Origin of the sequence: Aeromonas sp. SrichE-2G, assembly GCF_017939565.1 — a bacterium.
Classification (GTDB): domain Bacteria; phylum Pseudomonadota; class Gammaproteobacteria; order Enterobacterales; family Aeromonadaceae; genus Aeromonas; species Aeromonas taiwanensis.
The window spans coordinates 895,647-1,010,989 of record NZ_JAGKRG010000004.1; the positions used below are offsets into that span (position 1 = coordinate 895,647).

Annotated in this window: 91 protein-coding genes and 3 tRNA genes (1 of these 94 only partly in view); 39 read left to right on the forward strand and 55 right to left on the reverse strand. The window is 64.2% G+C overall.

The genetic code is table 11. The features are described 5' to 3' along the window. The 4 genes from J9885_RS06125 to J9885_RS06140 all read right to left on the reverse strand — a co-directional run. Positions 1-1,728 (reverse strand): NUDIX hydrolase (locus J9885_RS06125; protein ID WP_210548450.1); only part of this gene is annotated, 1,728 nt, incomplete at its 3' end. A 384-nt stretch (positions 1,729-2,112) separates the two neighbouring features. Next, positions 2,113-3,180 carry a lipocalin-like domain-containing protein gene (locus J9885_RS06130; protein WP_210548451.1) on the reverse strand — a complete coding sequence of 356 codons (1,068 nt, stop codon included), beginning with the start codon at positions 3,178-3,180 and terminating at the stop codon, positions 2,113-2,115. Continuing rightward, on the reverse strand, positions 3,177-5,621 hold the full coding sequence (locus J9885_RS06135) for an FtsX-like permease family protein (protein WP_210548452.1): 2,445 nt from the start codon (positions 5,619-5,621) through the stop codon (positions 3,177-3,179). The genes J9885_RS06130 and J9885_RS06135 overlap by 4 nt, the downstream gene beginning before the upstream one ends. Before the next feature lie 21 nt (positions 5,622-5,642). Beyond that, positions 5,643-6,323, reverse strand: a complete 681-nt coding sequence (locus J9885_RS06140) for an ABC transporter ATP-binding protein (protein WP_210548453.1) — start codon at positions 6,321-6,323, stop codon at positions 5,643-5,645. Between the two features lie 152 nt (positions 6,324-6,475). Between J9885_RS06140 and J9885_RS06145 the strand changes: the two genes are divergently transcribed. The 3 genes from J9885_RS06145 to J9885_RS06155 all read left to right on the forward strand — a co-directional run bounded on the left by J9885_RS06145 (position 6,476) and on the right by J9885_RS06155 (position 9,103). After that, positions 6,476-6,946, forward strand: a complete 471-nt coding sequence (locus J9885_RS06145) for a DUF4357 domain-containing protein (RefSeq protein WP_043761280.1) — start codon at positions 6,476-6,478, stop codon at positions 6,944-6,946. Positions 6,947-7,081: 135 nt separating this feature from the next. Beyond that, positions 7,082-8,509 (forward strand): sodium:proton antiporter NhaD, encoded by a 1,428-nt coding sequence (nhaD, locus tag J9885_RS06150; RefSeq protein ID WP_210548454.1) that lies wholly within the window; start codon positions 7,082-7,084, stop codon positions 8,507-8,509. A 27-nt stretch (positions 8,510-8,536) separates the two neighbouring features. Further along, positions 8,537-9,103, forward strand: coding sequence for a pyridoxamine 5'-phosphate oxidase family protein (locus J9885_RS06155; RefSeq protein WP_210548455.1), 567 nt, complete (start codon positions 8,537-8,539; stop codon positions 9,101-9,103). 72 nt (positions 9,104-9,175) lie between these two features. Here the strand turns inward: J9885_RS06155 and J9885_RS06160 are convergent, their stop codons facing one another. From J9885_RS06160 to J9885_RS06250, 19 genes are all read right to left on the reverse strand, one after another. Then, positions 9,176-10,372 carry a Bcr/CflA family multidrug efflux MFS transporter gene (locus J9885_RS06160; protein ID WP_210548456.1) on the reverse strand — a complete coding sequence of 399 codons (1,197 nt, stop codon included), beginning with the start codon at positions 10,370-10,372 and terminating at the stop codon, positions 9,176-9,178. A 50-nt stretch (positions 10,373-10,422) separates the two neighbouring features. After that, a complete protein-coding gene (locus J9885_RS06165; protein ID WP_246876800.1) occupies positions 10,423-12,099 on the reverse strand; it encodes a hypothetical protein in 1,677 nt (558 codons plus the stop codon). Positions 12,100-12,176: 77 nt separating this feature from the next. Beyond that, positions 12,177-13,424, reverse strand: a complete 1,248-nt coding sequence (locus J9885_RS06170) for a hypothetical protein (RefSeq protein WP_210548921.1) — start codon at positions 13,422-13,424, stop codon at positions 12,177-12,179. A 179-nt stretch (positions 13,425-13,603) separates the two neighbouring features. Beyond that, positions 13,604-14,164: a hypothetical protein gene (locus tag J9885_RS06175; RefSeq protein WP_134696796.1), complete on the reverse strand. Its 561-nt coding sequence runs from the start codon at positions 14,162-14,164 to the stop codon at positions 13,604-13,606. 48 nt (positions 14,165-14,212) lie between these two features. Beyond that, positions 14,213-15,634 (reverse strand): FAD-dependent oxidoreductase, encoded by a 1,422-nt coding sequence (locus J9885_RS06180; protein ID WP_210548457.1) that lies wholly within the window; start codon positions 15,632-15,634, stop codon positions 14,213-14,215. A 57-nt stretch (positions 15,635-15,691) separates the two neighbouring features. After that, on the reverse strand, positions 15,692-16,528 hold the full coding sequence (locus J9885_RS06185) for an FTR1 family protein (protein WP_210548458.1): 837 nt from the start codon (positions 16,526-16,528) through the stop codon (positions 15,692-15,694). Continuing rightward, positions 16,528-19,497 (reverse strand): hypothetical protein, encoded by a 2,970-nt coding sequence (locus J9885_RS06190; protein WP_210548459.1) that lies wholly within the window; start codon positions 19,495-19,497, stop codon positions 16,528-16,530. Before J9885_RS06190 ends, J9885_RS06185 begins: the two co-directional genes overlap by 1 nt. A 4-nt stretch (positions 19,498-19,501) precedes the next feature. Then, positions 19,502-19,951: a hypothetical protein gene (locus J9885_RS06195; protein ID WP_210548460.1), complete on the reverse strand. Its 450-nt coding sequence runs from the start codon at positions 19,949-19,951 to the stop codon at positions 19,502-19,504. A gap of 117 nt (positions 19,952-20,068) precedes the next feature. After that, complete coding sequence (locus J9885_RS06200) at positions 20,069-20,554, reverse strand: YqhA family protein (protein WP_043761265.1); 486 nt, start codon at positions 20,552-20,554, stop codon at positions 20,069-20,071. An 83-nt stretch (positions 20,555-20,637) separates the two neighbouring features. Further along, positions 20,638-21,339, reverse strand: coding sequence for a peptidase (locus J9885_RS06205; protein WP_210548461.1), 702 nt, complete (start codon positions 21,337-21,339; stop codon positions 20,638-20,640). A 28-nt stretch (positions 21,340-21,367) separates the two neighbouring features. Continuing rightward, positions 21,368-22,168 (reverse strand): transglutaminase family protein, encoded by an 801-nt coding sequence (locus J9885_RS06210; protein ID WP_043761261.1) that lies wholly within the window; start codon positions 22,166-22,168, stop codon positions 21,368-21,370. Beyond that, a complete protein-coding gene (locus J9885_RS06215; protein WP_043761259.1) occupies positions 22,165-23,091 on the reverse strand; it encodes an alpha-E domain-containing protein in 927 nt (308 codons plus the stop codon). The genes J9885_RS06210 and J9885_RS06215 overlap by 4 nt, the downstream gene beginning before the upstream one ends. Continuing rightward, entirely contained in the window at positions 23,085-24,521 is a 1,437-nt protein-coding gene (locus J9885_RS06220) for a circularly permuted type 2 ATP-grasp protein (protein ID WP_134696790.1), read from the reverse strand. The genes J9885_RS06215 and J9885_RS06220 overlap by 7 nt, the downstream gene beginning before the upstream one ends. 359 nt (positions 24,522-24,880) lie before the next feature. After that, positions 24,881-25,720: an oxidoreductase gene (locus tag J9885_RS06225; RefSeq protein ID WP_210548462.1), complete on the reverse strand. Its 840-nt coding sequence runs from the start codon at positions 25,718-25,720 to the stop codon at positions 24,881-24,883. Between the two features lie 166 nt (positions 25,721-25,886). Next, positions 25,887-26,900: a patatin-like phospholipase family protein gene (locus J9885_RS06230; protein WP_246876859.1), complete on the reverse strand. Its 1,014-nt coding sequence runs from the start codon at positions 26,898-26,900 to the stop codon at positions 25,887-25,889. Positions 26,901-26,923: 23 nt separating this feature from the next. Next, positions 26,924-27,589: an NAD(P)H-binding protein gene (locus J9885_RS06235; protein WP_210548464.1), complete on the reverse strand. Its 666-nt coding sequence runs from the start codon at positions 27,587-27,589 to the stop codon at positions 26,924-26,926. 10 nt (positions 27,590-27,599) lie between these two features. Next, positions 27,600-28,610, reverse strand: a complete 1,011-nt coding sequence (locus tag J9885_RS06240; RefSeq protein WP_210548465.1) for an AraC family transcriptional regulator — start codon at positions 28,608-28,610, stop codon at positions 27,600-27,602. 173 nt (positions 28,611-28,783) lie between these two features. Then, positions 28,784-28,859 (reverse strand) — tRNA-Asn (locus J9885_RS06245). 2 nt (positions 28,860-28,861) lie between these two features. Next, positions 28,862-28,937: transfer RNA gene (locus J9885_RS06250), tRNA-Asn, on the reverse strand. 513 nt (positions 28,938-29,450) lie between these two features. Here J9885_RS06250 and dauA point away from each other — a divergent pair. Further along, complete coding sequence (dauA, locus tag J9885_RS06255; protein WP_210548466.1) at positions 29,451-31,187, forward strand: C4-dicarboxylic acid transporter DauA; 1,737 nt, start codon at positions 29,451-29,453, stop codon at positions 31,185-31,187. 270 nt (positions 31,188-31,457) lie between these two features. Then, positions 31,458-31,545 (forward strand) — tRNA-Ser (locus J9885_RS06260). Positions 31,546-31,851: 306 nt separating this feature from the next. Here J9885_RS06260 and alr read toward each other — a convergent pair. Together alr and kup are read right to left on the reverse strand one after the other, a co-directional pair. Next, the gene (gene alr / locus J9885_RS06265) at positions 31,852-32,964 is read right to left on the reverse strand and encodes an alanine racemase (protein WP_210548467.1); all 1,113 of its coding nucleotides are present in this window, start codon (positions 32,962-32,964) and stop codon (positions 31,852-31,854) included. Between the two features lie 935 nt (positions 32,965-33,899). Further along, positions 33,900-35,768, reverse strand: coding sequence for a low affinity potassium transporter Kup (kup, locus tag J9885_RS06270; RefSeq protein WP_210548468.1), 1,869 nt, complete (start codon positions 35,766-35,768; stop codon positions 33,900-33,902). 900 nt (positions 35,769-36,668) lie between these two features. Here kup and recR point away from each other — a divergent pair. The 9 genes from recR to J9885_RS06315 all read left to right on the forward strand — a co-directional run bounded on the left by recR (position 36,669) and on the right by J9885_RS06315 (position 46,292). Then, on the forward strand, positions 36,669-37,268 hold the full coding sequence (recR, locus tag J9885_RS06275; protein WP_134696169.1) for a recombination mediator RecR: 600 nt from the start codon (positions 36,669-36,671) through the stop codon (positions 37,266-37,268). Between the two features lie 281 nt (positions 37,269-37,549). After that, on the forward strand, positions 37,550-39,463 hold the full coding sequence (gene htpG / locus J9885_RS06280; RefSeq protein WP_210548469.1) for a molecular chaperone HtpG: 1,914 nt from the start codon (positions 37,550-37,552) through the stop codon (positions 39,461-39,463). 237 nt (positions 39,464-39,700) lie between these two features. Continuing rightward, a complete protein-coding gene (gene adk, locus J9885_RS06285) occupies positions 39,701-40,345 on the forward strand; it encodes an adenylate kinase (RefSeq protein ID WP_043761240.1) in 645 nt (214 codons plus the stop codon). Between the two features lie 87 nt (positions 40,346-40,432). Then, a complete protein-coding gene (gene hemH / locus J9885_RS06290; protein ID WP_043761238.1) occupies positions 40,433-41,407 on the forward strand; it encodes a ferrochelatase in 975 nt (324 codons plus the stop codon). A gap of 67 nt (positions 41,408-41,474) precedes the next feature. After that, on the forward strand, positions 41,475-41,867 hold the full coding sequence (locus J9885_RS06295) for an MAPEG family protein (RefSeq protein ID WP_043761236.1): 393 nt from the start codon (positions 41,475-41,477) through the stop codon (positions 41,865-41,867). A gap of 184 nt (positions 41,868-42,051) precedes the next feature. Then, entirely contained in the window at positions 42,052-43,356 is a 1,305-nt protein-coding gene (locus J9885_RS06300; RefSeq protein ID WP_043761234.1) for an inosine/guanosine kinase, read from the forward strand. A gap of 159 nt (positions 43,357-43,515) precedes the next feature. Then, positions 43,516-45,144 (forward strand): methyl-accepting chemotaxis protein, encoded by a 1,629-nt coding sequence (locus J9885_RS06305; RefSeq protein WP_246876801.1) that lies wholly within the window; start codon positions 43,516-43,518, stop codon positions 45,142-45,144. 124 nt (positions 45,145-45,268) lie between these two features. Next, positions 45,269-45,631 carry a DUF2750 domain-containing protein gene (locus J9885_RS06310; RefSeq protein WP_010674427.1) on the forward strand — a complete coding sequence of 121 codons (363 nt, stop codon included), beginning with the start codon at positions 45,269-45,271 and terminating at the stop codon, positions 45,629-45,631. 166 nt (positions 45,632-45,797) lie between these two features. After that, a complete protein-coding gene (locus tag J9885_RS06315) occupies positions 45,798-46,292 on the forward strand; it encodes a hypothetical protein (protein WP_210548470.1) in 495 nt (164 codons plus the stop codon). Here J9885_RS06315 and J9885_RS06320 read toward each other — a convergent pair. Beyond that, positions 46,255-47,892, reverse strand: coding sequence for a GGDEF domain-containing protein (locus J9885_RS06320; protein ID WP_210548471.1), 1,638 nt, complete (start codon positions 47,890-47,892; stop codon positions 46,255-46,257). The two genes, J9885_RS06315 and J9885_RS06320, sit on opposite strands and share 38 nt — an antisense overlap. Positions 47,893-48,080: 188 nt before the next feature. Here J9885_RS06320 and glgC point away from each other — a divergent pair, with 188 nt between their 5' ends. Continuing rightward, positions 48,081-49,355: a glucose-1-phosphate adenylyltransferase gene (gene glgC / locus J9885_RS06325; protein ID WP_043761225.1), complete on the forward strand. Its 1,275-nt coding sequence runs from the start codon at positions 48,081-48,083 to the stop codon at positions 49,353-49,355. A 62-nt stretch (positions 49,356-49,417) separates the two neighbouring features. Here glgC and J9885_RS06330 read toward each other — a convergent pair whose 3' ends face one another. Then, positions 49,418-51,415 carry a hypothetical protein gene (locus J9885_RS06330; protein WP_210548472.1) on the reverse strand — a complete coding sequence of 666 codons (1,998 nt, stop codon included), beginning with the start codon at positions 51,413-51,415 and terminating at the stop codon, positions 49,418-49,420. A 148-nt stretch (positions 51,416-51,563) separates the two neighbouring features. Further along, positions 51,564-52,115: a lipoprotein gene (locus J9885_RS06335; RefSeq protein WP_210548473.1), complete on the reverse strand. Its 552-nt coding sequence runs from the start codon at positions 52,113-52,115 to the stop codon at positions 51,564-51,566. 320 nt (positions 52,116-52,435) lie between these two features. Here J9885_RS06335 and J9885_RS06340 point away from each other — a divergent pair, with 320 nt between their 5' ends. The 7 genes from J9885_RS06340 to amoH all read left to right on the forward strand — a co-directional run bounded on the left by J9885_RS06340 (position 52,436) and on the right by amoH (position 68,079). Then, entirely contained in the window at positions 52,436-53,623 is a 1,188-nt protein-coding gene (locus J9885_RS06340) for an isochorismate synthase (RefSeq protein ID WP_210548474.1), read from the forward strand. A 76-nt stretch (positions 53,624-53,699) separates the two neighbouring features. Further along, complete coding sequence (locus J9885_RS06345; RefSeq protein ID WP_210548475.1) at positions 53,700-55,364, forward strand: (2,3-dihydroxybenzoyl)adenylate synthase; 1,665 nt, start codon at positions 53,700-53,702, stop codon at positions 55,362-55,364. 23 nt (positions 55,365-55,387) lie between these two features. Beyond that, positions 55,388-56,311, forward strand: coding sequence for an amonabactin biosynthesis bifunctional protein AmoB (gene amoB / locus J9885_RS06350; protein ID WP_210548476.1), 924 nt, complete (start codon positions 55,388-55,390; stop codon positions 56,309-56,311). Continuing rightward, entirely contained in the window at positions 56,308-59,409 is a 3,102-nt protein-coding gene (gene amoF, locus J9885_RS06355) for an amonabactin biosynthesis non-ribosomal peptide synthetase AmoF (RefSeq protein ID WP_210548477.1), read from the forward strand. Before amoB ends, amoF begins: the two co-directional genes overlap by 4 nt. Before the next feature lie 29 nt (positions 59,410-59,438). After that, positions 59,439-60,188 (forward strand): amonabactin biosynthesis protein AmoA, encoded by a 750-nt coding sequence (gene amoA, locus J9885_RS06360; RefSeq protein WP_210548925.1) that lies wholly within the window; start codon positions 59,439-59,441, stop codon positions 60,186-60,188. A gap of 14 nt (positions 60,189-60,202) precedes the next feature. Continuing rightward, positions 60,203-66,538, forward strand: coding sequence for an amonabactin biosynthesis non-ribosomal peptide synthetase AmoG (gene amoG / locus J9885_RS06365; RefSeq protein WP_210548478.1), 6,336 nt, complete (start codon positions 60,203-60,205; stop codon positions 66,536-66,538). Next, positions 66,535-68,079 (forward strand): amonabactin biosynthesis glycine adenylation protein AmoH, encoded by a 1,545-nt coding sequence (amoH, locus tag J9885_RS06370; protein WP_210548479.1) that lies wholly within the window; start codon positions 66,535-66,537, stop codon positions 68,077-68,079. Before amoG ends, amoH begins: the two co-directional genes overlap by 4 nt. An 86-nt stretch (positions 68,080-68,165) precedes the next feature. Here the strand turns inward: amoH and J9885_RS06375 are convergent, their stop codons facing one another. Beyond that, positions 68,166-69,104: an iron-siderophore ABC transporter substrate-binding protein gene (locus tag J9885_RS06375; protein WP_210548480.1), complete on the reverse strand. Its 939-nt coding sequence runs from the start codon at positions 69,102-69,104 to the stop codon at positions 68,166-68,168. Between the two features lie 245 nt (positions 69,105-69,349). On the opposite strand from J9885_RS06375, the gene J9885_RS06380 reads away from it, so the two are divergent. After that, positions 69,350-70,021, forward strand: coding sequence for a 4'-phosphopantetheinyl transferase superfamily protein (locus tag J9885_RS06380; protein WP_210548481.1), 672 nt, complete (start codon positions 69,350-69,352; stop codon positions 70,019-70,021). Between the two features lie 48 nt (positions 70,022-70,069). Here J9885_RS06380 and J9885_RS06385 read toward each other — a convergent pair whose 3' ends face one another. The 5 genes from J9885_RS06385 to J9885_RS06405 form a co-directional block, all read right to left on the reverse strand. Then, on the reverse strand, positions 70,070-70,894 hold the full coding sequence (locus tag J9885_RS06385; protein ID WP_210548482.1) for an amonabactin ABC transporter ATP-binding protein: 825 nt from the start codon (positions 70,892-70,894) through the stop codon (positions 70,070-70,072). A 43-nt stretch (positions 70,895-70,937) separates the two neighbouring features. Beyond that, positions 70,938-72,008: an amonabactin ABC transporter permease subunit 1 gene (locus tag J9885_RS06390; protein WP_210548483.1), complete on the reverse strand. Its 1,071-nt coding sequence runs from the start codon at positions 72,006-72,008 to the stop codon at positions 70,938-70,940. Between the two features lie 11 nt (positions 72,009-72,019). Next, positions 72,020-73,036 (reverse strand): amonabactin ABC transporter permease subunit 2, encoded by a 1,017-nt coding sequence (locus tag J9885_RS06395; RefSeq protein ID WP_210548484.1) that lies wholly within the window; start codon positions 73,034-73,036, stop codon positions 72,020-72,022. 76 nt (positions 73,037-73,112) lie between these two features. Next, a complete protein-coding gene (locus J9885_RS06400; protein WP_210548485.1) occupies positions 73,113-75,086 on the reverse strand; it encodes a siderophore amonabactin TonB-dependent receptor in 1,974 nt (657 codons plus the stop codon). Positions 75,087-75,145: 59 nt separating this feature from the next. Further along, positions 75,146-76,381 carry an MFS transporter gene (locus tag J9885_RS06405; protein WP_210548486.1) on the reverse strand — a complete coding sequence of 412 codons (1,236 nt, stop codon included), beginning with the start codon at positions 76,379-76,381 and terminating at the stop codon, positions 75,146-75,148. A 224-nt stretch (positions 76,382-76,605) separates the two neighbouring features. Between J9885_RS06405 and J9885_RS06410 the strand changes: the two genes are divergently transcribed. Then, a complete protein-coding gene (locus J9885_RS06410; protein ID WP_210548927.1) occupies positions 76,606-77,358 on the forward strand; it encodes a hypothetical protein in 753 nt (250 codons plus the stop codon). Between the two features lie 3 nt (positions 77,359-77,361). Here J9885_RS06410 and J9885_RS06415 read toward each other — a convergent pair whose 3' ends face one another. The 3 genes from J9885_RS06415 to J9885_RS06425 form a co-directional block, all read right to left on the reverse strand. Next, positions 77,362-77,823 carry a DUF2919 domain-containing protein gene (locus J9885_RS06415; RefSeq protein WP_210548487.1) on the reverse strand — a complete coding sequence of 154 codons (462 nt, stop codon included), beginning with the start codon at positions 77,821-77,823 and terminating at the stop codon, positions 77,362-77,364. Between the two features lie 125 nt (positions 77,824-77,948). Further along, the gene (corA, locus tag J9885_RS06420; protein ID WP_210548488.1) at positions 77,949-78,896 is read right to left on the reverse strand and encodes a magnesium/cobalt transporter CorA; all 948 of its coding nucleotides are present in this window, start codon (positions 78,894-78,896) and stop codon (positions 77,949-77,951) included. Positions 78,897-79,344: 448 nt separating this feature from the next. Then, a complete protein-coding gene (locus tag J9885_RS06425; RefSeq protein ID WP_210548489.1) occupies positions 79,345-80,988 on the reverse strand; it encodes an electron transfer flavoprotein-ubiquinone oxidoreductase in 1,644 nt (547 codons plus the stop codon). 126 nt (positions 80,989-81,114) lie between these two features. Between J9885_RS06425 and J9885_RS06430 the strand changes: the two genes are divergently transcribed. The 5 genes from J9885_RS06430 to aroG all read left to right on the forward strand — a co-directional run bounded on the left by J9885_RS06430 (position 81,115) and on the right by aroG (position 86,919). Continuing rightward, a complete protein-coding gene (locus J9885_RS06430) occupies positions 81,115-81,864 on the forward strand; it encodes an electron transfer flavoprotein subunit beta/FixA family protein (RefSeq protein ID WP_043761422.1) in 750 nt (249 codons plus the stop codon). Positions 81,865-81,967: 103 nt separating this feature from the next. Continuing rightward, positions 81,968-82,897, forward strand: a complete 930-nt coding sequence (locus J9885_RS06435) for an FAD-binding protein (protein WP_210548490.1) — start codon at positions 81,968-81,970, stop codon at positions 82,895-82,897. 224 nt (positions 82,898-83,121) lie between these two features. Beyond that, on the forward strand, positions 83,122-84,210 hold the full coding sequence (serC, locus tag J9885_RS06440) for a 3-phosphoserine/phosphohydroxythreonine transaminase (protein ID WP_210548491.1): 1,089 nt from the start codon (positions 83,122-83,124) through the stop codon (positions 84,208-84,210). A 170-nt stretch (positions 84,211-84,380) separates the two neighbouring features. Further along, a complete protein-coding gene (gene aroA / locus J9885_RS06445; protein ID WP_210548492.1) occupies positions 84,381-85,664 on the forward strand; it encodes a 3-phosphoshikimate 1-carboxyvinyltransferase in 1,284 nt (427 codons plus the stop codon). A 199-nt stretch (positions 85,665-85,863) separates the two neighbouring features. Continuing rightward, the gene (aroG, locus tag J9885_RS06450) at positions 85,864-86,919 is read left to right on the forward strand and encodes a 3-deoxy-7-phosphoheptulonate synthase AroG (protein WP_210548493.1); all 1,056 of its coding nucleotides are present in this window, start codon (positions 85,864-85,866) and stop codon (positions 86,917-86,919) included. Between the two features lie 87 nt (positions 86,920-87,006). Here the strand turns inward: aroG and J9885_RS06455 are convergent, their stop codons facing one another. Then, positions 87,007-87,729, reverse strand: a complete 723-nt coding sequence (locus J9885_RS06455; protein WP_210548494.1) for a TerC family protein — start codon at positions 87,727-87,729, stop codon at positions 87,007-87,009. A gap of 117 nt (positions 87,730-87,846) precedes the next feature. Here J9885_RS06455 and J9885_RS06460 point away from each other — a divergent pair, with 117 nt between their 5' ends. The 3 genes from J9885_RS06460 to J9885_RS06470 all read left to right on the forward strand — a co-directional run bounded on the left by J9885_RS06460 (position 87,847) and on the right by J9885_RS06470 (position 91,113). Further along, positions 87,847-88,962, forward strand: coding sequence for an ATP-NAD kinase family protein (locus J9885_RS06460; RefSeq protein ID WP_210548929.1), 1,116 nt, complete (start codon positions 87,847-87,849; stop codon positions 88,960-88,962). Positions 88,963-89,070: 108 nt separating this feature from the next. After that, positions 89,071-89,349 (forward strand): YfcL family protein, encoded by a 279-nt coding sequence (locus J9885_RS06465; RefSeq protein WP_043761173.1) that lies wholly within the window; start codon positions 89,071-89,073, stop codon positions 89,347-89,349. Between the two features lie 99 nt (positions 89,350-89,448). Continuing rightward, positions 89,449-91,113: an AMP-binding protein gene (locus J9885_RS06470; protein WP_210548495.1), complete on the forward strand. Its 1,665-nt coding sequence runs from the start codon at positions 89,449-89,451 to the stop codon at positions 91,111-91,113. Positions 91,114-91,188: 75 nt separating this feature from the next. Here the strand turns inward: J9885_RS06470 and cdd are convergent, their stop codons facing one another. The 3 genes from cdd to J9885_RS06485 all read right to left on the reverse strand — a co-directional run bounded on the left by cdd (position 91,189) and on the right by J9885_RS06485 (position 93,347). Next, the gene (gene cdd / locus J9885_RS06475) at positions 91,189-92,070 is read right to left on the reverse strand and encodes a cytidine deaminase (RefSeq protein WP_043761170.1); all 882 of its coding nucleotides are present in this window, start codon (positions 92,068-92,070) and stop codon (positions 91,189-91,191) included. Between the two features lie 234 nt (positions 92,071-92,304). Next, the gene (locus J9885_RS06480; protein ID WP_210548496.1) at positions 92,305-92,991 is read right to left on the reverse strand and encodes an LrgB family protein; all 687 of its coding nucleotides are present in this window, start codon (positions 92,989-92,991) and stop codon (positions 92,305-92,307) included. Continuing rightward, positions 92,988-93,347 carry a CidA/LrgA family protein gene (locus tag J9885_RS06485; protein WP_043761167.1) on the reverse strand — a complete coding sequence of 120 codons (360 nt, stop codon included), beginning with the start codon at positions 93,345-93,347 and terminating at the stop codon, positions 92,988-92,990. Before J9885_RS06485 ends, J9885_RS06480 begins: the two co-directional genes overlap by 4 nt. 129 nt (positions 93,348-93,476) lie before the next feature. Between J9885_RS06485 and J9885_RS06490 the strand changes: the two genes are divergently transcribed. Next, a complete protein-coding gene (locus J9885_RS06490; RefSeq protein WP_210548497.1) occupies positions 93,477-95,192 on the forward strand; it encodes a glycoside hydrolase family 36 protein in 1,716 nt (571 codons plus the stop codon). Between the two features lie 74 nt (positions 95,193-95,266). Here the strand turns inward: J9885_RS06490 and J9885_RS06495 are convergent, their stop codons facing one another. The 6 genes from J9885_RS06495 to J9885_RS06520 form a co-directional block, all read right to left on the reverse strand. Next, positions 95,267-95,749, reverse strand: a complete 483-nt coding sequence (locus tag J9885_RS06495; RefSeq protein WP_245155493.1) for a hypothetical protein — start codon at positions 95,747-95,749, stop codon at positions 95,267-95,269. 171 nt (positions 95,750-95,920) lie between these two features. Further along, positions 95,921-97,348 (reverse strand): exodeoxyribonuclease I, encoded by a 1,428-nt coding sequence (gene sbcB, locus J9885_RS06500; RefSeq protein WP_210548930.1) that lies wholly within the window; start codon positions 97,346-97,348, stop codon positions 95,921-95,923. A gap of 169 nt (positions 97,349-97,517) precedes the next feature. Next, positions 97,518-98,228 (reverse strand): metallophosphoesterase, encoded by a 711-nt coding sequence (locus tag J9885_RS06505; protein WP_210548498.1) that lies wholly within the window; start codon positions 98,226-98,228, stop codon positions 97,518-97,520. Between the two features lie 193 nt (positions 98,229-98,421). Then, positions 98,422-99,192 carry a transporter substrate-binding domain-containing protein gene (locus J9885_RS06510; protein ID WP_210548499.1) on the reverse strand — a complete coding sequence of 257 codons (771 nt, stop codon included), beginning with the start codon at positions 99,190-99,192 and terminating at the stop codon, positions 98,422-98,424. A gap of 51 nt (positions 99,193-99,243) precedes the next feature. Then, on the reverse strand, positions 99,244-100,059 hold the full coding sequence (locus tag J9885_RS06515; protein WP_210548500.1) for a carbon-nitrogen hydrolase family protein: 816 nt from the start codon (positions 100,057-100,059) through the stop codon (positions 99,244-99,246). Between the two features lie 8 nt (positions 100,060-100,067). Continuing rightward, positions 100,068-101,219 (reverse strand): methionine aminotransferase, encoded by a 1,152-nt coding sequence (locus J9885_RS06520; RefSeq protein WP_210548501.1) that lies wholly within the window; start codon positions 101,217-101,219, stop codon positions 100,068-100,070. 115 nt (positions 101,220-101,334) lie between these two features. On the opposite strand from J9885_RS06520, the gene J9885_RS06525 reads away from it, so the two are divergent. Continuing rightward, a complete protein-coding gene (locus J9885_RS06525) occupies positions 101,335-102,225 on the forward strand; it encodes a LysR family transcriptional regulator (RefSeq protein ID WP_210548502.1) in 891 nt (296 codons plus the stop codon). Positions 102,226-102,285: 60 nt separating this feature from the next. On the opposite strand, the gene araA is transcribed toward J9885_RS06525, so the two are convergent. From araA to J9885_RS06540, 3 genes are read right to left on the reverse strand one after another with little or no spacing between them, the layout of a single operon-like run. Continuing rightward, positions 102,286-103,785, reverse strand: coding sequence for an L-arabinose isomerase (gene araA, locus J9885_RS06530; protein ID WP_210548503.1), 1,500 nt, complete (start codon positions 103,783-103,785; stop codon positions 102,286-102,288). 15 nt (positions 103,786-103,800) lie between these two features. Further along, positions 103,801-104,499: an L-ribulose-5-phosphate 4-epimerase gene (locus J9885_RS06535; RefSeq protein WP_246876803.1), complete on the reverse strand. Its 699-nt coding sequence runs from the start codon at positions 104,497-104,499 to the stop codon at positions 103,801-103,803. Beyond that, entirely contained in the window at positions 104,496-106,172 is a 1,677-nt protein-coding gene (locus J9885_RS06540; protein ID WP_210548504.1) for a ribulokinase, read from the reverse strand. Before J9885_RS06540 ends, J9885_RS06535 begins: the two co-directional genes overlap by 4 nt. Positions 106,173-106,532: 360 nt before the next feature. On the opposite strand from J9885_RS06540, the gene J9885_RS06545 reads away from it, so the two are divergent. The 4 genes from J9885_RS06545 (at position 106,533) to araC (ending at position 111,172) form a co-directional block, all read left to right on the forward strand. Further along, positions 106,533-107,516, forward strand: a complete 984-nt coding sequence (locus J9885_RS06545; protein WP_043761146.1) for an arabinose ABC transporter substrate-binding protein — start codon at positions 106,533-106,535, stop codon at positions 107,514-107,516. A 66-nt stretch (positions 107,517-107,582) separates the two neighbouring features. Continuing rightward, positions 107,583-109,079: an L-arabinose ABC transporter ATP-binding protein AraG gene (gene araG, locus J9885_RS06550; RefSeq protein ID WP_043808421.1), complete on the forward strand. Its 1,497-nt coding sequence runs from the start codon at positions 107,583-107,585 to the stop codon at positions 109,077-109,079. 49 nt (positions 109,080-109,128) lie between these two features. After that, a complete protein-coding gene (gene araH / locus J9885_RS06555; RefSeq protein WP_210548505.1) occupies positions 109,129-110,127 on the forward strand; it encodes an L-arabinose ABC transporter permease AraH in 999 nt (332 codons plus the stop codon). Between the two features lie 133 nt (positions 110,128-110,260). Then, on the forward strand, positions 110,261-111,172 hold the full coding sequence (gene araC / locus J9885_RS06560) for an arabinose operon transcriptional regulator AraC (protein WP_210548506.1): 912 nt from the start codon (positions 110,261-110,263) through the stop codon (positions 111,170-111,172). A 66-nt stretch (positions 111,173-111,238) separates the two neighbouring features. Here araC and ykgO read toward each other — a convergent pair whose 3' ends face one another. Continuing rightward, positions 111,239-111,364 (reverse strand): type B 50S ribosomal protein L36, encoded by a 126-nt coding sequence (ykgO, locus tag J9885_RS06565; protein WP_010674479.1) that lies wholly within the window; start codon positions 111,362-111,364, stop codon positions 111,239-111,241. Next, positions 111,361-111,630, reverse strand: a complete 270-nt coding sequence (locus J9885_RS06570) for a type B 50S ribosomal protein L31 (RefSeq protein WP_043761138.1) — start codon at positions 111,628-111,630, stop codon at positions 111,361-111,363. Before J9885_RS06570 ends, ykgO begins: the two co-directional genes overlap by 4 nt. Positions 111,631-111,864: 234 nt before the next feature. Between J9885_RS06570 and J9885_RS06575 the strand changes: the two genes are divergently transcribed. Further along, on the forward strand, positions 111,865-112,119 hold the full coding sequence (locus J9885_RS06575) for a DinI family protein (protein ID WP_043761136.1): 255 nt from the start codon (positions 111,865-111,867) through the stop codon (positions 112,117-112,119). 152 nt (positions 112,120-112,271) lie between these two features. Here the strand turns inward: J9885_RS06575 and J9885_RS06580 are convergent, their stop codons facing one another. The 3 genes from J9885_RS06580 to J9885_RS06590 form a co-directional block, all read right to left on the reverse strand. Beyond that, positions 112,272-113,084: a DUF2927 domain-containing protein gene (locus J9885_RS06580; RefSeq protein WP_210548507.1), complete on the reverse strand. Its 813-nt coding sequence runs from the start codon at positions 113,082-113,084 to the stop codon at positions 112,272-112,274. A 23-nt stretch (positions 113,085-113,107) separates the two neighbouring features. After that, the gene (locus J9885_RS06585) at positions 113,108-113,611 is read right to left on the reverse strand and encodes a M48 family metallopeptidase (RefSeq protein WP_210548508.1); all 504 of its coding nucleotides are present in this window, start codon (positions 113,609-113,611) and stop codon (positions 113,108-113,110) included. 124 nt (positions 113,612-113,735) lie between these two features. Then, positions 113,736-115,343: the 3' portion of a hypothetical protein gene (locus J9885_RS06590; protein WP_210548509.1), read on the reverse strand. 36 nt of this gene lie beyond the right edge of the window; 1,608 of the gene's 1,644 nt are visible here — the last part of the coding sequence; the start codon falls outside the window, past its right edge; it ends in the stop codon at positions 113,736-113,738.

Below are 115,343 nucleotides of genomic sequence, written 5' to 3' on the forward strand. Positions count from 1 at the left end.
AACGACTTTATTAATATCAACAAATTCACTTGAGCTAAATACATACCAATCATGCAAGCTTAAACCATATCTACAAAGGTCTGGAACACCAACTTCTTTCTTAATGAACATATATTCTCTTAGGGTTATCCCTAACTCTTCTTTCACCTCACGCAATAGTGCAACATATGGACTTTCACCATTTTCTAAATGTCCTGCAATAATGCTAAATTTGTGTCCATAAGCAGGGTCTGCTTTTTTTATCATAAGCAGCTTTTCATCATGTATAAGAATAGCTGCAACTGTGATGTGATAGGCTTTTCCTTCTGAGTTGGTTCCCACATAAATACCATTATCTTGTTTATCATCATATTTTATTATGTGGATATCTTCTGAATCTGGTTGTTTGATATTTAAATTAACCCTAACATTATCCCTCGCAATGCGAACGGCCTGTATAATAGAGTCAATCCACAGTGATGCATCTATATCATCAATTTTTGTCATTAATCTTTCTTTATTTAATAATATGTTGTCGGGAATAACACCATGTTCTAATAACCATAAACTTAACTCTGATAAAATTTCATTTTCGAACTTAATAATATCGTCTGGAGTTAGTCTAAGTGTTTCAATAAAATCATTTGAAGTGCGATATTTATCTACACTGTGTAAAACACTGTCAAATAACTGTGATGAGTCTGTCTCCACTCCAAATCTATAGAGGTTATTTGCGTAAGATAAGTTGCCAGGTTGTATCTGTATATACTTCTTCTTTTTTAATATTTTTAATTTCAAGCCAGGGTATTGCTTTTTGAATAGATTAACTTCAACTTCAATTTCTTTTTCTTTAGAGATATAAATAAGACTTTTAATTGAGCTGGTTATTTTAAGTACACGTCTGACTGCATCAATATTAATGTTAATCGAACCATCAGGATTTTCAATAAACTGCATTTGGGGGGTTGCAAAGATAGGGTTATTATATTCAGAGAACATGTTCTCTATAGCTGAATCTTTCTTTATTAAAGGGCTGCAGATGTAAAGTGATATTTTAGAAACATTCCTGTGGTGATTATTTATGATTTTTATTATGTCGGATGATATTTGTGATGTAGTGCTGAATATGATCACTTCATCTTGTACAGTAGACAATAATCTTTTGTAAAACTCACTATCTGACTTTATTTTAAGTTCACTTCCTATTGCATATTCATTGTCATAAATAGGCTCAATTTTCTCTATATCATCATAACCTATCATTTTCAACGAATCTGAGAGTAATAAATATCTATAGACTTGGTTCTTTGATGCATCATGAGCGATTTTTTTAAAATCGCTCACTGATAATTGAGTGGAAATATTGAATGGCTCTTTTTCATTTTGTAGGGCAAACATTAATGCAGCACACTCATAACTTGTAGCGGTTTCAATAAACTTTTTATCTAAGCCATTCTTGTTAAAGAAGTCATTAAAAATTTTTTTTAGATTTTTTTCTAGCTCATTATTGTTTATGCTGCCAGAATTATTTAATTCATTTTCAATACGCCTTCTCAATTTATATCTTTTAGTGAAATAGAATAGTACATCCGTAATATTATTGTTTAGCATGAGAGGGATAATAGCGGAGCCAAGTAACCCTAATATTATGTTCTGAAAGTCAACTGGCTTAGATGATACATAAGCCAATAATAAATAAAATGCGAAAATAAGAATTGAAAAAATAAGGTTGGCTTTAGTTATTTTCATTTATAACTCCATTGGTTTTTATCATATATTTACCTCACCAAAGAATTTATCCTTATTACATGAGCCCATATATATTACTATTGTTGTGGCCTTGGTCAAGAGGAAAAATATGCTATCCATGTTATTATATCCACAGTAACTTGTTAGGAACGCATTTCCTTGTTACTGGAGGATTGTTATATTTTCTTGTGGCGTTAATTTTTAAAGTGAATCTATAAATGATTTAATATGTTTTCTTGGTGATTAAATGACGTTTGTAGGATATGCATTCATAAGACGCTATCATGTTTTATGAAGATGAAGTGCTATTTTATATATATGTGCTTGGTATTTTTTTGGCAACTAGCTAGGGAACACATTTGTTAAATAATGTCATGACTCATCTTAATAACCGGTCATCTCCAGATAACCGACGCCCTTGGCATCTCCCGAGACGGACACCGCCCCCTCCCAGTAGTCAAAGCGCCCCGTCATGGCCTGATTGGGTTGACGCGCCTTAATAACGAGATTCAAATCAGCGGCCTTAAGCTGCCACTCGATGGGGTAGGCTTGCCCCTTGGGGCCGCGCCAGGTCTTGCCGGGGGTGAGGCGGAGCTGCTCTGGGTTCAGCACCCGGCTGCTGCCGTCCCGTTCAATCAGGATGCCGTAGCGGTTTTCTGGCTCAGTGTGCTCTGCCTTGGTGCGCAGGCGAAACAGCATCAGCTCGCGGCCATCTTCAAACTGGAGCGAAAACCAGTCCCAGCCCGATTGCCACTGGGCCAATACCGAGCTGCTCCACTCGTGATCAAACCAGCCCTCACCGCTGACGTTGCGGGTCTCCCCATCCAGGGTCAGGGTGCCGGTTATGGTCAGGCGAGGGTAGGAGTAGTAGAAGGAGGCGTTGCCCGGGCTCTTCTCGCTGTAACCCTGTTTGCCCTGCAGCACCGCCGGCTTTGCGGCGCTCACCTTCACATCAAGATCCCCCGCCTTGCTTTGCACCTTGAGGGTGGCGGGAAAGAGGGATTCCCCTTGAGAGGCCAGCACCCAGTCTTTCAGCCAATACTGACCGCCGCTGGCACCGGCGAGGCCCGGCCCCTGGCGGCTGGTGCGCTCGTCCTGCTGGTGGCTGCCTTTGCTCACATCCGTGATGGCGAACTGGGCCAGCCAGAGCTGGGGGGTGAGCCAGGGGTTGTCCGTTTTTATCTGTTGCTCGATACCCTGGCGAAACAGGGTCCACTGCATGCCGTAGTCGCGCCCCTGATCGTCTTTCAGGTTGCCGGTGAGATACCACCACTCGGAGCGGTAGTCGGGGTGGGCACCGTGATCCACGGGCAGGTTGATGGAGTGACCCGGCAGTGCCTTTTTGAAGTGATAGCTGCTGCCACCCAGGATGGCGCCCAGATCGTTGGCACGGATCCCGGTACCATACAGGGTGCAGAGCAGCGCCAGCCACCAGATATTGAATGTTTTCATACCACTCTCCTTGCGGCGTACCAGGAGGCAATCGCGCCGCATACCGGCGCCAGCAGAAGCGCCGTGACGGCGTGCAGCGGGGCGGCCTCGAAGGCCAGCCGCCAGCTGAAGGCGCGGGGGTTGACCACCTCAATCAGCACCCAGGCAAGACCATAGCCCACCGGCAGGGCCAGGATCGCGGTGAGCAGCCCCAACCCCGCCCCCTGCCACACCAGCAGCCGGCGGCAGTGGCGGGGGCTCAGGCCAAGGCTCTGCAGGGTCTGCAACTCGCCGCGCCGGGCCAGCCCCAGCACCATGAAGGCCGAGCCGATGCCGACGAAGGCGATCCCCAGGATCAGCAATTTCAGCAGCTCGGTCACCACGAAGGTCTGGTCGAACACCCTGAGGGCGGCGGCGTGGATGGCGGGGGCGGGCAACAGGTTCACCCGCTCGCCAAACTGCGCCCGCAGGCGATCGGCGAGGCGCTCCGGTTGGTTGCTGAAGAGGGCGAGGGATTGCACGGCCCCGTCCTCGAAGGCGTGCAGTATCTGCCCCTTGTCGCTGCCGTAATCCTGATAGACGCCGGTGACGGTGAACGTTCGCGACCCCTGCTCGCCACTCACCTCGAGGCGCTGGCCCACCTTGACCCCGAGGCGCACCGTCAGCGGTTCGCTCGCCAGCACCTCGTCGGGGGTGGCGGGCCAGCGCCCGGCCAGCAGCGGATAGGCGGTTTTGAGCTCGGGGATAAAGTCCAACTGCGCCCACTCGATGAGCTGCCCCTGCCAGCGGGCGGGATGCACGGCGCGGCGGGAGGCGGCGCGCACGTCCGGCGCAGCAAGAATGGTGTTGAGAGTCTGCTCGCTCAGGGAGCCCCTGCTGCCTGCCACCCCTCTGGGGGCGCTGACATAGAGATCGGCGGCCAGACGCTGGCCGAGCCAGATCTCCACGCTCGAGCGAAAGCTCGACACCATGACCCCGATGCCGATGGCCGCCGCGATGGCCAGTTGCAGCGCCATCACCGCGATGGCGGTGCGATCCAGATGGTATTGGGTCTCGGCCACCGCGAGCCGGGCGGTAAGGGGGCCGCCGGGGCGGGCTCTCAGCCGTCCCAGCACGGCGCGCAGCACATCGGGCAGGGCGAGCGCCATGGCGAGCAGCCAGCCCCCGGCGACGAAGAGGGCGCCGGTGAGGCCGGTTTCTGGCCGCCACAGACAGAGCGCACAGAGCAGCAGGATGGCGATGGCCAAGGCTCGCCTGCGCCAGGGGTGGGTTGGCGGGCGGCTGTTGCCGTCCCGCAGTTCAAGGGGGGATTGGCGCAGCAGTTGCCACCAGCCGGGCAGGTTGGCGGCAAGCGTCCCAGCCAAGCCGAGCACCAGCGCCTTGCCAAGGCTCGCGGGGGAGAGGCGCAGCAGGTCGATGGGGTTGGGGCCATAGAGATCCGCCAGCGCCTGGGTGATCTGCCCCATCAGGGCGAGGGCCAGCAGGCTCCCCAGCAGCAGCCCGAGCAGGGTGCCAAGGGTGGCGAGGATCAAGAGCTCAAGGATGAGCCAGCCAAGCACCCGGCGCGGCGGCATGCCGAGGATGATGAGCTGGGCCAGCTGGGGGCGGCGCACGCTCTGCACGAAGCGCTGGGCGTTGAACACCAGAAAGAGCCCCACCGCCATGGCGAGCAGGGAGAGCGCCGTGAGGTTCAGCGCCAGGGCATCGCCGAGCTGGCTGGCGTCCAGCGCCGGGCTGATGGGCTCAAGCCAGAGGGGCTGATTGGGGGCATAGGCGTGCAGGGAGGTCTGCAAGGCTGTGGCCTCTTGCTCGCTTAACTTGAAGACGATGCGATCGAGCCGGCCGGCCTTGCCAAGCAGGGGCTGGGCGAGGCCGATGTCGGTGACCAGCAGCCGCTCCATGGGCACGGCGCCGGGTTCGAAGGTGCCGGCCAGGGTGAGGGTCAGCGCTCGCTCACCCCGTTTGCCATCGGGCGAGGCCTCGCTTAGGAGAAACGTCTTGGACTGCCTCGGCTGCCAGCCAAGCCGTCTGGCCTCGGGGGCCGCCAGCCAGACGCTGTCGGCGCGGGTGAGGGAGAAGGTGGGTTCCTTGTCCGGCGCGGCGCCAAACAGCCGGCGCAAGGGGCCGGGGTTGAAGAGATCCATCCCCAGCAGCTGGAAGCTGCGCCCCTGCTCATCCTTGAGCCAGGCGTGCAGCTCTGGCATGGCGTTGAGGTCGGGCTGGCTTCGCACCAGCGTCACATACAGCTGTTCATCCAGCCCGCCGCTCGGCGCCAGCCGATAGTTGGCCTCCCCGGCGAGCTGGCTGCGGGCGGCGACGAAGTTGGTGCGGGCGCTGTGGTTCAAGAGCTCGATGGCCACCACCAGGGTGACCCCCAGGGTGAGCCCGGTCAGGCTCATCAAGAGCAGCCAGGGGTGGGCGCGATAGAGGCGCAGCAGCGCCTTGAGCGGCAGCGGCAACATCACAGCGCTCCGTGGCGGGCGTCAGTCATGGCGGCGCCCCTTGAGCTCGATCAGGCGGCCCCCTTCCAGGCGCAGCACCCTGTCCGCCAGGGCGCCATAGGCGGGGTTGTGGCTCACCAGCAGGAGGCCGGCGCCGGTGCCCCGCACCGCCGCCATCATCAGGGCCATCACCTGCTCGGCGTTGTGCTCGTCGAGACTCCCGGTGGGCTCGTCCGCGAGCAGCCACCGGGGCTTGTGAATGAGGGCGCGGGCCAGGGCGACCCGCTGGCGCTGACCGCCGGAGAGCTGCTCCGGCCAGGCGTGGCGCTTGTGGGCGAGATCGAGGCGCGCCAGCAGGGCGTCAATCTCTGGCTGATGGCGGGGGAGCTGGTTGATGGCAAGGGGCAGGCAGAGATTCTCCTCCACCGTCAGGGTCGGCAGCAGGTTGAAGTCCTGATAGACGATGCCAAAGTGTCGGCCGCGCAGCCGGGCCCGCTCGTCCACAGGCTGGGTGTCGAGGCGGGTCTCCCCCAGCCAGACCTCCCCCTCGTCGGGGGGCAGCAGGCCCGCGATGAGGCTCAGCAGGGTGGACTTGCCACAGCCGCTCTGCCCCAGCAGCAGGCAGGCCTCCCCCGGGGCGAGCTGGAGATCCAGCCCCGCAAACAGGGGGAGCGTCTCGCCGCCGTTGTCGAAGCATTTACTGAGATTACGCAGGCTGAGCATGGGATAACCGTTTGATGGCCAATGGCTTTCACAATGTCAGTCACTATGCCAGTTAGTGATCGCGCCTGCAAAAGGGAAGCGGATCCTTGCTGGATCCCGCTCGCCAGTGGTGGTTAGAATAGGGCCTTCCATGGGTCACAGGATGAGCAAGGATGTTACACAAGCAAGTCAGTTTTATCGTCGACAGCAAGGGCGCCAAGCAGGCTGCCGTGGTCCCCATCGATATCTACAACGAGCTGATGACCCTGCAAAAGGCGCTCTCCGACAACAAGCCCGGCGAGCGCGAGCTCTACCACTTCAACGGCAAGGGGGCCGAGGCCCACGGTTATCCGGTGGGCAAGCGCCAGAACCCCGGCTTCATGGTGCAGGCGGGCTCCACCGCCAACGGCGAGGATGCGGCCTCCCTGCGCGAGGCGGTGATCGAGCTGCGCCAGGAGCTGCTGGGCAAGGGGGTGCTCACTCCCCACGGCCAGGGCTTCCTCTTCACCGCCGATCAGCTGTTCAACAGCCCGAGCCTGGCCGCCAGTCTGGTGGCGGGCAACAACCGCAGCGGCCTGGACGCTTGGCAGAACAGCGCCGGCTATACCCTCAAGCAATCCGGGTTCGGCAAGAAGTCACCCTGATGACGGGGCCCGCCGCCGGGCCCGGCATTCCTTTGTGTGAGCGCCCACCCCGCGCGGGCCACCACCATGGCGGGGAGGGCGTCTTCCCTCTTCGCTGCTAGCCTCAATGCCAGACGGTTCTCAAGAGAAGCACCCATGTCTGGACTCCTGCGCCTCTCCCCCCTCTCCGGGTTTGCCCTGTTCTGTGGCCCCGCGCTTGCCGACGGCGGCCCTCTGCCCCTGACGCACACCGGCGCCGGCCTCTTCGCCCTCGCCATCTTCGCCCTGGCCTATGGCCTGGTGATGGCGGAGGAGTACCTGAAGCTGCGCAAGTCCAAGCCCGTGCTGGTGGCGGCCGGCATCATCTGGATCGTCATCGGCGTGGCCTATGCCGGGCAGGGGCAGAGTCCGCTGGCGCAGGCGGGGTTTCGCCAGACGCTGCTGGAGTACGCCGAGCTGATGCTCTTCCTGCTGGTGGCCATGACCTATGTCAATGCCATGGAGGACAGGCTGCTGTTCGATGCCCTGCGTGCCCGCCTGGTGCGGGCCAGGCTCAGTCTGCGGTCCCTGTTCTGGCTCACGGGGATCCTGGCCTTCTTCATCTCTCCCGTGGTGGACAACCTGACCACGGCGCTCTTGATGTGCTCCGTGGTGCTCAACGTGGCCAACGGGGAACGCCGCTTCATCAACCTGGCCTGCATCAACATCGTGGTGGCGGCCAATGCGGGCGGGGCCTTCAGCCCCTTCGGCGACATCACCACCCTGATGGTGTGGCAGGCGGGCAAGGTGCCCTTCGAGCAGTTTCTGTTGCTGTTCGTGCCGGCACTGCTCAACTTCCTGGTACCGGCCACCCTGATGAGCCTGATGGTGCCGCGTCACGTCCCCGAGATGTCGGGGGACGTGGTGGTGCCAAGGCGCGGGGCCTTCACCATAGTGCTGCTCTTTGTGCTCACCATCATGACCGCGGTCGCCTGCCATCATTTTCTGGCGCTGCCCCCCGTGCTCGGCATGATGATGGGGCTCGGTTACCTGCAGTTCTTCGGCTTTTACCTGCGCAAGACGCAGCCCGTCACCCTGGCCCGGGAGCGGGCGCTGTACGCGCGCACCGGTGACGAGGCCAGGTTGCTGCGCCTGGGCTCTATCGTGCCGTTCGATGTGTTCAACAAGATAGCCAAGGCGGAGTGGGACACCCTGCTCTTTTTCTACGGGGTGGTGATGTGTGTCGGCGGGCTCGGCTTCATGGGCTATCTGGTGCTCGCCTCCCAGCTGCTTTACCAGGGGGATCCGACCCTGGCCAACGTGGTCATCGGCCTGCTCTCCGCCCTCATCGACAACATCCCGGTGATGTATGCGGTCCTCTCCATGGAGCCGCAGATGAGCACGGGGCAGTGGCTGCTGGTGACCCTGACTACCGGGGTGGGGGGCAGTTTGCTCTCCATCGGTTCGGCGGCCGGGGTAGCCCTGATGGGGCAGGCCAGGGGCATGTATACCTTCGTCGGCCACCTCAAGTGGTTGCCCGCCATACTGCTTGGCTATATGGTCGGCATAGGGGCGCATCTGTGGCTCAACAGCGCCCTGTTCTGATGTCGTGACCAGGGAGAGAAAGGGAAGATGGGACAACTGTTCGAGGCGCTCTCGCCGCGCCATGTGGCCTTCATCGAGGCGCAGAAGATCTTTTTCGTCGGCACGGCGGCCGCGGAGGGGACGGTCAATGTCTCCCCCAAGGGCGGGGACTCGCTGCGCGTCATCGATGCCCACACCCTGGCCTGGCTCAACCTGACCGGCAGCGGCAACGAGTCGGCGTCCCATGTGCTGCAACACCCGCGCATGACGGTGATGTTCTGCGCTTTCGAGGGGGCGCCGCTGATTTTGCGGGCCTATGGCCGGGCGCGGGTGCTGCACCGGGGGGACCCGGAGTGGGCGTCGTCGCTGGCGCTGTTCCCCCCAAGCGTCGCGGCCCGCCAGATCTTCCTGCTGGATATCGAACGCGTCCAGGCCTCCTGCGGTATGTCGGTGCCCCTGTTTGAGTACCAGGGGGACAGGGAGGATCTCGCCAACTGGTCCGAGCGCCAGGGCCGGGAGGGGATAGAGGCTTACTGGCGCAAGAAGAACCAGCGGAGCCTGGATGGGCTGGAGAGCGAGATCCTGGTGCGAAGTGGACTGTCACCGGACTCTTGAGGGCCACGCACACGAAAGCGAACACAAAAAAAAGCCCTGTCCATGGACAGGGCTTTGTCATTCATGGGGCCCTCAGGCGGCGCGCTTGCCGGTCAGCAGCCAGTAACTGAGCGCCGAGCCCAGACCGCAGCTGGCGATGGCGATGGCCATGGGCAGGGGGGATTCAGGGGGATTGAGGTTCACCAGTATGCCCACCAGGGCGCCGATGCCAAAGCGCAGGGTGCCCGCGAGCGCCGAGGCGGTGCCTGCGGACTGGGGGAAGTGCCCCATCAGGCCGGTCATGGCATTGGCCCCCACCAGGCTGATGTGGCCGACGAAGAGCACCACGGGGATGACGATGCCCCAGAGGCCCCCGCTCTGGCTCCAGGCGTTGTAGATGAGCAGGGCCCCGGCCAGCGGCAGCACCAGCAGGCCGTATTGCAGCATGCGCTCGGCGCCCACTCCCTTCACCAGGCGGCTGTTGACGAAGGTGACCACCATCATCAGCAGGATGTTGAGGCCGAACAGCCAGCCGTAGTGCTCGGTCGGCACCTTGAAATACTCGATGTAGACGTAAGGGGAGGCGCTCAGGAAGGCGAACATGCCGGAGCTCGACAGGGCCCCGCACAGCACATAGCCCATGGCGCCGCGATGGGTGAGCACGCCCCAGTAGTTGCCAAGCACCTGGCCGAGCTTGAGGGGCTGCTTGTGCTCGGGCTTGAGGGTCTCCCTGATCTTCCACTGCATCACCCCGCAGATGAGCAGGCTGATGACCACCAGGAGCCAGAAGATCACCCGCCAGTCGCTGTGGGCGCTGATGTAGCCGCCCACCACGGGGGCAACCAGGGGCGCGAGCGTCATCACCAGGATGACGAAGGACATGGCCCGGGAGAACGCATCCTTCTCGAAAAGGTCCCGCAGCAGGGCGTTGACCACCACCGAGCCCGCGGCCCCGCCGGCGGCCTGCAACATCCGCCAGGTCAGGAGCTCCGGCAGGGAGTCCGCCATGGCGCAGCCCACGGAGGCCACGGCAAACATCACCAGCCCCGCCAGGATCACCGGCTTGCGGCCGAAGCTGTCGGCGAGCGGGCCGTAGAAGAGCTGGCCGATGGCAAAGCCCCCCAGGAAGGCGCTGATGGTGAGCTGGGCGCCGTCGATGCTGGTGGCCAGATCCCGGGCGATGGCGGGAATGGCGGGCAGGTACATGTCCACCGCGAGCGGGGTCAGCCCCGCCAGGGCACCGAGCAGAATGAAGAGGAAACGGGGGGAGAGGGGACTGGCTTGAGGCATAGGGTTTCCGTGTCGTGGGCAAGAGGCCAAGGGAGCAGGAGATCAGTCTATCAGCTTTGGCGGGTCTGGGCAGGTTCATCCTGCCAGGGTGAAGCTCCGGTGGCGGGGCGACGAAGCAGCAGGAGCCAGGCCAGCCACCCGAGCAGCGAGAGGGCATTGCCCGCCCGCTCGGGCCAGCGTGGGGCGAGCCTCAGGGTGAGGGTGTGGCTGCCCGCCGGTACCCAGACCTGCATCAGCCCCTGGGGGGTGGCGCTCACCGTCAACTTCAGGCTCTCGTCGAGCCAGGCCTGCCAGCCGGGATAGTGGTACTGGTGCAGCACGATCCGGGTCGGGACCCGGGTGCTCACCGCCAGGGCCAGCGCCCTGGGTTGCCAGTGGGTCAGGGTCCAGCGTGCGCCGGGGGGATCGGCGCTCACCGGGGGCTGGAACTCCTCCTTCCAGGCCAGCAGGCTGGGGGCGAAGATGCCGCCGGGCACCTGCCGTGGCCGGTATTCCCGGGCACTGCGCTTGCTGTCGAACTCGAACGCCATGGCCTCCCGGGTGGGGGACTGGGTGAGGGGGGCGTGGCGCACATAGGCCAGGCTGGAGAGCAGCGTCAGCAGGAGCACACCCCACCAGAGCCCCTGCCAGAGGCGTTGGGGCGGGGTGCCCAGGGCCACCACGGCGACCGTGGCGAGGGCCAGGAGGAGGTTGAGCCGCCAGGGAAACTGCACCCGCTGCAAGGGGGGCAGCAGGCTCCAGATCGGTTGGCTCGGGGGCAGCATCATCAGGAAGGCGGCGACCCCGATGGCTCCCCAGCAGAGGAGCTCGGGGTGGCGTGGCTCGCGGGCGGCGGCCCAGGCGAGCAGCAGCAGGGCCATGGTGAGCACGCTCAGCCACGCCAGATGGCCACGAAAGCGCCAGTCGTCCCAGGCGGTGGGCAGGCGGTCGAGGAAGTTGCGCTGATAGTCGAACATGCCGCTTCGCATCATCTCCATGGAGATGGCCCCCTGATCCGCAAGGGCGGGCAGCAGCAGGGCGGCCGCCATGCAGAGCCCCAGCCCCTGGGCGCCGAGGGCCTGCCAGCAGGGGCGCAGGGTGCGACCGCGCCAGGCGAACCAGAGGGCTCGCAGGCTCACCAATCCCATCATCAGCAGCAGGCTGGGCAGGTGGGAGAAGGCGAGCAGCGCCAGGGCGAAGATCAGCAGTGGCAGCCCCGGGCGCCGACCGCGGTGGGCAAGATCCTGGCCGAGCAGGATGAGGGGGGCCCAGACGAAGGCCCAGAACTCTGCCAGGGCAAAGCGGGCGTAGAGATCCATGGCGAGGTGATAGGGCAGGGCCAGGTAGAGCAGGCTGACCACGAGAGCCCGGCCGGGCGGGGCTAGGCTGCGCAGCCACAGATAGGCAAACCCGCCGGAGAGCACCAGGGCCAGGGTGGCGCTGCCGAGCAGGGGATAGATGGCCTGCTGGGCCGGGGCGCCGGGTCCTGCAAGCAGGGCGCTGACATAGTAGGGAAGCGGAGGATAAAAGAAGAAGGTGGGGCTGCCAAAGCCACCGTTCATGGCCATCAGCCAGCGGGGGTAGAGTTCCCCCTGCCACAGCTGCTGGGCAAAGTAGTGACCGGAGAGCAGGTGGTGGAAGAGATCGTGCCCCCGACTGCCCCCCTGCAACCAGAGCGGCAGGACCAGCAGTGCGCTGGCCAGCGTCAGCACCAGGGGTACCCACACCCACTCCTTGTCGCCCTTCATGCCTCTTCTCCCTGTCAGCGTCCGCGCAGTGAGTGTAGCCGAGGCAGCTGGCCCCCTGGAACGCCCCATGGCGGGGGTCAGCGGGGCAGGGCGAGCCAGAGGCCGGGTTCGGCGTGAAATCGGGGGGCAAACCAGATCTGGCGGCTCGGGGCGGGCCACTCATGGGCATCGAGGGGGCGCCGACTGAGGCGGCATGCCCCCTTGGCCTGCGCGAGCCTGGCATCTCCCCCGTACCAGCCGTCGGTGACGGGCAGGGCCGTGGTTTCTCGCAGCAACCTCACCCCCCACTGGGTCACCAGCGCCGGGCATGCCTGCTCCGCCAGCCGGGTGGCCCGGGTCATGGCGGGCGCCGCCGGCGGGGTCAGGGTCGTCAGCAGCAGCAAGAGGGCGCAGATCAGGGCCGGCAGCTCGCCCCGGCGCGGCAATTTACCCGCCAGCAGCACCAGGCCGAGCAGTGTGATGGGCGCCAGATGGCGGGGATTGTCCGGATTCTGGCCAAACAGGGTCCAGAGCAGCAGGGCAAGCCAGCCCAACGTCCAGACAGGCTGGTGCTTTCTCTCTGTTTGCCGGCGCGGGACCAGCAGCAACCCAAACGCCAGGGGCCAGAGGAGGGTGAACTGGCTGTTCAGGGTCAAGGTCCAGCTGAGCAGCCGATCGCCATGGGCCGCCGCCGTGTTGCCCCACAGGGTAAAGTGGCCGCCGGTAAAGCGCCGCCCCTCGGCAAAATAGGCCCAGCCATCGGCCTGCCAGACAAACAGCAGGCAGGCTAGCCCGACCAGGACAACGGGGAGCAGAAACTTGAACCGTTCTCCCTTCTGCGCCATCCCGAACCAGAGCGGCAGCAGGGCCAGCACAAAGTAGGAGGGGCGCAGGGCCAGCATCAGCCCCAGCAGCAGGCCGGCCAGCGCCGTTTTGCGATGCTGCAAGGCCAGCAGCGTCCCGAGCCAGGCGGCGAGTGCCGGCCCGTCCGAGAGGCCGGAAAGCGCCAATGTCGGGGTGAGCGGCAGGGCCAGCACCAGCACCCAGACCGGCGCCAGCAGGCTTGGCCGTTGCCACAACCTCACCGCAAGCCCGGCGGCGAGGGGCGCTATCAGCGTTGTGCCCAAGAGGCTGGCCCACTGCACCGCGCGGGCCGGATCGTCTATCAACAGGTTGATCAACCGTGCCAGCCAGATAAAGGCGGGGTAGCCCGGGAAGTGGGGGGAGAACTCCAGCACGCTGAAGCGCACCACCCCGTGGGCAAAGTTCAGGGCATCGTCGGAATCGAGGGCCACCGGAAAGGCGAGCAGCCAGCCAAGCCAGGCCAGTTGCAGCAGGATCAGCAGGTAGGGTCGATTAGCGAAGCGTAATAGACCCTGATGATGCCCCCCTTCTCCCGCCAGGGGGGAAGGGGGCAAACCGGCGTCCGGGGGCATCTATCGGCAGTCCGTGCATAGGGTGGGTAGCGCGCAGCGAAACCCGCCGTTTGTCATTGCGAGGTGGCGCAGTGGTTGGCTGGTGGCCATCAGAGTGGCGCCAGCACGGCCATCAGCGCCTTCTCGGCATCGCTAAAGGCGGCCGGGTCGGCGGGCTTGGCCCCCACCCCGAACACTCCCGGGTTGCCGATGGCATCCAGCACCCTGGCCAGCGCCTGATCCGCGGCCTTGCGATCCCCTTCATTGAGGGAGGGGAGGATAAGATCCAGGAAGCGCTTGCTCTTGACCACCAGCACCTTGGCGGTCTGGTAGTCGCCGAGGTTCTGGGCCGCCCCCTCGAGGCGGCGCTCGATCTCCGCCTTGTAGGCGCGGTTGAGCAGGGCGGCGGTGGCGTCGGCATCCTTGGCCTGGATGGCGGCGGCCAGGGGCTGTTGCAGCTCGACCTTGTGATGCTCCTCCAGGTAGGCCAGCTCCTCGGCGATCCCCTTGAGGGTCTCGCTGGCATCCTGGCCGTCACTGGCGGCGGTCAGCAACTGCTCGCGGGCGTCGATCAGCGGCTCCTTGCCGGCTGCGGCGTAGGAGTAAGCCTGCGCTTGTCCGCTGAGGGCCAACAGCAGGGTGAGGGCGAGTAAACCCGGGCGTATGGTCATCCTGTTCTCCTTACTTATGCCAAGAGGTTATGCCAATGGCGCGGCCGCTCAGGCCACACTCTGGGTCTCGATCACAGTATTTTCGTTGCGATGGTTATAGATGGCGTGGCGTCTGTCTACCCCGTCGATCACCATGTCCGCGGCCATCAGCCCCATCTCCATGGCGGTGTCGGTGAAGATGTAGCGGAATGTCCCCTGACGGCCGGTCATGATGAGGTTGGTGATGGGCATCAGGGCCTGGATGGCTTCATTGCGGCGGGCCTGGTAGCCCAGATCCATCAGGGGGTAGGCGTATTCGCTGCGCGCCTCGAAGGTCTCATCACCAAGTTTCTGGGTATCGACGCCGAGGCTCGCCAGATCCTGAGTGACCCGGCCGCGCAGATCAGAGAGCGGCGCCTGCCAGGTGGTATCCCCCGGGTTGCAGGGGATCTCCAGCATCACGGATGTTTGCCCCATCGGCGCCATAAAGGGGCTGCGCCGACGCGGCTCCTGCAAGCGGGTGGCCAGGATATGGGGGTCGGAGAGGTACTGCCAGGTGTTGTCCGACAGGTTCTCTGTTTTAAGCGGCATGTTGACGAAGCGCAGCGACCGGTATTGGAGATCGCACGGCAAGCCCAGATGCCGGCAGGTGAGCGGCAGCGGCAGGGTGGAGATCACCTGATCGAAGCGCTCGCTCTGCTCAATTCCCTCCTGTTGCCAATAGACCCGTTCAACGCGGCCATCAGCTTGCTCGAGGCGGGTGATGGTGGCGCCGGTCTTGAGCGCCACGCCTTCTGCCACCAGCCGCTCCCCCAGGGTGGTGAAGATCTGGCCGAAGCCGTACTTGGGGTAGCGGTACTTGCGGGCATAGGTGCGCACCGAAATGCTGCCGTTGCGCCTTGGCAGCAGGCGACGCGCCACGTCTTTGAGATCGATCAGGCTGATGCGCTGGCCGGCCCAGTCGGCGGAGAGCTGGTCCGGGTTGATGCCCCAGAGCTTGGCGGTGTAGCCCTCGAAGAACTGGCGGTAGAGGGTGCGGCCGAAGTGGCTCTGGATCCACTCGGCAAAGCTGGCTTTCGCGAAATCCTCGGGCTTTTTGGCAAAGGGCAGAAGCAGCAGATCCTTCACCGCACCGGCCATCAGGGCCAGCGGCGCCGTCTTCAGCAGATTCGGCAGATTGAGGGGGTAGTCATAGGTGCGCCCGCCAAAGCGGATCACGCTCTTTCGCTCGGCGTGGAGCAGATCGTCCCCCATCAGCTCGTCGATGAAGGCGAGCAGCTCGGGATTCTTGGTGATGAAGCGGTGACCGCCGTAGTCGAAACGATACTCGCCGTCGCGCCCCTGGAAGGTCTGGGTGGCGCACATGCCGCCCACGACCGGCTCCTGCTCGAACAGGGTGACCGCAAAGCCGGCCTGGCAGAGGCGCCAGGCGGCCATCAGACCGGCGGGACCGGCCCCCAGCACCGCAATCTTCTTGTTGTTATCGGCCATCGATATCTATCCACAAACGAGAAAAGGGGCCTGCCGGCCCCGTGTTGAAAAGGTGGCTCAAGCCTGGGCGACCGGCGCAGGCTTTGGGCTGTAGTTGCGATGCCAGAGGGTGACGAAGACCGCCAGATAGATCAGCCAGGTCGCCAGCTGCAGGCCGGCCGGTGAGGCATTGTAGCCGAACAGGGCCCGCAGGAAGGTGCCGAAGACGCCCTGATCGTCGAGAATGTGGCTGATGTTGAACACAGGCGTCGTCCAGAGGGTGATGACGCCGGCCGCCTGCAGCATGTTGACGGCGGAGGAGAGCAGGCCGGCGGCGATGATGATGATGAGCAGGCCGGTCCAGCGGAAGAAGGGGGCCAGGGCCACCTTGCGGGTGGAGCGCAGCAGCCCCCACACCAGCACCATGGAGAGCAGCAGGCCCCCCAGTGCCCCCATCAGCCCCTCGTGCAGATCCACCCCCTGCCCGGAGTAGACCAGGGCGGAGAAGAAGAGCACCGTCTCGAACCCCTCGCGCATCACGGCGAGGAAGGCGAGCAGGGCGAGACCGAACAGGTTGCCGGTGTCGATGGCGGCGTCGATGCGCGCCGTCATGGCCCCCACCTGGGACTTGGCCTGCTTCTGCATCCAGACCGCCATGTAGCTGAGCACCAGGGTGGCGAAGATGAGGATCCCCGCCATCAGCAAGTGGTTGTAGCGCTCGCTCTCGAACTGGCTCACCACCACCTGGAACAGGAAGGCCACGGCCAGGGAGGCGATGAGGCCGAGCACGACCCCCAGATAGATGAACTTGTTGTGGCGGCTCGCCCCCAGCTTGGCGAGGTAGGAGAGGCAGATGCCCACCAGCAGGAAGGCTTCCAGCCCCTCGCGCAGGGTAATGAGAAAACTTGCAAACATCAGGTTCGAGGCTCCGTGTCGGGCGTAACGGGAAGGGATTGCAGGGTGAGCTGCAACCGGTTGAGCTGCACTATGGGTGGCGCCGGCAAGCTCGGCTCGGCGGCGAGCACCGCATCACTGACCCACTTGGGGTAGGTGCGGAAATTGAGTTTGATATCGGTCTTGAAAGGCCCCTGGGCATCCGCTGGCAGCGGCCAGGCTTCATCGCGCCAGCCGTCGGCCGGGATGCGGGTGTCTTCCAGCAGTTTGGCGTAGCGCCAGAACTTGAGCCCCACCGGCTTGCCCTCGGCATCGCCGAACACCTTTCTGAACAGTCGCGCATCATCGGGCACGACGCCGTCCACCGGCTGGCCGCTGGCAAGTACCACGCGGCCTCTGGCGTCGGTGACGGTCAGTTCCAGCCAGAGCTCGCGAAAATCGGCGACCCCGGTGGGCAGGGCGTGGCCCGCGCCGACGTTGGTGACCCGCACCACCAGCGCGGGCTGGCCACCCTGGTTTTCAATGCGGGCGGAGAGGGTAGCGCTGGAACGCAAGAGCGCCAGGCTCTCCTGCTCGAGCGCGGGATTGCGCAGTCCCACCAGCTGGTGCTGGGCGCCGGTGAAGTTGTGGCGATAGAGCCGCTCTTTCATGGTGCCGTTTTCGGTGGACTGGCCGGCCACCGGCGCGCCGCCGTTGCCCGGCTCCGGGTTCATATGGCAGTCGATGCAGGTGCGCCGCTTGGCGGGATCCTCCGCCTTGGCGAAGCTGGAGCTCTCCCACTCGTCCCAGGTGTTGACGATATTGGCGCCGGTGCCCGGGGCAAACTCGTTGTGGCACGACTTGCACAGGGCCGCATCCTGGTAGAAATCCTTCTGGTAGGAGGCTTTGTGCATGGCGGGGCGGGCGTTGATCTGCCGCTCTGCCAGCCAGTGCTGGAGGCTTCCCCCCGGGGCATCCTCGAACACATAGCTCTCGCGGTCTTTCAGATTCACGGTAAAGGCGCTGTTGCCGCCCGCATCTTCCACTTTGGTGATGCGATGGCAGAGCACGCAGCCGGTCCCTTCTTCCACCACGGGCTCGCCTGCTTTGTGTGCGGCAATGAGCGAGGCGCCGCCCTGCTCGAGCATGTGGGAACCCTTGGGCAGATCCATCTGGCCGGTCAGCACCTGCTGGGGCATGTGGCAACCCTGGCACCATTGACCGAAGGCTTCGCCCTCTGTTTCGCGCGCCAGCGCTTGCACCACCTTGTAGTAGGGGTGGGAGTTGCCCATCAGCCGGTGGTTGCTCTCGCTCCAGTCCGCAAACGCCTGTTGGTGGCAGTTCTGGCAGGAGGCGGAGTTGAGCCACTCTTTCGGGTGGGTGGTGGGCGCCTTGGCGGGATCGGTTCTCGGGGCGTCGAGGCGCAGCCAGTTGGCGAGATAGGGGAGGTTGCCATCACTGGTCACGAAGGCGTGCAGCTCCTCCATCATCGCCCGTACCTCGGGCTGGGGCCTCGCGGGGTCGACCGGCTCGGCGCCATCGCGACCGTCGTGGCCCATGCCCCCCTGGGTCTGCTGGGTCATGCGCAGGTATTCGCCGATAAAGTCCCCCGCCACCATGTTGGCGAGGTTGGCGTGGCCGTTGATGGCATTGTCAGCGCTTTTCTGGCGATGGGCCGCCATCAGGTGGCGGTTGGTGAAGTTGAACCCGTCCAGGTGGCAGGAGTTGCAGCTCATCCAGTTGTCCCCGGCCATGGGGAAGCGGCTATTGGCCGCGGTGTTGCCGAGGTTGAACAGCCGTTCGCCGCGCCTGAGGGGCTCGGGTCGGGGATCGGCTGCCACCAGCCTGGCGAAGTGGGGCAGATCCACGGTGACCCGGGCGAAGGGGCTGCTGCCGCCTGTGTTGAGACGGGTGAGATCCTGCCCCATGGCGTTGTGCACCAGGATGTGCTCGCCGTCGACAAGCAAGTCGCGCGGGTTCTGTCCCGGCAGGTGGCGCAGGAGCTGGGTCGCCTTGGCGCCCCCCTGGAATTTCTTGCGTCTGTGGCGGTTGCTGTTGGATTTGCCGCTGCGGGAGAGGTCGAACACCAGCAGATCTTCGGAGCCCGCCAGGGTCAGGTAGACCCGCTTGCCGTCGGCAGCGAAGCGCGCCGCGAACGGATTGGAGACGATCTGGCTGCGGTTGCCGACGCTCGGCAGGTTGATCTGCAGGAAGAGCTGCTTTCTTTCATCGACCCGTTCTTTCTCCTCATCCAGATCGATGATGGAGACCGCCGGGAAGACGGTGCTCTGAAACTGGAAGGGGTGGTCGAAGCTCCAGAGCACGTGGGGCAGCCAGGCTTCTCGGCCATCGGGGGAGAGGGCGATGCCATCCAGCAGGCGCGGCAAGCCTTGAGAGTCGCTCGGGGTGTCGCTGTGGGTCTCGGCCAGGGTGATCAGGCGCGGTGTGGGCAGGACGGCTTGCTTGGCGCCGCCCTCCAGCTTGGCGAGATCGTAGATGGCGAGCTGGCCTGTCATGGCGTGGGTCAGCAGCAGGCGATCGTCGTCGGTCAATGCCAGCCCGCGGGGCGTCTCGGCGGTGCTGGCGTCCAGCAGCAGCTTGCCCGCGGTGTCATAGGCCTGAAGGCGCCTCCCCTCGAACAGCGTGACCCAGAACCACTGCCGCTTGGGATCGTAGATGACCCCGTAGGGTCTGTGCCCGGTGGGGATCGCCTTCTTGAGGTCAAGATCTTCGTCCAGCAGCAGCAGGCGATCGCCGCTGTAGTCGGTCACCAGCAGGGTGCCGCCTTCGGCGCGGGCGAGCTGGCGCAGATCGCCCCCGAAGCGGGCCTCCTTGAGGCGCTTGCCGGTGCCTCGCTCCAGCAGAGTGACGGAGCCCGCGCCCAGGTTGGCCACCAGCAGGCGAGGGGCTTGCCCCTCGTCATAGGCAATCATGGCCGAGCCCATCTCCTGGGCCGAGGCGGTCCCCACCAAGAGGACGGCGAACATCAGGGAGAACAGCAGCTTCAACATAAGATCAGGCGCGCCATGTCAAAATGGTCCAGCGCCAGGCGTGGCGCAGCACCAGGGGAGCGAGGGCGAGGGCGCTCAGCCAGTGGGCCCAGCTGGCGAGGTTGCCGAGGCTGTCGCCCGGGGTGCCGTGCAGCACCAGCAGCAGGCCGCTGGCGAGGCACACTAGCAGCAGGCCTTCGATGATGCGCCCCGTGGTGCGCAGGAAAGGCTTGCGGCTCTTGCGCAGCAGGCTGCGATGGGAGAGCCAGAAGGCACCGAACAGCAGGGGAAACAGGGAGAGCGAGAGCACCAGGTGGAGAAACAGGTTCCAGCGCGCCAGGGACCAGGTCGGGGTCAGGGGCTCCCACAGCAGCAGGCCGGAGAAAAACATCAGGTAGAGTGCGCCCTCGGCGGCCTGATGGTGATAGGCCAGCCAGTGCCAGACATGTCGCGGTGAGAGGGAGAGGCTTGTCATGGGTGCTCCAGCACCCGGGCAGTTCCGCCCGGGGCGAGCAAGTTTACAATGGGGAAAGGGTAATGAAAAGAGTTATCAATTCGGTGCTTGATGAATAGATCCTGAATGAAAAGGGGGCTATTTGTGATCCGCCAGCCGTTCGGTGACCGCATAGATGAGGGCTGCCACCGAGAACGCCAGGAAGACGATGACGGACCACTTCATCTCGATCTCGTTGCCGGTACCGTCGGTCAGGAAGGCCTTGAGCACCTCGATGCCGGCGATGGTGACCAGGGAGTTGATGACGATGAGTTTGAGGGACGCGAAGTTGATCTTGCTGAGCCAGTTGTCGCCGAGGGCCGCCCGCTGCTCCGGCGTCTTGATGAACTGCACGTAGCCGCAGATGGCCACCAGGATCAGCATCTGGGCCACCAGCACGAAGTCCACCAGGGTCAGCACCCCGGTGATGAGATCCAGGTAGTGAATGTCGATGATGTCGCGGCACAGGGCATAGAGCTGCATGGCGAACTTCACCATCAGGAGGGCGACACAGACAAGGATGCAGACATAGAAGGGGAACATCATCAACCGGCTGCCATTGAGCATGACGTTGAAGCGGCGCATGGGAAACTCCATCGAGGGGGAAGGAGGCAAGAATATCCGGAAAGAGGGGGCCGGGAAAGCGCCTTGGCGCCTGCCCGGCCGGGTCAGAGAGGGAAGGGGGGCAGGCCCCGGAACAGGTGCTGCAGCCCCTCGCCCCAGGCCTTGCGCAAGGCCAGGAAGTGGGGGTTGTGCTCCGTGATGCGGTGCAGGCTGGCCGCCGAGAAACTCCCTTCGGGATAGACCATGGCATCCAGGGGCAGCCCCACCGAGAGGTTGCTGCGCAGGGTCGAGTCGATGGAGATGAGGGCGCACTGCATGGCGGTCTGGAGCGGCGTCTCGAAGGTGATGATGCGATCTATGATGGGTTTGCCGTACTTGCTCTCCCCTATCTGGAAGTAGGGGGTGTCGGCGCTCGCCTCGATGAAGTTGCCCTCCGGGTAGATGTGGAACAGGCGGTGGCGCTCCCCCCGGATCTGCCCCCCCAGCAGGATGTTGCAACCGAAGTTGACATGGCCCTGCTGCTGGCCCCCATCCCGGCTGATGACGGCGCGTATGGTCTGGCCGATGAGGGCGGCGGCTTCGTAGAGGCTGGGGAGGGTGAGCAGCTCCTGCCCCTGTGTCAGCAGGCTGATGACACTCTGGGTGGTGGCCAGGTTGCCCGCGCTTTGCAGCACGATCACCCTGTCTTCCCCGGTGAAGAGGTGCAGTTTGCGGAAGGTGGCGATGTGATCCACCCCCGCATTGGTGCGCGAATCGGACGCGAAGACCATGCCGTCTTGCAGGCACATGGCGACACAGTAGGTCATGGCAGTGCTCCCGCCTGAACTGTGCGTCTCATTGCTGTTGCCCATCCAGGCGGGTCACGCTGGCGTGGCTTTGCAACTGCTCGCACCCGCCGCCGTAACGCACGCCGCGCACCGGGCAGGCATCCAGATAGTCCATGCCGACCGCGAGCTTGAGATGCTCGCTGGGGGAGCAGGCCTGGTTGGTGACGTCAAAGGTGTGCCAGCGCGCCTCTATCCACACCTCGGCCCAGGCGTGCATGGCCACGTGGCTGTTGTCCTGGCTGTAGAGGTAGCCGCTCACGTACCGGGCCGGCAGGCCGGCGTGACGGCAGCAGGTCAGGAACACATGGGTGTGGTCCTGACAGACACCGCTGCCGGAGGCGAGGGCCTCGTCGGCGCTGAAGGTGGCGTCCGTGCTGCCGGGCTGATAGGGCATCAGCGCCAGGATGCGCTCCATCAAGGTCTGCAAATCGGCCAGGGTGGGCTCCTCTGGCAGACAGGATTGGGCGAGATCCCGCAGGGCCTGGGTCGGGTGGGTGAGGGCGGTGGGCCTCAGGTAGCTCAGAGGGGAGATGAGGGAGTGCTCTTCCCCCTCCGGGGCGTCGTCGCGGATCTCCACCTCGCCCCGGGCGCGGATCAGGATCCCCTCGTGAGGGGACTCCAGGCTCAGCACGTGCAGTATGTTGCCGTAGCCGTCCGTGGTGCAGGTCGCCTCCCCCGGCAGCTCCAGTTGCCAGGAGAGGATCTGCTGGCGGGGGGAGCTGTGGGGGGTCAGGCGCAGATACTGGGTGCTGTGGCGTACCACGTCGGCATAGTGGTAGCGGGTCTGGTGATCGATGATGAGTCTCATAATACCTCCAGGTAGGCGGCGTGAATGCTCTGGCCGATGGCGCCGATGTCGCTGAGAAAATCCCTCAGATAGGCCTGCATGCCGCGGGCAAAGACATCGTCGATGGCGCCATAGGTCAGCTGGGCGTTGAGTATGGTGGTGAGGCGGCGCGGCGTCTGGCCGGCGTTGCCCTCGATCTGGGCCAGGATGAGCTCCATCTCGTCGAGACAGGCGCGCAGGGAACGGGGCACCTCGTTGCGCAGGATCAGCAGCTCGGCGATGGAGGCGTGGGAGAGGGTCTTGTAGAGGGTCTGGTGTGCCTCGTAGGCGCCTACCGAACGCAGCAGGGCGTTCCAGCGGTAGAACTCGCGCACGCTGTCCTCGTCCTCCCGGATCACCTGGTACTTGACGGTGAGGATGCGCGCCGTGTTGTCGGCCCGCTCGATAAAGGTGCCAAGGCGCAGGAACCAGAGCACGTCACCGCGCATCATGGTGCCGTAGGTGGCGCCGCGGAACTGGTGTGAGCGCTCCTTGATCCAGTCGAAGAACTCCTGGGCCTGGCCGCTGGTGAGGCCCGCCTGGCGGCGCCGGCGGATCTCCAGCCAGGCGGCGTTGATGCTCTCCCACACTTCCCCCGGGATCTTGCCCCGCACGGCGTGGGCGTTGTCCCTGGCCATGCGCAGGCAGCTGAAGATGCTGACCGGGTTCTCCTCGTCGAAACAGAAAAACTGCAGCAGGTTCTCCATGTTCACCTGGCCGTAGCGGGCCAGGAAGGGTTCGTGGGTGCCGCTGATGGTGAGGGGGGCCACCAGCTCGCTGTGATCGGCGTCGATGGAGGGCATGAGCGACATGGTCTGGGTGACGTCCAGCATGCGCGCCGTGTTCTCCGCCCGCTCCAGGTGGCGGGACATCCAGTAAAGTTCACTCGCGGTGCGACTCAGCATGGGTTGCCCTCCATGACCCAGGTGTCCTTGGTGCCGCCGCCCTGGGAGGAGTTGACCACCAGGGAGCCTTCGGTGAGGGCGACCCGGGTCAGGCCTCCCGGCACCAGACGCAGCTCCTGCCCGGTGAGGACGAAGGGGCGCAGATCGATGTGACGGGGGGCGATGCCCGCGTCGACGAAGGTCGGGCAGGTGGAGAGGGAGAGGGTCGGCTGGGCGATGTAGTTGTCCGGGCGCGCCTTGAGCAGCTCGCGAAAACGGGCCAGCTCCTCGCGGCTGGCACAGGGGCCGATGAGCATGCCGTAGCCGCCGGCGCCATGGACCTCCTTGACCACCAGCTCCTCCAGATTGGCCAGCACGTGGGAGAGGGCCGCCGGCTCGCGGCACTGCCAGGTGGGCACGTTGTTGAGGATGGGCTCCTCCCCCAGATAGAAGCGGATCATCTCGGGCACATAGGGGTAGATGGACTTGTCGTCCGCCACCCCGGTGCCGATGGCGTTGGCCAGCACCACGCCTCCGGCGCGGTAGACCGAGAGCAGCCCGGGCACGCCGATGAGGGAGTCCGGGTTGAAGGCGAGGGGATCGAGGAAGTCGTCGTCGATGCGGCGATAGATGACATCCACCCTTTTCAGCCCCGTGGTGGTGCGCATCAGCACCTGGCCATCCTTGACCACGAGATCCGCGCTCTCCACCAGCTCCACCCCCATCTGCTGGGCGAGGAAGCTGTGCTCGAAGTAGGCGCTGTTGAAGCGGCCCGGGGTCATCACCACCACACAGGGGTTGTCCACCGGGCTGCTCTCGCGCAGGGTCTGCAACAACAGGGCCGGGTAGCGCTCCACCGGGGCGATGGGCTGGTTGTGAAACAGCTCCGGGAAGAGGCGCATCATCATCTTGCGGTTCTCCAGCATGTAGGAGACCCCGGAGGGGGTGCGCAGGTTGTCCTCCAGCACATAGTACTCCCCGTCGTGGTTGCGGATGATGTCGACCCCCGTGATGTGGACATAGGTGTCCCGGTGCAGGTCGACCCCCTGCATGCAGGGCTGGTACTGGGCGTTGGCGAGGATCTGGGCGGCCGGGATCACCCCCGCCTTCAGGATGCGCTGATCGTGATAGATGTCGTGCAGGAAGGCGTTGAGGGCGGTGACCCGCTGGCGGATCCCCAGATCCAGGTGTTGCCACTCCCGGGCGGGAATGATGCGGGGAATGCTGTCAAACGGGATGAGGCGCTCGGCGCCGTCCCCATCCCCGTAGACGTTGAAGGTGATGCCGACCCGGCGAAACAGCAGGTCGGCCTCCTCGCGCTTGCGTTCTATGCTCTTCTCGTCGGTCTGGTGCAGCCACGACAGGTAGGCGTGGTAGTGATCGCGAAACTGGCTGTCGGCGAGCAGCATCTCGTCGTAGCAACCGGGTCCGGGTGGCTTGATGGGTAGCATAGGCACCTCTCCTTGTGACGTCCCTGGGATCTGGATTTGCAAGGGATGTGCCAGTCAAATGAGTCGCTATCGAGGAGGGTGTCAGTAATTTTTTGCAGAAAAATCATATGGATGACATATCTGTCATCAGGGGCGTTGGCACCTTGCACCAGACTGGTACCCCATGGCGGGCAGCGCTGCGCCATTTTGTGGCAACGGACCAGGGGGCTCAGGGGAAGGGCGCGCGGGCAGAGGGGCCTCCCTTGCCCCATCAGGGGGCAAGGGGAGGAAAAGGCCTGGCCTGACGGCCGGGCCTTTTGTTGCCCATCTCTCGCCCGTGCAACCGGCCGGCATGGGGGCGGATGTGTGGTCGACAGGCGTCAGCCTCGCTGGTGCGGGATCCCTGTGGCAAGGCGCATGAAGCGGTCAAATGCGCGATCCGGTAACAAACGGCGCAGGAAGATCATCGGTCTGGCCCCAAAACCAACGGCATAGCGGGTCTTGGGGCGGCGGGCCTGAACCGCCTTGGCGATGGTATCCGCGATGAGTTCCGGCGGGGACTGGCGCTCGCGGCTGGCGCGTCCGATCATGGACTCCGCCATGGGGAGGGCCTGGTGGCCATATGGCCCGTCGCCGGAGACCTCGCGCAGTTTCTGCGCGGCAATGTCGGCCCACTCGGTCTTGATGCCACCCGGCTCTACCACCACCACCTTGATGCCGAAGGGTTCCACCTCCATGCGAAGGCAATCGCTGATGGCCTCAAGCGCGAACTTGGTTCCGTGGTACCAGGCGCCCAGCGGAGTATGGATCTTGCCGCCCATGGAGGTGATGTTGACTATGGTGCCAGACTGTCGGGCACGCATGTGGGGCAGCACCAGCTGGATGAGGCGGACGGCGCCAAACACATTGACGTCGAACTGGGCACGGCCCTCCTCAAGGGAGACGTCTTCAACCGAGCCGTAGGAGCCATACCCGGCATTGTTGACCAGTACGTCGATCTGGCCGGCTTCGGCGATGATCCTCTCCACTCCTGCCTGCATGGACGCATCCTGGGTCACATCCATGGCGATGACGCGGATCCCCGCGTCGGTCAGGGATTGCATGCGTTCGATGCGCCGCGCCGCGGCATACACGGTGAACCCGAGTGCCTTCAGTTTCATGGCGGTGGCCGCTCCGATACCGGAGGAGGCGCCGGTGACGAGCACAACGTTTGAGTTCATATGGAAGATCCTCGAGCAAAATGAATCGCATGCGTGTCCAGAAGCGGCTTGCCTGCGGTATCGATACCTTATCCGACTCGGGATGCCATGGTTCTGGCAAACGGCGCCATGACGCCATCGAACTGCGCCATCCCTTCTGATTCGCGTCAGTCTGTGGGGCGGGCGCTCACGGCGGTGAGGGGCCCATGGCTGCTGCGGTGAGGTGCGTGGCGGCGTCAGTGCGGCCAGGGGGCGTGCCATTGAGCGAGGCTGACTGCTTTTGCGCCAGCCTGTCTCGCATTGACGGCAGGAGTGCGACGGCGGCGTCATACCCCAGGCGTCTGAGGGTCTCCCTGTCCTGGCGACTGTTCATGCCGGCGGGGGTGACTGCGGGGGCAATCAGCACGTCGGCGGAGGCGGTTTCCGGGGCGGCGAGCAGGCAACTCTGCAACCGGGCGACGTTGAGCCACATGGCCGTGGCGGTGCGGGGAAAAGCTCGCGGCCCATGGCAATAGACATCCACGGCGATGACGACGTCGGCTCCCAGGGCGCGAGCGGCAAACACCGGAACCAGGGAGGTGACGCCCCCGTCGATGAGCGGCTGCCCCGCAGCGCTCACCGGAAGAAAGATGCCGGGGATGGCCGCAGAGGCGCGTACGGCTTCTCCCGTGTTGCCGCCCGTGATGACATAGGGCAGGGCGAGGTTGATATCCGTTGCCACCGCGGCAAATGGCACAGGGAAGTCTTCGATCGGCAACTGTCTCACCAGGGTATTGACCCAGTCCGAGAGAGCCTTCCCCTCGATGAATCCGGGGCCGTCCAGAGTCGGATCGGCCAGGGAGAAGACGGCAAAATCACTGGCCTGCTCCCAAAGCCGGTCTGCTGATGAACCAGAGGCGTACGCGGCCCCGATGATGGCGCCGACGGAGGTTCCCACGATCAGGTCAGGGTGAATACCTGCATCATCAAGGGCTTGCAGCACGCCAATGTGGGCATAGCCACGCAGACCACCGCCTCCCAGCACCACAGCCACGCGGGGTGGCTGGGCGGTGAGGTGACTGGGCGTGACCGGCGTCTTCCCCAGGGAGCCATCGACCAGCCAGGTGCCAGTGAAGGTCCGGGGGCGCTCGGGCATCTGCACGCAGGCGGCTGACAACGTGACGCCAGACAGCAGGCCTGCCCACAGCAGCATGCCTTTCATGGCCAACAACAGGGCTTGCATCCTCAAGGCGTCAACGTGGCGATGAGGTGGGAGGGCAGGGACACCACGCCCTGCGCGGTTGGCACCTTGTTTAGCAGCGCAAGGGCGACTTGCCGGGCGAAGACGGGTTGATAGGTGTCCGGCAGTATGGGCGCCAGCAGCCTGGCAAGGGGAATGGCCATCCACTCTCCCAGCCGGAACGGCTGCATCAGGTGCGTGCGTTTATCCAGCAGCAAGGAGGGGCGGGCGATGACCAGTGTGGCCAGATCCAGCGCCTTGAGGGCGTCCTCGAGCTCCCCCTTCACGCGCTGATAGAAGAGGCGAGAGCCCGGGTCTGCGGCGGCGGCACTGACCAGCCCAATGCGGCGAGCACCGGCCTTGACCGCGGCCCTGGCGACGGCCAGATTGGCCGTGAAGTCGACGGCGCGAAATGCCTCCCGGCTGCCAGCGACGGCGATGGTGGTTCCCAGTGCCAGATAGGCTTCATCTATCCGGGGCAGATCGGGCAGGTTGTCCATCTCCACGAGATGGGTCTGGAGTTTGGGGTGGCTGACAGCCAAGGCGCGTCGACTCAAGGCATGCACCTCGCAGACGGTCTCGTCACGCAGCAGGGCGTCAAGCAGTTCGCCTCCGACGAGCCCTGTGGCCCCGGCGAGCAGCACACGACGGGGATTGGGATGGGTGGACATGGGGCTGACCTCAGTTGAATCGATATGACTGGCGAGTGCTTTCCAGCGTCCGCCCGGTCCAATCCTGGAATGCGCGGTAGAAGGAGTTGGGATCTTCGAAACCCAACAGAAAGGCTATCTCCCCTCCAGACAGCGTGGTGTGCTCAAGGTAGTGGCAGGCGAGCCTTCTTCGCGTCTCGCTGACCAGGGCTCGAAAGTTTTCCCCCTCCTCTTCCAGCCGGCGTTGCAGGGTTCTCTTGCTCATGCCCAGGCGGCTTGCTGCCACCTCAATGGTGGCCGAGTTGCTTGGCAAGAGTTCGAGCAGGACGGCATGCACCCGCTCCGCCGTAGTGGCGGCAGGGTCCATCTCGCACAGCTGACGACGCAGCTCGGGCTCGAAGGCTCGCCACATTCCTTCGTTGCTCGTGAGAAAGGGGCGCAGCACGTCCACGGCAGAAAACGTAATGCTGGCTGGGGCTCCTGACGTGATGGCGGTGCCGAAGAAGCGCTCGTAGCGCTGCAGTGACTTTCCGCCAGGGAGTGCAGGCAGTGTCACTCGCACGGCATGGATCGCTTCACGTGTGGCGATCTGGGCCAGCCGGACAAAGAAGGCAAGTTCCACCACCTGCAGGGAGAGCGGCACCTCGGTGTGCCCTCCTTGCCAGCGGGGGGAGAGCGTCAATTCCCCCCCGGAGCCCACCGTGATCTCGAGGCTCATGGGGGCGATGAGCGCCTTGTACTTGGCCAGCCGCTGAACCGCCCGCATCAGATCCGGGCTGCACAGAGCGGCAAACAAGGGGGGGCTGAAGACTTCGCTTGAAACCGTCTCGATGAGTCGCAAGGGAAACAGGACGTCATTGGCTTCCTGCTCCAGCGCCCGCCAGAAACGGAAGTACTCATCCGTGGTCAACCCGTGATTTTCGCGCGACAGCGTGTCTTCCGGCAGCAGGGCCCTGCGCAAGACATGCCTGGATTGCAGGCCAAGGTCTTTGAGCAGCAGTTGCCATCCGACGTCCAGGGAAAAGTGAGATTTGTGTGCCATGCGTGCGCCTTTGCCGTACGAGGTGAAGTCAGTGCGATCGGAATGAGGGTCAGTATAGGGGGCAGGGCGAGCGCATTGACATGCAAAAGGCGACAATGTGGCAGCATCTGGCGCCAGAGACAGGCAAAACAAAAAGGCCCGATCTTGCGATCGGGCCTTTGAGGCATGGAATATGGCTCCCTCGACAGGACTTGAACCTGTGACATACGGATTAACAGTCCGCCGTTCTACCGACTGAACTACGAGGGAATTGGCTCCTCCTACTGGACTTGAACCAGTGACATACGGATTAACAGTCCGCCGTTCTACCGACTGAACTAAGGAGGAATTGCCTGTCTCGTCGAGACGGGGCGGATATTAATGGCCTCGCAGACGGGTGTCAACCCGATGGCTTGGGTAATAAATGGCTTTTCGGACTGTTTGCCCAAAACTTGGTCGCTGTGGACTATTTTCAGCACAATCAGCGGCTTGGCATGCCCCTTCTGACAGGAATACGACGTCGCTCTGCCACACCTCTCTTGCAGCTCTCTTCTTGCGGCATTTGGGCGGGGAGGGGGCGCGGGCCACCTTGCCTGCCATCGGCCTGCTTTCTCACCGGGAGGTGAGGGGCGTGGCGGTCCTGGCCGCAATGTGCGGGAAACGGCGCGCAAATGCGGGGGATAGGGGACATTATTGCGGGTTCATGGCCATTTCTTGATCCCGCCCATCGAATTATCGGGCCGGCTCGGGTATGGTTGCTCAGGATACCATCGCCGCGTCGACAGCTCTGCCGGCCCTTGATGATGATCGGGTGCCGGTTCACCCCGGCCTTTGCCTCCTTCTTCTGGTATTACCCTAGACATGCACAATCAAGCTTCCTTACAAGGCGTGAAGCTGGCTATCGCATTGCGCCAATCCTGCATAGACGAACCCTACAGTGCTGCCCGCTTCGGGCGAGACCTCATCGCCGGCATCACGGTCGGCATCATCGCCATCCCGCTGGCCATGGCGCTGGCCATCGCCAGCGGCGTGCCACCCCAGCACGGCCTCTACACCGCCATCATCGCCGGTATCGTGATCGCCGTGACCGGGGGCTCCCGCTTCTCCATCTCGGGGCCCACCGCCGCCTTCGTGGTGATCCTCTACCCGGTGGCCCAGCAGTTCGGGGTGGGGGGGCTCTTGATGGCCACCCTGATCTCGGGCTGCTTCCTGGTGGCCATGGGGATGGCGCGCCTCGGCCGCCTCATCGAATACATTCCGCCCTCGGTGACCCTGGGCTTTACCGGCGGTATCGCCATCGTGATCGCCACCCTGCAGATCAAGGACTTCTTCGGCCTGCAGGTGCCCGAGATGCCGGAGACCTACCTCGGCAAGGTGCAGGCGCTGGCTCATGCCCTGCCCAGCTGGCAATGGGGAGACACCCTGGTGGGGGTGGCGACCCTGGCGGTGCTGCTGCTCTGGCCGAGGCTGCGTCTGCCGGTCCCCGGCCACCTGCCCGCCGTGCTGGTGGGGGTGGGCCTGGGCTTTGGCCTGCACCAGTTCGGGGTGGACGTGGCCACCATCGGCAGCAAGTTCAGCTATACCCTGGCCGACGGTACCCAGGGCATGGGGATCCCCCCCATCGCTCCGACCCTGGTGATGCCCTGGGCCCTGCCCGGGCCGGACGGGGCGCCGGTGGAGTGGAACCTGGCCGCCATCCAGCGACTACTGCCTGCCGCCTTCTCCATGGCCATGCTGGGGGCCATCGAATCCCTGCTCTGCGCCGTGGTGCTGGACGGCATGACGGGTCGCAAGCACAGCTCCAACGGCGAGCTGCTGGGGCAGGGGCTCGGCAACATACTGGCGCCCTTCTTCGGGGGCATCACGGCGACGGCCGCCATCGCCCGCTCCGCCGCCAACGTGCGGGCCGGGGCCACCTCTCCCATCTCCGGTATCGTCCATGCGCTGGTGGTGCTGGCCGCCATCCTGGTGCTGGCGCCCTGGCTCTCCTGGTTGCCGCTCTCCGCCATGGCTGCCCTGCTGCTGCTGGTGGCCTGGAACATGAGTGAAGCGCACAAGGTGGTGGATCTGGTGCGCCGCGCCCCCAAATCGGACGTGCTGGTGCTGCTGGTCTGCCTGTCACTCACCGTCATCTTCGATATGGTCATCGCCATTACTTTCGGGGTGATCCTGGCCTCCCTGCTGTTCATGCGGGAGATCGCCAAGATGACCCGGCTGCACAATCTGGCGGAGCACAAGCGTTACGCCGGTGAGGTTCAGGCGGGGACCCTGATCTACAAGATCAACGGCCCCCTGTTCTTTGCCGCTGCCGAGCGGGTCTTTGACGAGCTGCTGGCCCAGGTGCGGGATCACGACGAGTTGATCCTGCAGATGGAGGCGGTCTCCATCCTGGATGCGGGGGGGCTGTCTGCATTCCAGCAGTTTGCCAGACGGATGGCCAAGGCAGGGGTCCGGCTCAAGGTGGCCGAGCTGCAGTTCCAGCCCCTCAAGACCCTGGCTCGGGCCAAGGTGTGCCCGGTCGCGGGGGAACTGGAATTCTACGGTTCGCTGGAAGAGGCCATGCGAGGGGAACATTTGCACGAAGCGGTTGAAAATTGATGGAAAGGGATAGAAAACGGCACCTTTTTAGTCACTTGGTTCGCTAATTGAGCAATCAGTGGCAAAAGATAAAAAATAGGATTGACCGGCCCGCTCCTATCCCTTACATTACGCCCCGTTCCAGCGCAATGGCGCAACGAACTCGTGTTGGCTGAACACGTTAAATCACAGACCAAAATTTGGTGAGGTGACCGAGAGGCTGCCCACCGACGAAGTCGGCAAGATGCACGCGCAGCGTGCTCCGAAAGCCACTTCAAGAAGTAAAAATTTGGTGAGGTGTCCGAGTGGCTGAAGGAGCACGCCTGGAAAGTGTGTATACGGCAACGTATCGAGGGTTCGAATCCCTCCCTCACCGCCAAATAAAGCAAAAGGCCCCGTCGCAAGACGGGGCCTTTTGCTTTATTCGATGATGGGCGGCTCGGTTCGGGCCCTGGTTCGACAGGCGGCCAGAGGCCGCCCGCAGGGCGAGCGCCAGGGACGGCGCGAGTCAATCCAGACTCATCGTCAAATTATAAAAACCGACCTCAAGGTCGGTTTTTTGCTTTGGGCGCAGCGGCAACATTCGTGCTCTTAACCCCTTGGCAAAGGCCCCGTCGCAAGACGGGGCCTTTTGTTTGTCAGGGGCCGGTTGCCACCTCGATGCGGCCGGCTTTAGCCCGATTGCTCAGGCCAGCTTCAACATCGGCATCTGTTCGCGGCTGTCGCAATGCGCGAGATGAACCCTGCTGGTCAGACGGGTGAGCAGCTCGTAGGGGATGGTGCCTATCTTCTCGGCCACCTGCTCCACCGGCAGCCCTTCTCCCCACAGGGTGACCGCATCCCCCACCTTGTCGCTGGCCGCCGGGCCCAGATCGACGGTGATCATGTCCATGGAGACCCGACCCACGATGGGCACCCGACGGCCATTGATGAGCATGGGGGTTCCTTCGGGGGCCATGCGGGGGTAGCCATCCCCGTAACCCGCTGCCACCACCCCGAGGGTGGTGTCCCGATCCGCCACCCAGTGACCCCCATAGCCGACCGCCTCGCCCTGCTGGCAGGCGCGGGTGGCGATGAGTTGGCTCTTGAGGGTCATGACCGGACGCAGATCATGGTCGGCGGCGAGCTGGCCGGTAAAGGGGGAGGCGCCATAGAGCATGAGGCCGGGCCGGATCCAGTCGCTGCGGGAGGCTGGCCAGGCGAGGATGCCGGCGGAGTTGGCCATGGCCCGCTCGCCTGGCAGGTGGGCGGTGAGGCGGTTGAACTCTTCGATCTGCAGCAGAGTGGCCTGGGTATCCTGCTCATCGGACTGGCTGAAGTGGGTCATCAGGTGGAACGGTTGCACCACGTTGCGGCAATGGCTCAGCCGCTCGATAAAGGCGGGCAGCTCCCGGGCGCGCAGCCCGAGCCGGTTCATCCCGGTATCGAGCTTGAGCCACACCTTGATGGGGGCGGGCAGGTTGGCCTGTTCGAGCAGCGCCAACTGCTCCCAGGTATGCAGGGTGGTCTGCAGATCGTGCCTGGCCAGCAGCGGCAGCGCCTCGGCACTGAAGAAGCCCCCCAGCACCAGAATGGGCTTGGTGATGGCGTTGGCGCGCAATACCAGCGCCTCCTCGACCCTGGCCACGGCATAGGCATCGGCCTGGGCGAGGGCGTGGGCGACCGGCAGCAGCCCGTGGCCATAGGCATTGGCCTTGAGCACCGCGATGATCTTGCTGTGGGGGGCGTGGCGGCGCACCACGGCGAAATTGTGCTGGAGTGCATCGAGATCGATGCTGGCCGTAACTGTGTTCATCATGGTGTCGGGTGTCTGCTCGATGAAAAGTGGGCTGCTGGTCTCAATCCTGATCCGGTGATCCTGGCTGCCACGGCGAGTGTGCAGGGGGTGACCGAATCATGTTGTTTTATGTGCTTTGAATTGTAAAAAGATGTTATCAGTTGTTTTGTTGGTGGTAAATTATGTGGCGAATGAGAATGTTTAAATGGGTAAAATACGGGATATTCCTCTGTATAAATTCACCTGCCGACGCTTTCTCTGGCTCCCTATAGGGGCAATATTTATCACTGCTTTTCTCCCTCCAGACTGGAGGGGAATTAGGCCCATTTCAGCCATATCTGGCCGGTTTTTTGTCATCGTTCCCCTTACGCGTTGGAAGGCTTATCGTGGAGCTGGAACTCACCCTGAGGGCCTCCATCATGGATACCCGAGCCTTTTCTCATCTCCTTCGCCATTCCCCTTCCCATGAATGCCCCTGTAAACAGATTGCCCTGCCTGCCCCATTGTCATGCACGGACAGATCCGCCCTGCACCATGGGGTCTGCAGGATGTGACGCCATCGCTGCACCATGACGGGGTGCCTGCGGAACGAAACGGGATAACTTCTTGGTGATGGTGGTGCAAATGGGTATGAGAGCGTGGATCGCAACCCGGTATTGGGTCATCAGATGCGGCATAACCAGTTGGGACAGCGGGTGATAGCCGGTGCCTGCCACATTCAACATGTAAACGGCTATCACCGCAGTCTACAGGAATGGGTGGCGCAATGTTTCGGCGTCGCGGCGTCCTGCCTGAAGCATCACCCGGATTGGGGTGAGGGGCGCAGCGTCATGGAAGGGGGTAAACACACAAGATGTGCTTGCATGAGGCGCCAGGGCGCCCCATGCAACAGGGCATGGGGGCCTGGCCACCACGAGGGCAAGTCTGTCTCCCCGGGGCTCGGGTATCGGCCCCGGTCAGATATCCACCTGGGATCCCAGCTCGACGACCCGGTTGGGCGGGATCTCGAACTGATCCGGCGCCCGCAGGGCGTTGCGTTGCAGCAGCATGAAGAGCTTGCCCCGCAGATAGAGGTACCAGGGGCGCTCCTTCATGATGAGCGACTCGTGAGCCATGAAGAAGGAGGTCTCCATCATCCGGCAGCTTAAGCCCTCCAGGTTGCAGCGGTGGAAGATCTCCTCCACGTTCGGGGTCTCGCGCCAGCCATAGCTCGCCACCACCCGCCAGAAGGTGGGGGAGAGCTGCTCGATGCAGACCCGGCGCACGTTGTGGACGTAGGGCACATCCTCCACCTTCAGGGTGAGCAGGATGATGCGCTCGTGCAGCACCTTGTTGTGCTTGAGGTTGTGCAGGAGCGCATGGGGGATGACGTTGACCACCCGCGACAGATAGACGGCGGTGCCCGCCACCCGGGTCGGCGGGGATTTTTCGAGCGACGCTATCATCGGCTCCAGCGAGTTGCCGTGCTCGTTCAGGCGGCGGATAAGCTGGCAGCGCTCGCTCTTCCAGCTGGTCATCAGGGTGAACATGACGGCCCCCAGGGTCAGCGGCAACCAGCCGCCGGAGAAGACCTTGGCGAGGTTGGCGGCAAAGAGCGGCACGTCGATGGCGAGCAGCAGGGCGAAGAGGGTGACTACCAGCGGCTTGCGCCAGTGCCAGCTGTGGCGGGCCACCGAGCAGGAGAGGATGGAGGTGAGCACCATGGTACCGGTGACAGCGATGCCATAGGCCGCCGCCAGATTGCTGGAGTGCTCGAAGCTCATGATGACGATCACCACAGAGAGATAGAGCAGCCAGTTGATGACCGGAATATAGATCTGGCCGGACTCCTGCTCCGAGGTGTGCACGATGCGGATGGGGGAGAGATAGCCGAGCCGCACCGCCTGCCGGGTGAGGGAAAAGACCCCGGAGATCACCGCCTGGGAGGCGATCACCGTCGCGAGCGTCGCCAGCAGCAGCAGGGGCAGCAGGGCCCATTTCGGCGCGAGCAGGAAGAAGGGGTTGGTGATGGCCTCGGGATTGCCGAGCAGCAGGGCCCCCTGGCCGAAGTAGTTGAGCACCAGGGACGGCAGCACCACCATAAACCAGGCGCGGCGAATGGGGCTCTTGCCAAAATGGCCCATGTCCGCATAGAGCGCCTCCACCCCCGTGATGGCCAGCACCACGGCGCCCAGGGCAAAGAAGGAGGCGCTCTGGTAGGTCATGAAGAAGCGCAGCGCCCAGATGGGGTTGAGCGCCCCCAGCACCTCGGGGTGCTGGAGGATGCTGCGAAGCCCAAGCACCGCCAGGGTCAGGAACCAGATCAGCATGATGGGGGCAAACAGCTTGCCCACGGTGGCGGTGCCGTGTTTCTGGATGGCGAACAGCAGGGTCAGCACCAGCACCGAGAGCGGCACTATATAGGGGTCAAGGGAGGGGGCGGCTATCTTCAGGCCCTCGATGGCCGACATCACCGACATGGCCGGGGTGATCACCACCTCGCCATAGAAGAAGCTGCCGCCAATGAGCCCCAGGATGATCAGCAAGGGGGTCCACTTGGCCGGAGTGTTGCGGGTGGCCAGCGACATCAGGGTGAGGATGCCCCCTTCGCCTGCATTGTCCGCCCGCATCACGAAGGAGAGGTACTTGACCGAGACCACCAGGATCAGCAGCCAGAAGATCAGTGAAAGAAAGCCCAAGATGGAGGCGGGCTCTACCCCGAAACCGAATTGGTCGGAGAGGCACTCGCGCAGGGTATAGAGCGGGCTGGTGCCGATGTCGCCATAGACCACGCCGATCGCCGCCAGCATGACGCCGGACAGGGCGGGTTTGTTAGTACAGTTCATAACGTTATCTGTCAGTGTGAGGGTGACAAGGCTGTCACCACTGGGCCCGAACACGCGAGGGTCTCGGCGCTCCGTTCAGGGGAATTCCGGGGTAGTGGTGGGGTTGGGGGTCAACTGGATATAAATAGGGGGCTAATCATGGAATACAGTCTGTTTATCTGCCATTCGGTGAATAATGACACAGAGTGAGCGGGTTTATGCTCAGGTATAAATAATCAAAAAGGGATGTCGGATGGGTTTATTAATTACTCGTCGATTGACGTGACTCAGCTAACAACAGGTAATCGGTTATTTTAGCTATGGCTCTATTTTACCCGGTGTTTCCTGTTAATCTGCTCATAAAATAAATGATAAAATGCTGACCAATAAATCGCAGGCTTTCGCTCGGCGTAGAAGGGGTCAGGTGGCGATAGTGTCCTGTTTTTGATGGCTGTTCAGGAGCTGGCAGGGCGGTAAGGGTGGTTTCTATAAATATGCCGGAATAATAAGAGTTGTATATAAGTTCAGGGTTCAATTGACGAGGTAAATTGCATCAGTAATTAACAAGAGTAAGGGCGCACAACAGGGTAGTAATTAATTGTAGAGTGGCGGGCTCCCATCCCAATGGCCTGCAGCAGACGAATTTCTTCACCACGTGCAGTATTAAACGTCAGCTCTAGCGCAATTAATCGACCGAATAGAGCCACCTATCTGTTTTATTTGTATCCCCCAGCCATGAGTCCCAACAGGCTGCACCAGAGAAGCCTCTTCCTCTACCCGTCAGGCGCCTGAGTCATTGGCGCTTGGGGCGGGCTCGGGTATAGTCCTGCGCCAACAAGATAGGTTCGGATGGAGGAGTCGGCGCCGCGTCAGGCATGCGGGCCGAATCACTCCTTCGGCGCGGCTTTAAAGGATATTCCCATGAAATTCAGTCCCCTGCTCGATGAGATGATGAAGGCGCTGCAGGTCTTGCCGGGCGTGGGCCCGAAATCGGCCCAGCGCATGGCGTTCACCCTGCTGGAGCGCGAGCGCAGCGGTGGCTTGCGGTTGGCCCAGTTGCTCAGTCGGGCGCTGACCGAAATCGGTCACTGCAGCCACTGCCGCACCTTTACCGAGAACGATCGCTGCGAGATCTGCGCCAATCCCAAGCGCGAGGAGAACGGCCTGCTCTGCGTGGTGGAGAGCCCGGCGGACGTGGCCGCCATCGAGCAGACCGGCCAGTTCTCCGGCCGCTACTTCGTGCTGATGGGGCACCTGTCGCCGCTCGACGGCATAGGCCCGGAGGAGCTGGGTCTGGAGATCCTGGAGCGGCGGCTGAAGGATGAGCACATCAAGGAGCTGATCCTCGCCACCAACCCCACCATAGAGGGGGATGCCACCGCCTGGTACATCGCCGACATGGCCCGCGCCGCCGGGGTGGCCGTGAGCCGCATCGCCCACGGGGTGCCGGTGGGCGGGGAGCTGGAGCTGGTGGATGGCACTACCCTGTCCCACTCCCTGATGGGGCGCCAGCGCATCTAAACCTGCTTATGAGCCTGCTGCGAAACCGTGAACAAGGCTCATGTGCTGCTCGGAATCCTCATTTATGCCTATAAACTCCGGTTCCTGCGCTGCTCTTCACCTTGCTGACGGCTTCTCGCGACGGCTCATAAACAGGTTTGGCTGGATGGTACAAGAAATGGTCATCCGAGCCCGCAACAAGGGGCGGGCATGCAAGTTTGCATCTTCGCCCCTTGATATTTGAAAGGCCAACCCCATCTAGCTTGGGAATCTGTTCAACCCGACGTTTTGAGGATTGGTCGATGACCCAAAGTGTTCACGCCGAAACCCACGGCTTTCAGACTGAAGTCAAACAATTGCTGAGCCTGATGGCTCACAGCCTCTACTCCAACAAAGAAGTATTCCTGCGCGAGCTGATCTCCAACGCCTCCGATGCGGCGGACAAGCTGCGCTTCAAGGCGCTTTCCGATGCCTCTTTGTTCGAAAACGACGGCCAGCTGCGCGTGCGCCTGGTGGTGGACAAAGAGAACAAGACGTTGACCATTTCGGACAACGGCATCGGCATGACCCGTGACCAGGTGATCGAGCACCTGGGCACCATCGCGAAATCCGGCACCGCCGAATTCTTCAAGCACCTCTCCGGCGATCAGGGCAAGGATTCCCAGCTGATCGGCCAGTTCGGGGTGGGCTTCTACTCCGCCTTCATCGTCGCCGACAAGGTGACTGTCATCTCCCGCGCCGCCGGCACCGAGCCGGGTCAGGGCGTGCAGTGGGAATCCGAGGGTGAAGGTTCCTTCACCGTGGCCGACGTGACCAAAGAGGGCCGCGGCACCGACGTCATCCTGCACCTGCGCAGCGATGAGGAGGAGTTCCTGGACGACTGGCGCCTGCGCTCCGTGGTCGCCAAGTATTCCGACCATATCAGCGTGCCGGTGGAGATGTATAAGGAGGGGACCCCGGATCGGGAAGAGGACGGTGAAACCATCGTCGGCACCCCGGGCGAGTGGGAGCAGGTCAACCGCGCCACCGCGCTCTGGACCCGCAACCCGAAAGACATCAAGGACGAGGAGTATCAGGAGTTCTACAAGCACGTCGCCCACGACTTCGAAGATCCGCTCCTGTGGGGTCACAACCGGGTGGAAGGGGCCCAGGAGTACACCAGCCTGCTCTACATCCCCGCCCGCGCGCCGTTCGATCTCTACAACCGCGAGCAGAAGCATGGCCTGAAACTCTACGTGCAGCGCGTCTTCATCATGGATGACGCCGAGCAGTTTATGCCGACCTACCTGCGCTTCGTGAAAGGGGTGCTGGACTCCAACGATCTGCCGCTCAACGTCAGCCGTGAAATTCTGCAAGACAACAAGGTGACCGCCTCCCTGCGCAAGGCCTGCTCCAAGCGCGTGCTCACTATGCTGAACAAGCTGGCCAAGGATGACGGCGAGAAGTACGCCAAGTTCTGGAGCGAGTTCGGCAATGTGCTCAAAGAGGGCCCGGCCGAGGATTACGCCAACCGCGAGGAGATCGCCAAACTGCTGCGCTTTGCCAGCACTGCCGGCGAGGGCGAGGCCCAGACAGTGTCGCTGGAGGATTACGTTGGCCGCATGAAGGAAGGCCAGCAGAAGATCTACTACATCACCGCCGACTCCTATGCCGCGGCCAAGAACAGCCCGCACCTCGAGATCTTCCGCAAGAAGGGCGTCGAAGTGCTGCTGATGTGGGAGCGGGTCGACGAGTGGCTGATGAGCCACCTCACCGAGTTCGACGGCAAGCAGCTGGTCTCCGTCACCCGTGGCGAGCTGGATCTCGGCGATCTGGAAGACGAGGCCTCCAAGCAGGCGCAAGAAGAGGCCGAGAAGGCCAACGCCGGTCTGGTTGAGCGGGTGAAAACGAGCCTGGGCGAAGCGGTGAAAGAGGTGCGCGTCACCCACCGTCTGACCGACTCGCCGTCCTGCATCGTCACCGACGCCCACGGCATGAGCACCCAGATGATCAAGCTGATGCGCGCCGCCGGCCAGCCGGTGCCGGAGCAGAAGTACATCCTGGAGCTCAACCCCGACCACGCCCTGGTGAAGAAGCTTGGCACCATCGAAGACGACAGCCTGTTTGGCGAGTGGGTGGCCCTCTTGCACGAACAGGCCCAGCTGGCGGAGCAGGGCGGTCTGAACGACCCGGCGAGCTTTGTCTCCCGCATCAACCGTCTGCTGTTGCAGGCGTGATCCCCTGACCCAAGGCCCACTGCATGCAGTGGGCTTTTTTCTGGCCGCTCCCTCGTGGTGAGTTGCTGCATTTTCAATCATTTTTCGTGGTCGTCGTCTGCGTCTTTGGTCGCAGAGACGGGGCGGGAGTGTGGTGATAATCTGGCCACTCACACGGGGTGAGCTTGTTAATACGGGCGAAAACGTGTAGTTTTTTGCCTTCTCAAGAATTGAATAACCAATCAACTAGGAGCGTGTATGCGCATTGTTCTGTTGGGAGCTCCGGGCGCCGGCAAGGGTACCCAGGCTCAGTTCATCATGGAAAAACACGGTATTCCGCAGATCTCCACCGGCGACATGCTGCGTGCGGCGATCAAGGCGGGCACCGAGCTGGGCCTCAAGGCCAAGGCCGTGATGGACGCAGGTCAGCTCGTCTCCGACGACATCATCATCGGCCTGGTCAAAGAACGCATTGCGCAACCGGATTGCGCCAACGGCTTCCTGCTGGACGGCTTCCCCCGCACCATTCCCCAGGCGCAAGCCATGAAGGATGCCGGCGTGGCGGTGGACTTCGTGCTGGAGTTCGACGTGCCGGACGAAGAGATCGTCAAGCGCATGAGCGGCCGTCGCGTGCACTCCGGCTCCGGTCGTACCTACCACGTGGTGTTCAACCCGCCGAAGGTGGAAGGCAAGGATGACGTGACCGGCGAGGATCTGGTGATCCGTGCCGACGACGAAGAGACCACGGTTCGCAAGCGTCTGGATGTCTACCATCAGCAGACCGCGCCGCTCATCGGCTTCTACGGCAAGGAAGCGGAAGCGGGCAACACCCGTTACGTCAAGATCGACGGCACCCAGCCGGTGGATCTGGTCAGCCAGCAGCTGGCTGCCATCCTGGGCTGATCCCGCCTGCGATCGACAACGAGTTCGAGATAAAGGGTCCATCCAGGGCCCTTTCTTGCTTCATGACCATAACGACAGGACGCTAACGTGACCACGAAAACCGGGATCTTGCTCGTCAATCTGGGGACCCCAGCCGCACCGACCGCCTCCGCCGTCCGATCCTTCCTCGGCCAGTTTCTCAGCGATCCGCGGGTGGTCGAGATCCCCCGCCTGCTCTGGTCACCCCTGCTCAACTTCGTCATCCTGCCGCTGCGGGCCCCCAGGGTCGCCAAGCTCTACCAGCAGATCTGGACCGAAGAGGGCTCGCCCCTGATGGCCATCAGCCGGCGCCAGCGTGCGGCCCTTGAGCAGGAGCTCAAGCGGGAAGGGGTGGACGTGCCGGTGCAGCTGGCCATGACCTACGGCTCTCCCTCCCTGGCCGAGGGCTGGCAGGCCCTCAAGGCCCAGGGGGTCAACCGGGTGATCCTGCTGCCCCTCTATCCCCAGTACGCCGCCAGCACCACGGCCGCCGTGTTCGATGGCTGGGCCAGGGCGATGAAGAAGGAGCGTCACCTGCCGGTGATGCGCCTCATCCGTGATTACCATGCCCACCCGGAGTACATCCAGGCGCTGGCCATGAGCGTGCGTCGCCAGTGGGAGCAGCAGGGGCAGGGGGAGCACCTGTTGATGTCGTTCCACGGCATTCCCCAGCGCAGCGAGGACGAGGGGGATCCCTATGGTCACCAGTGTCGCCGCACCGCGGCCCTGCTGGCCGAGGCCCTCGGTCTTGCCCCCGAGCAGTGGAGCGCCAGCTTCCAGTCCCGCTTCGGCAAGCAGGAGTGGCTCAAGCCCTATACCGATGCCACCATCACCGCGCTGGCGGAGCAGGGGATCAAGCGGCTCGACGTCATCTGCCCGGCCTTCTCGGCAGACTGCCTCGAGACCCTGGAGGAGATCCAGGTCGAGAACCGCGAGCACTTCCTGGCCGCGGGTGGGGAGGCGTTCCATTATGTGCCCGCCCTCAACAGCGATCAGGCCCACATCCGCATGATGGTGTCCCTCATCTGCCGCGAGCTGGCATGATGGCCGTGTGCATCCGTCCGTGCCTGGGCGCGGGGATGCCCGGCTTCAACGATAAAGGAGTGTCTTGATGATGCAGATCACGCTGATCTACGCAGGTTTCTTGGGTCTTCTGTTCCTGCTGCTTTCGTTCTGGGTGGTCAAGCGCCGCGCCCAGTTCAGGGTGATGATAGGGGAAGGGGAGGCGCCCGAGATGCTCGCCGCCATCCGTGCCCACGGCAACTTCGCCGAGTACGTGCCCCTCACCCTGTTGCTGATGGCCCTGTGCGAGCTGGCCGGGGTCGGCGCGTTCTGGCTGCACCTAGGTGGAACCTTGCTGCTGGTGGGGCGCATCCTGCACGCTATCGGGATCCAGATCCCCAAGGCGCCGAACAAGCCGCGCCTCTTTGGTACCCTCTTCTTCTGGCTGTCGCTGGGGATTTTCTCGGTGCTGGCGCTGGTGCAGGGTCTCTCGCTGGCGTGAGAGTGACGTCACAGGATCCCACGACCACCCCGCGACGGGGTGGTTTTTTTCAAGGTCAAAAATCAAACGTTTGCCCCGCAAACCCTTGTCTATACTGACCCCATATTTTAATCATGCGACTTTTCGGCGTGGAGGATTGTGTTAAAATCCCGCCCCTCTTTTCCCCAGAGCACAGAAGATTGCCATGAAATTTCCCGGTCAGCGCAAGTCCAAACACTACTTCCCGGTCGACAGACGTGATCCCCTGATCCCGCAAAATTCCCAGCTCACCGAACTGGGCAAGGCCTATGTGGTGGGTATCGATCAGACCCTGGTGGACATCGAAGCCCATGTGGACGAAGACTTCCTGAACCGGTATGGCCTGAGCAAGGGCCACTCCATGCTCATCTCCGACGAGGTGGCGGAGCTGGTCTACGACGAGCTCAAGAGCAACAACATGGTGGTGAGCGAGTTTGCCGGCGGCACCATAGGCAACACCATGCACAACTACTCCGTGCTGGCGGACTCCCACTCCATCCTGCTCGGCGTCATGAGCAAGGACATCCGCATCGGCAGCTACGCCTACCGCTATCTGTGCAACACCTCCTCCCGGGTCAACCTCGACTACCTGCAGCCGGTGGATGGCCCCGTGGGTCGCTGCTTCACCTTCATCACCGAAGGGGGCGAGCGCAGCTTTGGCATCAACGCCGGCAAGATGGACCATCTGGACGTGGATCACATCCCCGAGTCCATCATCAAGGAGGCCTCGGCCCTGGTCATCACCGCCTACCTGGTGCGCGGTGCCGACGGCACCCCCATGAAGGAGGCGGCCATGGCCGCCGTGCGCTATGCCCGCGAGGCCGGCGTGCCCGTGGTGCTGACCCTGGGCACCCGTTTCGTCATCGACGAGAACCCCCAGTGGTGGCGCGACTTCATCAGCGAGAACGTGACCGTGCTCGCCATGAACGAGGACGAGGCGGAGGCCCTGACCGGGATCAAGGATCCGCTGGGTGCTGCCGACAAGGCGCTGGACTGGGCCGACATGGTGCTCTGCACCGCGGGCCCCATCGGCCTCTACATGGCGAGTTACACCGACGAGGATTACAAGCGCGAGACCACCCATACCCTGCTGCCCGGTGTCATCCCCGAATTCAACATGTACGAGTTCAGCCGCCCCATGGCCCGGGACAAGTGCCGCAAGCCTGCACGGATCTACTCCCACATTTCCCCCTACATGGGCGGGCCCGAGAAGATCAAGAACACCAACGGCGCGGGTGACGGGGCGCTGTCCGCCGTGCTGCACGACATGGTGGCCAACGCCTACCACCGCATGAACGTGCCGAACTCCGCCAAGCACCTCTCCGAATTCCTGACCTACTCCTCCCTCGCTCAGGTGTGCAAATACGCCAACCGGGTCAGCTACGAGGTGCTGGCCCAGAGCAGCCCGCGCCTCTCCCGCGGTCTGCCGGAGAAGGAAGACAGCCTGGAAGAGGTGTACTGGGAGCGGTGATGCCGTCATCCGGTCGACAACAAAAAAGGGTGCCACTGGGCACCCTTTCTTGTTTTTGGGGCTGGATCATGTTTTTGGCATCCCTTTTGCTGACATCGTGGACAGCCCGCGCCGCAACAACATAGTGTTAAGGATATGTAGCCGCTGCGGGATGAGGGTATGTTGAGACAATGGAGTATCGGCCGGCGCCTGTCGCTGGTGACCCTGATGGTGCTGGTCCTTCTGGGGCTGTTGCTGTTCTTCAGCCTGCAGATCTACCACCAGGGGCTGATGGGGGAGAAGAGCCGCCAGACCCGGGCCCAGGTCGAGACCGCCTACAGCCTGGTGGCGGGGCTGGAGGCCAGGGTGCGCAAGGGGGAGCTCGACGAGGCGCGCGCCAAGGCCGAGGCGCTGGCCCTGCTCAAGGGGCTGCGCTATGGCAATGACGACTACTTCTGGATCAACGACAGCCACCCCACCATGGTGATGCACCCCATGAAACCCGATCTGGATGGCAAGGATCTCTCCGGGGTGGAGGACAAGCAGGGGCTCAAGCTGTTCGTCGCCTTCGCCGATCTGGCGCGGGCGCAGGGGGCGGGGGAGGTGGCCTACTACTGGCCCAAGCCGGGAGTGGACGAGCCGGTGCGCAAGATCTCCTACGTCAAGCGTTTCGCCCCCTGGGACTGGATCATCGGCACCGGTGTCTATGTGGACGACGTGGAGGCCCAGTACCGGGAGGTGTTGCACACCCTGCTCGGGATCGGACTGGTGCTGGCGTTGCTGCTGTTTGCCGTGGTCGGTCTCATCGTGCGCAGCATAGTCGTGCCGCTCTCCCGGTCGGTGTCGGCCCTTGGCAACATCGCCAGGGGGGAGGGGGATCTGCGTGTTCGCCTGCCCGAATCGGGGCGTGACGAGCTGAGCCAGCTCAGCGTCAACTTCAACCTCTTTGCCGGCCAGATGGCGCAGCTGGTGGCGCGCAGCCAGCAGATTGCGGAGCAGAACCGGGCGCACGCCCATCAACTGGCCGAGGTGGTGGAGCGCACCGGCGCCATCGTCACCGGCCAGGAGCAGGATACCCTGCGGGTGGCCAGTGCCATGGAGCAGATGACGGTGAGCAGCCGCGAAGTGGGCCAGCACGCGGCCCAGGCCGCGGAGGCGGCGGACTCGGCGCTCAATCTCGCCCAGCATGGCCGCGAGGTGGTGGCCCGGACCCGGGAGACCATAGGTCAGCTGGCGGACGAGATGGTGGAGACGGTGCAGGCGGTGAGCCGTCTCGAAGAGGAGACCCAGCAGATAGGCTCCGTGCTCGACGTCATTCGCGGGGTAGCGGAGCAGACCAACCTGCTGGCCCTCAACGCCGCCATCGAGGCCGCCCGGGCCGGCGAGCAGGGCCGCGGCTTTGCCGTGGTGGCCGACGAGGTGCGCACCCTGGCCACCCGTACCCACAGCTCCACCGACGAGATCCGGCAGATGATCCAGCGGCTGCAGGAGGGGGCGGGCAAGGTGGTGAGCGGGATCACCCAGTTGCAGCAGCTCTCCCGCTCGACGGCGGACAAGGCCGGTGATGCGGACGCCGCCATCCATGCCATCGATGGCTCGGTGCACACCATCACCGCCATGAACGGCCAGATCGCCACGGCGGCGGCGGAGCAGAGCCGGGCGGCGGAGGAGATCAACCTGAGGCTGGTGGCCATTACCCAGCTGGCGGCGGATGCCCTGGCCCAGAACCGGCTCACCGAGCAGGCGTCCGGGCAACTGGCGCTCGCCTGCGACGAATTGAGTGCCCTGGTGGCGCAATATCGCATCTGACGGCCTTTATCCCCGGCTTTTTGGGGATAAGGCTTGAGTCTGGGGGGCTTTTGGGACACCATCTGCCCCATTCTCGGCCAGACTTGGCCGACTGCCTGCCATTGCTTTGCAAGAGAGAGACCCCATGAGCAAACTAACTGACAATCTTGACGCCAATTTCCAGCTGTTTATCGAAGAAGTCCGCGAGTCGGGTCAGGTGTGGGGTCTGCGCTACGGTGAAGACTGGGTGGTGTGCCGCTCCGCCGAGTTCGAAGACGCCGACGTGATGCCGCTCTGGTCTGCCGAGGGGGATGCCCGTCTGCACTGCGTGGACGAGTGGGCGGACTACGAGCCGGAAGTGATCGAGCTGGAAGAGTTCCTCGACATCTGGATCAACGATCTGGACGAGGACGACGTGCTGGTCGGCCCGAACTGGAACGCCGATCTGGAAGGTCAGGAGCTCGAACCCATCGAGCTGGCCAAGGCGCTGGTGGAGCTGGACGCCTGATCCTCTCGTCGCGAGGGCCTGTCGGCCCGAGCACCCCGAAAACCGACTGCCGTAAGGCCGTCGGTTTTTTTATGGAGCTTGCCGGCCGCTGTATGAAAGGGTGGTTTGGCTTTGCACCCGTGACTGGGATGGGCCATCATGATCCCTTTGCCGATCGGGAGTTGACATGTTTGTCTTTGACGTGACCACACGAGCGGGGGCACGGGCCCAGATCCGGGTGCAGGCGCTGGACTGGAGCCAGAGCGGCCCGGTGAGCTTCCAGTGCGACAGCGACGAGCTGGCCCTGGTGCTGCTGTCGGGGTGTCGCTGCGATGCGGTGGGGTATTTCAACCTGTTGGCCGGCTGCAAACCGCTTTATGTGGAACAGTGGCTTGCCTACCTGCAGGAGTGCGGTCACCTCGATAAGCAGAGCAGCCGGCTGGAGAGCCCCTCCCAGGCCGATTACCTGGCCAAGGCCGGGTTGGACGACGAGGAGCTCAACGCCCTGCTGGGCCAGGTCTACAAGGTGGCCGGCTTCAACCGCCTGCAGATCAACCGTTACCTCAAGCATCGCCACAACCCGACCATGCTGGCGACCCGCTACGACCAGAAGGAGCTGGAGCGCTATCGCCAGCTCAACGACATCATTCTGACCCTGCTGAAGCTGAAGCGTGCTCCGTGAGGAGCGTCTGCTGAACCATTTCCGGCCCCATCTCCTGGGGCTGGGCGATCAGATACCCCTGCAAGCCATCCACATACATGCTCTGCAGCATCTGCTTCTGCCCGACCTGCTCCACCCCTTCCGCGATCACCAGGCAGCCCATGCGGTGTGACACGTCGACGATCATCCGCACGAACTGCTGATTGGTGAGATCCTGCTCCAGCTCGGTGATGAGGCCGGGATCCAGCTTGATGTAGTCAGGCTTGAGATCGCGAAACAGGCTGAAGGAGCCGATTCCCTTGCCGAAGTTGCAGATGGCCGAGCGGCTGCCGTGGCGTCTGAGCAGCTCGAACAGCCGTTTGGCCCCCGTCAGGTTGCGCTCCAGATGATCTTCATCCATCTCGAACACCAGGTTGGCGCTGATGTCGGGATCCTTTTGCAACTGATGGTCGAGCCAGATCAGGAAGGCGCTGCTCTGCAGCAAGGTACCCGGGAGGTTGAGGCCCCAGCGGCTGCTCTGGCCGCCGAAGGCCCGGTACTGGCGAATGGCGTGGCGAACCACCATCTGCGCCAGGCGCAGCACCATGTCCAGACGCTGCGCCATGGCGAGCAGGGTATCGCTCGGCAGCACGGTGCCGTCGGCGCTGTGAAAGCGAGGGTAGATTTCGTGATAGGCAATCATGCCGCGATGCAGTGACTGGATGGACTGGCAGGTGAAGCTGATGTTCTCCTGCTCCAGCAGCTCGGTCAGCACCTGGGTCCAGTGGCGCTGGCCCTGCACCTCGACCACCTCGTCACTCTGCTGGATGGCCCAGCCGTTGACCGCTTCCGTCTGGGCGCGCGCCAGCGCCATGTCCGCCCGGGCCAGAATGGCTTCTATCTTCTGTTCGCTGCTGAGCCGGGTCATGCCCGAGTAGGCGGCACTCTCCAGCCCGTTGTTGTGCTGATAGTTGTCGAAGGCGAGTTTCAGGTCACGCCCCAGCAGATGGGGGGGGAGCTGGGCCAGGGGCGGCATCAGGACGGCGAAGTCGGCCCCCGAGATGCGATAGACCTGATGACCGGGGAAGCGGCTCACCGTCTGGGTGATGAGGGCGGCGATGTCCCGGATATAGGCGTCACCGGACTGGAAGCCGCGCTGGGCGTTGAGCTTGCCGAGCTCGGTGGCGCGGATCAGCACCAGGATGGCGGTCTGGGTGTTCTCCTGCTGCAGCAGCTCGGTCAGATCGCGTCGGAAGGCGTGGCGATTGCACAGCCCCGTCATCTCGTCACGGGTCGCCTGGTTGTGCAGCTCGGTGATCTGGCGGTGGGCATCGAGCTCGGCCTCATTGAAGGAGGCGAGCAGCTGGCGCAGAGTCGTTTGTGCCTGCAGGCTGTCCAGCATGGCGGGATCCCGCTGCTGCAATGCTTGCAGCCAGCGCTGCTCCTGTCTCTCTCGTTCGCCCCGGTGCAGGCTGCGTGAGAGAAAAAGCAGCAGGGCAAACCCCGTTATCGTGGTCAGCATGACCAGCAGCAGGGTGAGCGGCGAGACGGGGGGCGCGAGCAATATCCCCTGCAGCAACAGCATGGGGATGCAGACCAGAGCGCTGACCAGCAGCAGGTTCCCCTCATGTTTATTCAACATCGTTTCATCCTTGATGATGTTTGTGATGTAGAAATTCTAACCAACTCGTTGTCGTATGACATCTGTGCTCACGCAACTCCTTGAAAAGGGGGGTGAGGAATGCGATTAAATGTGAGTGAAACCACTTTCACAGCAAAAAAAAAAGGCGAAGATGGGTTGAAAACAGCCCCAACAGAGCAGAGGTAGATATGTCGCTAGAACCCGTAAACACAGCCAAAGCGCGGCAGCTATTGAATCAGAGTATGGCCTTGGTGCTCGCAGGGGGACGAGGCAGTCGCCTGAAGCAACTGACCGACAACCGTGCCAAACCCGCCGTCCATTTTGGCGGTAAATTCCGCATCATCGACTTCGTGCTCTCAAACTGCATCAACTCCGGCATCCGCCGGGTGGGTGTGGTGACCCAGTACAAGTCTCACAGTCTGTTGCGCCACCTGCAGTCCGGGTGGTCCTTCCTGCGCTACCAGATGAACGAGTTCATCGACTTGCTGCCCGCCCAGCAGCGGGTGGACGAAGTGCACTGGTATCGCGGGACAGCAGACGCCATCTACCAGAACGTGGACATCATTCGCGACTACGGCCCCAAATACATAGTGGTGCTGGCGGGTGACCACATCTACAAGATGGACTACGCCGCCATGCTGCTCGATCACGTGCGCCTCGGCGCCAAGGTGACGGTGGCCTGCATCGAGGTGCCGCGCTGTGAGGCCTCCGCCTTCGGGGTGATGGACATCGACGATCAGCGCAAGATCCGCGCCTTCGTGGAGAAACCGGCCAACCCCCCCGCCATGCCGGGTAACGAGAACGTTTCCCTGGCCTCCATGGGTATCTATATCTTCGAGGCGGATTACCTCTACCAGCTGCTGGAGGAGGACATCCACAACCAGGAGTCCAAGCATGACTTCGGCATGGACGTGATCCCGCGCATCGTGGGGGAGGGCAAGGCATTCGCCCACCCGTTCAACATGTCCTGTGTCGGCGCCAAGGAGGGGCAGAAACCCTACTGGCGCGATGTGGGGACCCTGGACTCGTTCTGGGAGGCGAACATGGATCTCGCGTCCGTGGTGCCCGAGCTCGACATCTACGATGAGAGCTGGCCCATCTGGACCAGCCAGAACATGTCGCCGCCCGCCAAGTTCGTGCAGGACAGAAACGGTCAGCACGGTATGACCATCAACTCCATGTTCGCGGGGGGCTCCATCGTCAGCGGCTCCTTCGTGCTGAACTCGGTGTTGTTCACCAATGTGCGGGTGCACTCCTTCTGCACCCTGGATCAGGCGGTGATCTTCCCCGGGGTCGAGATCGGGGCCGGTTGCCGCTTGCGCAGGGTGGTGGTGGACAAGGGCTGCAAGCTGCCGGATGGCCTGGTGGTGGGGGAGAATGCGGACGAAGATGCACGCCGCTTCTACCGCTCCGAGCAGGGCATAGTGCTGGTGACCAAGCCGATGCTGGCCAAGCTGGTGTGAGCTTGACGGTAGGATAAAAAAAGGGAGCCAAAGGCTCCCTTTTTCATGGGGTATTACAGGGTTCACTCGCCGATCACGGCCTTGCCAGCCATCACCATGGCGGTGCCGTGCTTGCCACCGGCGGCGGTCACCTGGGGCACGCCGTCCTCGTCGGTGTCATGGCCTGCGCCTTCCACCAGGTTCTCGCCGGAGTCGCCCACCCATTCGGCCATCTGCATGCCGCCGTTCACGGTGCCGCGGAACCAGCTCACGTACTGCTTGGTCAGGGTGGCGAGTTCCAGTTCGGGCGCCTTCTCGGCCCCTTCGTTGCGCAGGTTCAGCATGGCAGAGCGCAGGGCGCCGGAGATGGCGGCCTGGGTCCAGGGGGTGTATTCACCCTGCTTGCCCGCCAGCCAGGTACCGGCCTTCTGGTTGAAGTAGGCCTTGTCGGTGGCGATGAACAGCTCGCGCGCCGCGGTGCGGTACTTGGCATCCGAGGTGGCTAGGAAGGCGGCGGTCAGGCCGCGGATGGCGGCGAACTGGGTCTCGACCGACTGGCCGGCATCGGGCTTGCCGCCCAGGGTGATGCCGTCATGGATGAGGCCATTGCTCCCCTTGAGCTGACCCAGGATGAAGTCGGCCTGTCTGGTGATGAGGGCCAGCGCCTCCTGACCCTGCCTGGTCTTGAGGTTCAGCTCGCCATTGTCACCGGCGGCGTAGCCCACCGGCAGGGCGTCCTGGGCGCGCTGGAAGATCTGCAGGGCGACCAGGGCGTAGGCGGCGTCGAAGGCGGTGACGTGCTTGGCCTGTTTGCCATCCTGCCAGCTGTCCACCAGGGTGCCGGCCTTGGGCTCGAAGTGCAGGGCCTGCAGGTTCTTGAAGGTCAGGTTGGAGAGGTTCAGGGCCAGGGAGAAGGCATCGCTGCCCGCCACCGCCTTGCCCAGATCGTTGCCCTTGTTGGCGGACGGTGCTGCTGCGAAGGGGGCACCGTCAAACACGGCGTGGAAGGCCGGGTTCTGGTTGGTGTTGGCGCTGCGCTGATCGCTGAAGGCGTAGAACTCGGAGAGCGGCCACAGCAGCATCCAGGCGTCGCGCAGCTGGGCGGAGCCATCCACCACGTCCAGCTTGCCGATGGCGCCGACCTCGTTCTTGGCAGTCTCGGTCACCTTCACCTGATGGGGGAAGTAGACCACGCCCTTGGCCGGATCGTATTGGGGGCTAATCTTGGCACCGAGATGTTTGCCGTCAAAGCCGAGCTGGCCCTGCAGGATGGCCAGCTTGTCGATGGACTGTTCGGTCAGCATCATGCCGTTGAAGCCGTCGGCGGCGGAGACGCCGAGCTTGTGCTTGCCGTCCTGATCCATGGTGGCGGACGCGGCTTCCACCTCTTCATCTGTCTCGGCCACGTGCATGCCGCCGAGGAAGTCCTGGGACCACATCACTTCCTTGAGCAGGATGCCGCCCACGGCCGCAGGTACCAGCAGGTTGTCACTGCCGCTCCAGCGCAGGGTGGCGTAGTCGCGGAAGTAGGTCGGCACCTGGGTCTTGACGCTCTTCTCGTTGCCCTTGGCGGTCTTGATGGTGAGCTGGTCGCCGTTGACCGGGGCTGCGTTCACGGCCTGGGCAAACTCCGGGTTGGCGGAGGCGTAGGGCAGGGAGAGGGGATACATGCCCTGGGGCACTTCATCGGCCGGGAAGCCGACCGCATCGGCCATGGCCAGTACCCGCTTGCCGAGATCTGCCAGGGTGCCGCCACGAGCCAGGTTTTGCGGCCCGTTCACCAGGTGCGGGCCCATGCCGGATTGATAGTTGAGGGCGTACATCGCCTCTTCGGAGTATTCGTAGGATTCGATGCCGGCGGCGAAGTCGAACGGGGTGGGCTCGTCGGCACGGTTGGCATCCAGCACGTCCAGATCCAGACCGAGAGCCTCGGCCAGGGGCTCGCCGGAGAGCTCGAATTCGGTGTAGGCCAGCATGTTGGCGGCGGTGTTGAAGGTCTTGTCTTCCACTTTGACGGCAGCGTGCGCGGCACTGCCAAGCAACGCACAGGCGATCGCCTGCACCAGAACGGTTTTTCTCATGTCCTTTTCACCCATATATCTGATTTTATTATGACGCTTCTCATGAATCTAAATGAGAATGGTGTGCATTATGGGGCAAAGGGGGAAGCTTGAGAAGAAAAAACCGCGCCCCGGGGAGTTGGGGGAGAGGGGGACGCGGCGGCAGGTATCACATCAGTTTGAAGGGGATCACCAGACGACCCGGCTCTACCTTGAGGGCCTCGACCTTGTCCTTGATCCGCGCCTCGCTCTGGCGGGCGCCATCAAGACGATAGACGGGGGTCTGAGAGAGGAAGAGGGAGAGGGACTGGTTGAAGGTGGGCAGCAGCGGGGTGAGGGCGGCGCCCACGTCGGCCGGCTCTGTCTTGACGGATAGCAGTTCCAGATCGCGCAGGTAGATGGCCCCCTGCTCGGCCACGTAGTCGGGGCGGGCGCGCAGGGAGAGGCGGATCTTCATCTGCTGGCTGCCAAGGGGGCTCGACACCTGCAGATCGCCAGCGGCATCCAGCTCGACCTTGTCGGCCTGGGTGCGGCCGATGCGGCTCACCATGTCATCGAGGCGGATCTTGCTCGACATGATGCCGGGGATCCCCAGCTGTTTCTCGAATGCGACCCTCTCTTGGAGGTACTGGTTGATCTCCCTCTCGCTGACGTTGTACTGGGTGAGCGAGCAGGCCGCCAGCAGCAGGGCGAAGGGGAGCAGAAGCAGGTGTTTCAACATGGGAGGGTTCCGTTATCGGGGCTGTCACAAGAGATGGCGCCATCTTAGAGGCAAAGCGGGTTGGCCGCCAGTGGAGTGCTTTTCTCCCGTTTCTGTCGCATCCCCCATATGGGGATGACGATGCGTTTTCATTCGGGTAGGTTTTGCTGACCGCCGCCAGCAGGCCAGCCGTGGCGCCCTCAAGGGAATGTCCACAGACAAGGTCCTGTTTTATCGACTTAAAATCCCATTGACCCCGTGATTTCAAAGCGAGTATTTTACCGCCGCACAAAGTCAAACTGATAATCATTATCATTTTGAATCTTCTTTGAGGGTGTAACGTGAATACTCGTGTAATGGACAATGGCGCACCTGCCGAGGCGAAGATGTCGCCTGATTTCTTGTTTACCTCGGGTCAGGGCACGATCAGTGCCACTGACCTGGGGCAACCCATCACCACCCCCGCCTGCGAGTGGCCCCTGCTGGCCCAGCAGATAACCCTGGCCCTCGATGCCGCCAAGGCTGCCGGCCAGACCAACCCTCTGCTTATCGGTGCCTTCGCCTTCGACCCGGCAGAGGCCTCCTGCCTCTATGTGCCCGGCCGCTATAAGCGGGGCGAGAAACTGGCTCCGACAGAGCCGACACCGGCGACAGAAGTGGAGCAGACCGTCGAGGCCAACCGGGTCATATCGGTGCAGAGCACCCCGCCGGCCAGCGAATTCCAGGCCTCGGTCAGCGCGGCGCTGGATGCGTTTGCACAAGGCCGGCTGTCCAAGGTGGTGTTGTCGCGCAAGCTGACACTCACCCTGCATCAACCCGCCGACCCGAAGCGGGTGATGACCCGTCTGATGGCCCAGAATCCCCACGCCTTCCACTTCTCCCTGCCGCTTGGCCAGGGCCGCCGCCTGCTCGGCGCCAGCCCGGAGCTGCTGCTGCGGGTCAGCGGGGGAGAGGTGTTCACCCACCCGTTGGCGGGATCCGCCAGACGGGCGAGCGAGCCGGCGCAAGACGAGATGGTGGCCCGGGATCTGCTGGCCTCTCGCAAGGATCAGCATGAACACAAGTTGGTGATCGACGAGATCCGCCGGGTGCTGACCCCTCACTGCCGCGAGCTGGCGATCCCCGCTCACCCCTCCCTGATGAGCACGGATACCCTCTGGCATCTGGGCACCCCCATCGCCGGCCGGCTGCACGGCGACGAGGCATCGGTGCTGTCACTTGCCTGCCAGCTCCATCCCACCCCGGCCCTGTGTGGCTATCCCACCGAACTCGCCCGCCAGTTTATCCACGAGCAGGAGCCCTTCCGGCGCGCCCTGTTCAGCGGCATCGTCGGCTGGTGCGACAGCCAGGGCAACGGCGAGTGGGCCGTGGTGATCCGCTGTGGGGTGCTCGATGGCCATCAGGTGGAGCTGTTTGCCGGCGCCGGCATCGTCGCGGGCTCGGATCCTGCGATGGAGTGGGCCGAGACCGGCACCAAGCTGGGTACCATGCTAAAAGCCCTGGGCCTGGATTTGGAGGTAGCGCAATGACGCAGCTTCAATATCTGGGCTGGCCGAGTGGGCAGCCAAATCTGAAAGCCCTGGACCTGAGTCCGGAGGTCGCGCAATGAGCGATACCAACCGCTTCCTGCCCTATACCCGCTGGCCCGAGGAGCTGGCCCAGCACTACCGCGCCAAGGGCTATTGGCGCGGCGAGCCGCTGACCGCCATGCTGGCCCGTCAGTGCGAGCTGGCCCCCGAGGCCGAGGCTATCCTCTGCGGCGAGCGCCGCTTCAGCTATGGCGAACTGGACGCCGCCTCGAGCCAGCTGGCCGAAAATCTGGCCCGCCATGGCCTGGGGGTAGGGGACACAGCTCTGGTGCAGCTCCCCAACGTGGCCGAGTTCTATCTGGTGTTCTTCGCCCTGCTGAAAGCCGGCATTGCGCCGGTCAACGCGCTCTTTAGCCACAACCGGCTGGAGCTCCTCTCTTATGCCGAGCAGATCACACCGCGCCTCTTTGTCGGCTCGCTGACCCATCCGCTGTTTGCGAGCAAGGGTCGCGAGAGCGAGCTGCTGACAAGCATCGGCGCCGAGCTGGTGCTGCTGGATGGTGACGCGGGGGAGCTGGGGCTGACCCGCTGGCTTGGCGAGGGGGATGAGGGGGGCACCCCATCCGTCTCCTTTGCCCCAACCCCGGCGAACGAGGTGGCCTTCTTCCAGCTCTCTGGCGGCAGCACCGGCACCCCCAAGCTCATTCCCCGAACCCACGATGACTACCTGTATAGCGTGCGCCGCAGCAATGAAATCTGTGAATTGGGGCCCCACACCCGCTATCTGTGCGCCCTGCCGGCGCCCCACAACTTCCCCCTGAGCTCTCCCGGCGCTTTGGGGGTATTCGAGGCGGGCGGCACCGTGGTGCTCGCGCCCGACCCCAGCCCCATCAGCTGTTTCCCGCTGATCGCCCGTCACCGGGTCAACCTTACCTCGCTGGTGCCGCCGGCGGTCTCGCTCTGGCTGCAGGCCGCGGAAGCGGATCCCGCTGCGCGCACTCAGCTCGAGAGCCTCGACTTGCTGCAAGTGGGCGGCGCCAAGCTGGGGGAGGCGGTGGCCAGCAAGATTGGGCCGCTGCTCGGCTGCCGGCTGCAGCAGGTGTTCGGCATGGCGGAAGGGCTGGTCAACTACACCCGGCTCTCTGATCCCGACGAGAAGATCATTCACACCCAGGGCCGCCCCATGAGCCCGGACGACGAGGTGCGCATCCTCGATGAGGCGGGCAACCCGGTCGCTCCCGGCGAGCCTGGCGCCCTGCACACCCGCGGTCCCTACACCTTCCGCGGTTACTACCAGAGCCCGACCCACAACGCCCGGGTGTTCGATGCCGAGGGCTTCTACTGCTCCGGCGATCTGGTGGTACAGGATGCCGATGGCTACCTCACAGTAGTAGGGCGGCAGAAGGATCAGATCAACCGGGGCGGCGAGAAGATCGCGGCGGAAGAGGTGGAAAACCAGCTGCTGCACCACCCGGCCATCACCCATGCGGCCCTGGTCTCCATGCCCGACAGCGCCATGGGGGAGAAGAGCTGCGCCTTTATCGTCAGCACGGATCCCGCCTTGAAGCCGCTGGCCTTGCGCAAGTTTCTGCGCGAGCGCGGGGTGGCGGACTTCAAGCTGCCCGACCGTTTCGAAACCCTGGACGCCCTGCCCATGACGGCGGTGGGCAAGATTGACAAGCAGGGGCTGCGGGCGCGCATTGCGCACCTCATCGCCGCCAACCCCCTGACAACCGCATAAAACTAAAAAGGAATCATGACGTTATGGCTATCCCAACCCTGAACAATTACGCCATGCCCAGCCAGTGGAAGGCCAACAAGGTCGACTGGACCCTGGATCCCAAACGCGCCGCCCTGCTGATCCACGACATGCAGGAGTACTTCACCGCCTTCTATGGCGAAAACAGCCCGATGATCGCGGCCCTGACCGAGCAGCTGGCCGCCGCGCGCAAGCAGTGCAAGGCCCTCGGCATTCCGGTCTTCTACACCGCCCAGCCCAAGGATCAATCCCCTGAGGATCGCGCCCTGCTCAACGACATGTGGGGCCCGGGGCTCAACAATCGGCCCGAGCAGCAGCAGGTGGTGGCAGCGCTGCGCCCGGAGCGGGACGACACAGTGCTGGTCAAGTGGCGCTACAGCGCCTTCCAGCGCTCCGAGCTGGAGCAGATGCTCAAAGCGCTGGGACGGGATCAGCTGATCATCGGCGGCATCTACGGCCATATCGGCTGCATGATGACCGCCTGCGATGCCTTCATGCGCGACATCCAGCCCTTCTTCCTGGCGGACGGGGTGGCGGACTTCTCCCTGGCCGATCACCAGATGGCGCTCGACTACGTGGCGACCCGCTGCGGCAAGGTGATCCGCTGCGAGGAGGTGCTGGCCCTTGCCCCAGCTTCCGCTTCTGCCGCCCAGGCCAACCCGTTGTCCACCAATCCGTTGCTGACGTATGAGGGGCTCAAGGCGCGGCTGCTGAGTCACATCGACGAGGATGAAGGGGAGTTTGACCCCGACGAGAACCTCATCGACTACGGTCTGGATTCGGTGCGGATCATGGCCCTGCTCACCGAGTGGCGCGCCGCCGGGGTGGATCTCGGCTTCGTGGATCTCGCCAAGTTGCCGACCCTCAACGGCTGGTGGCGCCTCATCGAGGCCAGGCTGGCAGCCCAGGCGCTGGAGGTGACCCCATGAACCGCTTCCCCTTGACCATCCCCCAGCAGGGGCTCTGGTCCGGACATCTGCTGAACGACGACAAGGCGATGTTCAACACCGCCGAGTGCATCGCCTTCGACGGCAAGGTCGAGGCGGCCGTGCTGGCCGCAGCCCTTGCCAAGGCGGTGTGTGAGTGCGAGGCGCTCAAGGGCCACTTCGAAGACGATAAGGAGGCGGTCTGCTTCGTCTCGCATGAGCTGCCCCTGGCCTATGAAGAGGTCTCCCTCGAGCGCGATGACGAGATGCTGGCCCGCGCCTGGGCCTGGGCCGATCTGCGCCGCCCGTTCGAGTTGACCCAAGAGGCGCCCTGCCGCTTCGCCCTTTTGCGCGGCCCCGGCCGCGATTATCTCTACAGCTGCGTGCACCACATCGCCCTCGATGGCTTTGGCACCACCTTGCTGTTCCAGCGCATCGCCGAACTGTATGCAGAGGGGCTGGCCGGTGAGATGCACTCCCCATCCCCCTTCGGCTCTCTGGCGGAGGTGCTGGCCGAAGAGGCGAGCCGCGAGCTAAGCGGCAAGAACGCCGCCGCTCGCGCCTTCTGGCAGGAGCAGCTGCAAGGCTGGCCCGAGGTGAAATCTTTTGGCGAGACCCGCGCGCCGATTGCCGCCGAATTTATCCGCGAGAGCCGCCCGCTGCCGGCGGCGCTCTGGCAATCCCTGACCGGCTTTGCCGACGAGCACAAGCTGGGCTGGCCCGATCTGCTGCTGGCCGGCCTCTCTGCCCAGCTGTCGCTGTCGAGCGGCCAGGATAAGACCCTGCTCGGCCTGATGATGATGAACCGCATCGGCTCGGCATCGTTGACCGTGCCCTGCATGCAGATGAACATCACCCCCCTTGCTCTGGAGCTCGAAGAGGGGCTGGATCTGGCGGGAGCCGCCGGCGCCGTGGCCAAGGCCAAGCGCGGGGTGCGCAAGCACCAGCACTACCGCTACGAGCTGCTGCGCCGCGACCTTGGCCTGGTGGGGGGCGACAAACGCATGTTCGGCCCGCTGGTCAACATCATGCCGTTCGATCACGCTCGCCGCTTCGGGCCGCTATCTGCCCATATTCTCAACATCAGCGCCGGCCCGGTGGAGGATCTCACCATCGAGGTGCAGGTCGGCGTCGATGGCCAGCCACGCCTGGATCTGGATGCCAACCCCGGCTGCTACCGGCAGGGGGATCTGGCGGCCATCGCCGATACCCTGTTTGCCCTGCTGGGCCGCTGGCTGGCCGAGCCCGCCCAGACCCTGGGGACCCTCAAGGCCGACTGGCTGGCGGAGCAGCGCGCCAGCGCCCTGATCGCCGGCCCCACCCATGAAGTGATCAAGGCACGGCCTGTGCTGGAGGCGCTCTGCCACTTCGCCGCCCAGACCCCGCACAAGATTGCCTTGATTCAGAGCACGGCGCAGGGAGAGGTCCGCTTCAGCTACGAGGCGCTGCTGGCCAGAGCCGAACAGATGGCGGCCGCCCTGCAGGCCGCAGGCGTCGTCCCCGGCGACAAGGTGGGGGTCATGCTGGCCCGCACCCCCCAGGCCATCTTCGCCCAGCTGGCGGTGCTGCTGGCGGGCGCCGTCTATGTGCCGCTCGACCCCGAGCAGCCGCTGGAGCGCCAGGGCCATATTCTGCGGCTGGGGGAGGTCAAGACCCTGATCACCCAGGCCGAGTACCGCCACAAGCTGGCCAGCCTGTTTGAGGGGCGTACTCTCTTGGTTGGGGATCTGGTGAGCGATAACCGCTTGAACCAGCCGGCCGCCGGCCGCGCCGTCGCCTACCTGATGTTCACCTCGGGCTCGACCGGTCTGCCCAAGGGGGTGGCAGTGAGCCACGGCGCGCTGGATCACTTTGCCGCCGCCGCCCGCTGCCGCTACCACCTGGATGAAGAGGCGCGGATGCTGCAATTCGCCCCCTTCAACTTCGACGCCAGCATCGAGGAGGTGTTCGCCACTCTGAGCGCCGGTGCCACCCTGGTGCTGCGCACCGACGCCCTGCTCGAATCCATGCCCGCCTTTGCGGCCGGGGTGGAGCAGATGGGGATCACCCACCTCGACCTGCCCACCGCGTTCTGGAACGAATGGGTGGTGGCGCTGACGGCGGGTCAGGCCCACATTCCTGCCGGGCTTACCACCGTCATCATCGGCGGCGAGGCGGTCTACCCCGAACAGCTGGCCCAGTGGCAGCGCCAGGGCCGCTCCGATGTGCGCCTGTTCAACACCTACGGCCCCACCGAAACGACCGTGGTGGTGACCACCCAGGAGCTGCAGCAGGAAGATCCGAGCCTGGCCCAGTTGCCTATCGGCCTGCCGCTGCCCGGCATGCAGGCGCTCATCCTCGGGGCAGGGGAGCAACCCGCCAGCGAGGGTGAGCTGGTGCTGCTCGGCCCGCAGCTGGCCAATGGCTACGTGGGGGGCGTGCAAGGGAGCTTTGGCACCCTGCGGGTTGGGGCGGAGCAGATGCCCGTCTATCGCACCGGCGATCGGGTGCGCCTGGTGGCTGGTCGGCTGGTCTACCTCGGTCGGCGCGACAACGAATTCAAGATAAGCGGCTATCGCATCCAGCCCGGCGAAGTGGAGGCCCAGCTGCTGGCCCTGCCGGGGGTGGACGAGGCCTGCGTGCAGGGGGTGAGCATCGGCAGCGTGCGCCGGCTGGTGGCCTTCGTGGCGGGGCCGGAGCGCGACAGCCGGGTCATCAAGGCGCAGCTGGCCAAGGTGCTGCCTGCCGCCATGATCCCCACCGACTATCGCCACTATGACCAGCTGCCCCGCACCGGCTCCAACAAGCTGGATCGCAAGGGGTTGCTGGCCCAGTACCAGGCGGGCGGCGAAGCGTTGACCCTGGGCAGCGAGACCGAGAACCGGGTCGGCGCCATCTGGCAGCAGATCCTGGGGCTCGCCACCATGGCGCCCGCCGACAACTTCTTCGAACTGGGGGGCCAGTCCCTGCAGACCATCCAGATCGTCAACCGGCTCGGCGCCGAGTTCGGGGTGCAGGTCAAGGTTTCCGACGTGTTCGATCACCCTCGGCTGGATGACTTCTGCCGTTTCCTCGACGGCCTGCTTGCCGAGGACGAAGAGAGCGTGGAGATGGTGTGGTGATGAGCAAGATGACGAAGGATCAGCAAAAAATGGCCTTTGATTTCACTGGCAAGCGGGTCTGGGTGACCGGGGCCGGGCGCGGCATCGGCCGCGAGGTGGCGACGCAGTTCGTGGCGGCCGGCGCCTGTGTGGTGGGGCTGGATCTGGCGTTTCCCGAAGCCGACTACCCCTATGCCACCCGGCTGCTCGATATTGGCGACTCGAAGGCGGTCAACGCCTGCTGCGCAGCGCTGCTGGCGGACGGCGGGCTGGATGTGCTGGTGAACGGGGCCGGGGTGCTGCGCCTCGGCCCCACCGAGACTCTTAGCGATGACGACTGGCACGACTGCATGATGGTCAACGCCAGCGGCGTCTTCTATCTGCTGCGGGCTCTGGTGCCCCACTTCAAGGGGCAGCGGCGCGGCGCCATCGTTACCATCGGCTCCAACGCCGCCCATGTGCCGCGCATGCAGATGGCGGCCTATTGCGCCTCCAAGGCGGCCGTCACCAGCCTGACCCAGACGGTGGGGCTGGAGCTGGCCCCCTTCGGCGTGCGCGCCAACCTGGTGTCGCCGGGCTCGACGGATACCCCCATGCTGCGCGGCATGCTGCCAAGCGAGGAGGCCATGGCCCGCACCATTGCCGGGCTGCCGGAGCAGTTCAAGCTCGGCATCCCCCTGCGCAAGGTCGCCACTCCGGCGGAGATCGCCCATACCGTCCTCTTCCTGGCCTCGGATCTGGCCAGCCACATCACGCTGCAGGATCTGGTCGTCGACGGCGGCGCCACCCTGAGTGCCTGAGGCTTGAGAAACAGATGAACAATATGATTTTGCTGTTGAAACAGCTGGAACGGCAGGGGGTGAAGCTGGCGCTGAACGACAAGGGCCAGCTTATCTCCCAGTCGAGCAAGGAAGCGGTGACACCTGCCATCGGCGCCACCATCAAGGCCCACAAGGATGAGCTGGTGCGCTGCCTGGCGGCCCGCGCCGCCTTCGAGGCGCCCATTCTTGCGCAACGTGAGGCCGAGGGGGCCTTGCAGGGGCCGCTCTCGTCGTCCCAGAGCGGACTCTGGTTTATCGAGCAGTACGAGGAGGCCTCCCACCTCTACAACATGCCGGTCTATTTTCGCGTCAAGGGAGAGCTGGACACGGCGGCGCTGGAGTTTGCCTTCGACCACCTGTTTGCCCGCCACCCCAGCATGCGTACCCGCTTCATCAAGGACGAAGCGGGCAGGGGGGCGCAGGAGATCCTGCCCCATACGCCCTTCAAGCTGCAGATTGAGGACGTGAGCGCAGAGCCCGCTGCCGAGCGCGAAGCCTATGTGGCTCGCCGGGTGCGCGAGGAGATCGGGCGCCCCTTCTCCCTGACCCAGGGGGATCTCAGCCGGGTGCATCTTATTCGGCTGGGCAGCCGCGAGCACGTGCTGCTGATCACCCAGCACCACATCATCTCCGACGGCTGGTCGGTCAAGAACATGTTCGCGGATCTCAAGCGCGCCTTTCTTGCCCATCAGAACCGCGAGCCCCTGCAGGTGAGCGAGCTGCCGCTCACCTACATCGACTATGCCCGCTGGTTCAACTCACCGCGTTTTCTCGATTATCACGCCGAGTTCAAGCCGTTCTGGGTCGACCGGCTCGGTGGCAGCCCCGAGGTGCACGGTTTGCCGCTCGACAAGCCGCGCCCGGCCCATCAGGACAGCGGCGGCGAGCTGGTCTTCTCCACCATCGACAACGCGCTGTGGGAGAGCTTCAAGCGCCTCTGCCAACGCCACAGCACCTCCAACTTTATCGGTCTGCACGCCCTGTTTGCCCTGCTGATGGTGCGCCAGAGCGGCGAGAAGGAGGTGGTGATCGGCACCCCGCTCGCCTATCGTGAGCGCCACGAGATCGAGTCGCTGGTGGGCTTTTTCGTCAATACCCTGGTGCTGCGCACTCAACTCAGCGGCAAGCCCAGCTTTGTCGACTATCTGCAGCAGTGCCGGGAGGAGGATCTGGCGGCCTTTGATCACCAGCTCTACCGCTTCGAGGCGCTGGCCGAGGCCATCGGCGCCGATCGCACCACCGCCATCAACCCCATCTTCCAGATCATGCTGGTCTATCAGGCCAAGGTGGACTTCAACGATCTCATCCCCGGCTGCCAGCTGGTGGAGGAGACCTCGCCTGTGCTGCCGGCCAAGACCGACATCTCGGTCAAGGTGACCGAGCTGATGGACTCCGTCCGGGTGGACTGGCTGTTTGCCACCGCCCTGTTCGAGCGAGAGACCATCCAGGCCTACGCCGATCGCCTGCTTCACCTGATGCGCGCCGTGGTGGCGGCCCCCGAGACCGACATCTGGCAGTTGCCGCTAGAGGAGGGCACCGACCAGGCGGCGCTGGCCGCAGAGCTTGCTGACCTGCCGCAAGACTACCCGAGCCGCGACACCCTGCTCTGTCATATCGAGCGGCGCGCTATTCAGTTGCCGGACGCGCTGGCGGTCAGCGACGGTGCGCAATCGTTGACCTATGGCGAGCTGGAGGTGCGTGCCAACCGGCTGGCCCACTGGCTGCAATCCTGCGGCATTACCCCGGGCGCCGCCATCGGCATCCAGGCCAGACGCGATGTCGCCTTCGTCATCGCCCTGCTCGCCTGCTGGAAGGCGGGGGCGGCCTATGTGCCGCTGGATCCTGCCTATCCCGCCGAGCGGCTGGCCCATATCCTGGGCGATGCATCCATCAGCCTGGTGTTGGGGGGCGTGCCGGACCTGCGGCTTGGCGAGGCGCTGGCGGGCCCGGGTGCCCAGTATCACGATCTGCACGGGCTTGCGCTGGACAAGATGCCAACCAGCACACCCGTACTGCCTCGGGACGCCGCCATGCTGGCCCAGATCATCTACACCTCCGGCAGCACCGGCCTGCCCAAGGGGGTCATGGTGGAGCAGGGCAGCCTGGTCAACCTGATGGCGGATCACGGCGAGCGCATCACCCTTGATCAGAATGGCGCCATGTTCAACTGCATGTCCCTCTCGTTTGATGCGGGCAACATGACCAGCTTGCTGCCCCTGTACTGCGGCGCGGCCCTGCACTTCGGCGAGCCGGGGGAGGGGGTGATCGGTGCCGCGATCGCTCGGGGTGCCAGCCATATGATTTTGCCGACCGCCTTGCTCGCGAACCTGTTGCCACCGACGGATCTCGGTTCCCTCAAGGCCATCGGCTTTGGCGGCGAGGCGTGCCCGAGCAGCCTGGTGGAGCGTTGGGGAGAGCGGGTGGCGCTCTTCAACATGTACGGCCCGACCGAGTGCACCGTCACCGCGCTCTGCGCGCGGCTCACCCCGGGGGCGCCCATCACAATCGGTCGCCCCGTCAACCACCTGAAGGCGCTGATCCTGGACGAGGCGGGCAACCTCTGCCCGGTGGGGGTCCCCGGCGAGCTTTGCCTGGCGGGACTGGGGCTGGCCCGCGGCTACCTCAATCTGCCGGAGCGTACCCAGGAGGCCTTTATCGAGCTGGCGCTGGCGGATCGACCCCATCGCCTCTATCGCACCGGCGATCGGGCCCTGCTGCGCCGCGATGGCAACATCCAGTATCTGGGCCGGATAGACGAGCAGATCAAGCTGCGCGGCTATCGTATCGAGCCAGGGGAGATAGAGACCCGGCTTGCCGAATTGTGCCCGGCCATTCGCCAGATCAAGGTGGTGGTGCAGGAGGGGCGCCTGCTGGCATATGCCTGTTTGCAGGCCGGGGCAAGGGAGCCCGACGGCGATGCCCTGCTGCAGCGAGCCGGCGAGTGCCTGCCCGAATACATGGTGCCGGCGCGCCTCTGCTGGCTGCCCGAGATGCCGCTCACCCCCAACGGCAAGCTGGACTTGCGCCGCCTGCCAGCCATCGTCTGGCAGCAGAGCAAGGGCGAGCCGCAAAACGAACTGGAGCAGACAGTGCTTGCCATCTGGCAAGGGGTGCTCAAGCAACCGCTCGGGGTGGAGGATGACTTCTTCCGCTTAGGCGGTGACTCCATCCTCAGCATCCAGCTCACCACCCGGTTGCGGGATGCGGGACTGCACTGCAGCGTGAAGGACGTGTTCGAAGCCAAGACGGTGCGCCGCCTCTGCCGCCAGCTCGGCCAGCAGCAGGCCGTCAGCCACAGAAGCGAGCAGGGCAGCCTGATCGGCGAGTTCCCGCTCCACCCCATTCAGCACTGGTTCTTCGAGCAGGGCTTTGCCAAGTCCGGTCACTGGAACCAGGGGGTGATCCTGCGCCTGCCGGCAGAGGTGGACGATGAGGCCCTGCGCGGCTGGCTGGATACCCTGCGCCAGCACCACGATGCCCTGCGCCTGGCGGTGACCCCGACCGGCCAGCGCTACCTGGCCGAACTGCCATTGCCGCCGCTGCCGACCCTGGATGCCGCCAATCTCGATGAGGCCGGGCTGCAGGCCCGCTTGACCGAGCTGCAGGGAGATTTCGACCCAGCCAGCGGCCACACCCTGGCCTGGGCCCGCCTGCGCAATCTCTCTCTGGAGGGGGAGCTGGAGGGTGAGCGTGAGACGGTGGAGGGGCTCTTTCTCGCCTTCCATCACCTGGTCATCGATGCGGTCTCCTGGCGCATTCTGGCCGAGGATCTGGCACGGGTGAGCAGGGGCGAGCCACTGCCCGTCAAGGGCAGCAGCTATCGCCAGTGGGGCGAGGGGCTCGCGGCCTATGCCAAACGGGAAGAGGAGCAGCTTGGCTTCTGGCTGGCTCAGGGGGAAGGCAGCCAGGGTCACCTGCTGGAAGCGGCGCGCGCCGCCGACGGCCGCGCCGCCGCCAGCCTGCTGCAACTGAGTCAGGAGACCACGGCCCGTCTCATCGACACCGCCAACCAGGCCTATTTCACCCGGGTACCCGACCTGCTGCTGGCGGCCCTGACCCGTACCCTGAGCGAGCAGGGTTACGGCAGCCGTCACTGCGTGATGCTGGAAGGACACGGCCGTGAGGCCATCGATGCCGAACTGGACGTGAGCCGTACCCTGGGCTGGTTCACCAGCACCTATCCGCTGGCGCTGGAAGATACCGGGGCATGGGATGCGCTGGTGTGCGCCACCAAGGAGCAGCTGCGCGCCGTGCCGGACAAGGGGGTGGGCTTCAACGCCCTGCGGCTGCACCACCCAGGTGGCTGGGCACTGCCCGAAGCCCTGGTGGTCTTCAACTACCTGGGGGTCAGCCATCAGGGCGTTGCAAGCCAAGCCTGGCAACCCCTGCCGCTGGCACCGGGGGCCCCCACGTCCCCTGACAACCTGCCGCGCGAGCTGGTCAGCCTGCACGGGGGCGTGTTTGATGGCCGCCTCACCCTGCGCCAGGTGGGCGCCCTCAACCAGCAGGCGAGCGACGCCCTGATGGCGCGGCTGGCGGACAACCTGACGGCGCTGGTGGAGCACTGCTGCACGGTGAAGGCTCCGCGTCACACCCCGAGCGACTTCCCGGGGATCGCTCTCTCGCAAGCCGCCCTCGATCGGGTGCTGAGCGGGCGCGAGGTGGAGACCCTGCTGCCCATGACCTCGCTTCAGCAGAGCATGTTCCATCACAGGGCGTTGCTGCCCCGGGATCACGCCTATCACCTGCAGACCGAGATCGCCTATCACCAGCCGCTGGACGTGGCGGTCTACCGTCAGGCCTGGCAGGGGCAGATCGCCCGCTGGCCGGCCCTTCGCAGCGAACTGGTACTGGCGGACGGGGTGGCGCTGCAGCGCATCTTGAAGCACGCCGAGTTGCCATTCCACTATGAGGACTTGTCTGAAGTGGAAAATGCAGAGACACGGGTCCAGGCCTATCGCCAGCAGGATCTGGCCCGCCCGATCCCGCTGGAGCAGGCGCCCCTGCTGCGCCTTGCCTGTTTCAAATTGGCCCCCGATCACCACAAGGTGATCTTCAGCGTCCATCACGGCGTGCTGGATGGCTGGAGCGGCCCCGTGTTGCTGGGCTCCTTGCATCGCGCCTATCAGGCGCTGATGAACGGCCTGCTGCCGCAGGGCGAGTCGGATACGGCCTGGCTCGAATTTGGCCGCCATATCGCCAGCCAAACCCGCAGCGCCGATGCCTACTGGCAGGGGCGTGGCGAGCTCTTGGCAACGCCTAACGATCTCGCCTGCCTGTTCGGGGTGACGCTGGACGCGAGCGCAAGCGGGCGCCATACCCAGCTGCGACCGGCGGTGTGCGCCACGGCGTTGTCGGCCGAGGTGGCGACCTTGCTCGCGAACCGTGCCCGCGACCTTGGCGTGACCGCGGGCCTGTTGGCCCAATATGCCTGGCACCGTCTGCTGGCACGCCGCTCTGGCGATGCCGTTACCCTGGTGGGCAACGTGACCCCGGGCCGGGATTACCCCATCGAGGAGATCACCGCGAGCGTCGGGCTCTACATCAACAGCCTGCCGCTGGCGCTGGCGTGGCGCACCGAGCTGACCCTGGCCGAGCATATCGCCCGGTTGCAGACCGATCTGATGGCGCTCAATGAGCACGGTACCCAGTCGCTGGCGGCACTGACCAAAGGCCGGGCGCGCCAGTTCCAGAGTCTGTTCGTGTTCGAGAACTACCCCATGCCGGCGGCCCCTGTCGCCCCCGAACCTCACCAGCTGGTGCCGCAATTCGGCACCGTGGTGGAGAAGGTGGAGCTTCCTCTGTCGCTCGTGGTCAGCAGTCGGGGTGAGACGCTCCAGCTGCGCCTCGAATTCGACGGCGAGCAGATCCCCGAGGTCCGGGCCGAGGCGGTGCTGGCTGCCTGGCGGGCCGAGCTCTACTGGCTGGCGCAGGCGGATCTGAGCCAACCGGCCAGAGTGGCGGCGGCCACGCCGTTCCCAGCGCAAGGAGCAGCCACACCATCTACAGCCATGCCAGCGACAGCCACACCATCGACTGTCACACAAGTGGCCGCCACCAAGGCTGAGTCCGGCCTGGCTCAGCCGCCGGCCGAGGCCCGTGCGCTGGTGGCCCTGTGGGAGCGCCAATGCGGCGTGCCCGACATCTGGCAGCAGACCCTGTGTGAACTCGGGGTGGATTCGGTGCAGCAGCTCGCCCTGCTGGCGGCCCTCAACGAGGCGTTTGGCCAGGATCGGGCGCCGCTCACCCTGCAGACCCTCAAGGCACACCCATCCCCCAGCAGGCTCTATCGGCACTGGCTGGTGCGCCAAACGGAGGCCGCGCTATGACGGTGACCATCAAGCATCAGGCTCCGGCCGTGTCACCCCTGAGAGTCGCTCCCAAGGGGGCGGCCAACCTGGGGGCGCGGCTGGCCGCCTGTCTGGCCGCCACCCCGCTGGCCCCCGCCATCCGTATGGGCGGAGAGGGCATCAGTGAGGGCGGATCAGATGAGCAGTGGCTCAGGTATGGCGCGCTCAATGCCAGGGTCGGCGAGATTGCCGCCCGATTGCAGGGGCTGACGGTGGGGGAGCGGGTCGGCCTCTATCTCTCCCGCAGCCCCGATCTGGTGGCCAGCCTGCTGGCTTGCCTGCGCCTCGGCCTCACCTTCGTGCCCCTTGAGCCGGATTTTCCGGTGGAGCGGCTGCAGGGGATCGCCCGTCAGGCGCGCCTGTCGGCGGTGATCTGCGACGGCGACAGGCCGGCTCCCGCTTTCGGCTGTCCGCTGCGCACCCTCGACGGGCCGGCAGCGGCAGGGCCCGTCTCCTGGCCCCAGGTGGATGACGCCCTGGCTGCCTACATGATGTTCACCTCGGGCTCCACCGGCGAGCCCAAGGGGGTGGTCATCAGCCGGCGGGCCCTGCTCTGCTTCCTCGACGGGATCCGCGATCGGCTCGGACTTTCACCGAGCTGCCACTGGCTCTTCATCACCACCCCGGCCTTCGACATCTCCCTGCTGGAGATGCTGGGGCCGCTCTGGGGCGGTGGCCGGCTCACTGTGGCCGGCGGCGAGCACAACAAGGATCCGCTGGGGATGCAGGCCTTGCTCGAGGCCGACCCCTCCATCAACTGGCTGCAGGCCACCCCGGCCTGCTGGCGCATGCTGCTCAAGGCTGGCTGGCAGGGGCGCAATACCCTCACCGCCCTGTGTGGTGGCGAGGCGCTGGATTTGGGATTGGCCGAGCAGCTCTGTGCCCGCACCCGGCGGCTGTGGAACTGCTATGGGCCGACCGAGGCCACCGTCTGGTCGCTGGTGAGCGAGGTGCGCTGGCCACCGACTGATGGCCAGATCACCATCAGCCACAGCCTGCCCGGCTATCGGCACTGGGTGCTGGACGAGGCGGGGCAACCGGTGGCGGAGGGAGAGTGCGGCGAGCTCTGCATCGAGAGCCCGGCCCTGTGCGAGGGGTACTGGCGCAAGCCGGCCTTGACCAGCGCCACCTTCCTGCGCCTGGCCACCCATCGCCTCTATCGCACCGGCGATCGGGTGCGGCGGCTGGGGGCGGACCGCTTCCTCTATCTGGGACGGCGCGACGATCAGGTCAAGCTGCGCGGTTTTCGCATCGAGCTCGGCGAGGTGGAGGCGGGGCTGCGTCGCCAGGCCGGGGTGCAGGAGGCGGCGGTGCGTCTGGTGGGCGAGGGGGACGAGGCCATGCTGGTGGGCTACGTGGAGGCGAAAAGCGGGGTGACCCTCAATCGCCTCGCCCTGCGCAAGGGGCTGCAGGCGACGCTGCCGCACTACATGGTGCCGGCGCGGCTCATGCTGCTGGATGCCCTGCCCAAGACCGGCAGCGGCAAGCTGGACAGAAAGGCGCTGCCCTTGCCGGAATAAATGGTTGTCTGAATAGACGTTAAAAGCCATGGATAAAAAAGAAGCCCGCAGATGCGGGCTTCTTTGTGGGCGCTAATCACGCGGGCTTATTGGGTGATGGGGGCCGCATCGGGTTTGGCCAGCAGCTGCTCGACGTCGTCGATCACCTTGAGGGCCGCCTGGGGGCCGCCGGTGGAGGTCCAGAGCGACCCGTCCACGGCGCCGAAGCGCTTGCTCTTGATGGCGCCGAGCTGCTGGAAGGCCGGGGTCTGCTCGGCCTGCTTCATGGCATCCACCGCATCGCCGCTGGCGCTCAGGGTGCCGATCACCAGCCAGTCGCCGTCCAGCAGGTTGAGGGATTCGAGGCTCAGGGCCGGGGAGTGGGGGGTCTTGTCACCGATCTGGTGGGTCGGCCGGGTCAGCCCCATCTCTTCCACCACGCTGCTGGCGAAGGTGCCGCTGTGCATGTAGCTCGGGCCCTTGGGGTTCCAGCGCACTATGCTCAGGCGCTCGCCCTGATGCTTGGCAAGCTTGCTGCGGGCCTCCGCCAGGCGGGCCTCATACCGGGTGAGGAAGGCCTTGGCCTCGGCGCCGCGGTTCATCGCGTCGGCGCTGCGGCCGAACACGGTTTTCCAGGGCTCGCCCCAGTTGCCGGTGACGACGGTGGGGGCTATCTCCTGAAGCAGGGCCAGCAGCTCGGGCTTGGTCTGGCCGGTGAGGATGAGGTCGGGCGCGAGATCGATGAGTTTCTCCAGGTTGGGGTTGTCCAGATCCCCGACCACGGCGATCTCCTTGCCCGCCTTGTCCAGCAGATAGCGGGGCAGGGTGGACTGGCCGCGACCGTTGACGGTGCCCACCGGCTGCAGCCCCAGGGTCAGGGCGCTGTCCAGATCGAGTTCGCTCAGCACCACGATGCGCTCGGGGGCATCGGGGACGGTCTGGGATTGGCCGTTGGCATCGATGACCTGGCGGCTGCCCGCCAGGGCCTGAACGCCCGTCAGGCTGACCAACATCAGCAAGGTGGCCAGCGGGGAGAAGATCTTCATGGTGACATCCTTATGGGTGAAATCGGTGGGCCGGAGCCTGTGGAAAGTGCCTGAGCGCCGCTCGGCCAGCCCCAAATGGGCGGGGATATGCTACCACAAAGCAAGTGAGAAGCGTTGTCATTTGTATTTGTGGCGTCGGTGGGCGCAGCTTTGGTACCATCGCAGGCCCATGTCAGGAGCCTTTGATATTGCCTCGTTGCCCCACTTTCGGCGGGCCCTTTGTCCGTCAATCCAATGCCTTTTTCATGCCGGGACGGGCTGACATCCCCCTCTACCGGATCTGCTTCGCTCCCGCCGCCTTCTCGCCGGACGGCTTTGGGGAGCAGGGCATCCCCCTGCCGCCGTCATTGCAGGGCGCCGCCCCCAAGCGCCTCGGGGAGTTTCTGGCGGGGCGTCTCGCGGCCCGGGAGGCCTTGCGCCCCTTTGATCTGGCGGAGCATCCCGTGGCCATCGGGGCGGCCCGCGAGCCACTCTGGCCCGCGGGGCTGGAGGGCAGCATCAGCCACAGCGTGCTTTTAGGGGAGGGGGTGGCTCTGTGTGCGGTGCGCCCGGGCAAGGGCGGGCTGGGTCTGGATCTGGAAGCCTGGCTCGAGGATGCGCAGGCATGCACGCTCTGGCCCGGTATCGTCGATGAGGAAGAGTGGGGACGGCTGGCCGCGGGGGCCGCTACCGCCGGGCTGACTCTGGCAGAGGGGCTGACCCTGGTGTTCTCCGCCAAGGAGAGCCTGTTCAAGGCGCTGTATCCCAGGGTGGGGCGTTACTTTGACTTTCTCGACGCCCGCTGGCTCGCCATGACGTCCCAGACCCTCACCCTGGAGCTAAAAAACCCGCTGACGCCGGCCCTGCTCGCCCGTTGGCGCGCCACCCTGCACTGGCAAGCCCTGCCGGGGGGCGTGATCAGCCTGCTGGCGCTCTGAGCCATCACAAGAAAAAACCGCCGTGATGGCGGTTTTTTACTGCCTGTCTCAGGCCCGTTGCCTGTCCACCCCGGTGTGCGCCAGGTGCGCCTCTTGGCCATGCCGGCGGCGTGGCACGATGACCGGGGCCCCGTCGCCGGGGGCGTGCAGTATGTCCACGTCGGTCTGGTAGAGACGGTCGATGAGGGGCTTGGTCACCACCTCCCGGGCTGGGCCCATGGCCTGGATCCCGCCATCTCCCAGGGCGATCAGCTCGTCGCAGTAGCGGGCGGCGGTGGCGAGATCGTGGATGACGATGAGCACCGTCTTGCCCTCGGCGGCGACCCGGTGGATGGCCTCCATCACCTCGGTCTGGTGACCGATGTCCAGGGCGCTGGTGGGCTCGTCCAGCAGGATGATGTCCGCGTCCTGGGCCAGCACCATGGCGAGCCAGACCCGCTGGGCCTGACCGCCGGACAGCGAACTGGCGCTCTGGTGCCAGATGGCATCAAGCTGCATCCGCTCCCGGGCCCAGCGCACCATGCGGGCATCCTCGTCGCTCCACTGATTGAACCAGCCCTGGTGGGGGTGGCGACCGTACTGCACCAGCTGCTCGACCCGGATGCCGGGGGGGACCAGGGGGCGCTGGGGCAGGTAGGCGAGCTCCCGGGCCAGGGCCTTCATGCCGTAGCTCGACAGGGGCTTGCCCTTGAGCAGTATCTCCCCGGACTGGGGCTGCTCCTGGCCCGCCAGCAGTTTGAGCAGGGTGGACTTGCCGCCCCCGTTGGGACCGACGATCCCCACCAGCTTGCCCCGGGGGAGGGAGAAGGAGATCTCCTCGAAGATGGTCTTGTGCTGGTAGCCGAAATGGAGGCGATTCACGGTGAGCGTCATCAGGCGGCCCTCGGTCTGTGATGAAAAAGGAAAAATGGCATGGTCAGTCGGCCTTCTGGCGGTCTTTGACCAGGATGAAGAGCAGCAGCAGGCCACCGAGAATGCGGGTCATGATGCCGGTGGCCACCTCGTGGGGGCTGGCCAGCACCCGCACCAGGGTGTCGCTGGCGAGCAGCATCAGGGCGCCGCACAGGGCCGCAATCCAGAGCGGCACGATGCGATCCCGGCTGAGCCAGGAGGCGAGGATGGGGGCGGCCATGGCGATGAAGACCACGGGGCCGCCGATGGCGGTGCCGAGCGCCGCCACGACGATGGCCTGGGCCAGCACCCCGAGCTGTACCCGGTTCACATTGACCCCGAGGGTCCTGGCGGTGACGGGGCCGAGGCGCAGCACCCCGAGGGCGCGGGAGAGATAGAGGATCCAGGGGCAGACCAGCAGGATCAGGATCCCCACCGGCAGCACAGTGTTGTAGCCCTGGCCGACGAAGTTGCCCATGTTCCACAGGTAGAGGCTGGTGAGGTGCACCAGGGACTGGGTGGACATGACGAACTGGCCGACGGCGTTCATCAGCTCCGAGACGCCGATGCCGATCACCACGAACAGGTAGCCCTGCTCCCCCGGCTTGTTGCACAGGGCGTAGAGCACGACGGCGGCAAACAGGGCGCCGAAGGGGGCGGCCCACCAGGGCCAGGTGCCCAGGGTCAGGTAGAGGGAGAAGACGATGATGGCAAGGGATGCCCCCTCGTTGACCCCGATCATGTCCGGGGTGGCGAGGCGGTTTCGCACCAGGGTCTGCACCAGGCAGCCGGAGAGGCCCATGGCGGCCCCCGCCACCAGCACGGCGACGATGCGCGGCAAGCGGATCTTGAACACGGTCACCTGGTCGAGGCGGCTCCCCTCCCCGAGCAGGGTCTGGATCACCCCGGCCATGGTGAGCTTGCCCGAGCCCAGGGTGAGGGCCAGCAGGGAGAGCAGGGTGAGGGCGACCATGAGCCCGAGTGTGAGCCACCAGGCGCGGCGCTCCAGCAGCAGGCTGTGGCAACCGAGGCGCAGGCAAAGGGTGCCGCTGGGGGGGGCGTCATGATGGGGGGCACGGATCTGGGAGTCATGCATGGAAAGTCACCTTATTTGACGGCCAGCAGGGAGCGGAAGCCGCCGCTGCGCACCACCAGGATGAGCACGGGGGCGCCGATGAGCGCCAGAATGACGCCGTTGGGCAGCTCGAATGGCTGGATCAGCCAGCGTGCCAGGATGTCGGCACCGAGCAGGAAGAGCACCCCGAACAGGGCGGAGAAGCGCACCTGGATGGCGAGGCGCACCGGCTCCACCAGGCGGGCGCAGTAGGCGGCGAGGAAGCCGACGAAGCCGATGGGGCCGGCGATGGCGATGGCGCAGGCGGTGAAGAGCGTTGCGGCCAGGAGCACGCCGATGCGCACCCGGGTCGGCCGGATGCCGAGCGCCTGGGCCTGGTTGTCCCCCATCTGCATCAGGGTGAGCTGGCGACAGAGCGCCAGGGTCAGCAGCAGGGCGGCCAGCGCGAAGGGCACCACGGTCAGCACCGAATCCAGGCTGGAGGCAGCCAGTGACCCCAGGTTCCAGAAGCGGAACTGCTCCAGCACCACCCGGTTCGAGAGCAGCAGGAAGTTGGAGAGGCCGCCGAAGGTGGCGGAGAGGGCGACGCCTACCAGGATGAGCTTGAGGGGGTTGGAGCGCCCCACCACGAGGCCGAGGCCGAGCACGATGAGGTTGCCGAGCAGGGCCCCCATGCCGGACCAGAGCAGGTAGCCATAGGCGGACTCGACCCCGAACCAGGTGAGGCCGATCACCAGGGCGAAGACGGCGCCGGCGTTGACCCCGAGCAGGCCGGGCTCGGCCAGGGGGTTGCGGGTGGCGCTCTGCAGCATGGAGGCCGCCAGCGCGAGGCAGACTCCCACCACCAGGGCTGCCAGGGTACGCGGCAGTCGCAGGGTGTGGACTATCATGGCGAGTTTCTCGTCGGCCACGAAGGCGGGGTCGCCCAGCAGGAAACCGGCGACCTCGCGGCCACCATAGACACCGGCCCCGGTGGCCAGTGACAGACAAATCAGCAGGAGGAGAAGCAGCATGCCGAGCCAGAACAGCCGAGCTTGGTATCCGAGCACTCAATGACTCCTTGAATTCGGGGAAGCAGAAACGCAAAAAGGGAGCCCCGTTGCCGGAGCTCCCGTAGAGGGGGGATTACAGCTTGTAATCGACCCCGGCGTAGACGGTACGACCTTCCAGGATGAAGTCGGCGTCGGTGGCCACCTCGTCACGCTGGGTGTTGGTGAGGTTGGTGATGCCGAGCTTGAAGTCCAGGGCCGGGGTGACGGTCCACTTGGTGTTCACGTCCAGGGTCTGGTAGTGCTTGGAGGTGAACGCCTGGGCGTTGCGGGCCGGCACCTTGATCACCTGGCTGCCCACGTACTGCCAGGCCAGGTTGGCGCTGACCAGGTCGCTCGCCTTCCAGTCCAGGCCGATGTTGCCGGTGTGATCCGGGGTCTTGGCCAGATCGTCGCCCGTGCTCTTGTCCTCGGAGTCCAGCAGGGTCAGGTTGCCGGTCAACTGCACGTTGTCCAGCACGTCGACCCAGCCGGTCAGCTCCAGCCCCTTGATGCGGGCCTTCTTGACGTTGAGGTAGGTCATCACGCTCGGACGGTAGCCCGGGCCCCACTGATCGCTCTGGATCAGATCCTCGATGTCGTTGTGGAAGCCGGTCACCCCGGCCCCGAAGCGATCGGCCTCGTAGGCGGTGCCCAGCTCGTAGCTGACGGCGGTTTCCGGCTTCAGCTCCGGGTTGCCGATCACCTTGCAGGCGCCGCGGCAGGCGGTGGTGGCGAAGCCTTCACTGGACTGGGCCAGGGTCGGCGCCTTGAACGCCTTGCCGACGCCACCCTTGAGCACCCACTCGTCGGTCAGGGTGTAGAGGGCATAGGCGCGCGGGCTGAACTCGTTGCCATAGGTCTCGTGGTGGTCGAGGCGGCCGGAGAGGGTCAGGGCCAGATCGCCAAAGCCGAACTCGTCCTGCAGGTAGAGGGCGCTCTGGCTCGCATCCACGCTGCCGCTCGTGATGTTGCGGCTGTGCTCCAGCTCGGTCTTGCGCAGCTCTGCGCCTGAGGTGAGCAGGTGATCCCCGAGGTAGCCGCTGACCTGGCCATCCACGGTGTGGTTGGTCTGGGTGATGTCGGCGGCGCCACCGTTGAGCTGGGAGTCGTCCATCAGGTCGGTCTGCTCGAAGTAGTAGCGGGCCCGGCTGTCGAAGTGCTCCCAGCGGCCGTTGTGGGTGACCCCCAGGCTCAGGCGATCCAGCTTCTGCACGTTGTGGGGAGTGGCCGGTGCGGTCGCGGCGCGAGGCACGTTGTTGAAGTAGCTGTCCATGTCGTTCTGGTTGTAACCCAGATCGAAGTCGATGTCCTGGTTGTCGGCCACCAGCCACTTCAGGCTGGAGAGCACGTTGACCACTTCCCGTTTCTCCAGGGCGTCGGCGTCCGGGTTGTTGGACTGTTCGCTCTTCCAGCGGTCGCGCTGATAGCCTTCCACCACCACGCTGCCCAGCAGCTTGTTGTCGATGAGGGCGCCGGAGACGAAGGCGCTGCCCTGGTTGGCGTCACCGCCATCCCCCTTGGTGGGCATGGTGTGGGTATAGCCGACGGCCGCCTCGGTCTTCTCCCTGGCCTGGCGCAGGATCACGTTGACCACGCCACCCAGGGCATCGGCCCCGTACAGGGAGGAGACGGGACCGCGGATCACTTCGATGCGCTCGATGGCGGCCATGGGGATGGAGCTCAGATCGAAGTCGTTGCCAAAGGAGCTGCCCAGAGTCTCGCGGGCGTTGACCCGCTTGCCGTTGACCAGCAGCAGGGTGTAGTCGCCCCCCATGCCACGGATCTTGATCTCGTTGCGACCGGTGGGGTTGGTGGCAATGATGTTGACGCCCGGCACGTGCTTGAGGGCATCGCCGATGTTGTTGACGTTCATCTTGTCCAGATCGGCGCGGGTCACCACGGAGACGCTGGCCGGGGCGGAGAACTCGGTGTGCTTGGTCTGGGTGGCGGTGACCACCATGGTCTCGTTGGCCTTGACCGATTCTGCCTGGGCCAGGCCCGGGGCGGCCAGCAGGCCGAGGGAGAGCAGGATCGGGTTCAAGCGAAATACGCCATGCTGCAACTGCATTGTCAAAACTCCATGAATAAAACCGAGGTTACGGGGTTGGGCAAGGTGGGCCCGGGTGCTCACTGACTTCCTTGTCTGGCAGTGCCAGAGGCAGGATTGTTGTTATCTCTTGTGCTCTTCAGGCCGCGGATGAGGAGCCAGACACCGGCGCAGGCCAGCAGGCCGCAGGCGATGTTGATCCAGGCCAGGGTGGCGAAGCCGTGGAGGGAGCCATGTTCGTCCGACACCAGGTATCGGGCGGAGAGCAGGCTGCCAATCCCGGCAGCCACATTGGTGACCGTGCCCTGGAAGGACATGAAGGCGGCGCGCTGGTGGGGGGCCGGAATGGCCGCCGTGATCGCGAGGGTGGTGCTGGCGCGGGCCGAGCTCAGGGCCATGAAGAGGGTGAACAGCAGGTAGACGGGCAGGCCCGCCGGCAGGGCGAAGCCAAGCAGGGTGACCAGGGCCAGCAGCAGGCTGGTGATGAGGATGGCCCCCTGGGCCCGGCCGCTGTCAATCCAGCCGCCGCACAGGCGCATGGTGGCCATGCTGGCGAGGCCGCCGCACAGATAGAGGGCGGCGATCTGCTCGCGGGGGAAGGCGAGGTTGAACTGGAAGTAGTTCGCAAAATGCGGGATCAGCAGGAAGTGGCCGAACATCTGCAAGCAGAGGATGGCGAGGGCCCCCTGGCAGAGCGGTGAACCCAGCAGCTGGCGCAGCCCCTGGCCATGGGGGGCGCGGCTGACCGGCAGGGACGGCAGCCAGATGGCGCACAGCAGGGCCAGCAGCAGGCCGCAGGCGCCAAACAGCAGGAAGGGGCTCTGCCAGCCGAGCCACTGGGCCAGGGTCAGGGCGACGGGCACCACCAGGATGGCGGCCAGGGAGAACGCCATGCCCACGTAGGCGAGGCGGCGTCCGCGCTCGCTTGGGGGCACCAGATCCAGCACCGCCGCCATCAGGATGGCGGAGAGCGGCCCGGCCACGCAGCCGGACAGGATGAAGAGCACCAGCAGGGTCTGGCTCTCCTCTGCCCAGGCGCAGGCCATCAAGAGCACGAAGCGCAGGGTGAGCAGCGCCATAAGGGCGGGTTTGCGATTGACCCGATCGAGCCAGGGGGCGGCGATGAGCCCCATCAGGGCCGCGGCCAGGGTGGCGCCGCCGCTGAAGTCTCCGGTCTGCTCCGGCAGCATCCCCAGGCTCGTCACCAGATCCGGCCCAAGGGGCATCACCATCATCATGCTGCCCATGGAGAGCATGTTGATCAGCAGCGCCAGATGGATGGCTGCAGGGGTGGAGACGACGGATTCTGGCTTCATCAGAGGCTGACTCGAAAAAATGAGTCCGAATTGTATCCGAGGGTTTTTGATGTGACAACAAATGATAACCATTTTTATTTGTATTGAGTGGTTCCTTAATGAGTCTTTCGCACGGGGCTGCTTCAGGGCTCACAGAAGGGGCATTCGAACCGCTCATTGCATTCGCGGTGCCATGGCCCATGATGGCAAGGTGCAACGATCACGACGAAGAGGGAGAGGTGATGATGAGAGTCTGGCGAGGGTGCTGGGTGCTGTACTGCTGCGGGCTCTGGGCACTGCCCCTGCGGGCCGAGGTGAAGGTGGTGCCTGTCTTCGAGGCCGAGGCCATGGTGCAGACCCTGAAGGAGCTGTATCCGGATCTGGGGGTGAGCGCGATGGGCAACCAGCTGGTGCTGAGCGGCAGCGCGGCTCAGTTGCAGGAGGCGGAAGCGACCCTGAACCAGCTCAACCAGCCCCCCCAGAGCCTGCTGATCGAATGGCGGGTTGACGGCGCCTCCAGCAGCGGGCAGGCGGGGTTAGGCATTGGCAACGACAATCGCAAACGTCAGTGGCTGATAGAGGGAGGGGCCCGGGATTACCAGCGCACCCAGCAGGACAACTGGCAGGTGCGCGGTCTCTCGGGGCGGCCCGTGCTGTTGCAGATGGGCTCTTATCAGCCGGTCACCTTCTACCAGTGGCAGGGGGGGCGGGTGGTAGGCATGATGCCGCTGGTGAGCGGTCTCTACGCCACCGCCACCCTGATAGGAGACAGGGTGCAGGTGGCGCTCAGCAGCGAGCAGGCGAGGCTGGAGCGGGGCAACATACGCACCGGCCAGAGCGCCACCGAGGTGAGCGGTGCGCCGGGCCAGTGGTTGACGGTGGGGGAGCTGTCCACCACCGGAGGAAATCAGGCAGCTGCGCTCTCCAATCCATCAGGCATCGGGGTGAGCCGTGACAGCGAGCGCCAGACCCTGCAGATCCGGGTCACGCGCCAGTAAACCTCAATGGGGTTGGTCCACGGCGTAGTCACGCAGCTGGCGGCTTCTTAGCAGGTACCAGAGTGCCCAGAGGCTGGCGATGAGCACCAGGGCGGTGGGCCAGCTGAACGACCAGTGTTGCAGGTTGAGGCTGTGCAGCTGCATCACCAGGCCGCTCGCGGTGGAGCAGAGCAGCAGGGCGCGGCTGTGGCGCCTGAGCCAGGCGCGCGGGCTTCGGGTCTGGCGATAGGTGCCACCGCAGGCGAGCAGGGCCAGCATGGCGGGCACGTCGGTCAGCAGGCTGAGGTAGAGGGTGATCCTGTCCGGGTAGAAGAGGGTCAGGATGGCGCTGCCGCTCTCGCGAGTGACGCCGGCCATCAGGAAGAGCCAGACCGAGCGGGTCAGCAGCAGGGCGATGGGCCAGAACCAGATCGGCGGGCGCAGCTGGCCGTGATCGTCGTAGCGGTGTTCGGGGTAGAGGGTCATGGTTGCCCGGTCTTCGCCTGGATAGTGCAAGTGGTGGGACGGATATGGGGCGGGAGCGGGCCCTTTGCAAGGCGTGGGGGGAGAGGGGAATTAATCGGGGGGCCTAGCCCCCCAATCCAGATGTGTTACAGCCAGCCCTTGCGCTTGAAGAAGAGGCCGGTGCCGAGCGACGACATCACCATCAGCACCAGGGACATCTGATAGCCGTACTCCCAGGCGAGCTCCGGCATGCGGCCGAAGTTCATGCCGTAGATGCTGGCGATAAGGGTCGGCGGCAGGAAGATGACGGCGGCTACCGAGAAGATCTTGATCACCTTGTTCTGCTCCAGGTTGGTTACCCCCATGGAGGCCTCCAGCTGGAAGTTGATCTTGTCGAACAGGAACTGGGTGTGGGGCAGCAGGGACTCCACGTCGTGCAGCATCTCGTCGATCCACTTGTTCTGCTCGCTCGTCATGCGCTGGCGCAGGCTGCGTTTGAGGAAGCGCAGGGCGCGGCGGGTATCGTGCAGGGAGAGGCGGATCTGGCCGTTGGCCTCTTCTTGGGCCATCAACTCCTTGAGCATGGGGTTGATCTGGTCCGGCTCGAAGATCTGATCGGCGGTGTTTTCCAGCGTCTTGTACCCATCCTCGATAAGGTCGGAGAGGTATTCGACCTTGAGATTCTGCACCTCCAGCAGGATGTCCAGGGCATCTTCGACTTCCAGCCTGTCCTGGCGCATGTAGTGGCGCAGCAGGCGCACCAGACCGATGTCATCCTCGCGGATGCTGATCAGCAGGTTGTTGCGCAGGGTAAAGGAGACGTGGACACCCTTGGTGTCGCGGCCGATGCGCTGGGGGAACAGGGAGTGAATGTGCAGACCGTCGGTGTCCCAGTAGAAACGGGCGGACGCCTCGATGTCATCCAGCTCTTCCTTGTCGGGGACCTCTTCCAGGAACAGGCCCGTCAACCATTCTCGCTCCGCTGTATCCGGTTTGTAGGCATCCAGCCAGACGGTGTTGTCGGGGACGATGTCGTCCGGCCCGAGCGTGACTATGTCCAGCACCTTGTTGTTGAGAATGTAGGCGGTGATCATCTGTCCCCCCTTAAGAAGTCATGGGTAATCAGGGATGGTTGCACAGGTTCATGCGGCCTTAGATCGCACGGAAAGCGATCCCATGAAATAGCATAACGAGGCCGATGGACAACCTGAATGCGGCGAACTATACAGGGGCGGGCCTCGCTTGTCAGGGCCTATTCATCGGGGGTTCAGCCTGTTTGCTCAAAAAAACGGCGAGGTCGGAGCAGCGGATCCGGCCCCGAAAGCGCGGATCTTTCCCTCGCTTTTCTCCACTTCCCTGGCCGCTACCATCAGCCTGCGGCGTGGTTGAGTCCAGACCCCGGGACGGCGCGGGGCCCAGTTGCTTTCACAGATTGGGGTAGTTGGGGCCGAAGCCGCCCTGGGGCGAGGTCCAGACGATGTTGCGGGGCTGCGCATGCTTGACAGGGCCGTCCCCCTGATGCCTCAGGCCGGCCCAGAGCTTTTACATATTGGGGTAGTTGGGGCCCGAGCCGCCCTGAGGCGGGGTCCAGACGATGTTCTGGCTGGGATCCTTGATGTCGCAGGTCTTGCAGTGAATGCAGTTGGCGGCGTTGATCTGCAGCCTTGGCCGCGTCTCCCCATCCAGGATCTCGAACACCCCGGCCGGACAGTAGCGCTGGGCGGGTTCGGCCCAGGTGGGCAGGTTGACCTCGACCGGAATGCGCGCGTCCTGGAGTGTGAGGTGGCAGGGTTGATCCTCGTCGTGGCTGGTGTTGGCCAGATAGACCGAAGAGAGCTTGTCAAAGCTGAGCCGTCCGTCCGGCTTGGGATAGTCGATGGGCTCGCAGCGGCTTGCCATGCGCAGCTGGCGATAGTCCGGCTCCCGATCCTTCAGGGTGAAGGGGGAGGCGCGGGTAAAGAGGCGCTGCTCCAGCCAGTTAAAGGCACCGCCTAGCCAGGGGCCGAAGCGGTGCAGGGCGGCGCCGAAGTTGCGGGCCGCCTTCAGCTCGCTCGCGAGCCAGCTCTGGTGCAGCGCGTCGTTGAATTCGGCCAGATCCCGTCCCCCCTCGTCCCCGCCGCGCAAAGCCATGGCGACCGTGCTCGCTGCCAGCATGCCGGACTTCATGGCGGTGTGGATCCCCTTGAGGCGGGAGAAATCCAGGGTGCCGGCGTCGCAGCCGATGAGCAGGCCGCCGGGGAAGTGCATGCGCGGCAGGGAGTGCCAGCCCCCCTTGGCGATGGCGCGGGCGCCGTAGCTGATGCGCTCGCCCCCCTGCAGGGTCTGGGCGATCAGGGGGTGATGCTTGAGGCGCTGGAACTCGTCAAAGGGGCTGAGCCAGGGATTCTGGTAGTTGAGGTCGACGATGAGGCCGACCGCCACCTGATCTTGGGCCAGGTGGTAGAGATAGAAGCCTCCCTGGCTCTTGTTGCCCCTCTCCTCACCCAGGGGCCAGCCGCTGCCGTGCAGCACCCGGCCGGGGTGGGACTGGCCGGCAGGCACCTGCCACAGCTCCTTGAACCCGATGGCGTAGTGCTGGGGCTGGATGGCGCTCTCCAGGTCGAACCGGGCGATCAGCTGCTTGCCGAGGTGGCCGCGGGCCCCCTCGGCAAACAGGGTGTAGCGACCATATAGCGCCATGCCGGGCACGTGATCCGGCTTGGGGTTGCCCTCCTTGTCGAGGCCAAGATCGCCGGTCACCACCCCTCTTATCCTGTTCGCTTCCACGATCAGCTCGCTCGCGGCGAAACCCGGGTAGATCTCGACGCCGAGGGCCTCGGCCTGCTTGCCGAGCCAGCGGCAGAGGTTGCCGAGACTGATGATATGGCTACCGTCGTTGTGCATGCGCGGCGGCACCGCCCAGTGGGGCAGTTGCAGGGCGCGGCTGTCGTTTTGCAGCAGGTGGACCTGATCATCCGTTACCGGCACGCCGAGGGGCGCCTCCTGCCAGCTGTCCGGCAGCAGCTCCTTGAGGGCGACGGGGTCGAGCAGGGCGCCGGAGAGCAGGTGGGCGCCGATCTCGGCCCCCTTCTCCAGCAGGCAGACCGAGAGGGTCGGTGCCTGCTGCTTCAATGCGATGGCGGCGCTCAGGCCTGCCGGGCCGCCACCGACGATGACGACATCAAATTCCATTGCTTCGCGTTCCATCTTGCCTCTGCGCTCGACTTGGCCTAGGGTAGTGCTGGTAGTTTACGTAAACGTAAACCACTTTGTCAGCAGAAAAGTGAGTGGCGACAAAGTGGACCCACACAACAGGTACGAGGGATGACCGCCATGAAGCTGCTGGTCGCAGTCAAACGGGTCGTTGATTACAACGTCAGGATCCGGGTCAAGGGTGATGGCTCCGATGTGGAGCTCGCCAATGTGAAGATGGGCATCAACCCGTTTTGTGAAATCGCGGTGGAGGAGGGGGTCAGGCTGCGGGAAGCCGGGGTGGCGAGCGAGCTGGTGGTGGTGACCTTCGGCCCCGAGGCCGCGGCCGAGCAGCTGCGCCACGCCCTGGCCCTGGGGGCGGATCGGGCGCTGCACTATATCACCGACGAAACCCTGACTCCGCTCACCGTGGCCCGGGCCCTGCAAACGGTGTGCGGGCAGGAGCAGCCCGATCTGGTGCTGCTCGGCAAGCAGTCCATTGATTCTGACAACAACCAGGTGGGGCAGATGCTCGCGGCCCTCAATGACTGGCCCCTCGCCACCTTCGCCTCCGCCGTCAGGCTGGTGGAGGGGGAGTTGCAGGTGACTCGCGAGATAGACGGCGGCCTCGAGACCCTCGGCATGGCACTGCCCGCCGTGGTGACCGTGGACCTGCGCCTCAACGAGCCGCGCTTTGCCTCGCTCCCCAACATCATGAAGGCCAAACGCAAGCCGCTGGAGAGCCAGCCGTTTGTGGCCCTCGGGGTCGAGCCGGCCGGCCAGACCCGGCTGCTCGGGGTGATGGCCCCGCCGGTGCGTCGGGCCGGCATCAAGGTCGGCTCGGTGGACGAGCTGCTGGACAAGCTCAAGCACGAAGCCGGGGTGATCTGATGGGGACGGGCTGGAAGAGGAAGCTCTCCACAGGGAACGCCGCCTTGGGCGAAACAAGGACCCAGAGGGGGACAGGATCAATGGATGACATCAAGGTGCTGCCATGAGCGTACTCGTGATTGCGGAACATCATCAGGGGCGGATCGCCGACAACCTGGCCCAGCTGGTTACGGCGGCGGGTCTGTTGGGGGGCGAGGTGCATGTCTTGCTGCTGGGGCTGGGGCTGACGGAGGCCGGCGAGCAGGCCGCCTCCCTTGAGGGGGTGAGCCGGGTGCTCCTGGCCGAGCACCCCATGCTGGCGGAAGAGTTGAACGACGGGGTCGACAAGCTGCTGGTCAGCGTGGTGCAGGACTACCGGCACTGCCTGATGGCGGCCAGCAGCCAGGGCAAGGACCTGCTGCCACGGGTGGCGGCCAGGCTCGGGGTGGAGATGATCGCCGAGGTGACCGGCATCGAGGGGCCAGACACCTTCCTGCGTCCCATCTATGCGGGCAACGCCATTGCCCGGGTGGCGAGCTCGGCCCCCATCAAGGTGCTCACCGTGCGGTCCACCGCCTTCGCCAAGACGGCGTCCGGCAGCACACAGGCGCAGATAGAGCGGCTGCCGGTGAGCGAGGTGGCGTGTCGCACCCGGCTCATCGAACGGCGCGCGGTGCGCTCGGCACGGCCCGATCTCGCGGCGGCCCGGGTGGTGGTCTCCGGCGGGCGGGCGCTCGGCTCCAGGGAGCAGTTCGCCCTGATTGACGCCCTGGCCGACAAGCTGGGGGCCGCGGTCGGCGCGTCCCGGGCGGCGGTGGATGCGGGTTTCGTGGCCAACGATCTGCAGGTGGGGCAGACCGGCAAGGTGGTGGCACCCGAGCTCTACATCGCGGTCGGCATCTCGGGGGCCATCCAGCATCTGGCGGGCATGAAGGAGTCCAAGGTGATCGTCGCCATCAACAAGGACGCCGAGGCGCCCATCTTCCAGGTGGCAGACTACGGCCTGGTGGGGGATCTCTTCACCCTGCTGCCGGAGCTCACCGCCAAGCTGTAAATTTGCTACAAAGGGGCGAAGAAAGCCGTCCGTGCTGTCTCGCCCCCGTTTCCATGCATATTCTCTGCAAGCCCTGACCCGTTCAGGGCTTTTGTCTGAATGGTGCCCGGTGGCACCGGGGCAAAAGCTTGCGCCAGATCCCAAAAAGCCTTTGCCCCCACGGGGGCCTGTCGTGTAAAAACGTTCGAGTCATCGATCACACTCATCCACTCACGGAAAGCGTCATGAGCAAACAGATTTACAACTTCTGCGCCGGCCCCGCCATGTTGCCGGTTGAAGTCATGGAGCGCGCCCAGCGCGAATTTTGTAATTTCCAGGGGCTGGGAGCCTCGGTCATGGAGCTGTCCCACCGCGGCAAGCCCTATATGGCGGTCGCCGAGAAGGCCGAAGCCGATCTGCGGGATCTGCTGGCGGTGCCGGACAACTACAAGGTGCTCTTCATGCACGGTGGCGGCCGCGGCCAGTTCTCCGCCGTGCCCATGAACCTGCTGGGCGGCGCCAACAAGAAGGCCGATTACCTTGTGACCGGCGTCTGGGCCCAGAGCGCCGTGGATGAGGCACAGAAATATGGTGACATCCAGACCTATCAAGGGGTTGCCAAGAACGAGCAGGGCGTGTCGCACCTGCTGCCGACCCCGGCGTTTCGCGCCGACGCGGCCTATGTGCACTACTGCCCGAACGAAACCATCGACGGCATCGAGATGTTCGACATCCCGGCCACCGGCGACGTGCCCCTGGTGGCGGATCTCTCCTCCACCATCCTCTCCCGTCCCCTCGACGTCAGCCGCTTCGGCATCCTCTATGCGGGTGCCCAGAAGAACATCGGCCCCTCGGGCCTGGCCATCGCCATCGTGCGCGACGACCTGCTGAACCAGGCTCGTGCCGACGTGCCGTCCATCTTCGATTACCAGCTCACCGCCAAGAACGATTCCATGTTCAACACCCCGCCCACCTACGCCTGGTATCTGGCCGGCCTGGTGTTCGAATGGCTGAAAGAGCAGGGGGGCCTGGCGGCCATGGAAGCGCGCAACAAGGAGAAGGCCGACTTCCTCTATGGCTACCTCGATCAGTCGAGCTTCTATGGCAACAAGGTGGACGCGGCCTGCCGCTCCCGCATGAACGTGCCGTTCCAGTTGAAGAACGAGGCCCTGGACAAGCTGTTCCTGGCGGAATCGGAAGCGGCCGGCCTGCTGGCGCTCAAGGGGCACCGCATCGTCGGCGGCATGCGTGCCAGCCTCTACAACGCCATGCCCCTGGAAGGGGTCAAGGCGCTGGTCAGCTTCATGGATGAGTTTGCCAAACGCCACGGTTGAGGCGTGTCTCCCCATTGCCAGACGCCGGGGACTCCCCGGCGTCTGTTTTTCAGGCCTATCCTGACCCCGGCGCCCGGGTCCCGCAGTTGTACCACCGCCGAACTTGCCGTGCGGGGCGCGGGCTGTTAACGTCCGGTCAGGTGATTTACTTGAGATCGTACAGGAAGTCTATGAATTCGTTGCGTTTGGAACCCATTTCTAGCGTGGCCGGGGTAGTCAATCTGCCTGGCTCCAAGAGTGTCTCTAACCGGGCCCTGCTGCTGGCCGCCCTGGCGCGCGGCACCACCCGGCTGACCAACCTGCTCGACAGCGATGACATCCGCCACATGCTGGCGGCGCTGACCCAGCTCGGCGTGAAGTACAAGCTCTCCGCCGACAAGACCGAGTGCACCGTGCACGGACTGGGTCGCAGCTTCGCGGTGAAAGAGCCGGTCAATCTGTTCCTCGGCAACGCCGGCACCGCCATGCGCCCCCTCTGCGCAGCCCTTTGCCTGGGCTCGGGCGAGTACACCCTGGGGGGCGAGCCGCGCATGGAAGAGCGCCCCATCGGCCATCTGGTGGATGCCTTGCGCGAAGCGGGTGCCCATATCCAGTATCTGAAGAAAGACGGCTATCCGCCCCTGGTGGTGGATGCTAAGGGTCTCTGGGGTGGTGACGTGCACGTGGACGGCTCCGTCTCCAGCCAGTTCCTGACGGCGTTTTTGATGGCAGCCCCCATGGCGGCCGGCGACACCCGCATCCACATCAAGGGGGAGCTGGTATCCAAGCCCTACATCGATATCACCCTGCACATCATGAAGCAGTTCGGGGTGGTCATCGAACACGACGACTACAAGGTGTTCTACATCAAGGGCAACCAGACCTATGTCAGCCCGGGCGACTTCCTGGTGGAAGGGGATGCCTCCAGCGCCTCCTACTTCCTCGCGGCGGGCGCCATCAAGGGCAAGGTGCGGGTCACCGGTATCGGCAAGCACAGCATCCAGGGGGACATCCACTTCGCCGACGTGCTGGAGAAGATGGGCGCCCGCATCACCTGGGGTGACGACTTCATCGAGGCGGAGCAGGGGCCGCTCAAGGGCATCGACATGGACATGAACCACATCCCGGATGCGGCCATGACCATCGCCACCACGGCGCTGTTTGCCAAGGGGACCACCTCCATTCGCAACATCTACAACTGGCGGGTGAAGGAGACCGATCGCCTGCACGCCATGGCGACCGAGCTGCGCAAGCTGGGTGTGGAAGTGGAGGAGGGGCACGACTTCATCACCGTCACCCCGCCAGAGCAGCTCAAGCATGCGGCCATCGACACTTACAACGATCATCGCATCGCCATGTGCTTCTCCCTGGTGGCGCTGTCGGACACCCCGGTCACCATCAATGATCCGGGTTGTACCTCCAAGACCTTCCCGGACTTCTTCGACAAACTGGCCAGTATCAGCCAGGCCGTTTAAGCCCGTCGGGCCCGCCTTGGTGCGGGCCTTTTCGTTTCTGCTCCCCGCCAGCCTCCCGCCCCATTAGCAGCATTGTTTAAACTTGCAAGGTCGCGTAACAAAATTCTTTTCATGAGGATGTAATTTTCTATTTACACCGTCCCGGCAGAGGGCTAGATTGGGATCTCTTCATCGCAGTCATCTAGCAGGAAACTTGGTCATGCAGCATCAAACCGACGACGTACGTATCAGTGAAATCAAAGAGTTATTGCCCCCGGTTGCGGTGCTTGAGAAGTTTCCGGCGACCGAGACCGCATCAAATACCGTGTTTGAATCCCGTCAGGCCATCCACAACATCCTGGCCGGTGAGGATCAGCGCCTGCTGGTGGTGATCGGCCCCTGCTCCATCCACGATCCGGTTGCCGCCCTGGAATACGGCAAGCGCCTCAAGGTGCTGCGCGACGAGCTGAAAGATCAGCTGGAGATCGTGATGCGGGTCTACTTCGAGAAGCCGCGCACCACGGTCGGCTGGAAGGGACTGATCAACGACCCCTACCTCGACAACAGCTGCCAGATCAACGATGGCCTGCGCCTCGGCCGCAAGTTGCTGCTGGATCTCAACGATCTGGGGCTGCCGACCGCCTCCGAGTTCCTCGACATGATCACCCCGCAATACGTGGCGGATCTGATGAGCTGGGGGGCCATCGGCGCCCGCACCACCGAGTCCCAGGTGCACCGCGAGCTGGCCTCCGGTCTCTCCTGCCCGGTGGGTTTCAAGAACGGCACCGACGGCACCATCAAGGTGGCCATCGATGCCATCGGTGCCGCCAGCGCGCCGCACCACTTCCTGTCGGTGACCAAGTACGGTCACTCCGCCATCGTCTCGACCGCCGGCAACCCGGACTGTCACATCATCCTGCGCGGCGGCCGCGAGCCGAACTACAGCGCAGCCCACGTGGGTGAGGTGGTGAAGGGGTTGGAGAAGGCCGGTTTGCCCCAGAAGGTGATGATCGACTTCAGCCACGCCAACAGCAGCAAGCAGTTCAAGAACCAGATGCTGGTGGCCGAGGACGTGGCCGGTCAGCTGCGCGCCGGCAGCAAGGCGGTGTTCGGCGTCATGGTGGAGAGTCACCTGGTGGAAGGGCGTCAGGATCTGGTGGATGGGTGCGAACTCACCTTCGGTCAGAGCATCACCGATGCCTGCATCGGCTGGGCCGATACCGAAGTGTTGCTGCGCAACCTGGCCGATGCGGTGGCCACCCGCAACGCACTCTGAGCCTATGGGCGGTGCGCCCATGGCAATGAACACAATAAAAAAGCGCGACCCGGGGTCGCGCTTTTTGTTGGCTATTGAAGAGGGGGCTTACTTGGCCCGCTCCTGGTGGCCACGCAGGCGGATGTTGATCATCTCCACCACCAGCGAGAAGGCCATGGCGAAGTAGATGTAACCCTTCGGAATGTGCAGATCCAGCCCCTCGGCCATGAGGGCGACCCCGACCAGAATGAGGAAGGAGAGGGCCAGCATCTTGATGGTGGGGTGGGTGTCGACGAAATCGCCGATCGCCTTGGCGGCAAACATCATGACGCCCACGGCGATGACGATGGCCAGCACCATGACGGGCACGTGATCCGCCATGCCGACCGCGGTGATGACGGAGTCCAGGCTGAAGATGATGTCGAGGATGGCGATCTGCACCAGGGTCGACAGGAAGCCGGCGGTCTTGCTCACCGTGCTCTGCTCATCGGCGGCCCCTTCCAGGCTCTGGTGGATCTCGTGGGTACTCTTGGCGATGAGGAAGAGGCCCCCCACCAGCAGGATCAGGTCCCGTCCCGAGATGGCTTCCCCCAGCACGCTGAACAGCGGCTCGGTGAGGCGCATCACCCAGGCCAGGGAGAGCAGCAGCAGGATGCGGGTACCCATGGCGAGGCCGAGTCCCAGGATGCGCGCCTTCTGGCGTTGTGCTTCCGGCAGTCGCCCCACCAGGATGGAGATGAAGATGATGTTGTCGATACCCAGCACGATCTCGAGCAGGGTCAGGGTGGCGAGCGCGACCCAGGCGGAGGGGTCCGCAATCCATTCCAGCATGATTGAACCTTGGTTGAACAGTGGTTGAGGTTGAAGTCGCGCATTTTAGCAGGGGGTCATGGCTTGTCCCAGTGGCGGGAAAAGATAAAAATGGCGACCAGTCAACGGGAGGACAACATGTTTCGATTAGGGCTTATCATCAACCCCATCGCCGGTATCGGCGGGGCCGTCGGTCTCAAGGGCAGCGACGGCATGGTGGCCGAAGCGCTGGCACGAGGGGCCGTGGCCAGGTCTCGGGAGCGGGCCCGTCAGGCGCTGGCGCCCCTGTGTGAACTGACCACGCCGTTCGAGCTGCTGACGGTGGCCGGGGAGATGGGGGCCGACCTTGCCGCCGAGCTGAATCTGCCCCACCGCATCGTTCATCAACCCGCCGCAGTGCAGACGAGCGCCGAGGACACCCGTGCCGCCGCCCTGGCCCTGCGCGATGCCGGGGTGGATCTGCTGCTCTTTGCCGGCGGCGACGGCACAGCCCGTGACATCTGCGCCGCCGTGGGGGAGTCCTGCCATGTGCTCGGCATTCCGGCGGGGTGCAAGATCCACTCCGGGGTCTACGGGGTGACGCCGGCGGCGAGCGGCCGGGTGGCGGCCAGGATGATCGCCGGCGAGCTCCTGAGCCTGGTGGATGCGGAGGTGATGGACATCGACGAAGAGGCGTTTCGGGCAGGCAAGGTCCGTGCCCGCCATTACGGCCAGCTCCTGGTGCCCGGGGATCTGCGCTATGTACAGGCGGTCAAGCAGGGGGGCAAGGAGTCCGAGGAGCTGGTGCTGGCGGATCTCGCCGCCGGCGTGGTGGAGCAGATGGAGCCCGATACCCTCTACCTGATGGGGTCGGGGAGCACGGTGGCGGCCTGCATGGCGGAGCTTGGTCTCGAAAATACATTGCTCGGTGTGGATCTGGTGGAAAATGGCCGGCTTATCGGGCAGGATCTGTCCGCCGCCGAGATCCTGACCCGGATCCGCGGCCGTCGCTGCCGGCTGATCATCACCCTGATCGGCGGTCAGGGACATCTGTTCGGGCGCGGAAATCAGCAATTGAGTCCAGAGGTGATCCGGGCCGTCGGGCGAGAGCATATCCAGGTGCTCGCCACCAAGACCAAGCTGGCGGCACTAGAAGGCCGTCCACTGCTGGTGGATACCGACGATCCTGCACTGAACCGGTCGTTAAGTGGTTATCTGCGCATAACCACGGGATACAAGGACCAGGTCATCTACCCGGTGGCCAACCCGGAATAGGACATCAAGGATGCGGCTGGCCTGGCGCCAGAGAGCCGCGATCAACCGGATCGCGGTTCCACTCCCCCGAATTTTTTGCCGGCAACCCCGGAAATGAGGCTGCGTTAAATGACGATTCACGATTTTGAACACAAGTTGTTGGGACTGATCGACGCCATGGTCGCTACGGCCAGCGAAGACGAACTGTTTGCGGGCGGCTATCTGCGTGGCCATATCTCGCTGGCGGTCGCCCGGGCCGAGCTGGAGGGCAAGACCCTGGTGCGGGACGTGAAGAGCTATGTGCTGCGCAGCCTGAACGAGGCCATCCTGCAGGGAGAGCTCTCGGAGCAGGACGAGGCCCTGGTGCAGGAGATGTGGAAGCGTCTGCAGCAAGAGGCGGAAGCTTGATCCCATTCGCAGTTCAAACACAAGTTTAAGTATTCTGCTTCCCTGAGTGTTATCAAAAGGTTAATAATGAGGCTCGCCTTTTGTTTCAGGGATTAAACCATGGCCTCCTCCTCACGCATTGCCACCAGACTGCCGCTCGAGATGCTCTATCACTGGGAGCGGCAGTGTCCCGACCGAATCTATCTTCGTCAGACCATCCACCGCGAATACGTCGACTTCACCTGGGGTGAGGTCGCCGACGAGGCGCGGCGCATGGTGGCGGCACTGCGTGCGCTGGGACTGGTCTCCGGCGACAAGGTAGCCCTGCTCTCCAAGAACTGTGCCCAGTGGTTCATCGCCGATCTGGCGATGCAGATGGGGGGCTACGTGAGCGTTCCCATCTATCCCACCGCCAACGTCGACACCATAGAGTACGTGCTGCGCCACAGCGAGGCGAAGGCGATCTTCGTGGGCAAGCTGGACGACTGGAAGAGCCAGGAGGCGGGGGTGCCCGGCGATCTGCTGCGCATCGCCTTGCCCTATGAGACCATGCCGGCGGCGCACCAGTGGGACGATCTGCTGGCGCAATACGACCCCATTCCGGATAGCCCGGTGCAGGCGCCGGATGCCCTGCTGAGCCTGGTCTACACCTCCGGCAGCACCGGCAAGCCCAAGGGGGCCATGCTGAGCGTGGAGCGCTACGCCTGGTCTTGCGAGAAGCTGGTGGAGGCGGTCGCCCTCACGGCGGAGGATCGCGGCTTCTCCTACCTGCCGCTCGCCCATATCACGGAGCGGGTCTACATCTACGGCGGCAGCCTGTTCAGCGGCGCCACCATCGCCTTCCCCGAGTCTCTCGACACCTTCATCGAGGACGTCAAGCGCTGCCGTCCCACCGTCTTCATCTCGGTGCCGCGGCTCTGGGCCATGTTCCGCATCAAGATCCACGAGAAGCTGCCCCAGAAGAAGCTGGCGCTGCTGCTCAAGATCCCCCTCGTCTCCGGCCTCATCAAACGCAAGCTGCAGCAGGGGCTGGGGCTGGATCAGGCGCGGGTGCTGGGCTGCGGCTCGGCCCCCGTGGCCCCGGCGTTGCTGGAGTGGTACCACAGTATCGGCCTCGAGATCACCGAGGCTTGGGGCATGACCGAGAATCACGCCTTCTCCACCCTGAACTTCCCGTTTAGGGCCGACAAGATTGGCACCGTCGGCAAGGCGGGGCCCGGGGTGACCATCCGCATCTCCGACGAGGGGGAGATCCTCTGTCGCTGCGAGGGCATGATGATGGGTTATTACAAGGATCCCGAGCACAGCCGGGAGGCCATCGACGCCGACGGCTGGCTCCATACCGGCGACATGGGCAAGCTGGACAGGGAGGGCTACCTCACCATCACCGGCCGTATGAAGGACGTCTTCAAGACCGCCAAGGGCAAGTACGTGGCCCCGGTGCCCATCGAGGGGATGCTCGGGCAGGAGCCCATCATCGAGCAGCTGTGCGTCATCGGCTACGGCATGCCGCAGCCGGTCGCCCTGGTGCAGCTGGCCGAGAGCGCCATGAAGGCCGACAGGGCCGGGGTGGACGCCCAGCTGGAGAGCGCCCTCAATCGGGTCAACGACAAGCTGGAGTCCCATGCCCGCCTGCGCGGCATCCTGGTGGTCAAGACGCCCTGGAACATCGAGAACGGGGTGCTGACCCCCACCATGAAGATCCGTCGCCACCTGTTGGAGCAGAAGTACGCGGACATCGGCGAGCGCTGGTCCGGTGCCCAGCGCATCCTGTGGGAGTCCTGAGAGGGGCCGCGAGCGTTGCAAGACAGATGAAAAAGGGGAGCCGATGGCTCCCCTTTTTATGGTCGTTGCACGGCGTTAGACGGCGTTGTATTCCAGTTCGACCGAGCCCAGGGCCCTCAGGGTGGACTGGGCGGAGTCCCGTTGGCTGATCTGGCCATCCTTGCTCTCCAGCAGCACGGCGCGGCGGACGGTGGCGAGATCCTCGCCATTCAGCACCGCATGGGCGCAGGCCATCTGCATGGGGGGGAGGCTCGGGTTGAAGGCGGCGTTCTCGGCGTAGCGACCGCAGAAAATGCGGCCATCTTCGAACTGCAGCGCCACCGCGGCATAGCCCTGACTGTAGGGGGCATAGCTCTGGCGGGCGGCGGCGAGGGCGGCCTGCCACAGGGGATCGTCGCTCTCGAGCACCAGCTCGTCGTGGGCCTGCGGGCTCATCAGGGCGTCCGTGATCTCGAGATCGGCGGGGCCGAAGGAGTGAGGCAGGAAGGCCTGCAGCTCGCTCAAGTCGTCCGGCAGGGAGACCTTGAGCGTCTTGGCGGTGCTCAGCTCGTTCATGAACTGGCGGCAGTGGCCGCAGGGGGTGTAGTTGACGGTGATCTCGGAGATCCCGGTCTCGCCGCCTAGCCAGGCGTTGGAGATGGCGGACTGCTCGGCGTGCACCGAGTGGAACAGCCCCTGGCCTGCGAACTCCATGTTGGCGCCGAAGTACCAGGTGCCGCTCAGGCCGCAGGCGATGGCACCGACGAAGAATTTGGAGATGGGGGCGACCGAGCAGGCGGCCGCCAGCGGCAGCAGGGCCAGGCGCAGGGCCCTGTCATCCAGCCCGGTGGCGGCTTTCAGGGTCGCCACCTGTGCGGGGGTGAAACGGGCCTGGAAATCGTCCCCCAGCATGGGGCGCAGGGCGTCCTGGAGCGGGGCAGAAAGGGTCTCGAATGGCTTGGCAAAGCGGGGATGCATACTGTGTCCTCAAAGGCCAATTGGGGGGCCATTGTAGGGAGCAAGCGCGGTGAAATGTGTGAGCGCGCTCACGCCTTGATGGGCAAAGGGCCGGGGATGGTAAAGGAAACGTTTGTCTTTCGCAATCTGTGCGCGGGCTCGCAGCGTGACGGGACCGTCGGTGTCGCCTGGGTATGATTGAAGAGGGAAGGAAGGTGCCATGGCCCAGAGGGCCATGGCCGGGTGTGCCGAGGCTCAGGTCAGCCAGTGGTAGAGGGCGAACAGCAGGGGGGCGACGGCGGCGGTCAGCACGCCACACACCACCATGGCGAGCGACGAGAAGGCCCCCTGGGTGATCCCCTGTTCGGCGGAGGCGGCTGTGCCGATGGCGTGGGCGCAGGCCCCCATGGCGAGCCCCTGGGCCTCGGGGTCGGTCACCCGCATCAGCCGGAGCAGGGGAAAGCCCACCAGGGCCCCCAGGATCCCCACCACCACCACCACGGCGGCGGCGATGGCGGGAATGCCGCCGAGGGACTGGCTGACGCTCATGGCGAGCGGGGTGGTGATGGATTTGGTGGCGATGGAGGCCAGCAGGGCCGGATCCGCCCCCATCAGGTGCCCGATACCCAGGGTGGTGCAGACCGAGATGAATACCGCGCTGAGGGTGCAGATCAGAATGGGCTTGAGCTTGTCCCGGATCTGGCGCGCCTGCTGGTAGAGGGGCAGGGCCAGGGCCACCACGGCCGGCTCCAGCAGGGCGGTGAGGGGGGCGGTGCCCCCTTGGTACTGATCCAGCGGCAGATCCAGCCAGAGCAGCAGGCCGATTATGGCGGCGGTGGGGATCAGCACGGGGTTGATGACGGGCCAGGGCAGGCGACGATAGAGGGCCCGGGTCATGAAATAGAGCGTCAGGGTCAGGGGCAGGGCAAACCAGAACATCATGGCTTGTTCATCCTTTGATAGAGGTGGCCGACCGCACCCAGAATGAGCACGATGCCGAGCACGACGCAGAGCATGATGAGGCCGAAGGATTGGCGCAGGGGCTCGAGCCAGGCCACCAGGCCGACCGCCACCGGCACGAACAGCACCCCCATGTGGCGCAGCAGCAGGCCACCCCCCAGCTCGACCCAGGAGAAACGGACCAGCTGCAGGGAGAGCAGCACGAACAGCAGCAGCATGCCGAGTATGCTGCCGGGGAAGGCGAAAGGCAGGATGGCGGCCAGGGCCTTGCCCGCCAGCAGGCAGGCGATGATGACCAGAAAATCACGAAGGTAGAGCAGAGTGCGTCGGAGCAGCACGGGGGCCTCATCTTGGCAACTGTGAGCGAGGTCGCAGTTTAACAGGCACGGGGGGCACGGAACAGGGTCAACTGGCCCGCAGGGGATACAATGGCGCTTCCCGTCGTTCCCCCACAAGTAGGAGATCCCATGTCGTACCCCTCTCTCCTGGCCAGGCTGCGCCAGCTGCCCGCCGATCCCGCCCTCTCTCCGCAGCTGCTGCAGACCCGCCAGTGGGACGGCCCCCTGTGCCGGGTGAGGCTGGACAACACCGGGAACACCCCGGCACCGGTGCACCACTGGCGGCTGTTCGAGGGGGATCTCGGCCTCTCGCCCGCCGCCGCCATCTATGGCGAGGGGTTCCAGATGCTGGCCCAGACCATGGGCAGCTGGCAATCGCCGCAGCCGGTGGGGCGCTGCCCCGATGCCGGCGTCTATCGCATCACCGAGGACGAGGGCTATCACACTGTCCACAACCTCTTGCTGGTGGAACTGGAGGGGGGCTGGCTGCTCCTGGCGTTTGCGAGCTGCCACCGCTTTGGCGGCGAGTTTCGCCTCTACCCGGATGGTCGCCTGGCCATAGTGATGAACACCGAGGGGCGGGTGCTGGCACCACAGGCGCACTGGCAGAGCGAGGCGCTGATCTGCCTGGCGGGGCCAGACAGGGAGGCCCTGCTGGCCGAACTGGCCCGCCTCATCGAGAGGGAGCACGGCACCCTGGTGGGCCAGGTGGCGGCGCGCCCGAGCGGCTGGTGCTCCTGGTATCACTACTATGCCCAGGTGAGCGCGGACGACATTCGCGAAAACCTGGCGGTGCGGGCCGAGCGCTTCCCCGCCCTGCGCTACGTGCAGATAGACGACGGCTATCAGGCCAGGATGGGGGACTGGCTCACCCCGTCGCCCAAGTTCGAGGAGGGGGTGGCGGCCCTTGCCCGGGAGATCCGCGCCGTCGGCTGCGAGCCTGCGCTCTGGGTCGCCCCCTTCATCGCGGAGCCCGGCTCGCAAGTGTTCCAGCAGCACCCGGAGTGGTTCGTAAAGGGGGATGACGGCCTGCCGCTCCCCTCCGAGCGGGTCACCTATGGCGGCTGGCGCTGCACCCCCTGGTACGTGCTGGACGGTACCCACCCCGAGGTGCAGGCGCACTTCGAGCAGCTGTTTCGTACCCTGCGCGAGCAGTGGGGCATCCACTATTTCAAGCTGGACGCCAACTTCTGGGGGGCCATCCACGGCGGCCGTTTCCACGACCCTGACGCCACCCGGGTGGAGGCCTATCGTCGCGGCATGGCCGCCATCTTGCGCGGCGCCGGGGAGGGGGCCTTCCTGCTCGGCTGCAACGCGCCCATCTGGCCGAGCCTCGGCTTGGTGCACGGCATGCGGGTGAGCGACGACGTGGAGCGCCATGGCTCGCGTTTTCGCCAGATAGCGCGGGAAGCCTTCTGCCGCGCCTGGCAGAACGACCGGCTCTGGGCGCTGGATCCCGACTGTGTCTGCCTGCGGGATATTCCTGGCCAGCACGCCAGCCGCGCGGACTACGACTTCCACCTGGCCGCCCTGGTGGCGAGCGGGGGCATGGTGCTGGCCGGCGACAGGCTGCAGGATCTGGACGAGAGTCAGGGCGCGAGGCTACTCAAGCTGCTGGCCCTGTGTGAGGGGCGCACCCCGGCGGCCCGCTTCGACGGCATGGGCTTTGCGCGCGGGCGGGTGGCCCTGCCCGGGGGCGGCGAGCTGCTCTGCCTGTTCAACTGGAGCGAGCAGGAGGCCCGGGTCGCGCTGCCGGCGGGTGGCGCGGATTTCTGGAATGACGCCCCCCAGGGGGAGGCGCTGGTGCTGCAGGCAGGCCAGGGGAGGGTGATCCGCTACGGCTGATCCTCCCTGTCAAAAGCGACAAGGCTCCCATCGGGAGCCTTGTCGCATGTAGTGAGTTAGCTGGGCGTGCTTCGTTAGAAGTGCCACTCCACGCCGACGGCGTAGTTGGCGGAGCCATAGCCCGGTATCTCGTTGCTGGAGGCCAGCGCCTTGACGGTCAGGCGGTTGCTGAGGGGAATGCCGAGCCCCATGCCGATGGCGATGGCATCGCTCTGATCCCCCATCATGTCGACCCGCAGGGTGCGGTAGAGGGAGAGATCCTGGCTCATCTGGGCATAGATCTGGGACGACTTGTTGTAGAGCTGGCCGAACACCTCCATCTGGAAGCCGTTCTGCGGCGTGATGGCGAGGGGGATGCCGGCGAAGCGGTAGAGATCCGAGTGGTTGAAGTAACTGTTGGTGATCTGGGGGGTGAAGTCGGTCTGCTGGTAGAGGGTGTTGAAATTGCGTTCGATGAGCTGATAGGTCTGCTCCGGCAGACGCAGCAGATAGTCCGGCACCTCGAAACGCACGCCGGCCTGGGCGAGCGAAGGCAGCAAGGCAGCGGCGGCAAGCATGACAGCAGGCAGTGCTAAACGCATAAGACGAGAGATCCCCAACAGTCGAGAGCACGGCATCCATGCCGATAGCGCGAATAATTATCAAACTATCAGGAGCCTGGGCTCCCTGCTCATTATGTCGTGCCCGCGGGGCGGGCACAGGAGTTTAACTGTGAAACGGCTCACATCTCACAGATCTTCCAGGTAGTGGTAGAGACTCTTTAGAATCGCAAAGTTTCGTTCGTTACCCTGATTCTGCTCTGCCAGCGCCTCGAGGCGGGGAGCGTAGTCGGGCAGGCGGCTGCTGAAGTAGTCGCTGCAGTGCAGGCGCCAGCGCTTCTGCTCCGCCTCGCTCAGGGTGTGGGGCCAGTTGCGGGCACGGTAGCGGAACAGCATCTCGGGCAGACGGGGGTCACTGAAGGCAAACTCCCGCTCCCCCAGCAGATCCGGCGGTGTGGCGCGCACCAGATCCATGGTGGCCTTGTCGCCGTGACCGAAGAAACCGGCGTAGAGCTGGGTATCGGGGTCGCTCTCGTTGTTGCCCGCAAACTCCTGGTTGAACACCTCCACCAGCTTTTCCCGCACCTCGGGGTGGGCGCGCAGCAGATCCAGGCTCTTGCGGCACTGCTCCCGATTGATGCCGAGCTCGTCGGCGCGCTCCGCCGTCAGGGTGGCCGCCGGGGCCAGCACGGGGCACTTGTTGATGTGCACCAGTTTCACCGGAATGCCCGCCAGATCCCCCAGCTCCTCTTTTTTGGTGTAGAGGCGCTCTCTGATCTCCTCGCAGGACAGCTCGATGAGGGGGGTGGGGTCGCGGGTGAGATCCACCATGATCACCGCGTTCTGGTTGGTGGGGTGCCAGGCCAGCGGTGACACCCAGCTTGCGCAGCCCTGCCAGGGGGAGAACATGCCGGAGACGTGCACCAGGGGTTTCATGGTCACCACGTCGATGAGGGCCTTGACCTTGTTCTTGTTGCGAAGGTCAAACAGATACCCGAAGAGCTTGGGCTGGGCCTTTTTCACCAGTTTGGCCATCTCTATGGTGGCCAGGACGTCGGAGAGCGCATCGTGGGCGTTGGCGTGAGATACGCCGTTGGCGACGGTGAGCTTCTCCAGCCTGAAACTCGGCTTGCCCTCCTCGTCAAAGGCCCACTCTATCCCCTCCGGGCGCAGGGCGTAGCAGGCCCGCAGCATGTCGAGGATGTCCCAGCGGGAGTTGCCGTTCTGCCAGGCGTAGGCGTAGGGGTCGTAGAAGTTGCGATACAGGGTGTAGCGGGTCACCTCGTCATCGAAACGGATGCTGTTGTAGCCGAGCACGCAGGTACCCGGGTTGGCAAACTCCCCGTGGATCTGGCGGATGAAATCCGCCTCGCACAGCCCGTCCTTCATCGCCTTCTGCGGCGTGATACCGGTGATGAGGCAGGCCTCCGGCTCCGGCAGATAGTCCGCCGGCGGCTTGCAGTAGATGACCAGCGGCTCGCCGATGACGTTGAAATCCGCGTCGGTGCGAATGCCCGCGAACTGCGCCGGTCTGTCCCTGGCCGGGCTGATGCCGAAGGTTTCGTAGTCATGAAAGAAAAATGTGGGCCTGCTGCCCGGGTGCGCTGTGTTGCTCATGTTGTTCGAGATGGGGTATCCGGTGACGGCGGCATCAGGCGCCGGGGTGGGGGTGCCAGGCACCACAATGGTCTGCATGGTAAACCATAGCGCAGGCAGAGCGAAGTCCGGTGCGCCTGCCTGGTGCTTTAACGAGCAGCGTGGCGAGACCAGACGATGGCCCGGGCCTCTACCGCTCGGGAAAGAGAGGCGTCAGGCTGTCCAGGTCCAGCAGGGTGAAATAGCCGCCCGCGTGGGGATACCAGCCGCCGGTGTCGATGTAGTAGACATTGCCGAGGCGCACCGGGACGCTCACCGGGGTGTGGCCCACCACCAGGGCGACCAGATCCTCGATGCCGCTCTCGTCCAGCTGCTCGATGCGCCGCCGTGACCAGAGGCAGACGTTCTTGATGGCCCGAAGCGTCCCGCCGCCGACCCCCGCCTCCAGCCTGTCCAGCAGGCCTTGCCAGGTGGGGAAGGGGCAATCGGCGTGGAGCAAGCCGACGGGCCCGTGCCGGGTCTGCACCTCGATGGCGAGGGGCAGGGTGCGGTAGCGGGCGGCGAACAGGGCCTGCTCGTCCTGGCTCAGCAGCGCAAACCACCCTCCGCCATTCTGGATCCAGTTTTCCCGATCGCAGCTCTCATGGCGGCAGACGTAGTCGTCGTGATTGCCGCACACCGGGTGGAACCAGGGGCGTGCCAGCCAGTCCAGGGCCTTGGCGCACTCGGGCCCGCGATCGGTCAGATCTCCCACACTGAAGAGGCGATCCCGCTCAGGATCGAAGTCGATGCTGTCCAGCGCCTGCTGCAACAGCGCAAAGTAGCCGTGGATATCGCCCACCGCCAGATCGCGCCCCAGACGATTGGGGGAAAAGCGGCGGATGAGAGGGGACGGGGTCATGGCTTGCCTCCTTGCCTGCGCAGTGTGTGGAGCGCGGATGCGCGACGCGGCGTGAACGGCGCAGGAATACAGGGAGCATGGCACGCTCTGCCAGAACCTTGAAGGGGAGGGGGGCCTGTGTCAGCGGAACACCCGGGATAAAAAATGCCAGTCGATGTCGACTGGCATTTTTGATGGACGACGGATTCCGGGATCAGAGCAGGTCTTCGAGCTGGTACTTCTTGAGCAGGGTGTCGAAGGTGCCGTCGGCCTTGACGCTCGCGATGGCGGCATCGAACTGGCTCTTGAGCTGGTCGTTGTTCTTGCGCAGCGCCACCGCCACCCCTTCCCCCAGGATCTTGTCCTGGGTGCCGTTGAACTGGGGACCGACGAAGGTGAACTGCTTGCCCATCTCCTTGTCGAGGAAGCCCACCTTCAACTGCACCATGTTGCCGAAGGTGTAGTCGGCGCGGCCGGACTGCAGATCCAGCATGGGAGACTGGGCGTTGACGTAGCGCTTGATCTTGGCCACGTCGCCGTAGCGGGCGGTGACGAAGTTGTCCTGGGGCGTGCCCTCCTGCACCGCGATCACCTTGTCCTTGAAGTGCGCCGGATCGTCGGTGAAGTCGGCGGCCTTGTCGCTGCGCCCCACGAAGCGGTTCTGCATCATGTAGTAGACCTGGCTGAAGTCCACCTTCTGGCGCCGCTCGTCGGTGATGTTCATGGAGGACATGATGGCGTCGTACTTGCGCACCTGCAGGCCGGGGAGCAGGGCATCCCAGGGCTGGTTGATCACCTCGCACTCGGTCTTCATGGCCGCGCACAGGGCGTAGGCCAGCTCGACCTCGAAGCCGCCGAGCTTGCCGCTGCTGTCGACCATTTCGAAGGGGGGATAGGTGGCGTCGGTGGCGATCACCAGGGGTTTGGCGGCGGCCTGGCCTGTGGTGGCCAGGGCCACCAGCATCATTGCGGTGTTGAGTTTCATAGTCAGTCCCTTGAGTGTGGCGTCATGTCGATGGTCGTAACGGATGTCGGCCTAGGGGCCGACGGCTATCTTGCGATGGGCGAGGGCCGGCAGCTGGCTGCGTACCGTGCGCTGGGCTGCCAGATCCAGGGTGGCGATGGCCATGCCCTGACCCTCCTCGACCCGGGCCAGTACCCGGCCCCAGGGATCGATGATCATGCTGTGGCCGAAGGTGCGCCGCCCGCCGGGGTGGTGTCCCCCCTGGGCCGAGGCCAGCACGAAGGCCAGGTTCTCCACCGCCCGGGCCCGCAGCAGCAGTTCCCAGTGCGCGAGCCCCGTGGTGTGAGTGAAGGCGGCGGGCAGGGCGATGACGTCGGGGGCCGGCCCCAGCCGGAACAGCTCCGGGAAGCGCAGGTCGTAGCAGATCCCGAGGCGCAGCAGCCCCCAGGGCAGGGGGTGGCTCACCACCGCCTCCCCCGGGGTCATGGTCGCGGCCTCGTCATACTGCTCCTGCCCGGTGCAAAAGCCAAACAGATGCAGCTTGTCGTAGCGGCAGGCCAGGTTGCCCTCGGGGTCGACGAGCAGGCTGCTGTTGTGCATCTTGCCGGGCTCGTGGCTGGCCAGCGGCAGGGTGCCGGCCAGGATCCAGATCCCGAGTTCCCGGGCCAGCCCCTGTACCCAGGCCAGCAGGGGGTGATCGCCGACGGGGGCGGCCAGGGCGACCCGTGCCCGCTCATCTTCTGGCATCAGGTAGAAATATTCGGGCAACTGGGCGAACTCGGCCCCCTCGGCAGCCGCCTGGCGCAGCAGCACCTCGGCCTGGGTCAGGTTGTGGTCGAGGTCATCCCCGGAGACCATCTGCAGCACGGCGACGCGTACGCTGTCCATGTGGCCTCCTAGACGCGGCACAGGCGCTCGGCGCCCGCCAGCAGGGTGTCGTCATCCTTGGAGAAGGAGAGGCGGATGACCCGTTGATCCGTGCCGTCGTGGTAGAAGGCGGAGACGGGGATGGTGGCGACCCCGTGATCGCGGATCAGCCGCTGCACGAACAGGCTGTCCGGCTCGTCGCTGATGCGCTCGTAGCTCGCCAGCATGAAGAAGCTGCCCGCCGAGGGGAGCAGGGTCAGACGCGACTCTGCCAGGGCCGAGGTCAGCAAGTCGCGCTTGCGCTGGTAGAAGGCCGCCAGCCCCTGGTAGTGGGCCGGTTGTTGCAACAGGTGGGCGAAGCCGTACTGCATGGGAGTGTCGGCGGCGAACATGGCGAACTGGTGCACCTTGCGGATCTCCTCCATCAGGGGACGGGGGGCCACGCAGTAGCCCACGCGCCAGCCGGTGACGTGGAAGGTCTTGCCAAAGGAGAAGACGGCGACCGAGCGCTCCACCAGCTCCGGGTAACGGATGACGCTCTGGTGCAGGGCGCCGTCGAACACCACGTGCTCATACACCTCGTCCGAGAGGATCAGGATGTCGGTGCCGCGCACCAGGCGGGCGAGGTGCTCCTGATCCCCTGCCTGCCAGACGGTGCCGGTCGGGTTGTGGGGGGTGTTGAGCACTATCATGCGGGTGCGCGGGGTGATGCGGGCGGCCACCTCGTCCCAGGGGATGGCAAAATCCGGCGCCTTGAGGGCGATCACCACCGGGGTGGCTCCCTGCAGCTGGATCATGGGGCGGTAGCTGTCGAACGCCGGCTCGAACATGATCACCTCGTCACCGGGATGAACCAGGGCGGTGATGGCGCAGAACAGGGCCTCGCTGGCGCTGGCGGTGATGGTGATCTCCTCGCCCGCGTCATAGTGGTGGCCGTAGCTGGTCGCAATCTTGGCCACCAGTTGTTCGCGCAGGGCGGGCAGCCCGGTCATGGGGGCGTACTGGTTCTCGCCGGCCAGCATGGCCTCGTGGGTTACCCGGATGAGCTCGGGATCGCAGGGGAAACTCGGCGCCCCCTGGGAGAGGTTTATGCTGGGGTGGCGGGCGGCCAGATCCCCGATCACGGTGAAGATGGTGGTGCCCACCTGGGGCAGTTTGCTGGAAACCTGGGGGATGGACATGGCGCCGTCACCTGAGTGTGGGAATGAGGTCCTGTTTTAGCCCCCTGGGCGCTTGCCGGACAACGGATTATTCGGCATGGTATGCATGAGTTTTTCTCAAGCATGGAGGCTTGTCATGTTGTTCACCCCGCCGCGCACCCAGCTGCCCCTCTACGGTTTGCAGGTCTTCGAGTGCGCCGCCCGTCACTTGAGCTTCACCCTGGCCGCCGACGAGCTGTGCGTCAGCCAGGGGGCCGTGAGCAAACAGATCGCCCAGCTGGAGGCGCGCCTGGGACACCTGCTGTTCGTGCGCGGCACCCGCAGCCTGACCCTGACCCCGGCCGCCGAGCGGCTGCTTCCTTTCGTTCGCGAAGGGCTGGCCCGCATGGGGGAGGGGCTCAGCGCCTTGCAGACTCTGCCCCACGAGCAGGCCATCAGCATCAAGGTGCCCTCCTGCGCCAGCCGCTGGCTGCTGCGGCGGCTGCAGGCGTTCGAGGGGGAGGCGGTGGAGGTGCGCGGCAGCCACCACCACGGCATCGACTTCTCCCGGGAGCCGTTCGATCTCGCCATTGTCTACCAGCCCTGTCTGGGGCGTTATCCCAACAGCCAGCCTCTGTTTCGGGAGCGGTTGACCCCGGTCTGTGCCCCGGCGTTTGCCGCCAAGCACCGCCTGTTCGAGCGCTCCCTGGAGGAGCTCCCCTTGCTCCCCCTGATCCATGCCAGCGTCGATCGGCGGGACTGGCGAAACTGGTTTGCCACCTTCATTGCGACCCCCTGGCAGCCCCAGGGGGGGCAGCTGTTCGATACCCTGGACTTGGCGATGAATGCCGCGTTGCAGGGGTTTGGCCTCTCCCTCGGGGATCCCACCATAGTGGCCGAGGAGCTGGAGAGCGGCGCCCTGGTGGCCCCCTTCGCCCCCGTGCTGGAGACGGATCACGAATACGCCCTGATCGCCCGCCCCGACAGCCAGCGCCACGGGGTGGAGAGGGTCTGTCACTGGCTGCTGGCGGGGGGCGCCCAGCCCTGACAGGCCAGAAAAAGAGACAGCCCCGCGGGCGGGGCTGTTTCGTGGGGTGACGGGAAGGGGTCAGTTGCAGAGCTTGTAGTAGACCTCGTTCCAGCGCAGCTGCTCCTTGAGCGCGGGGATGCGAGTGTGCTCGTCGATCACCACGAACTCGATGCCCAGGATGTCGGCGAAGGTGCGCAGCTGCTCAATGTCCACCGCCTGGGTGAAGACGGCGTGGTGGGCCGCGCCCGCCAGGATCCAGGCTTCGGCGCTGGTCTGCAGATCAGGCAGGGGTTTCCACAGGGCGCTGGCCACCGGGAGTTTCGGCATGGCCTGTGGCAAGTCCACCACCTCCAGCTGATTGACCACCAGACGGAAGCGGTTGCCCATGTCGATGAGGCTGGCGTTGACCGCCTTGCCGGCTGGCGCCGCAAACAGCAGGCGGGCCGGATCTGCCTTCTTGCCAATCCCCAGGTGCTGGGCATCCAGCACGGGTTTGCCGGCGGCGATGGAGGGGCAGACCTCCAGCATGTGGGCCCCCAGCACCAGGTTGTTGCCCGTCTCCAGGTGGTAGGTGTAGTCCTCCATGAAGGAGGTGCCCCCCGGCAGGCCAGCCCCCATCACCTTGAGGGTGCGCAGCAGGGCCGCCGTCTTCCAGTCCCCTTCCGCCCCGAAGCCGAAGCCTTGCTGCATCAGGCGCTGACAGGCGAGACCCGGCAGCTGGTGCAGGCCATAGAGATCCTCGAAGGTGGTGGTGAAGGCGCCGAAGCCGCCGTCGGTGAGGAACTTCTTCATCCCCAACTCCTGGCGCGCCGCCTCATACAGGGAGTCACGCAGCGGGCCTCCCGCCTGCACCGCCTCGGTCAGGGTGTAGGTCTCTTCGTATTCGGCCAGCAGCGCCTCGATGTCGCTGTCGGGCACGGCGGCGATCACCTTCACCAGATCCCCCACCGGGTGGTAGTTCACCTGATAGCCGAACTGGATCTGGGCCTCAATCTTGTCGCCCTCGGTGACCGCCACGTTGCGCATGTTGTCGCCAAAGCGGGCGATCTTGAGGTGGCGGCTGTCGTGGATGGCGGCGGCGACCCGCATCCAGTTGCCTATCTTCTGCCTGGCCTCTTCCTCCTGCCAGTGCCCCACCACCACGGTGCGGGGCAGGCGCAGGCGGGCCCCCATGAAGCCGAACTCGCGCCCGCCGTGGGCGGTCTGGTTCAGGTTCATGAAGTCCATGTCGATCTCGCTCCAGGGGAGATCCCGGTTGAACTGGGTGTGGAACTGCAGCAGGGGCTTTTGCAGCTGGCTCAGCGCCGGGATCCACATCTTGGCGGGGGAGAAGGTGTGCATCCACACCATGAGCCCGACGCAGCGCTCGTCGTGGTTCGCATCCCGGGCCACCGCGCTTATCTCGTCGAGGGTGGTGCCGGTGGGTTTGAGCACTATCTTGAGGGGCAGGCCCGCCCCCTCGTTGAGCTGGCTGGTGATGGTGTGGGCGTGATCGGCCACCTGCTTCAATGTGGTGGCGCCATACAGGTGCTGGCTGCCGACCAGGAACCACACTTCCAGCTGTTTCATCAATTCCATCTTGGTGTCCTCTCGTTAGGCTTTTGTCTGGCCGTAATAGGCGTGTTTGCCATGCTTGCGCTGGTAGTGTTTCTCCAGCAGGTAATCGGGCAGGGGGCGGGCTGCCGGGTTGATCTGGCCGGTGAGCCAGGCCATGCGGGCCACCTCTTCCAGCACCACGGCGTTGTGCACCGCGTCTTCGGGGTCCTTTCCCCAGCTGAAGGGGCCGTGGTTGGCCAGCAACACCCCCGGCATGGTCAGGATGGGGGTCTGTCTGAGCGTCTCGACGATGAGGTGGCCGGTCAGCCCCTCGTAGTCCTCCTCCACCTCTCCCGGGGTGAGCAGGCGGGAGCAGGGGATCTCGCCGTGGAAGTAGTCGGCCTGGGTGGTGCCGAAAATGGGGATGGGGCGTCCGGCCTGGGCCCAGGCGGTGGCGTGGGTGGAGTGGGTGTGCACCACGCCGCCCAGCTCGGGGTAGGTGCGATAGAGCACCAGGTGGGTGGCGGTGTCGGAGGAGGGGCGAAGGGCCCCCTCCACCTGCTTGCCGGCGAGATCCAGCACCACCATGTCCTCGACTCGCATCCGCTCGTAGCTGACGCCGCTCGGTTTTATTACCACCAGGTTGCGCTCTCTGTCGATGCCGCTCACGTTGCCCCAGGTGAAGGTCACCAGGTCGTGGCGCGGCAGATCCAGGTTCGCGGCCAGCACCTGCTCCTTGAGGGTGTCGATATTCATGCCAGTGTCCCCCGGTTGTAGAGCGGTTCGGCGGCGGCGCCCCAGGCGAGGTAGCGCTGGTAGAGGTGTTCGTATTCGGCGACCCGCACCGGATCCGGCTGGTGGGTGCGCTCCACGGCGCTCGCCATCTGCTGCTGCGCCTGCGCCACATCGGCGTAGAGCCCGGCCGCCACGGCGGCGAAGATGGCCGCCCCCAGGGCACAGCACTGATCCGAGGCCACCACCTGGATGGGTCTGTTCATGACGTCGGCGCAGGTCTGCATCACGGTCGCCGACTTGCGGGCGATGCCGCCAAGGGCGATCACCTGCTCCACCGGCACCTGCTGGCTCGTCATGCACTCCATGATGCTGCGGGCGCCGAAGGCGGTGGAGGCCACCAGGGCGCCAAAGAGGTCTGGGGCATCGGTGCCGAGGTTGATCCCGGTGAGGGTGCCCTGCAGGCGCTGGTTGGCATAGGGGGTGCGGCGGCCATTGAACCAGTCGAGCACCACCGGCAGGTGGGCGAGATCCCGCTGCTGCTCCCAGGCGGCGGCCAGGCTCGGCAGCAGCGCCTGCTTGTGGGCCTCGATGGCGGTGCGAAGCTCCGGATACTGGGCGGCGAGCTGGTCCAGGGGCCAGCCGAGCTGGCGCTGATACCAGGCGTAGATGTCACCGAAGGCCGATTGTCCCGCCTCCAGTCCCACCATGCCCGGCACCACGCTGCCATCCACCTGGCCGCAGATCCCCTTGATCGCCCGCTCCCCGATGCTGGCCTCGTCGGCCATGAGGATGTCACAGGTGGAGGTGCCTATCACCTTTACCAGGGCGTGCTTGCCGGCCCCGGCCCCCACCGCCCCCATGTGACAGTCGAAGGCGCCGCCGGCGATCACCACCTCGCAGGAGAGGTGCAGGCGCTCGGCCCATTCCGGGGTCAGGGTGCCGACCGGCAGATCGGCGGTCCAGCTGTCGGTGAAGAGGGGGAAGTCGAGCTCCTCCGTCAGCAGGGGATCCAGGGCGTTGAGGAAGTCGGCGGGGGGCAGGCCGCCCCAGCTCGGGTGCCAGAGAGACTTGTGGCCGGCGGCGCAGCGCCCGCGCTTGAGGCTGGCCGGGGTCTGGGTGCCGCTCAGGATGGCGGGGACCCAGTCGCACAACTCGACCCAGTTGCAGGCGGCGGCGCGTACCGCAGCATCGCTGCGGGAGACGTGGAGGATCTTGGCCCAGAACCACTCGGAGGAGTAGATGCCGCCGATGTAGCGGCTGTAGTCGGGGAACTGGCCGCTGTGGCACAGGGCCGTGATGGCGTCGGCCTCCTCGATGGCGGTGTGATCCTTCCACAGCACGAACATGGCGTTGGGGTTGTCGGCGAACTCCGGACGCAGGGCCAGCACCCGGCCCTCCTCATCGATGGGGGCGGGGGTGGAGCCCGTGCTGTCCACCCCTATGCCGCGCACGGCGGCGCGCTGGCCCGGGGTGAGCTGGCTCACCACCGCCACCACCGCCTGCTCCATGGATTCCAGGTAGTCGAGGGGGTGGTGGCGGAACTGGTTGTTGACCGGCTGGCAGTAGAGACCCGCCTGCCAGCGGGGGTAGTAGACGACATGGGTCGCCAGCTCGGCGCCATCCTGGCAGCGCACGGCGAGTGCCCTGACCGAGTCGCTGCCGAAATCGAGTCCGATGACGATGTGCTCAGACATAAGTGCTCCTGACCATCAATGAGGGGTAACTGGGGAGGAACCATAGGAGATGGGCGGGCGGGGCGGTTAGCCATTGGCTGCTGGAAATATGGACTTTAACGCTGTCAGCAAGAGAGGGTGACGACCATCGAAAAATTAATATGTGACGAAATTGCTAATTCCATGGACGAAATGGCTGCAATTTCATGGCGTGATCCTGCTCTCCATTTTTGATGGTGAAAACGATTACAACTTGGTTCGCTTACATAGCAACAACAATAACGTCCTGTTTAAGCATGTTTTTATAGGCTGCGAGTTGACTGGCTCAATGAGTGGTACTGCGTGGATACATGGATTGATAGAACCGTTGGAGACATTCGCATGAACAAAATCGTTAAAGGCATGATCGCGATGGGCGTCGCCCTTGGTATGGCAAATTCTGCTTTCGCCGCCGAGACGCTGAAGCTGGGCTACCTGGTCAAGCAGCCGGAAGAGCCCTGGTTCCAGACCGAGTGGAACTTCGCCGACAAGGCGGGCAAGGATCTCGGCTTCGAGGTGATCAAGATCGCCGTGCCCGATGGGGAGAAGACCCTCAACGCCATCGACAGCCTGGCGGCCAACGGGGCCAAGGGCTTCGTCATCTGTACCCCGGATCCCAAGCTGGGTGCGGCCATCATGGCCAAGGCCAGGAGCATGGATCTGAAGGTCATCACCGTGGATGACCAGTTCGTCAATGCCAAGGGCCAGCCCATGGAGCAGGTGCCCCTGGTGATGATGGCCGCCACCAAGATTGGCGAGCGTCAGGGTCAGGAGCTCTACAAGGAGATGCAGAAGCGCCAGTGGGATCCGAAGAGCAGCGCCGTGCTCGCCATCACCGCTGACGAGCTGGATACCGCCCGTCGCCGGGTTGAAGGTTCCCTCGGTGCCCTGAAGGCCGCCGGCTTCCCCGAAGGCCAGATCCACCGCGCCCCCACCAAGAGCAATGACATTCCGGGTGCCCTGGATGCCGCCAACTCCATGCTGGTACAGCACCCCGAGGTCAAGAACTGGCTCATCGTCGGCATGAATGACAACACAGTGCTGGGCGGCGTGCGCGCCACCGAAGGGCAGGGCTTCAAGCCGGAGAACGTCATCGGCATCGGCATCAACGGGGTGGATGCGGTGAACGAGCTCTCCAAGTCCAGCGCCACCGGCTTCCTCGGCTCCCTGCTGCCAAGCCCGGACGTGCACGGCTACAAGAGCATCCAGATGCTTCATGACTGGGTCGTCAACGACGCCGAGCCCGCCAAATTCACCGAGGTGACCGACGTGGTGCTCATCACCCGCGACAACTTCAAGGCCGAGCTGCAGAAGAAAGGGCTGTAATCGCTCACCCCTGGTACCCATGCCGGCATGGCGCCCCGCGTCATGCCGGCTGACTGGAGTCATTCCATGAATCACGTTCCTTATCTGGAGTTTTGCGGCATCAGCAAGGAGTTTCCCGGCGTCAAGGCGCTGCAGAACGTCTCCTTCTCCTGCCAGCGGGGCACGGTGCACGCCCTGATGGGGGAGAACGGCGCCGGCAAGTCCACCCTGCTCAAGATCCTGAGCGGTTTTCAGGCCCCCACCCGCGGGGTGGTGAAGCTGGCCGGCCAGGAGAAGGTGTTCCAGAACACGGTCGACGCCCTGGAGAGCGGGATCGCCATCATCTATCAGGAGCTGCACCTGGTGCCCGAGATGACGGTGGCCGAGAACATCTACCTCGGCCAGCTGCCGACCCGGCGCGGTGTCATCGATCGGGAGAAGCTCTACCAGGATGCGGCGAAGCAGCTTGCGCGCCTCGGGATGGACGTCTCCCCCGAGACGCCGCTCAAGTACCTGTCCCTGGGCCAGTGGCAGATGGTGGAGATCGCCAAGGCCCTGACCCGGGATGCCAGCGTCATCGCCTTCGACGAGCCGACCAGCAGCCTGTCGTCGCGCGAGATTGAACAGTTGTTCCGGGTCATCCGCCAGCTGCGGGACGAGGGCAAGGTCATTCTCTACGTCTCTCACCGCATGGACGAGATCTTCGCCCTGTGCGACGCCATCACGGTGTTCAAGGATGGCCAGTTCGTGCGCACCTTCGCCTCCATGGCCGAGGTGGACCGGGATCTGCTGGTCAAGACCATGGTGGGGCGCGAGCTCACCGACATCTATGGCTACAGCCCCAGAGCGCACGGGGAGGTGGGCCTTAGGGTGAAGAACCTGATGGGACCCGGCCTCAAGGCGCCGGTGTCGCTTGAGGTCAAGCGCGGGGAGATCCTCGGCATCTTCGGCCTGGTGGGGGCCGGGCGCAGCGAGCTGATGAAGCTCATCTTCGGCGCCGAGACGCCCCGTGGCGGCGAGATTTCGGTGTTTGGCAAGGAGGTGGTCGTTCGCAACCCCATCGACGCCATTCGCAGCGGCATCATGCTCTGCACTGAAGACCGCAAGGCCCTCGGCATCATCCCCATCCACTCGGTGCAGGAGAACATCAACATCAGCGCCCGCCGCCACCAGGCGTGGGGGGGCTTCTGGATCAACCAGAAATGGGAGGACGAGAACGCGCGGCTGCGGATCCGCGACATGAGGGTCAAGACCCCGTCCCCCCATCAGGCCATCATGAACCTCTCCGGCGGCAACCAGCAGAAGGCCATTCTGGGGCGCTGGCTGTCGGAGGACATGAAGGTCATCCTGCTCGACGAGCCGACCCGCGGCATCGACGTCGGGGCGAAAAACGAGATTTACAACGTGATTTACGATCTGGCCAGGGTCGGCATCGCCGTGGTGGTGGTCTCCAGCGAATTGCCGGAGGTGCTGGGCATCGCGGATCGGATCATGGTCATGCGGGAGGGGGAGATCGCGGGCGAGCTTTCCCACGACGACGCCAACGAGGTCAAGGCGCTCAATCTGGCCATGCCGGCCCGTTGACCCCTCTGACTGCAACGAGATAGCACCCGGAATTTTCAGGAGAAATACCATGACTACAACGACTTCTGCCGGCCAGGTCGGCACCGCGGCAGCCACCGGCTCCCGGCTGCAACTGGCCCGCATCTGGGATCAGTACGGCATGCTGGTGATCTTCGCCATCCTGTTCCTGCTGGCCTGCGTGCTGGTGCCCAACTTTGCCAGCCTGATCAACATGCGGGGCCTCGGGCTCGCCGTCTCCATGTCGGGCATGGTGGCCTGCGGCATGCTGTTCTGCCTCGCCTCCGGCGAGTTCGACATGTCCGTCGGCTCCGTGGTGGCCTGCTCCGGCGTCGCCTGCGCGGTGGGCATCAACGCCACCGAGAGCATCACCCTCGGCATCCTGGCCGGCCTCTTCGTGGGGGTCTTCTTTGGTCTCATCAACGGCATCGTGGTGGCCAAGTTCAAGATCAATGCCCTCATTACCACCCTCGCCACCATGCAGATGGCGCGCGGGGTGGGCTACATCATCTCCGACGGCAAGGCGGTGGGCATCGTCGAGGAGGGCTTCTTCGAGCTCGGCAACTCCGCCCTGCTCGGCATCCCGACGCCCATCTGGCTGACGGCCGTCTGCTTCGTGCTCTTCGGCCTGCTGCTCAACAAGACCACCTTCGGCCGCAATACCCTGGCCATGGGGGGCAACGAGGAGGCGGCGCGCCTGGCCGGGGTCAACGTGGTACGCACCAAGATCATCATCTTCACCATGACCGGGCTCATCGCCTCCATCGCGGGCATCATACTCGCGTCGCGCATGACCTCGGGCCAGCCCATGACCTCCATCGGCTTCGAGCTGGTGGTGATCTCGGCCTGCGTGCTGGGGGGCGTCTCCATGAAGGGGGGCATCGGCAAGATCTCCTACATCATCGCCGGGGTGCTGATTTTGGGGCTGATGGAAAACGCCATGAACCTGCTCAATATCTCCCCGTTTGCCCAGTACGTGGTGCGCGGTCTCATCCTGCTCGCCGCCGTGCTGTTCGACCGCTACAAGCAGGTGCGCAAGGCCCGTCTCTGAGTGGTTTTTCTCCTCCTCACCAGGCCGGATGTGCGCCGGCCTGGTGCTCCCCTCGGGCAAGCTGTGAGCCAGTTCAACAATTTCACAACAGGCTGCGTGCGAACTTAGGGGGTTCCTACCCCGGATCTCTACAATGGCCCATGTCGACTTTTTTACCGAAACCCTGTTTTCCGCCATGTCCTCGATGCAAAAAGAGAAGCCGAAACAACTCAATCCCCTGCTGCCCGGTTACGCGTTCGATGTCTTTCTGGTGTCGGGCATGACCCCCATCGAGCAGGGGAGTGCCCTCGATTTCACCATCGACAGGCCCCACGGCATGAAGGGGTTCATCGTCAATTTGACCATCAGGGGCAAGGGGCAGATCTTCCAGGGGGACCAGGCCTTCACCGTGGAGCCTGGCGACCTGCTGCTGTTCCCGCCCGCTGCGGTGCACCATTACGGCCGGGCGCCGGATGCCCGGGAGTGGTATCACCGCTGGGTCTATTTCCGGCCGCGGGCCTATTGGGCGGACTGGCTCAAGTGGCCCCAGGTGACGGAGCGGGTGGGGCGTTTGCAACTGCCAGACGGCCAGCTGCTCGCCGAGTTCGATGCCCTTTTCCTCGACATCGAGGAGACCCACAAGCAGCTGAGGCCCATGTCGGAGCAGCTGGCCATGAACCTGCTTGAACGGCTGCTCATTCGCTGCTACGAGGCCTCCTCCCAGAATGCCTATCCCGCCATCGATCACCGGGTTCACGAGGCGTGCCAGATCCTGAGCGAGTCGCTCTCGGCCGAGATCTCGGTGGAGGCCCTGGCGGAGCAGGTGTTTCTGTCCCCCTCGCGCCTCGCGCACCTGTTTCGCGAGCAGGTGGGGGTGAGCATAGTGCGCTGGCGTGAGGATCAGCGCATCATGCGGGCCAAGCTGCTGTTGCAGACCACGCCGCTGTCGGTCGCCACCATAGGCCAGCAGGTCGGCTATGACGATCAGCTCTACTTCTCCCGGGTGTTCCGAAAGCGGGTCGGGGTCAGCCCCACCGAATATCGCAAATGCGCCACCCCGCTGTGAGGCGGCCATTCAGACGACAAAGCCCTCGTTATGAGGGCTTTGTTGTTTCGGGACAGAGGGAGGCTATCAGCCCTGACGGGCCTTGAACCTGGGGTTGCTCTTGCAGATGACGAACAGCTTGCCGCGCCGGCGCACGATCTGGCAGTCAGGGTGACGTGACTTGGCGGATTTCAGGGAGGCGAGAACCTTCATTTTTGCTCTTTTCCTTTGCCGAAGAATTGACCGAATCGCTGGCCGAAGCGGGCGACTTGCCCCTCCTTGCCGACCTGCTTCTGCTTGCCGGTGTAGAAGGGGTGAGAAGCGCTGGAGACATCCAGCGTCACATAGGGGTAGGTGTTGCCATCTTCCCACTCCTTGGTACGGTCGGTGGCCAGCGTGGAGCCGATCAGAAAGTAGGTGTTGCTGGCGAGATCGTGGAACAGAACCTTGCGGTATTCAGGGTGAATATGGGGACGCATGATGACCTTTTTTGTTATGTTGTAACATAACCAAATGATGCAATGGATGAGAATCAATATCAACTGCTTTTCTCGCCTGACCGTGCGAAGAGGCCGAAAGCACCGGATCATCAAGAAGGTGGGATGGTACAACTCGGGAGGGGCTGCAATGTTGCGGCAGACAAAGCGTGGGTCCGTCTTTACTTTTTAATTTCACTGTATAAAAATACAGTAAATATCACGGAGAAGTACCCTATGCGCCTGGAAATCATCATCGACAGAAAACATCAGATCCCCACCTCGACCATGGAGGCGCTGCGCCAGGAGTTGCTCAAGCAACTGGGCGAGCGTTTCCCCGATCTGCATGTGCGGGTGGCGCCGGGCAGTGCCATGGCCCTGACGGTCAGCCGCGCCAGCAAGGAAGACAAGGATCTGGCCGAAGCCATGGTGCAGGAGGTGTGGGAGAACGCCGACAGCTGGATGCCGGAGGCGGAAACCGAGGAAGCCTGACCGGCCTCACCCCATGAGTGTCCACCTCGGCCTCGGGCTTCGCACCAGCGAGCAGGGTGGAAAGAGAGGGGAGAGAGTGGAAGAGTGGAATAATGAACAAGACGCAGCCAGAGGCTGCGTCTTGTGTTTAGGGGAAGTGGGGCACAACGGATTCACAGCCCGGCCCAGCGCCTGAGGCTGTCGACCTGGACCCGCTGACTGGCCTGGGCAATGTCACCGTTGGTGCGCAGCGTCTTGAGGGCGGCGGGCAGGGCCTTGCGTACCTCGTCGGCCGTCATGCCGCTATGGAGGGCGGGGTGATAGGCAAGCTTGAGCAGCAGGTAATCGAGCCCGGTCGGGAAGCTGTCGACGCTGCGGTCGTTGAAGATGGAAGGGAACACCTTGTCCGAGTCATTGGGCAGCCCCATCACCTGGGTGAGCTCTTCCACCACGCAGTCGAGGAAGCGGCCCTTGGCCCGGCTGTAATCGACCGGGATGATGATGGTGGCACGGGCTATCTCGTGGCGATCATTGGTGGCGAAGTTGGCCAGGCAGATCCCCTCCTTGAGGGCGATGCGCACCGAGGCATCCTGGCGCATGGTGCGGCTGGCCCAGCTCGCCATCTGCTGGTGCCGGGTCATGATGAGGGTGAGATTGGGGTTGCTGCTGACCATCTCGATGGGATGCCCGGTGATCCGGGCCAGGTGCCGGCTCTGCACCCTGACCATCTCGGCCTGCAGCGGCTTGTCGCCAAATTCGTTGATGAGCTTCAAGCGGATGGGGGCATGCCAGCGGGAGAAACGCACCGTCTTTTCGTGGCCATACTCCCGCTTCATGGCGATCTCCATGAAGCTCTGGATCAGGTACTCCTCGCGCTGCCAGCGCTCCGCCGCGCAAATCGGCAGGGACAAGAGCCAGAGCGCCAGCCCTCGGACGAGCCAGGCCCGGTGACGAGCAGAGCGGGAACGGCTTTGCCATGGGCGCATGTTGCCTCCTTGCAAACGCGGGATCAGCGGCGGGTGCGCTCGAGGTCGCGCCAGGTGAGCCAGAGCCGGAGATCGAACTCCAGTTGATGATAGTCAGGTTCCATGTGCAGGCAGAGCTGATAGAAGGCCTTGTTGTGCTCCTTCTCCCGCAAGTGGGCCAGCTCGTGCACCACTATCATCTTGAGGAAGGCGGGATGGGCCTCCTTGAACAGGGCGGCGATGCGGATCTCGTTCTTGGCCTTGAGCTTGCTGCCCTGTACCCGGCTGACGTAGGTGTGCAGGCCGAGGGCATCCTTGATCACGTTTATCTTGCCGTCGAAGATCACCTTTGAGAGCGGTGCCGAGCTTTTGAGATAGCGGTTTTTCAGCTCCATGGTGTAGGCCAGGAGCGCCTTGTCGTTCTGGACGAGGTGGGTCTCTGGGTAGCGTTTGGCCAGCATCTCGCCGAGTTTGCCCGCCGCGATCAACTGCTGCACCTGGGCCTTGAGCGGATCCGGGTAGCCCCCCAGATAGGTCAGTTCCGACATGATTGCTCCCTCCTCCACGAAAAAGAGCGCCATTGTAGAGAGGATGCGCCTCTTTGAACACCGTCGAAACGTTCGGGGCCGCCATGGTCATCCATGGCGGCCCCGATGAGTATCACCCTCTGGCTCAGCGCCGGCGATAGAGGCCGGGATCCACCTCTTCATAGTGCTCGGTCAGATACTGGTAGAAGGCGAGGGTGGAGGGGGAGGCCGGCTGCTTCAGCCCCTCTGCCACCCGCTCCGGCTTGGCGATGATGAACTTGGGAGCTTGACGTTTTACATCCGCCAGCACCCGTTCCCGCACGTCATAGGGCGGGTTGACGTTGGCAAAGAACAGGTAGGCGGAGGCCGGCTGGCGATCGGTCCACAGATAGTACTGGGGCTGGATGCCGTCGACCCAGATCCTGTCGGTCGGCGCCGTCTCGGCCTTGATCCTGTCTACCCGCACCTGGGCCGGCGGATTGAACGGCTTGCCCTTGAGGTTGCCCTCCCAGGCGTTGTTGACGAGCAGGGCCAGCATGGCCAGCGAGGCGAGCCAGGGGGTGGCGCTGCGCACGTCCCAGGCGCGCCAGAGCGGCACCAGGATCAGCACAGGCAGGGCCCATAGCAGGCTGTTGCCGAGCACCTCGCGCACCCGTTCAAGGGACCACTCCTTGGTACTCCAGCCGTAACCGAGCTGCTGGGCCAGCAGCCAGCTGGCGGTCAGCACCACCAGGGAGATGCAGAACAGACCCAGCGCATCGGAGCGCTGTTCGCTTCTGTCCAGCAGGCAGGCGAGCGGCAGCAGGGCCAGCTGCAGATAGAGCACGTCATAGTGATCGAACACATGGCCCGAAACCGAGTTGGCGATCAGGGTGAACAGCACGCCGAACAGGGTGGCGCACAGGGCGGGCAGGTACCACTCCTGGCGGCGGCCCAGCATCAGCACGATAAAGGGGGGCAGCAGCATGATAAGGCCGGTGCGCAGCAGGCCGACGGCCCCCACCTCCGGTGAGAAGCCGTTGCCGTAGCTCCCCTCGAAGAAGATGCCGAAGGCATAGTACTTGAACTCTTCCAGCAGCCCGTGGTGCTGGAAGTAGGCGAGCAGGGGGCCGCCGACGAGCGCCAACCCCAGCAGGCTGGAGAAGAGCAGGGCGAAGGCTGCGCGCCACTGCTCGCGCAGGCACCAGTGACAGAACAGCACCAGATACCAGGCGCCCCAGAAGGCGCCATTGTTGGTGCGCATCCAGGCCACGATGGCGAAGGTGAGCGCGGCCACCAGGGCCGGCCCCCAACTGAAACGCTTGTCCAGCAGCAGGGTGATGAAGGCCCACTGGGCGATGAGGGCGAGATGGAATGTCCAGTCCTCGGTCATGTTGCCGTAGTAGTAGCGGGTGCTGTAGAGCGCCAGCAACGCCAGCATGCTGCCGAGGCGGGCGCGCAGGGAGAGCCCGAGCTGGGCGAAGGCCTGCCAGCTTGCCAGCAGCCCCAGCCAGCAGAGCACCCACTCCAGCAGCCAGATCCCGAAGAAGCCGCCGAGGGAGTAACCGAGGGCATCGAGGGCGAAGATCATGGGCCCCTTGATGTCGATCATGTCCCGGTAGAGCACGCCCCCCTCGCTCCACATCTTGCCCATCACCGCGAACAGTGAGGCATCGAATCCCGGCGCCATGCCGTGAAATAGCGGGTTGCGCAGGCAGAACAACAACGCCATCAGGGCGGTGAGCAGGATAACCAGCGGCCTGAGCCCGGGATT

Bases quoted from the DNA above. Each gene is read 5' to 3' on its own strand.
- J9885_RS06130 (WP_210548451.1), bottom strand. From the start codon at position 3,180: ATGAAAACATTCAATATCTGGTGGCTGGCGCTGCTCTGCACCCTGTAT.
- J9885_RS06135 (WP_210548452.1), bottom strand. From the start codon at position 5,621: ATGTTGCCGCTGCCGCTCAAGGCGCTGCTGCGCCTCTATCGCGCCCAC.
- J9885_RS06140 (WP_210548453.1), bottom strand. From the start codon at position 6,323: ATGCTCAGCCTGCGTAATCTCAGTAAATGCTTCGACAACGGCGGCGAG.
- J9885_RS06145 (WP_043761280.1), top strand. From the start codon at position 6,476: ATGTTACACAAGCAAGTCAGTTTTATCGTCGACAGCAAGGGCGCCAAG.
- nhaD (WP_210548454.1), top strand. From the start codon at position 7,082: ATGTCTGGACTCCTGCGCCTCTCCCCCCTCTCCGGGTTTGCCCTGTTC.
- J9885_RS06155 (WP_210548455.1), top strand. From the start codon at position 8,537: ATGGGACAACTGTTCGAGGCGCTCTCGCCGCGCCATGTGGCCTTCATC.
- J9885_RS06160 (WP_210548456.1), bottom strand. From the start codon at position 10,372: ATGCCTCAAGCCAGTCCCCTCTCCCCCCGTTTCCTCTTCATTCTGCTC.
- J9885_RS06165 (WP_246876800.1), bottom strand. From the start codon at position 12,099: ATGAAGGGCGACAAGGAGTGGGTGTGGGTACCCCTGGTGCTGACGCTG.
- J9885_RS06175 (WP_134696796.1), bottom strand. From the start codon at position 14,164: ATGACCATACGCCCGGGTTTACTCGCCCTCACCCTGCTGTTGGCCCTC.
- J9885_RS06180 (WP_210548457.1), bottom strand. From the start codon at position 15,634: ATGGCCGATAACAACAAGAAGATTGCGGTGCTGGGGGCCGGTCCCGCC.
- J9885_RS06185 (WP_210548458.1), bottom strand. From the start codon at position 16,528: ATGTTTGCAAGTTTTCTCATTACCCTGCGCGAGGGGCTGGAAGCCTTC.
- J9885_RS06190 (WP_210548459.1), bottom strand. From the start codon at position 19,497: ATGTTGAAGCTGCTGTTCTCCCTGATGTTCGCCGTCCTCTTGGTGGGG.
- J9885_RS06195 (WP_210548460.1), bottom strand. From the start codon at position 19,951: ATGACAAGCCTCTCCCTCTCACCGCGACATGTCTGGCACTGGCTGGCC.
- J9885_RS06200 (WP_043761265.1), bottom strand. From the start codon at position 20,554: ATGCGCCGCTTCAACGTCATGCTCAATGGCAGCCGGTTGATGATGTTC.
- J9885_RS06205 (WP_210548461.1), bottom strand. From the start codon at position 21,339: ATGACCTACTGTGTCGCCATGTGCCTGCAAGACGGCATGGTCTTCGCG.
- J9885_RS06210 (WP_043761261.1), bottom strand. From the start codon at position 22,168: ATGAGACTCATCATCGATCACCAGACCCGCTACCACTATGCCGACGTG.
- J9885_RS06215 (WP_043761259.1), bottom strand. From the start codon at position 23,091: ATGCTGAGTCGCACCGCGAGTGAACTTTACTGGATGTCCCGCCACCTG.
- J9885_RS06220 (WP_134696790.1), bottom strand. From the start codon at position 24,521: ATGCTACCCATCAAGCCACCCGGACCCGGTTGCTACGACGAGATGCTG.
- J9885_RS06225 (WP_210548462.1), bottom strand. From the start codon at position 25,720: ATGAACTCAAACGTTGTGCTCGTCACCGGCGCCTCCTCCGGTATCGGA.
- J9885_RS06230 (WP_246876859.1), bottom strand. From the start codon at position 26,900: ATGAAAGGCATGCTGCTGTGGGCAGGCCTGCTGTCTGGCGTCACGTTG.
- J9885_RS06235 (WP_210548464.1), bottom strand. From the start codon at position 27,589: ATGTCCACCCATCCCAATCCCCGTCGTGTGCTGCTCGCCGGGGCCACA.
- J9885_RS06240 (WP_210548465.1), bottom strand. From the start codon at position 28,610: ATGGCACACAAATCTCACTTTTCCCTGGACGTCGGATGGCAACTGCTG.
- dauA (WP_210548466.1), top strand. From the start codon at position 29,451: ATGCACAATCAAGCTTCCTTACAAGGCGTGAAGCTGGCTATCGCATTG.
- alr (WP_210548467.1), bottom strand. From the start codon at position 32,964: ATGATGAACACAGTTACGGCCAGCATCGATCTCGATGCACTCCAGCAC.
- kup (WP_210548468.1), bottom strand. From the start codon at position 35,768: ATGAACTGTACTAACAAACCCGCCCTGTCCGGCGTCATGCTGGCGGCG.
- recR (WP_134696169.1), top strand. From the start codon at position 36,669: ATGAAATTCAGTCCCCTGCTCGATGAGATGATGAAGGCGCTGCAGGTC.
- htpG (WP_210548469.1), top strand. From the start codon at position 37,550: ATGACCCAAAGTGTTCACGCCGAAACCCACGGCTTTCAGACTGAAGTC.
- adk (WP_043761240.1), top strand. From the start codon at position 39,701: ATGCGCATTGTTCTGTTGGGAGCTCCGGGCGCCGGCAAGGGTACCCAG.
- J9885_RS06295 (WP_043761236.1), top strand. From the start codon at position 41,475: ATGATGCAGATCACGCTGATCTACGCAGGTTTCTTGGGTCTTCTGTTC.
- J9885_RS06300 (WP_043761234.1), top strand. From the start codon at position 42,052: ATGAAATTTCCCGGTCAGCGCAAGTCCAAACACTACTTCCCGGTCGAC.
- J9885_RS06305 (WP_246876801.1), top strand. From the start codon at position 43,516: ATGTTGAGACAATGGAGTATCGGCCGGCGCCTGTCGCTGGTGACCCTG.
- J9885_RS06310 (WP_010674427.1), top strand. From the start codon at position 45,269: ATGAGCAAACTAACTGACAATCTTGACGCCAATTTCCAGCTGTTTATC.
- J9885_RS06315 (WP_210548470.1), top strand. From the start codon at position 45,798: ATGTTTGTCTTTGACGTGACCACACGAGCGGGGGCACGGGCCCAGATC.
- J9885_RS06320 (WP_210548471.1), bottom strand. From the start codon at position 47,892: ATGTTGAATAAACATGAGGGGAACCTGCTGCTGGTCAGCGCTCTGGTC.
- glgC (WP_043761225.1), top strand. From the start codon at position 48,081: ATGTCGCTAGAACCCGTAAACACAGCCAAAGCGCGGCAGCTATTGAAT.
- J9885_RS06330 (WP_210548472.1), bottom strand. From the start codon at position 51,415: ATGAGAAAAACCGTTCTGGTGCAGGCGATCGCCTGTGCGTTGCTTGGC.
- J9885_RS06335 (WP_210548473.1), bottom strand. From the start codon at position 52,115: ATGTTGAAACACCTGCTTCTGCTCCCCTTCGCCCTGCTGCTGGCGGCC.
- J9885_RS06345 (WP_210548475.1), top strand. From the start codon at position 53,700: ATGAGCGATACCAACCGCTTCCTGCCCTATACCCGCTGGCCCGAGGAG.
- amoB (WP_210548476.1), top strand. From the start codon at position 55,388: ATGGCTATCCCAACCCTGAACAATTACGCCATGCCCAGCCAGTGGAAG.
- amoF (WP_210548477.1), top strand. From the start codon at position 56,308: ATGAACCGCTTCCCCTTGACCATCCCCCAGCAGGGGCTCTGGTCCGGA.
- amoA (WP_210548925.1), top strand. From the start codon at position 59,439: ATGGCCTTTGATTTCACTGGCAAGCGGGTCTGGGTGACCGGGGCCGGG.
- amoG (WP_210548478.1), top strand. From the start codon at position 60,203: ATGAACAATATGATTTTGCTGTTGAAACAGCTGGAACGGCAGGGGGTG.
- amoH (WP_210548479.1), top strand. From the start codon at position 66,535: ATGACGGTGACCATCAAGCATCAGGCTCCGGCCGTGTCACCCCTGAGA.
- J9885_RS06375 (WP_210548480.1), bottom strand. From the start codon at position 69,104: ATGAAGATCTTCTCCCCGCTGGCCACCTTGCTGATGTTGGTCAGCCTG.
- J9885_RS06380 (WP_210548481.1), top strand. From the start codon at position 69,350: ATGCCGGGACGGGCTGACATCCCCCTCTACCGGATCTGCTTCGCTCCC.
- J9885_RS06385 (WP_210548482.1), bottom strand. From the start codon at position 70,894: ATGACGCTCACCGTGAATCGCCTCCATTTCGGCTACCAGCACAAGACC.
- J9885_RS06390 (WP_210548483.1), bottom strand. From the start codon at position 72,008: ATGCATGACTCCCAGATCCGTGCCCCCCATCATGACGCCCCCCCCAGC.
- J9885_RS06400 (WP_210548485.1), bottom strand. From the start codon at position 75,086: ATGCAGTTGCAGCATGGCGTATTTCGCTTGAACCCGATCCTGCTCTCC.
- J9885_RS06405 (WP_210548486.1), bottom strand. From the start codon at position 76,381: ATGAAGCCAGAATCCGTCGTCTCCACCCCTGCAGCCATCCATCTGGCG.
- J9885_RS06410 (WP_210548927.1), top strand. From the start codon at position 76,606: ATGAGAGTCTGGCGAGGGTGCTGGGTGCTGTACTGCTGCGGGCTCTGG.
- J9885_RS06415 (WP_210548487.1), bottom strand. From the start codon at position 77,823: ATGACCCTCTACCCCGAACACCGCTACGACGATCACGGCCAGCTGCGC.
- corA (WP_210548488.1), bottom strand. From the start codon at position 78,896: ATGATCACCGCCTACATTCTCAACAACAAGGTGCTGGACATAGTCACG.
- J9885_RS06425 (WP_210548489.1), bottom strand. From the start codon at position 80,988: ATGGAACGCGAAGCAATGGAATTTGATGTCGTCATCGTCGGTGGCGGC.
- J9885_RS06430 (WP_043761422.1), top strand. From the start codon at position 81,115: ATGAAGCTGCTGGTCGCAGTCAAACGGGTCGTTGATTACAACGTCAGG.
- J9885_RS06435 (WP_210548490.1), top strand. From the start codon at position 81,968: ATGAGCGTACTCGTGATTGCGGAACATCATCAGGGGCGGATCGCCGAC.
- serC (WP_210548491.1), top strand. From the start codon at position 83,122: ATGAGCAAACAGATTTACAACTTCTGCGCCGGCCCCGCCATGTTGCCG.
- aroA (WP_210548492.1), top strand. From the start codon at position 84,381: ATGAATTCGTTGCGTTTGGAACCCATTTCTAGCGTGGCCGGGGTAGTC.
- aroG (WP_210548493.1), top strand. From the start codon at position 85,864: ATGCAGCATCAAACCGACGACGTACGTATCAGTGAAATCAAAGAGTTA.
- J9885_RS06455 (WP_210548494.1), bottom strand. From the start codon at position 87,729: ATGCTGGAATGGATTGCGGACCCCTCCGCCTGGGTCGCGCTCGCCACC.
- J9885_RS06460 (WP_210548929.1), top strand. From the start codon at position 87,847: ATGTTTCGATTAGGGCTTATCATCAACCCCATCGCCGGTATCGGCGGG.
- J9885_RS06465 (WP_043761173.1), top strand. From the start codon at position 89,071: ATGACGATTCACGATTTTGAACACAAGTTGTTGGGACTGATCGACGCC.
- J9885_RS06470 (WP_210548495.1), top strand. From the start codon at position 89,449: ATGGCCTCCTCCTCACGCATTGCCACCAGACTGCCGCTCGAGATGCTC.
- cdd (WP_043761170.1), bottom strand. From the start codon at position 92,070: ATGCATCCCCGCTTTGCCAAGCCATTCGAGACCCTTTCTGCCCCGCTC.
- J9885_RS06480 (WP_210548496.1), bottom strand. From the start codon at position 92,991: ATGATGTTCTGGTTTGCCCTGCCCCTGACCCTGACGCTCTATTTCATG.
- J9885_RS06490 (WP_210548497.1), top strand. From the start codon at position 93,477: ATGTCGTACCCCTCTCTCCTGGCCAGGCTGCGCCAGCTGCCCGCCGAT.
- J9885_RS06495 (WP_245155493.1), bottom strand. From the start codon at position 95,749: ATGCTTGCCGCCGCTGCCTTGCTGCCTTCGCTCGCCCAGGCCGGCGTG.
- sbcB (WP_210548930.1), bottom strand. From the start codon at position 97,348: ATGAGCAACACAGCGCACCCGGGCAGCAGGCCCACATTTTTCTTTCAT.
- J9885_RS06505 (WP_210548498.1), bottom strand. From the start codon at position 98,228: ATGACCCCGTCCCCTCTCATCCGCCGCTTTTCCCCCAATCGTCTGGGG.
- J9885_RS06510 (WP_210548499.1), bottom strand. From the start codon at position 99,192: ATGAAACTCAACACCGCAATGATGCTGGTGGCCCTGGCCACCACAGGC.
- J9885_RS06515 (WP_210548500.1), bottom strand. From the start codon at position 100,059: ATGGACAGCGTACGCGTCGCCGTGCTGCAGATGGTCTCCGGGGATGAC.
- J9885_RS06520 (WP_210548501.1), bottom strand. From the start codon at position 101,219: ATGTCCATCCCCCAGGTTTCCAGCAAACTGCCCCAGGTGGGCACCACC.
- J9885_RS06525 (WP_210548502.1), top strand. From the start codon at position 101,335: ATGTTGTTCACCCCGCCGCGCACCCAGCTGCCCCTCTACGGTTTGCAG.
- araA (WP_210548503.1), bottom strand. From the start codon at position 103,785: ATGGAATTGATGAAACAGCTGGAAGTGTGGTTCCTGGTCGGCAGCCAG.
- J9885_RS06535 (WP_246876803.1), bottom strand. From the start codon at position 104,499: ATGAATATCGACACCCTCAAGGAGCAGGTGCTGGCCGCGAACCTGGAT.
- J9885_RS06540 (WP_210548504.1), bottom strand. From the start codon at position 106,172: ATGTCTGAGCACATCGTCATCGGACTCGATTTCGGCAGCGACTCGGTC.
- J9885_RS06545 (WP_043761146.1), top strand. From the start codon at position 106,533: ATGAACAAAATCGTTAAAGGCATGATCGCGATGGGCGTCGCCCTTGGT.
- araG (WP_043808421.1), top strand. From the start codon at position 107,583: ATGAATCACGTTCCTTATCTGGAGTTTTGCGGCATCAGCAAGGAGTTT.
- araH (WP_210548505.1), top strand. From the start codon at position 109,129: ATGACTACAACGACTTCTGCCGGCCAGGTCGGCACCGCGGCAGCCACC.
- araC (WP_210548506.1), top strand. From the start codon at position 110,261: ATGGCCCATGTCGACTTTTTTACCGAAACCCTGTTTTCCGCCATGTCC.
- ykgO (WP_010674479.1), bottom strand. From the start codon at position 111,364: ATGAAGGTTCTCGCCTCCCTGAAATCCGCCAAGTCACGTCACCCTGAC.
- J9885_RS06570 (WP_043761138.1), bottom strand. From the start codon at position 111,630: ATGCGTCCCCATATTCACCCTGAATACCGCAAGGTTCTGTTCCACGAT.
- J9885_RS06575 (WP_043761136.1), top strand. From the start codon at position 111,865: ATGCGCCTGGAAATCATCATCGACAGAAAACATCAGATCCCCACCTCG.
- J9885_RS06580 (WP_210548507.1), bottom strand. From the start codon at position 113,084: ATGCGCCCATGGCAAAGCCGTTCCCGCTCTGCTCGTCACCGGGCCTGG.
- J9885_RS06585 (WP_210548508.1), bottom strand. From the start codon at position 113,611: ATGTCGGAACTGACCTATCTGGGGGGCTACCCGGATCCGCTCAAGGCC.